This is a genomic window from Neorhizobium sp. PAMB6716 (assembly GCF_058242805.1).
Map to the genome: position 1 here is coordinate 398,532 of NZ_CM177835.1, position 111,574 is coordinate 510,105.

Genomic DNA, 111,574 nt, shown 5'->3' on the forward strand with positions numbered 1-111,574 from the left:
GATATGGCCGGAGGAGGAGGGAAGGTTGTCGAACATGATCGGCACCTGGTTGCCGATGACATCGTTCAGCGCCGGGCCGGAGCCCTTGTAGGGCACGTGCTGCATGCTGACGCCGGCCATGATCTTGAACAATTCGCCCGACAGATGCAGTGGCGTACCATTGCCGGATGAGGCATAGGCATATTTATCCGGATTGGCCTTCAACAGCGCCAGTAGTTCCGCCACCGTCTTTGCCGGCAATTGCGGATTGACCACCAGCACATTGGGCACGACGACAAGCAGCGAAACGGGGGAAAAGTCCGTTTCCGCGTCATAGGGCTTCTGCTTCAGGATCAGCGGATTGAGCGCGTGGGTGGCAACGGTGCCCATGAGGATCGTATAGCCATCAGCTTGCGCATTCGCGACGTTTCCGGCCCCCAGGCTGCCGCCGGCGCCGGCGACATTCTGCACGACGACCTGCTGGCCAAGATCCGTGGACATGCGCTGTGCGATGATGCGCGCCACGACATCGGTGGACCCGCCCGCCGCAAAGGGCACGACGAGGGTAATCACACGCTCGGGATATTCCGCGCGTGCAGAGCCGGCTGCCAGCAGCCCGGCGAAAACGGCGGCTGCGGCGATGGATTTAAACAGTGACATGGAAACTCCTCCCAGAGATGACGACATGCTGTCATCTCACAATGAAGGTAAAACGCGCTGCGCACAACGTCCCGGTGCAGGGACGCGCAGAATGTCTGTTTCGGTCGGTCCGGGGGCCGTGCCGACCCCCGTCATCGAGCCATGGTCTTATTGTGCGGCGATAAAACCTTCCATGCCGGCATCGAATTGCAGCCGGGCAAGGCTTGCATAAAGCCCGCCACGGGCCACTAGCTGGCTGTGGGTGCCTTCCTCGACAATGCGCCCGCCGTCCATCACCAGAATGCGGTCGGCCTTCAGCACGGTTGCCAGGCGGTGGGCGATGACGATGGTGGTGCGGTCCTGCATCAACCCGTCGAGCGCCTTCTGCACCAGCGTTTCGCTTTCGGCATCGAGTGCGGAGGTCGCCTCATCAAGGAGCAGAACCGGTGCATCCTTGAGGATCGCGCGGGCAATGGCGATGCGCTGGCGCTGGCCGCCGGAGAGCGTCACGCCGCGTTCACCGGTCATGGTGTCATAACCGTTGTCGAGGCGGGTGATGAACTCGTCTGCCTGCGCGGCAATGGCGGCCTCACGCACTGCCTCGCGGCTGGCATTCGGCAGGCCAAACGCGATGTTGTCGTGGATCGTGGCGGCAAAGATGGTGACATCCTGCGGTACGATGGCAAGGCGGGCGCGCAGATCGGCAAGTTTTGCCTGGCGAAGGTCGACGCCATCAAGCCGGATTGCGCCGCCCGTCGGGTCGTAGAACCGCATGAGGAGCGACAGAACCGTGCTTTTGCCGGCGCCGGACGGGCCGACGATGGCAACCGTTTCGCCGGCGCGAACCCTGAAGGACAGATGTTCCAGCGTTACGCCGTTCACGCGAGACGGATAGGTAAAGGAGAGGTCGTCGAAGTCCACCTCGCCGCGCACCGGCATCGGCAGGCTGACGGGGTTTGCCGGATCGCGGATCGCCGGTTCCTCGCGCAGCAGTTCGGTCAGCCGTTCGGCAGCACCACCGGCTTGCGAAAGCTCGCCCCAGACTTCCGACAGCTGGCCGAGAGAGCTTGCGGCAATCACCGAATAGAGCACGAACTGGCCAAGCGTGCCGGCGCTCATCGTGCCGGCAAGCACGCTCTGAGCGCCATACCAGAGAACGCCGACAATGCTGCCGAAGATGAGGAGAATGGCAAAACCCGTCAGCAGCGCGCGGGAGCGTATAGCCGAGCGGGCGGCCTGATAGGCCTGTTCGACAGCGCTCTCATAGCGGGCAGAGGAGGCCTTTTCAGCGCCGAAGGCCTGCACGGTGCGGGTTGCGGCAATGGTTTCGGAGGCAAAGGCCGAGGTTGCGGCGAGCGTATCCTGTGCGGCGCGCGAGCGGCCCCGGACGGAGCGGCCAAAACCGACCAGCGGAAACACGATGAGCGGAATAGCGCCCAGCACCAGCGCCGACAGTTTTGGGCTGGTAAGGATCATCATGCCCATGGCGCCGAGACAGAGAATGGTGTTGCGCAGCGCCTGCGAGGCAGCCGATCCGAAGGCGGATTTGATCTGCGTCGTATCCGCCGTCAGCCGCGAGACGATCTCGCCGGACTGGTTGACGTCGAAGAAGGACGGCGACAAAGCCGTGACGCGCGAAAACACCTCGTTGCGCAGATCCGCCACCACGCGCTCGCCGATGGTGATGACATAATAATAGCGCATGGCGCTGGAGATCGCGAGCAGCGCCGCAAGCCCCAGCAGCATGCCGAAATAGCTGTTGATGAAGGTGCCGTCGGAGGCTGCAAAACCGTGGTCGATCATGCGCCGCACGGCAAGCGGCAAAGCAAGCGTGGTCGCGGCCGCAAGCGTCAGGAAGGCGCAGGCCGCCAGCACCATCGGCTTGTAACGGAGCACGTATGGGGCGAGCCGCAGAAGAGGTTGCGGCGAACGGCGTTTCTTGTCGGTGGTGGTCTGACTATCGCTCACGATGGCCCCGTATTTTGGCCCGTTAACTCTCGGGCGCGGGTACTTGTGCTTTTGGAGACCTTCCTGTATAGGCTCCGCATCGAATTGGGAAGCCGTGGCCGGATCGGTCTACGGCTTCATTTATGGGATAGGGTCTCTCGCTGCAATTGCGACATATAGACCCCGCACACAGGAAGAGTGTCATGAAGGCCAACATCCATCCGGAATACCACAAGATCAAGGTCGTCATGACTGACGGCGAAGAATACGAAACGTTCTCCACGTGGGGTTCGGAAGGTCAGGTCATGAACCTCGAAATCGATTCGAAGTCGCACCCGGCCTGGACCGGCGGCAACCAGCAGCTGATGGACCGCGGTGGCCGCGTTTCCAAGTTCAACAAGCGCTTCGGCGGCCTCGGCCTCTGATCCTCTCATCGGGCCTTGTCCCGGTGCGGTTGACGTGATGTATTTGAAACCGTCCGGGGACAGTTCTTCGGGCGGTTTTTCACGTTTTATCCCTCACTCTTCTGTGGCTGTCTTCACCGGCAGCCGGCTTTTTCGTGTTTCGAGGTTCTGATGTTGCCCTTTTCCCGTCTTGTTGCATGCGCCTTCCTGTCCGCCGGTCTTCTCTCCGCCGGCACATCCTCTGCTATCAGCGGTCAGGCGCGGTTTCTCATGGATGCTCAGACGGGAAAGGTGCTTGAATCGGATCACGCCGACGAGCTGAACTATCCGGCCTCGCTCACCAAGATGATGACGCTTTACCTCACCTTCGAGGCCCTGCATCAGGGCCGTCTCGCCTGGGATCAGAAGGTGGTGATGTCGGAAAACGCCAATAACAAGGAGCCGTTCAAGTTTGCCGTCGGCGCCGGCCGCACGATTACCGTGCGCGAGGCGGTGCTGGGCATGGTGGTGCTCTCGGCCAATGATGCGGCCGTCCTGATGGGCGAAACGCTCGGTGGCTCCGAGGCAGGCTTTGGCGTGCTGATGACGCAGAAGGCACATCAGCTGGGCATGTCGAAAACCGTGTTCCGCAATCCGGCCGGCCTTCCGGATCCCGAGCAGGTGACGACGGCGGAAGACATGGCCAAGCTCGGACTGGCGCTGATGCGCGATTATCCGGAAGAGTTCAAGCTGTTCTCCAACCGCACCATCACCTTTCGCGGCATGAAGCTGCGCGGCCATAACGGCGTGTTGAACGCCTATCCCGGCGCAAGCGGCATCAAGACGGGTTATACGGATGCCTCCGGTTATAACCTCGTCACGTCAGTGGACCGCGCTGGCCATCATCTGGTTGGCGTCGTGCTGGGCGGCAAGAGCGCGCATGAGCGCGATGCGGACATGATGGCGATGATGGACCGGCACCTGCCGGCCGTTCTTCCGGCGGCTCCGGTTGCCACCAAGGCGCCGTCCAACAAGACGGTGGCGGTCGATACGACAAAACCGAAGACCTGAGAGGGGAGGGCAGCGTCCCTCTAACCTTTGATCGGCAGAATCAAAAAAAGCGGGCCAAACCCGCTTCAGTTTGTTGACAAACCTGTCTCCCACCGCGACGTCATCCTCGGCCTTGTGCCGAGGATCTACTAAGATCCAATAAAATCAACGTTTGTAGATGCTCGGGACAGGCCCGAGCATGACGGAAGCAAGCTGAAAGCCCTTCGTGAGCAGTATGAAGGGGCAAAGCCCGCTTTTTTCGTCTGTCGTGTAGGTCCGGCGATGGATCAGCTGGTGAACGCGGTGCGCAACAGATCGAGCTGGGCGCGGACGCTGTTTTCGTTGTCGGGAACGATCGTGTCGTTCGGACGGTAGATTTCGCGGTCGAGCAGGGCGACGCGGTTCTGAAGACGCAGCGAGCGTTCGACGAGATCGCGGAAGGATTCCGGCAGGTCACCCCAGCCCGGTGCCATGCGGTCGACGTTGAAGCCGTCGAGGCGCACCTTGCTCTTTTCCGACAGAACCTGGTCATGGCTCATTTCGCCATTGTTGACGGCGCGCTGCAGGAGCAGCCACGATGCCATCTGCATCAGGCGGGTCGTCAGGCGCATCGACTCGGCAGCGTAAAGAACTGTGGCAAGGCGCGGTAGCACTTTTGAAGCAGCGCGGCCGGGGCCATCGAGATAGGCCGCGGTTTCTTCCACCAGCGACATGCCCTCGGCATACAGAGCTTTGAACTGCGACGAGTTAGCGGCGCGGCCTGCGAAACTGACGGTATTCAATACCTGTTCTGACATCGAGATTATCCTGCTAACGCATTCACTTGTTCAGGCAATGACGGAAGCGGGCAAAAAGTTCCGCGCCCCGTCGTTCATGCCGTGAAGATGATACCACTAGCCGAAATCCGCAAGCCAATTCTTAAGGAAGGGTTAATTCCCACAGTTTACACAGGCTCACAAAAAAAAGAGCCGCAAAAGCGGCTCTCAAGGTAAAACAGGGAGAAATCAGACCAATTCACCGACTGGAGAAACCGTCTGCGTCCGGCAGAACCGAACATGCCGATCATCAACGAAAATGCTTAATATACATTTAAACTTCGCTCTGGTTGAACGTCCGCGGTAACACTTCCCGCGAGTGGCATTCACTTGCGAAACAGGTCTTCGGCGGCCTTCAGCCCGGTTTCCTTCGCAGCCCTTGCTGTCTTCAGACGTTCGATTTCCGCGTGAAGAAGGGCCACCCGCTCATCCAGTTCCTGAACCGACAGCCGCGAAAGGTCCGAGCCGATCTCGTGTTTCGAGGGCTTTTTGGGGCGGTCGTCGTCAAACAGGCTCATGCAAAACCTCGCGTCAGCGCCAGAACTCCGGAATGGTCTCTGAAAGCCGCGGCCCGATGCGCAGCGGCGCGATCTTTTCCGCAAGGCCCGTCGTATCGGATATCTCGACGCCGACACCGCAGATGGTCGCCGGTCCGCTTGCCGCCTCGAAACGGCCCTTTGGCATTTTCGAGATGAAGCGGTTGAGCGGTTCTTCCTTTTCCATGCCAAGCGAGGAATCGTAGTCGCCGCACATGCCGGCATCCGACATATAGGCGGTGCCGCCATTCAGGATCTGGTGGTCGGCGGTCGGCACATGGGTGTGTGTGCCCACCACGAAGCTTGCGCGGCCATCGACGAAATGGCCGAAACACTGCTTTTCGCTGGTCGCTTCCGCGTGGAAATCGAAGATGATTGCATCGGCCTGTTCCTTCAGCGGGCAGGCGGCGAGGATCGCTTCGGCGCTCTTGAAGGGGTCGTCCAGTTCCGGATGCATGAAGACGCGGCCCATGACGTTTGCCACCAGCACGCGCGCGCCGTTTCGCGCATAAAAGATACCGGAGCCGCGGCCGGGCGTGCCGGCGGGATAGTTGGCCGGGCGCAAGAACTGGTCGTGGCGGCCGGCAAAGCTGACGGCTTCCTTCTGGTCCCAGACGTGGTTGCCGGTGGTGACGACGTCTGCGCCGGAATTCACGGTTTCCAGAAAGATGTCCTCGGTAATGCCAAAGCCGCCGGCGGCATTTTCACCGTTGACGATGACAAAATCGAGTTTGAGGTCGGAGACGAGGCCGGGCAGGCGATCCCATACGGCCGTGCGGCCCGTCTTGCCTACCATGTCACCGAGAAAAAGAAGTCGCATGCCGATCCGATCAAGTGTTGAAACGCCGAAGGCCGCTTTCGGTCAAAACCGCGTGCAGCCGGACGTCATGAGGTTCTGCCGGCACAGATGCCACTTCCTGACAATCGAAGGCAATGCCGATGAGGCGGGGATTTAAGCCTTTTCTGTGCAAACGATCGATGGCGCGGTCGTAATAACCGCCTCCATAACCAATCCGCTGGCCCGTGGCGTCAAAGGCAGCGAGCGGCACCAGCATCAGGTCGGGATCGAGCACGGCTGCCTCCGGCCCCGGCCCATAGGTGCCAAAGCCCATGGACACCAGTTCGGCACCGGGCACCAGCTCCCGAAACACGATGGTCTGCTTGTCGAGAATGACGGGAAGTGTGATGCGGGCGCCTGTCTGTCTGAGCGCCGAGAGGAGCGGGCGGATATCGGCCTCGGAGCGGATCGGCAGAAAGCCGGAGACGACGAAAAATGGCGTCTCGGCGCGAAACGCTGCCTCGCCGTGGTCTGCAATGGACAGGCTTTTTTCGATGCGCTCGGCTTCGGCAAGGGCATCGCGTGCAAGAAGCCGCTCCTTGCGCAGCACAACCTTTTCCTGGACCTTATCCGTCATGCGTCGGCCAGCTTGCGCACCAGAAGCTTGTCGATACGCCTTCCGTCGAGGTCGATCACCTCGAAGGACCAGCCGTTCCAGACAAAACTTTCGCCGAGCTGCGGCAGGTGCTTCAACTCATCAATCACAAAGCCGGCGACGGTCTCGTAATCGGGGTCATCCTTCATGGGAAAGCCCATCTGGTGGGCAAACTCGTCAACCGGCATCCAGCCGGCCACGAGATAGGAACCGTCCTCGCGCAGCACGACGGCCGGCTCATCGACATTGTCTTCCTCAAAGACGCCGGTAATGGCTTCCAGAATGTCGCCGGAGGTGACGATGCCTTCGAAATGACCGTATTCGTCATAAACCAGCACCATCTGTGCAGACGTGCGGCGCAGGCCCTGGATTACGTCGATGGCGCCGGTGAGGTCGGACACGACGGGGGCCTCGCGCATGCGATTGCGGATGTCGAGGTCGACCCCCTGCACGATCGCTTCATAGGCATCTTTCACGAACAGGACGCCCAAAATTTCGTCGGACGAGCCGTTGCGCACGGGAAGGCGCGAGCGCGGTGTGTTGCGCAACTGTTCGCGGATTTCGGACAGATCGTCCTCGATGTCGATCACCTCGACGTCGCGGCGCGGGGTCATCAGGCCGCGGGCGGTGCGGTCGGCAAGCCGCATGACGCCTGATATCATCGCGGATTCCTCCGATTCGATCACGCCGGCGCTATGGGCTTCGGCAAGCACGCTGCGGATTTCCTCGTCTGTCACCCGGTCGTTCGATTGGCCCTGCTGGCCGAGAAGCTTCAGAACCGCGCGGCCGGACGCATCCAGCAGCCAGACGAGGGGAAGCGAGATCTTTGACAGGACCACCATGGCGGGCGCCACGCGGGCTGCGACATTTTCCGGGGCGCGAAGCGCAATCTGCTTGGGCACCAGCTCGCCGACGATTAGCGACAGATAGGTGATGGCAACAACCACCGTGCCGACGCCAAGGCCATCGGACAGGGCCGGCGACAGCCCCTGTTCCTGTAGCCAGCCGGCCAGACGTGCACCCAGCGTTGCACCCGAAAAGGCGCCGGAGAGCACGCCGACCAGCGTGATGCCGATCTGCACGGTGGAGAGGAAGCGGCCGGGGTTTTCCGCAAGGCGCATGGCCATGGTGGCGCTTTTATTGCCCTGTTCGGCCATCATTTTCAAACGGATGGTGCGCGAAGAGACAACCGCCAGTTCCGACATGGCAAGAACGCCGTTCAGAATGGTAAGGCAGACGACAATCAGAATTTCGGTAAACAAGAGACACTCTTCGGTTATCGCCAGGGATCTTGGCCGCACAATACACGGCGATCCCGGATCGGCACGCTAACCGGCCAATCCTGCCGGCCGAAACCCGCACAAAAATCTTGCGGAGTGGCAGGCTGACGTTGCGGCAATCTTAGCGGCGCAGCCTTTGCATTGCAACAGGATCAGCCGGGATTGGCCGCCAGTTCAAGGCTGAGTTCGGCGCGTGTGCCGACGGCGCAGGGCACATAACGGATGGCAGAACCCAGCGTGGTGGCCATGGAGCGCACGATGCGGCTGCCAAGACCGGTGCCCTTCGGGCTCGATCCTTCCTCCAGCCCGACGCCATCGTCTTCGACGGCCAGCAGCGCCTCGTTTTCGCCCTGGCGTGTGAGCGTTACCCGCACTTCGCCCTCGACACCTGCCGGATAGGCATATTTGATGGCATTGGTCAGAAGTTCAGTAACAATCATGCCGACGGAAACGGCGCGGTCCGAGGTGAGCGAGACGGGCTCCGCCGAGAGCCGGATCGATGGCCCCTGGCTTTCCACATTGACGGAGCTTTGCACCTCCTGCACCAGCGTGCCGAGATATTTGTCCATCTCCACATGGCGCACGTCGTCGGACGTGTAGAGGCTGCGATGCATGCCGGCGATGGCGGAAATGCGCGCCTGCGTTTCCGACAGCGCCTCGCGCACCGTCTCGTCGCGGCTGTTGGTGGCCTGCAGGCGGATGAGGGCGGCAACCAGCGCCAGACTGTTGGCCACGCGATGGTTGACCTCTGCCAAGAGAACCTCGGCGCGCTCCTTGCCCAGGCGTATTTCCTGTTCGGCGCGCTCTTTTGCGCGGCGAAGCTCGGCAGTGGCAATCGCATGCGTCAGCGCGCTGTCCATCAGCGACCAGAATTCGTCGCCGACGGTCTTGATCACATAGTCCGAGGCGCCGCTCTTTAAGGCATCGACGGCAATCGTCGCTTCGCTGGAGCCGGTGACATAGATCGTCGGCACCGTGATCCCGCGGTTGTGGAAGGTTCGGAGAATATCGAGGCCGGTCTCCGTGCGCAGATAATGGTCGAGCACGACGGCATCGAATTTCTCCGCGCCCAGCGCTGCAAGGCAGCTTTCCCCGTCGAGGACATGGCTAACAGAGTAGCCGACGCGACCGAGAGACCGTTGCGCGAGACGCCCGAGCGCCACGTCGTCGTCAACATAAAGGATGGTCTTCTGCGGCATCGGCTCCACGGGATGTTCAGGGTATTTGCATGACGGAGAAGAACAGGCCCAACTGCCGGATGGCATTTGCAAAGCTGTCGTAATCCACCGGCTTGGTGATGTAAACATTGGCGCCCATATCATAACAGCGCTGGATTTCGCGCTCGTCATCCGTCGTCGTCAGGATCACCACCGGCAGGCGCTTGGCATGCACGTTGGATTTCACCTTTTCCAGAATGTCGAGGCCCGACATATCCGGCAGGTTGAGATCGAGCAGGATCAGCATGTAGCGGTTCTGGATATTGTCGCCGGTTCGGTCTGTGCCGAGAATATAGTCGAGCGCTTCGTTGCCATTGGTGAACGGCACGATCTCGTTATTGACGCCGGCGCGGCGCACGTTCTTTTCGATGAGGCGCGCATGGCCCTCATCATCCTCGACCATCACGATGGTGACTTCGCGGCCTGCTGCCTTCATGACCCGTTACTCCTGACATACTGGGATAAATCCATCGGCAGGCGGATGATGAAAGTCGATCCGCCGCCAAGCGTCGATGTCACCGTAATTTCCCCGCCTAAATTTCTGACTAACGATCGGACATGTGCAAGGCCAATGCCTTCGCCTGGGCTGTTCTGCAGGCCCGACCGGCGGAAAAGCTCGAATACACGCTCATGATCTTCCGGTGCGATGCCGCGCCCATTGTCGGAAACTTCGATGCGCAGCGCGTTTCTCCCCACAGTAAAGGCGCGCACAATGAGATTGAGTGCGCGGGAAGGGTCCTTGTATTTGACGGCATTGTCAAACAGGTTGCCGAAAATCTGCTCCAGCGAAAACCGGTCGGTGACCAGCGCGCGCGCCGCAGACACCGAAATCGACACCTCGCCGCCGCCTTCGGTCACCTGATGATTGATGCTGTCGGCGGTCGCTTCCAGCAGAGACTGCAGGTCGACGCGTTCCGGCTTCAGATCACGGCGCCCATCGCGGGAAATCTTCAGGATGGCGTTGATCAGGCCGTCCATCTTTTTGGTCGAGGAGCGAATGAACGAAATCGCTTCCGGTAGATCCTCCTCCACCGCAAGACGCGCCTCGCGCACCTCGTCGTCACGAAGCGTCGCGGCGTTTTCCGACAGCACATAGGTGCGGATGGATTTCAGCGTCTGTTCCAGCTCGCTGGTAAAACCCATGATATTGACGAGCGGCGCACGCAGATCGTGCGAAACGATATAGGCATAACGCTGGATTTCGCGATTGGCCTGAATGAGGTCTTCGGTGCGCTCATTGACGCGCTCCTCAAGGCCGGCATTCAGTTCCTCCACCTCGCTATGGGCGCGCGAAAGCTCGCGCACATGCTGCATGACGACGAAGATCGCACCGCCGACCACCGCCATGATCACCAGGCCGCCGCCGATGGTGAACCATTGCAGCATGGTGGCGACGTCGCGCAGTTCCTGCACGCCGGAGGTCAGCTTGCGGTCGAGATCGCCGGTCAGCGTCGCAAGCTGCGCACTGATATCGTCCATCATTTGCCGGCCCGCGGCGTTGCGCACGATGTCGATCGCGGCATCGAAGCGGCCGGCGGTGGCCAGATCCACCGTGGATTTCATCTCGTTGAGCTTGGCCACCAGCAGCGCATCGAACTGCTGCATGGAAAAGGTCACGGCCGTCTGGTTGGCATAAGTCCTCTCCAGCCGCTGCCGCTGGTCCGCCATGCCCTGGATGGCCGCCGTGTAAGGCTTCAGGAAGCTCTCGTCGCCGGTGATGAGGTAGCCGCGCTGGCCGGCTTCCGCCGAGCGCAGGTAAAGCATCGTATCGGCGGCAGCGCTTCTGAGCGCGCGCAGGCGAACGACGTCATCAAAATAGCTCTGTGTCATGCGGGAAAGAACGACGGAGGCAATGACAATGGCTGCGAGAACCGCAGCGCCGATGAACAGCATCAGCAGCGATGAGCGTGCAAACTTGGTATTTGTAAATGGCATGGTACGCGAAAAACCTGTCCCCTGGTTGCGGGACATGGTTCACCACTCGCGTATTTCAAGAGGGTCTTCGACACCGCACCGCCATTTACCCCTTAAATTCGAAGGGTTGGCGTCGACATCTTGGCAACGGATACCAAGTGCTGCGTCTTGTGTGCCCGCCTCGACGGGCAAAGCCTTTAAATACAGTCGAAAGTCGAAAAAGGTGCGATCCACGGCGACCGATGGATTTTTACGATCCTGGGTGCCTACAAACGTAGGTGGGCGCCATATGTCCAAGCCCACGGGCCTGGTCAGGGACAGCTCCCTTTGGATCGAGTATGGCCCCAGGGATTGTGGTTCCTGTCGGGAAGCGCAGACCGCATCAGCAATATAGGTGAGGATTGACGTCGCCGCCAGTGGCTGTCGCGTTAATTCGACGGCGCCTGCGGGCGGGCATTCAACTTGGCGGTGATGCCGTTCAGCCGGGCAGCCAATTCCCCGATGGCCGCCGCAATGGCCTCTTCGCTGCGCTGCTGCTGTTCGGCGGCACCTTCACGGGTGTTGCGCAGGCCAGCAAGTTCGTTTTCAAGTGCTGCGATCCGCCGCTCGGCTTCGGAGAGTTCGTCCATCACCATGATGCCGGCCATGACGGTGACGCGCAGGTCGCCAATTTCGCCGAACTGGCTTTTCAGGTGCCCGACATAGCGGTCGAAACGCGCGGCGAGATCTTCCAGATGGCCCTGCTGGCCTTCCTCGCAGGCCATGCGGTAGGCCTTGCCGTCGATCATCACTGTGACTTGCGCCATGCGCTTAACTCTACCTTCTGCTGGCTATCGGTCGAGAACGGCGCGGATGGTTTCCATCGCCGTCACCAGCCGGCGGGACACCTCGCGGTTGACTTCCTCCAGCCGGTTTGCGCGAAATTCCGACTGGTCGAGTTCCTGGGCAAGGCGGGCGCGATCGGCATGGACGCGGCGCACCTCGTTTTCCACGTCGGAAGCTTCGCGCTGGCGTTCAACGCGCATATCGATGGCGTTTTCCAGGCCGTTCACGGCGTTGCGAAGCTCGGATAGGGCTGTATTCAACGTTTTTTCCACCGGCATCCTGCTGGTACTCAAAGCCCGCCAGGGCAATCACGAATCGTGATGACCCGCTGTGTCGTCGTCCACGCACACTAGGCGTGGCAAAGGAGGCGGTCAATAAAGCCGGGGCTGGTGAGCCCTCGCTTAGCTGTGGATCGCGTTGTTTTACACCGTTTTTCCGGCGAGCGCGCAAAAGCTGGCACGGCGGGCGCGGGGCCATTCTCGCCCTGCACCATTTGTCGCGGGAACACATTGTGGAACGTGCCGTTTGTTGACTTGGCCGTTGCACCTGATAAGGATCGACCGCGCCTCATTTGGTCCTTTCGAAGGGCCGTGATTGACACTGCGAACCAGCGGACTAGCCATGACCTCTCCAGAAAAACATAACCGGATGGCAAACGCGATCCGTTTCCTTGCCATGGATGCTGTCGAGAAGGCCAATTCCGGCCATCCGGGCCTTCCGATGGGTGCGGCCGACGTCGCCACGGTCCTGTTCAGCCGTTACCTGAAGTTTGATCCGAAGAACCCGCTCTGGCCCGACCGCGACCGCTTCGTGCTGTCGGCCGGCCACGGCTCGATGCTGCTCTATTCGCTCCTCTATCTCACGGGATACGAGGACATGACGATCGAGGACATCAAGCAGTTCCGCCAGCTGGGCTCCAAGACCGCCGGCCATCCGGAATACGGTCACGCCTCGGGCATCGAGACGACCACCGGCCCGCTCGGCCAGGGTATCGCCAATGCCGTGGGCATGGCGATTGCCGAACGCAAGCTTGGCGCCGAATTCGGCACCGACCTGCAGAACCACCACACCTATGTTCTTGTGGGTGACGGTTGCCTCATGGAAGGCATCAGCCAGGAAGCCATCGCGCTTGCCGGTCACCTCAAGCTGAACAAGCTCGTGGTGTTCTGGGATGACAACAAGATCACCATCGACGGTGCCGTGTCGCTGTCGGATTCGACCGACCAGATTGCCCGCTTCAAGTCGGTCAACTGGAACACGATCGAAGTTGATGGCCATAACCAGGACGAGATTGCCGCTGCCATCGAGGCGGCTCAGAAGTCCGACCGCCCGACCTTCATTGCCTGCAGAACCATTATCGGTTTTGGTGCGCCCAACAAGCAGGGCACCCACAAGGTCCACGGCAATCCGCTGGGTGCGGAAGAAATCGCAGCGGCCCGCAAGTCGCTGAACTGGGAATCGGAAGCTTTTGCCATTCCAGCCGACGTGCTGGATGCCTGGCGCCTGGCCGGCCTGCGCTCCACCAAGGCGCGCAAGGAATGGGAAGAGCGTCTGGCTGCAACGGCTTCCGAAAAACGCGCCGAGTTCGTGCGTCGTTTCGCCGGCGATCTGCCCGGTGGTTTCGACAGCGCCATCGATGCCTTCAAGAAGAAGGTCGCCGCCAACAACCCGACGGTTGCCACCCGCAAGGCCTCCGAAGACGTGCTGGAAGTGATCAACGGCCTGTTGCCGGAAACGTTTGGCGGCTCGGCCGACCTGACGCCCTCCAACAACACCAAGACCAGCCAGATGACGTCGATCACGCCGACGGACTTTTCCGGCCGCTACATGCACTGGGGCATTCGCGAACATGCGACGGCTGCTGCCATGAACGGTATTGCGCTGCATGGCGGCCTGATCCCGTATTCCGGCGGCTTCCTGATCTTCTCCGATTATTGCCGCCCGTCGGTGCGCCTCGCGGCCCTCATGGGCATCCGCGTCGTGCATGTATGGACGCATGATTCGATCGGCGTTGGCGAAGACGGCCCGACGCACCAGCCGGTCGAGCATGTGGCTGCCCTTCGCGCCATCCCGAACCTCATGCTCTTCCGCCCGGCCGACGAGACCGAGACGGCAGAGTGCTGGCAGATCGCGCTCAACGAAAAGCATCGCCCCTCGGGCCTGGCGCTCACCCGCCAGAACCTGATGCCGGTTCGCCTCGAATACGAGGAAAAGAACCTTTGCGCCCAGGGCGCTTACGAGCTGGTCTCGTCGAGCGACGCCAAGGTGTCGATCTTTGCCTCCGGTTCGGAAGTCGAGATTGCGGTGAAGGCAGCTCAGGCTCTCGAAGCCAAGGGTGTTGCCACCCGCGTCGTGTCGGTTCCGTGCGTGGAACTGTTCTTCGAGCAGTCCGACGACTACCGCGAAGCGATCATCGGCCATTCCCCGGTGAAGATTGCCGTGGAAGCAGCCGTGCGCGAAGGCTGGGATGCCTTCATCGGCAATGACGGCGCCTTTATCGGCATGAAGTCCTTCGGGGCCTCCGGTCCGGCCAAGGAGTTGTACAAGCATTTTGGCATCACGGTCGAGGCCGTCGTCGCCGCAGCCGAAGCCAAGCTCTGAGTTGATCTAGGTTCAGGCAGGAGCGCCGTCGGCGCTCTAAAGTCCAGGTGACGGCGTCGCCGCCGCATCCATCAGGCGAGGTGCCGCCGGCGCCTCGCAGTTTCGATAAAAGCCCATTTTCGAGGGAGTGAATGCATATGACTGTCAAGGTTGCCATCAATGGTTTCGGCCGCATCGGCCGCAATGTCCTGCGCGCCATCGTCGAATCCGGTCGCACGGATATCGAAGTGGTTGCCATCAACGATCTCGGCCCGGTCGAGACGAATGCACACCTGCTGCGTTACGATTCGATCCACGGCAAGTTCCCGGCCTCGGTCGAAGTGTCTGGTGATACCATCATCGTGGGCGGCGGCAAGCCGATCAAGGTCACGGCTGTGCGCAACCCGGCCGAACTGCCGCATGGCGAACTCGGTGTCGATATCGCTCTGGAATGCACCGGCATCTTCACCTCGCGCGACAAGGCTGCTGCCCACCTGACGGCTGGCGCCAAGCGCGTCATCGTTTCGGCACCGGCCGATGGCGCTGACCTGACTGTCGTCTTTGGTGTCAACGACGACCAGTTGACCAGCGAACACCTGGTCATCTCCAACGCGTCCTGCACCACGAATTGCCTGGTTCCGGTCGTCAAGGTTCTCGACGACGCCATCGGCATCGATCATGGTTTCATGACCACGATCCACTCCTACACGGGTGACCAGCCGACGCTCGACACCATGCACAAGGATCTCTACCGCGCCCGCGCGGCAGCGCTTTCCATGATCCCGACCTCGACCGGTGCTGCCAAGGCAGTTGGTCTCGTTCTGCCGCACCTCAAGGGTAAGCTGGACGGCACCTCGATCCGCGTGCCGACCCCGAACGTCTCGGTCGTCGACTTCAAGTTCGTTGCCAAGAAGACCACCACCGTTCAGGAAGTCAACGACGCCATCATCGCTGCCTCCAATGGCGCGCTGAAGGGCATCCTCGGCTTCACCGACGAGCCGCTGGTATCGCGCGACTTCAACCACGACAGCCATTCCTCGATCTTCGCCCTTGACCAGACGAAGGTTCTCGAAGGCAATTTCGTGCGTATCCTCACCTGGTACGACAACGAATGGGGTTTCTCCAACCGCATGTCCGATACGGCTGTGGCGCTCGCCAAGACCATCTGATTGCGCAGTGTCTGTTGATTTTGGGGGCGGCCGACCTGTTCGGCCGCCCTTTTTCGTTTTTGCGGCAATGTCCGCGGTTTCATCTGGCACCGGTAGACGGTGAAGCCGACGTTCGGTGCGGCCCTGTTCCAGACCGCATCTCCGGGGGGACGGAAAACTGTCGCGAGCCGCAAGGTTTTTGCCGCTTCGCCCTTCTCTTGCCGGATTTGATCATGCCTAATTGGTCATTGCCTGATTCCTGCCGGTTTATGCCGGACCTGCATCCTTTTTCTGTTCCGCTTCTCGTCGAGGCGGTTGCGCGGCACGCATGATGCGAATGCCGTGACGATGAAGCCGTCTCTAAAAGGGGAGGGGTGCGACAGGGGGCACACATGAGCAAGAGTGTTGCCGCGCCACCTTCGAGAGCTGCGGTCACCTGAAGAACGGAAGAGGGGAGCGCAAGCCTTGGAGGCCTTTTACATCATCCTGCTGGTGGGAACGATCCTGGTGCTGGCGGCCGCCTTCTCCAGTCTTCTCGCCTTCCGGTTCGGCGCTCCGCTGCTGCTCGTCTTCCTGCTGATCGGGCTTGTGGCCGGGGTCGATGGCATCGGCATCGAGTTCAGCAATTATCCCGTTGCCTACATGATGGGGTCTCTGGCGCTCGCCGTCATCCTGTTCGATAGCGGTTTCGGCACGTCTCTCCATTCGTTCCGCATCGCCGCCATGCCCGCCATCACCATGGCCTCGCTCGGCGTGGTGCTGACCGCCTCCATCTTTGCCTTCGCCGCCTCGCTGTTTCTGGGGCTGAGCTGGCTGGAAGGCCTGCTCCTCGGCTCCATCGTTGCCTCCACCGATGCGGCGGCCGTGTTCTTCCTGCTGCGCATCGGCGGCATTCATATCCGCGACAAGGTGCGCTCCTCGCTCGAGGTGGAATCGGGCACCAACGATCCGATGGCGGTGTTTCTCACCATCGCGCTGGTGGAACTGATCAGTTCCGGCCATGGCGCCTCCGGCTTCAACCTTGATCTCCTGACGATGTTCGTGAAGCAGATGGGCCTTGGCGGCGCGCTTGGCCTTCTCGGCGGCATCATGATCGTGGCGGTGCTCAACCGCCTGCCTGTCGACCGGGGGCTGGCGCCGATTTTTGTTCTCGCGCTGTCGCTGCTGGTGTTTTCCTTCACCGGTGCCGTTGGCGGCAGCGGCTTCCTCGCCGTTTATGTCGCGGGCATCTTTGCCGGAAACCGCAAGATCTTTGCCAAGGAAGCCATTACCCGCTTTCAGGACGGGCTGACCTGGCTTGCCCAGATCATCATGTTCCTGCTGCTCGGCCTGCTTGCCACGCCCTCGCAGTTTCCCGCTATCCTGCTGCCGGCCATCGGCCTTGCGCTGTTCCTCATCTTCGTCGCGCGTCCGATTGCGGTGTGGCTGAGCCTTCTGCCGTTCGATTTCACCCAGCAGGAAATCGGCTTCGTCGCCTGGGTCGGGCTTCGCGGTGCCGTTTCCATCCTGCTCGGCATCATGCCGATCCTTGGCGGCATCGATGACGGCCATGTCTATTTCAATACCGCCTTCATCATCGTATTGGTGTCGCTTCTGGTGCAGGGCTGGACGATTAAGCCGGTGGCCGAACGGCTCGGCCTCATCATACCCAAGCGCATGGGCGAGGTGGACAAGGTGGAACTGGACCTGCCGGGCCGTGCCACGCACGAACTGATTTCCTACCGTGTGATCAGGGATAGCCCGGTGCTGCGCGGCGAGCGGATCCCGCGCTGGGCAACGCCCTCGCTCGTCGTGCGCGATGGCCGCAGCATGCGCTATCAGTATGCCGGGCGTCTCCGGGAAAAGGATTATGTCTACCTCTTCATCGCGCCCGGTTATTCGCGCCTGCTCGACCGGCTGTTTGCCAGCCGCGCGCCTGTCGATGAAGACGATGCGGATTTCTTCGGCGCCTTTGCCATTTCCGCAAGCCGCCCCTCGCGCGAACTCGATGCCGCCTATGGTCCGGGCCTGCTGACCGTTGCCGAACAGGCAATGACCATCGGCGATCTCATGACCTACCGTCTCGGCGGCAATGCCGAATATGCCGACCGCGTGCGGCTCGGCTCGATCATCCTCATCGTGCGCGAACTCGATGAGAACGACCACATCCGTTCCGTCGGCATTTCGCTCGAACCGGTGGAGCCGGCCATCTCGCTGCCGATCTTCATCAACTTTCGCGAAATCGCCCATCGCGTGCGCGATACGCTGCGTCGCTACCGGGGCAAACCAACGCCTGCCGCAGCCGTTGTGCCGGCCGCACCGACTGTTGCGGAGCCTTTCGAAACGGACCTTCCGCCGTCTGCCGGGCCCGGCGAAAATCAGCCCTGATTGCCGCCCGTCCCGGGCTTGCGTCATCGGTCAGGTGGGGTATGGTCCGCATCGAAATCACAACCCTAAAAAACGGATGCAGACCATGGCGGCCTTCAAGACCCTCGACGACCTTTCCGATATTGCCGGCAAGCGCGTTCTCGTGCGCGTCGATCTCAACGTGCCCGTATCGGACGGCAAGGTGAGCGATGTCACGCGCATCGAACGCGTGGCCCCCACCATTCTGGAATTGTCGGGCAAGGGCGCCAAGGTCATCCTGCTCGCCCATTTCGGCCGCCCGAAGGGTGCGCCGGTCGCCGACATGTCGCTGAAGCTGATCGCCCCGGCCGTCGAGGCCGTGCTGGATCATGCGGTTCTCTTTGCCGCCGATTGCATCGGTGCGCCCGCATCCGAGGCCGTATCGGGCATGGCAAACGGCGATATCCTGCTTCTCGAAAACACCCGCTTCCACGCCGGCGAGGAAAAGAACGATCCGGCCTTTACCAAGGCGCTCGCCGAAAACGGCGACATCTACATCAACGACGCGTTTTCCGCCGCCCACCGTGCGCATTCCTCGACGGAGGGCCTTGCGCACCTTCTGCCCGCCTATGCCGGCCGCACCATGCAGCAGGAACTGGAAGCGCTGGAAAAGGGCCTTGGCAACCCCACCCGTCCGGTCGTTGCCATCGTCGGCGGCGCCAAAGTGTCCACCAAGATCGATCTCCTAATGAACCTTGTGAAGCGCGTCGATGCGCTGGTCATCGGCGGCGGCATGGCCAACACGTTTATCGCAGCGCGCGGCACCAATGTCGGCAAGTCGCTCTGCGAACATGATCTGGCCGATCTTGCCAAGAAGATCATGATCGAGGCGGCAAACGCCAATTGCGCCATCGTGCTGCCGGTCGACGGCGTCGTCGCCCGCGAGTTCAAGGCCGGTGCAGCCAATGAAGTGGTCGATATCGAGGCGATCCCGGCCGATGCGATGATGCTGGATGTCGGCCCCAAAACCATCGAATTGATCGGCGGCTGGATCGAAAAGGCGCAGACGCTGGTCTGGAACGGCCCGCTCGGCGCCTTTGAAATCGAGCCCTTCGATAAGGCAACGGTGGCGGCTGCAAAGCTTGCGGCTGAAGAAACAAAGGCCGGCAAGCTCGTCTCCGTCGCCGGTGGTGGCGATACGGTGTCGGCCCTCAACCATGCGGGCGTTGCCGACGATTTCTCCTATGTCTCCACAGCCGGCGGCGCCTTCCTGGAATGGATGGAAGGCAAGGAACTGCCCGGCGTTGCCGTTCTGCAGAAGAGCGCATAAGCGCGACATGTTAGCGCAGGCGAGGTCTTTTCCAAGCACCTCGCCTGCGGATACAAACAGATTTAAATTATTTTAGATATTTTAAACGATTGAAATAAATTCAATCGTTTCAACTCCTAAGCATAGGATTTCCCTGCATAAAAACTTCTGTTATCCGCGGATGGTATCTTGCGAGATATGAACGCATAGTGCGCCGACTTTAGGGACAGGAGTGTAAGCATGGGGTACGCCAAGATGTTGGACAGGATGAGTTCCGCGCCGGGATTTATTGCGGCGCTGGATCAGAGTGGTGGTTCAACACCCGGAGCGTTGCGTCTTTATGGCGTGTCCGACAGCGATTACAGCAGTGAAGAGGACATGTTCCGCCTGATGCACGCCATGCGCGTGCGCATCATGACCGCCCCTGCATTCTCGAGCGACAAGGTCATTGGTGCCATCCTGTTCGAGCGCACCATGGATGGTGATGTGGATGGCCAGCCGGTTCCCTCCTATCTCTGGGAAAATCGCGGCGTGGTGCCCTTCCTCAAGGTCGACAAGGGCCTGAATGCGGAAGAAAACGGCGTTCAGACCATGAAGCCGATGCCCGATCTCGACGCGCTCCTCATCCGTGGCCGCGAAAAGGGGATTTTCGGCACCAAGATGCGTTCCGTCATTGCCCATGCGGATAAGGTCGGCATTGCCGCCGTCGTCAAGCAGCAGTTCGAAGTGGCCCGCCAGATCATCGGCCAGGGCCTGATGCCGATCATCGAACCTGAAGTTTCCATCAAGAGCACGACCAAGGCCGAAGCAGAAGCCATTCTGCGCGACGAGATCATCGCCGAACTCGACAAGCTGCCTTCTGGCGTCACCGTCATGCTGAAGCTGACGATCCCCAGTGTTGCCGATTTTTATGCGCCGCTCGTTGCCCATCCGTCGGTCGTGCGCCTCGTGGCGCTGTCGGGCGGCTATAGCACAGTGGATGCCTGCGAGAAGCTCAGCCACAACCATGGCATGATCGCCAGCTTCTCGCGTGGCCTGACGGAAGGCCTGCGCGTTTCGATGAGCGACGAAGAGTTCAATACGAGCCTTGCCGGCACGATCGATCAGATCTGCGCGGCGAGCGTCAACAAAGTCTGATTCCTCGCCTTTCTGGAGGAGGAGAAGGGTCGCTCCCGAGAGGGGGCGGCCCTTCACATTTTCTGATGGATTGCGTCAAAAGCTTTGGCTGGTGAAGCGGCAGCCGCTGCGATAGCCATGCGGCTCAACATCAGGAGCGGCAGGCATGGGCACAGCAGGCATGGGCACAGCAGGAATGGGCACAGCAGTATTCGTTACTACCGACGTCTTCACCACGGAGCGTTTCGCCGGAAATCCGTTGGCGGTATTTCCCGATGCTCGCGGCATCAGCGATGCGGCCATGCAGAAGATTGCCGCCGAGTTCGGTTATTCGGAAATCACCTTCGTGCTGCCGCCGGAAGATCCCGCAAACGATGCGCGGGTGCGGATTTTTACGCCAACCGCCGAAATTCCCTTCGCCGGCCACCCCAATGTCGGAACCGCCTTCGTCCTTGGTCAGGAGAGCCATCTCTTCGGCCGCGCCATCGGCGATGTGTTGAGGTTTGAAGAAAAGGCAGGCCTGGTCGAGGTCGTTCTGAAGCGAGACGGCGCTATCGTGGTGGGGGCCACCATCCGCGCGCCGCAACCGCTCGTCATCGGTAATGCGGTGCCGGCAGACGTCATCCTCGCCTGCGCCAGCCTGCCGGAGGGTGCTTTACGGCTGGACCGTCATCCGCCGCGCCATGTCTCCGTCGGTCTGCCTTTCGTGGTGGCCGAAGTCTGCGATCTCCAAGCGCTTGGCCGCGCCCGCCCGAACCTTGCAGCCTTTGGCGATGCCGCCGCAAGCCATGGCCCGTCGCCGCATGATTTCTCGCTGTTTCTCTATGTAAGAGATGGCAACGATCCGTGGCATCTGCGGGCCCGCATGTTTGCGCCGCTCGACAATGTCATCGAAGATCCGGCCACCGGCAGCGCGTCCGGCGCCCTGTCGGCGTTTCTGGCAAGTCTCGACGACAGAGCCGACGCCGAGTTTCAGATCACTATCGAGCAGGGCGTCGAGATGGGGCGCCGCAGCTTGATCGAGGTTGCCGTGACAAAGGAGGCGGGCACTGTGCGCAATGTGCGGATCAGCGGCCGCTGCGTCAGCGTCATGGAAGGCCGCATCGCCTTCTGACGGCCTTAAGCCGGCTCCCTTTCCAGGGCTGCGCAAATGGAGCGGGCCACGCCTTGCGCCTGCACGCGAATATCCGGCACGGCGGTGATTTCCCAGAACCGCCCGGCTGTCAGCGCGCCCACAACGTAGATGTGGGCATGCGTATCTCCACCGGGTGCGACCAGTTGCGACTGGCCGTTGACCACGATGCCAAGCCCGAGCGGATCGCCCTGCAACTGGCCTCGTGCCGCCATCGCCTGCAACAGCGGCGAATGGCGGATGCCGGCGCGCTCCATGCCGGTGCAGTTGACAATCCAGTCGGCGCTGAGGCGCTCCAGTCCGCTTGATCCGCGTTTGCGATAGGTGAGAGTGACACCCGGATCGGTTGCCTCGATGCGCTGCAGGAAACCGGCATGCACGGACACGGTGCCATCGGCCACCAGCCGCTTCAGTTCCACGCCGACATCGGGTGCCAGCCGGTGGCGGTGGATGGTCCACCAGGCCAGGGCATGGCGAAGAAACCGTGCCTTCTGCTCTTCGTTCAGCTGTTGCCAGAGGTTTTGGGTGTGCGGCCGAAGCCCATCCATCACCGACCGCCAGGGGGCGCCCGCGCGCACCTTGCGGCGCAGGTGAGACAGAAGCGTACTGATCTGCCGGTTCGTTTCGGGAAGGTCCAAGGGAACGGGCGTGCCGTGATGCACGTCATGGGCGTGCGGCAACAGCCCGCGCCGGGAGAGAACATGGATCTGGCCGCGATGGCCGGTGGCGCGCAGCGCCAGCACCTGATCCACCATGGTCAGGCCGGAGCCCAGCATAGCCACCCGCTCATGACGGCCGACCTTCGACAGCCAGCTCAGCCGCCATGGATTTTCAACGATGACGGTGCGCGCGGCGGGGGCGATGGCATCGTGGCCTAAGGGAAGCGGCGCGCTGCCGACACCGAGACAGAGCACGGTTGCCTTCACCGCCAGCCCATCGCCATTATCCAGCCGGATCAGCGTCGTCTCCGGCCCGATATCCAGGCAGCCGACGGCCTTTGCCTTGATGAAATCCACCTTGGCGCGGCTATCGCGCTCGCGCAGCAGGGCTGCCAGCCGGTCGCGCAGGTAAAGACCGAAATCGCTGCGCGGGGCAAAGTCGCTGCCGGAAATCGGACGCTCGTGGTCACGCAGCCAGTCGAGAAAATCCTCCGGCGCATCCGGGTCGATCGACATGCGTGCGGCGGGAACGTTGAGGCGGTGCAGGTGGAATTCGCTGCGATAGGCCGTGCCGCGCCCAAATCCGGGATCATCTCCGACGACGGCAATGCGGGCGGATGCGGGCAGGTGCCGCATCAGGTTGATGGTGACTGCGATGGCCGAAAATCCGGCCCCGACGACGGCGACATCATACTTCATGCGCGCTCCTGGTTGCCCGCCGGTCATCATGAACCGGTGGTTCCGCTTGCCAAGAGTTTAATCTCTATCGATCAGGTAGAGATTTCAAGGGCGCAGGATCGGGAAAATTTATCGTCGGTTTTCAGGTGAAATCGCGCAGCAGCAGCGTCACGGCCCACAGCGCAAAAGCCAGAACCGCGATCCGCCAGAAATCGCTGCGGCGCTTCAGGAAGGGCAGGCCGAGCGGCTTGATGAGATGCACGATCATGGCCAGGATGAGCAGGAGGCCGATCAGTTTCGTCATGATTTTTCCGGCTCATGCGAGGTCAGCCACAGGCTGGACATTTTTGGTCTGCACGCACAGATAGGCGTGGGGAGAGAGATTCGATACCAATTCTTTTGTGGTTGGAAGCCGGCTCGCTGTCCTTTGCGCCGCCAATCGTCCTTTCATGCGGAAATAACTGCTGCATCAGGGGCGTTTGGCACTGCAAGTTTAACCATTGCCGTGCTTTGTTGCAGGGCAGAAACTGAACCGAACGCCAACGGTCTCTCTCAATGCCTCGCAATATCCTGCCTGTTCTCAGTCTTCTTATCGGTACGCTTTTCCTGTTTCTGGGCAATGGTCTGCAGGGCCTGCTTTTGCCGGTGCGCGGAACGCATGAAGGATATTCCAACGAGGTGCTGGGTCTCCTCGGCACCACCTGGGCCGGCGGCTTTGTGCTCGGGTGTTTCGTTGCGCCGCAACTTGTCCGCCGCATCGGCCATGTCCGCGCCTTTTCCGGCTTCGGCGCCATCATCTGCCTTAACGTTCTCGTCACCGGCATGGTCGTGCATGACGGCGCCTGGCTGACACTGCGGGCCGTCACCGGTTTCTGCACCGCCGGCACCTCGATGATCATCGAAAGCTGGCTGAACGAGCGGGCGACCAATGAAAGCCGTGGCGCGATCTTCTCGCTCTACATTTCCATCACCCTGATGGGCGTGGTTGGTGGGCAGCTTCTGGTCGGACTGGCGGATGTCACGACACCGTTCCTGTTCATGGTCTGCGGCATTCTCTATTGCCTCGCCATCCTGCCGACGACGCTGTCGACGGCCGCCTCGCCACAACCGTTGAAACGGGTCAGTCTGGATCTTCCAGCACTCTACCGAAATTCGCCCGTGTCGTTTGTCGGCATCCTGATGATCGGCATCGCCAATGGCGCTTATGGTACGCTGGTGGCCGTTTTTGCCTCCCAGGCCGGCATGCACCAGTCCACCATCGCCATCATGGTCAGCATCACCATCTTTGCCGGCGCCGTGATGCAGTTTCCGGCAGGCCGCCTGTCCGACCGCATGGACCGGCGTTTCGTGCTGGCGGGGCTTTCAGGCCTTTCGGCTGTGGCCGGTGCGCTGCTCTTCGTGTTCCAGCCGATGCATGTCTACGTCATCATTCCGCTTGTGGCGATTTATGGGGCGGCGGCCAATGCGCTTTATCCCATTGCCGTTGCCCACGCCAACGACTTCGCCTCCTCGGAAGATTTCGTAAAAGTGTCCGGCGGTCTGCTGCTGCTGTTTGGCATCGGCACGATCATTGGTCCGACACTGGGCGGCCCGGTCATGACGCATTTCGGCCCGCATGCCCTCTTTGCCGTCACCGCCTGCGCGCATATTGCCGTTGTCGCCCATGCGATTTTCCGCAGCCGGCAGAGGGCCGCCTTGCCGCGGGCGGAAAAGGACAATTACGCAACGGCGCCCGCCGCCAATGCGCCGCTTGCCACGCCTGAGAGCTTGATGCTCGATCCGCGCGCGCCCGCCGATGGCGAAGCGCGCTGATCAGGCGACGGGATGACACAATGACACGATTGTGAGCCGGGGTTAAAACTTCCGGCTGGACGCTGTTCAAGACATGCCGCATCTTTTCTCAACCGGACCGGACGAGGGAGTGGCATGATGCTGCGGACTGTCGCATTCGCTCTGCTGTCGATGACGGCGCTTATTGCCACGGCGCACGCCCAGTCATCTCTTCCATCGCCGCGGCCATCCCCTTCGCAAGTGCCCGTCAGCCAGTGCCAGGCTATTGCGCAGGCGGTGCCCAGAGCCACGTTTGCAAGCTTTTCCCCTTATGAGATCGCGCAGGCCAAGGTGAACCGCGAAGACGTGAAGATCACCTTCATCGGCCATTCCACCTATCAGATCGAAAGCCCTGAAGGCGTGGTGATCGCCACCGATTATAGCGGTTATCACCGCCCGACCGTGACGCCCGACGTGGTGACAATGAACAAGGCGCATTCCACCCATTTTACCCTGTCGCCCGATCCCGCCATCGAACACGTATTGCCCGGCTGGAGCGACGTGCCTGGCGAAAAGGCCGAACACCACGTGATGGTGGGCGACAGCTATATCCGCAATGTCTCCACCGATATCCGTGCCTATGGCGGTTTCGAGGAAAACGGCAATTCCATCTTCATCTTCGAAATGGCGGGCCTTTGCATTGGTCATCTCGGCCATCTCCATCATGAATTGACGGATACGCACTATGCCGAAATCGGCCGTCTCGACGTGCTGATGGTGCCCACAGATGGCGGGTTGACGATGGGGGCGGATAGCATGAGCCGTGTCGTGCAGCGCCTGCGCTCCTCGCTGATCCTGCCGATGCATCGCGGCGGACCATCGCTCGAGCGGTTTCTTGCGATGTTCGATAGCCGCTTTGACATCGTCTACGCCGATCGCCCCACCCTGACTGTGTCCATGCGCAACCTGCCCCGCAAGCCGCAGATCATCGTGCCGCAGGGGCTATAAGAAACGCCGCGTATCCCTGTTGGATACGCGGCGCAAAATGCCTGATGGATATTCAGAGTTTTCAGGCGAATGTCAGGTGCTGCTTCACACCGACGTCAGGCATCTTTTCCTCGTTCATGTTGGCCTTGGCGATTTCCCAGCCGAATTTCAGGCTGCTGTCCGTCGAGGCCCAGATTTCGGCATCATCGACATGCAGGGCCAGCATTGTGAGGGCAGGGTCGTCCTTGCCGTGTTCGAACCAGGCGGCGGTAACGGCGCTCCAGTATTCGTCGATCTTGGCCATGTCCTTGCGCAATTCGATGACGCCTGCAAGGCACGCATGATAATCGTGGTTCTTGCCGGTGACGCAGAAATGCGCGCGCGTGCCGGGGCGGATCGCCTTGGCAAGATCGGTATCGTTGCGGGTGAAGAACCAGACCGTGTTGGTCTTGGGGTCCCCATGGGGTGCCATCGGCTGCATGTGCATGGAGGAGCCTTCAAGGCCCAGCATGCCGGCATGGATTGCGTTGATCTCTTCCCAGAGCTGGCGCGCAGGCTGCTCGCGCGCTTCCGTCAGACTTACCATAGCCGATCCTTTCGTGATGTGGAGGTCGGGTCAAGAACGTTGCCCGCCGTGCTTTGTTCCGATGGCAAAGAGTGCGGTCGCGGGCCGGAAGGCAGTCTCAAGGGGCGGCGGCAAAGCTGTGGTGAACCGCTTTTTCCTTGAACAGCAGGGCCATTCGTGCCTATAAGCCGGCCATTCTGGACATTTTTACGCATGAAGGGGTGCCATGGCTGGCCATTCACAGTTCAAGAACATCATGCACCGCAAGGGCCGTCAGGATTCCATCCGGTCCAAGATGTTCTCCAAGCTTGCACGTGAAATCACCGTTGCTGCAAAAACCGGTCTGCCCGATCCGAGCATGAACGCGGCATTGCGTCTGGCGATCCAGAACGCCAAGGCCCAGTCCATGCCGAAGGACAATATCGACCGCGCCATCAAGAAGGCCTCCGGTGCCGATGCCGAGACCTATGATGCGATCCGCTACGAAGGCTATGGCCCGGGCGGCACGGCCATCATCGTGGAAGCGCTGACCGACAACCGCAACCGCACCGCGTCCAACGTGCGCTCCATCTTCACCAAGGCCGGCGGCGCATTGGGCGAAACCGGCTCGGTGTCCTTCTCCTTCGATCACGTCGGCGAAATCGTCTACAAGACCTCGGCCGGCGATGCCGACACGATCATGGAAGCCGCGATCGAGGCCGGCGCCGACGACGTGATTTCCGATGAGGACGGCCACACCATCATCTGCGCGTTCGAGAGCATGGGCGAAGTATCGAAGGCACTCGAAGCCGTGCTTGGCGAAGCCCAGACGGTCAAGTCCGCCTGGAAGCCGCAGAACACCGTTCCGGTGGATGAGGAAAAGGCCCAGTCGCTGATGAAGCTCATCGATAATCTGGAAGATGATGACGACGTGCAGACCGTCTATTCCAACTTTGAGGTGTCCGACGAGGTTATGGCCAAGCTTTCGGCCTGATCAACATCGATCTTATAAAAACGCCGGCCCTGTCATTCACGGGCCGGCGTTTTCGTTTGGGCATCGATGTCAAGGGCGCTGTGGATAGAGGCCGGTTACCGCGATACACAGGGTCAGGCCGAGACCGGGAGACTGGGTGCTGACGGCGGCTGTGGCTGAGACCGGCTGGTTTGGTGAAACCGTAACGGTGCCGCCCGTGATACCGGTTGGCACATTGAAGTTGATCTTTGGGCTGCCCGGCGTTCCCGTCAGTTGCACGTCAAGCCCACCCAGTTCGGCACTGCCTGCCGTTGTTGACGCTGGCACATAGATCGGGGCCTGCGTTGCGCCGCCCGCGGATCCCTGGCCGAGAAATGCACCGGTGACGGCATTCGGACCGCCTTGTATCTGTTTTGCGACCAGCTTTGCGCTGACGGCAAGGGTTCCGGCCTGTGCCGGCACCTCCACGGCTTGCGTTCCGGTGCCGGTGCCGGTGAAGGTCGCGGGATGCGTATGCGGCACCAGGGGAACTTGCGTGGCGGTAAGAACGGTTTGCTGCGCGCCAACCTTTGCACCCAGGTCAATCGCAACGAGGCCTGGTCCTGCGCCAGAGCCGATGGGACTGCGCCCGCGCAGGTCAGGCATGACGAATGAAGATTGGGGCGTCTGGCCATAGATGCCGTAGATGAGCGAGAACAGGGCCTGGTTTTCATTGGTTTGAATCGTCTGTCCGTTGGCGGCGACATAGCCGTATGGGCAGAAATTGGTCGCCATGATGCAGACTGAGCCGATGTAGGGTTCGGATGAGCAAGCCGCCGCGGGCGATGCCGTGGTCATCGATATCACACTGCCGCTTGCGACAAGTGTGGCCATCGTCCCGGTGGTGGCGAGGCCTCTACCCAGGAAATGGGCGATTTTCTGCACGTCGATCATGGTGTTCTCCCTTTGCTCATGGGCCTGCGCTCAACGCTGCGGCGAAAGCCATGGCAAATATACACCTAAAAAGTGTATCGTAAATACGATGCATCAAAAAAGAGTATAGGCATTGCTGCAGACGGAAGGCCGCTGTCGCTGGGGAGGACGCTCAGGCAGCGGGAGGAAACGCGGATGATCCTCGGTTGCCATCTTTGTCGGTTAAAAATTTCCTCTTCAGGTTGTATTCGTGTGAGAATGTCAAAAAACCATCCCAGATTGCAATTGTGTTGCATATTTCGCGCAACCAAAAAGTTCTTGGTTGTGAATTGGCCGCTCTGCATCTTAAATTTGAGTTTGGTGTTTCCTGCTGCCCGAAAATCGAAGTAAGCATCAGACAGCTGTTCTTTAAGCCTTATAATGGTCTTTTTCGAAAACGGCGCCTTTCGGCAGAGAATTTACATGGTTCTATTCTTGAAGTTACTGTCGTTTTTCTGCGGCCGCGCAGGTTTGGCGATGGCGCACTTTTGCCTTCGGGCTTTGACGCCTGGCTTTTGGCGAAAAATTGTCGGTCTTCTTGTTCTCGCATTGGCTGCGGGCGTGATGGGCTCGCCTGCTGAGGCTGCTGATCCATCTTCAGCATGTACGAGTTTGAATGCGGACTGGAGCGGTTCGGGGCGGACGCTGACCACCACCACCTTACCCCCCGGCGTGTTGTCAAATGATTACAAGGACTACAACGGTTTTTCGGTGGGAGAGACGGTTTCATGGTCTGTCAATGGTAACGTGTCTTTGAATGTCTCCGGTTCAACCCTTGTTAACTATTATGCCGGCGATTATGACAAGGAAGAAAATTCCGGCAGTTCGACGGGAACAGGGCCTTATTCCGCGACTGGATCCTATACATTCGACGGAACGATTACCTATTTTGCCCTGGAAACGGCCGTGAGTTTCGCCGCAGCATCGGACGTTGCCTCTGTCACCATGGTGGCGACCTGTACTCCGGCAGGTGCTGCTTCCACGAATGCCGATCTCGCTGCGCTCTCCCTGTCGTCTGGCACGCTGTCGCCAACATTTGCCACGGGCACCACGAGTTATACGGCCTCAGTTCCCAACGCGACCACATCAGTGACTGCAACGCCGACGTTGAGCGATGCCACGGCCACGGTGACGGTCAACGGTGTCACGACCACGTCCGGCAATGCATCGGGTGCGATTGCGCTCAATGTCGGGTCCAACACGATCACCACAGTGGTGACGGCGCAGGACGGCACGACGACAAAAACCTATACGGTCACGGTAACGCGGGCGGCTCCGGCTTCCACCGATGCCGATCTCGCTGCACTCTCGCTGTCTTCAGGCACGCTGTCGCCAACATTTACCGCGGGCACCACGAGTTATACGGCCTCAGTTCCCAATGCGACCACATCAGTGACTGCAACGCCGACAGTGAGCGACGCCACTGCGACGGTGACGGTGAACGGTGTCACCGTGACCTCCGGAAATGCTTCAGGCGCAATTGCGCTGAATGTCGGCTCCAACACGATCACCACAGTGGTGACGGCGCAGGACGGCACGACGACAAAAACCTATACGGTCACGGTAACGCGGGCGGCCCCGGCCTCGACAGATGCCGATCTCGCTGCGCTCTCCCTGTCGTCTGGCACGCTGTCGCCAACATTTGCCACGGGCACCACGAGTTATACGGCCTCAGTTCCCAACGCGACCACATCAGTGACTGCAACGCCGACGGTGAGCGACGCCACTGCGACGGTGACGGTGAACGGTGTCACGACCACGTCCGGCAGCGCCTCCGGGGCGATAGCCCTTGCCGTCGGCTCCAACACGATCACCACAGTGGTGACGGCGCAGGACGGCACGACGACAAAAACCTATACGGTGACGGTGACGCGGGCGGCCCCGGCCTCCACCGATGCCGATCTCGCTGCACTCTCGCTTTCGTCCGGCACGCTGTCGCCAACATTTACCGCGGGCACCACGAGTTATACGGCCTCGGTTGCCAACGCCACCACGTCGCTGACGGCAACGCCAACGGTGAGCGACGCCACTGCGACGGTCACGGTGAACGGTGTCACCGTGACCTCCGGGAATGCTTCAGGCGCAATTGCGCTGAATGTCGGCTCCAACACGATCACCACGGTGGTGACAGCGCCGGATGGCACGACGACGAAAACTTATACGGTGACGGTGACACGGGCGGCTCCGGCTTCCACAGATGCCGATCTCGCTGCACTCTCGCTGTCTTCAGGCACGCTCACGCCAACATTTGCCGCGGGCACCACGAGTTATACGGCCTCAGTTCCCAACGCGACCACGTCGCTGACGGCAACGCCGACGGTGAGCGACGCCACTGCGACGGTCACGGTGAACGGTGTCACGACCACTTCCGGCAGTGCCTCCGGGGCGATAGCCCTTGCCGTCGGCTCCAATACGATCGCCACGGTGGTGACGGCACAGGATGGCACGACGACAAAAACCTATACGGTGACGGTGACGCGAGCGGCCCCGGCTTCCACAGATGCCGATCTGGCTGCGCTGTCGCTGTCTTCAGGCACGTTGTCGCCAACATTTGCCACGGGCACCACGAGTTATACGGTGTCGGTTCCCAATGCGACGACATCAGTGACTGCAACGCCGACAGTGAGCGACGCCACTGCGACAGTGACGGTGAACGGTGTCACCGTGACCTCCGGGAATGCTTCAGGCGCAATTGCGCTGAATGTCGGCTCCAACACGATCACCACGGTGGTGACGGCGCAGGATGGCACGACGACAAAAACCTATACGGTGACGGTGACGCGGGCGGCCCCGGCTTCCACAGATGCCGATCTCGCTGCGCTCTCCCTGTCGTCCGGCACGCTCACGCCAACATTTGCCGCGGGCACCACGAGCTACACGGCCTCCGTTGCCAACGCCACCACGTCGCTGACGGCAACGCCGACGGTGAGCGACGCCACTGCGACGGTCACGGTGAACGGTGTCACAGTGACCTCGGGGACTGCTTCGGGCGCAATTGCGCTGAATGTCGGCTCCAACACGATCACCACCGTGGTCACGGCACAGGATGGCACGACGACAAAAACCTATACGGTGACAGTGACGCGGGCGGCTCCGGCTTCCACCGATGCCGATCTCGCTGCACTCTCGCTGTCTTCAGGCACGCTGTCGCCAACATTTGCCGCGGGCACCACGAGTTATACGGCCTCAGTTCCCAACGCGACCACGTCGCTGACGGCAACGCCGACGGTGAGCGACGCCACTGCGACGGTCACGGTGAACGGTGTCACCGTGACCTCTGGCAGCGCCTCCGGGTCGATAGCCCTTGCCGTCGGGTCCAACACGATCACCACGGTGGTGACGGCACAGGATGGCACGACGACAAAAACCTATACGGTGACGGTGACGCGAGCGGCCCCGGCTTCCACAGATGCCGATCTGGCTGCGCTGTCGCTGTCTTCAGGCACGTTGTCGCCAACATTTGCCACGGGCACCACGAGTTATACGGTGTCGGTTCCCAATGCGACGACATCAGTGACTGCAACGCCGACAGTGAGCGACGCCACTGCGACAGTGACGGTGAACGGTGTCACCGTGACCTCCGGGAATGCTTCAGGCGCAATTGCGCTGAATGTCGGCTCCAACACGATCACCACGGTGGTGACGGCGCAGGATGGCACGACGACAAAAACCTATACGGTGACGGTGACGCGGGCGGCCCCGGCTTCCACAGATGCCGATCTCGCTGCGCTCTCCCTGTCGTCCGGCACGCTCACGCCAACATTTGCCGCGGGCACCACGAGTTATGCGGTATCGGTCCCCAATGCGACGACGTCGTTGACGCTGAAGCCGACGGTGAGTGATGCCACAGCGACGGTGACCGTTGCCGCAACAGCGGTCACTTCCGGCACCGCCTCGGGTGCGCAGTCGCTGTCTGTTGGGTCAAACGGCATCGATGTCGTGGTCACCGCGCAGGATGGCACGACGACAAAAACCTATACGGTCATGGTCACGCGGGCGGCACCGGCTTCCTTTGGCTTCTCGCCTGCGTCCGGTGCCTTGCCGGAGGCCATGGCGGGAGAGGCATATAGTCAGGACATCAGTGTCAGCGGTGGCATCGCACCCCTGGTGTTCAGCCTGTCGGCCGGTGCCCTGCCGGATGGTATGGTGCTTAACGTGTCCACCGGCGCGCTCACCGGACCGCTCGAAAATGACAGCGAAGGTGATTACAGCTTTACGCTAACGGTGCGCGACGGCAATGGCGACACGGCGACGGCAAGTTATACGCTGAAGGTGGTGGCGCGGGCGGTGACGGTGTCGGACAAGGTTGTCGATGTGGCACCCGGCGCCACACCTGCCGATGTCTATCTCAACCGCGGCGCCACCGGCGGGCCGTTCGTTGCTGCGGACCTCACCTTCATGGAACCCGCCAATGCGGGAACAGCGACGCTGATCCAGGGACAAGTGGCGCAGGCCGGGCCGGTCACGCCGGTCGGCTGGTATTTGCAGTTCACGCCCAATCCGGCCTATTCCGGGCAGGTGCGGGTGGGTTTCCGGCTGACAAGCGCGCTTGGCATTTCCAACGCCGGCACCGTCACCTATAATCTCGGCTACGATCCCGATGAGGTGGTGCAGGATATCGATGTGCTGGTGCGCGGTTTTGTGCGCAGCCGACAGAACCTCATCGCCTCGACCCTGAAGGTGCCGGGCCTTCTGGAGCGCCGGCGCATGGCGGCCTCGACCGACCCTGTCACGATGCGCATGACCCCCTCGCAGGATGGCATGACGCTCGGCTTCTCGACGAGCCTTGCGCAGATCGAGGCGGCCCGCGATAACGCCGATGGTGCCACGGGCGATCTCCTGCCGTTCAACCTGTGGATTGACGGCACATTCATGGCCCACAATCGCGAGGACAACGGCGATCGGTGGGGGCAGTTCGCCATGATTTCCGCCGGCGGCGATTATCTGCTGACGGAAAAGGCGCTGATTGGCGTGTCCTTCCATTACGACCGGATGACCGACCCGAGCGATGAGGATGCCGAACTGACCGGCAATGGCTGGCTTGCCGGTCCCTATGCCTCGCTGGAACTTGGGCGGGGCGTGTTCTTCGACGCCAGTGTTCTCTATGGCGGGTCTTCGAATGATATCGACACGGCCTTCTGGGATGGCACGTTCGACACGACGCGCTTTGCGTTTGACACGGCGCTGAAGGGCGAATGGCAGCTTGGAGACGATGTCATCCTCAGCCCGAAGGCAAGGCTCCTCTATCTCTCCGAAACGGTGGACAGCTATACGATCTCGAACGACGGGGGCGATGAGATCGAGCTGAACGAATTTACCACGGAGCAGTTGCGGGCAAGCCTCGGTGCGGAAATCTCGCGCAATTTCCTCCTGGAAAACGGGACGCAGATGACGCCTGTTCTGGGCGCAAACCTGGGTTTTTCAGGCCTCGACGGCTCCGGTGTTTTTGCCACGGTGTCTGCCGGCCTTTCCATCGAAACCACCTCGAAACTCGCCATCAATGCCCGCCTGCTGTTTAACATCGAAGGCGATGGAGATATCGGGCTTGGCGTCAGGGTGGGGGCTGCCAGTCGGTTCTGATCCGGGGTGCGCGGGTGCGGTCTCTCGAAAGCTGGTCGCACCGCCGCAGGCCTGCATCCCGGCGTGAGGGTGGGAGTCACGGCTGCGGCGGAACGGCGTGTCATTTCGTGATGCTTTTGGCGCGCGGATAGAGTCTTCGGCGCATCTGGCCCTTGCGTATCCGGATAATCTGAGGCGGCATCATGTTGATAACAGGTCACATTCTCCAGCCTGGAGCAGGGTTGCCGTGCAAGGTCGTCATCCTGGCGATTGGTCTTTTGACCGATCGCGGCAACGAGGTGACAGCCATGGTTTCGTCCATTGATACGGTGCGCATCTGGTCGATGCAGGCAGCGATCAGAGTTTTTAAGGAAACATCGCCGGAGACCGATGCGGGTCAGGGCAGTCTCGCAAGCCGGATCATCTCCAGTTACGGCATGGACAGCGATGATGGGGAGGATGCCACGACCTATAGCCTGGCTGACATCCTGAGCGGTGGCACCCAGTCGGGCTCGCAAGCGGCTGTTGAAGAGCCTCAGATGTCCACTGATATCGAAACCGAGTCTTTCATGACGGGGCTGAAGGCGAAGCTCAAGGATCTGGAAGCTGCCCCGGACACAAGCGCGCAGGCGGCAGCCATGCTCAAGGCACTAGACGCCGGCACGTTGACGGTGACCGATGCCGTAAACGGCCGCGAGGTCACGGCCTGGGACGTGGAGGCGCAGAATGCGGTGCCGCAGACGGCCACATCCACAGACACCGATGACTGGAGCACGTTCTTGAAAGAGCATCTGGCGCGCGCCAGTGGCGGCACCTATCAGCGCAATGCCGATCAGAGCCATATCGATCGTGCAACAGGCAAGAGTGCCTATTTCGGCATGATTGGCGACCAGTATTATTACCTGACCTGGACTGCGGCCTCCGGTTCTTCGCAGTCCGCCCAGGCGTAAAGGCATAAGAAGGGGTGCCCGCAGCGACGGGCACCGAGCCCGATGCTGCGCGCCATCATGCATCGGACGAGGACAGTCAGGCCGCCGCTTCTGCCAGCACCGGCTGCATCAGCGGCAGGCCGGCAAACAGTTCAGCCGAGCTCAGCCGTTTTTCGATGTCGTGGATCGGCATGGAAATGATCAGTTCGTCGGCACCGGTGTCTGCCAGAAATTCGGTCAGCTGCCGTTCGATGGTGGCGGGAGAGCCGACGGCTGCAAAACGCAGCGTATGCTCGACATTGATCCGCTCCATCTCGGACCAGAAGCCCTCCATGCTGGCAACCGGACGCGGAAAACGGCCGCGCACATTGCGGCGCAGGTTGACGAACTGCTGTTGTGCAGAGGTGAAGAGGTGGGCTGCTTCCTCATCCGTGTGCGCCGCCACGCCCATCACGCCCACCATCACATAAGGCTTCGAAAGCGTTGCCGAGGGCTGAAACCGCTCGCGGTAGATGGCAATCGCATCAAACAGCATGTCCGGGGCAAAATGCGAGGCAAACGCATAGGGCAGGCCGAGTGCTGCGGCCAGATGCGCGCTGTAGAGGCTGGAGCCGAGCAGCCAGAGCGGCACATGGGCATCGGTTCCGGGAACCGCGAGAATGGACTGGTCTTCAGCGGGAGTGCCAAGCAGCCTTTGAAGTTCAACGATGTCATGCGGGAAATTTTCCGCACCCGCATCCAGATTGCGGCGCAGTGCGCGGGCGGTGCGCATGTCCGTGCCCGGCGCACGGCCGAGACCAAGATCGACACGGCCGGGAAACAGCGCTTCCAGCGTGCCGAACTGTTCGGCAATGACGAGCGGCGAATGGTTTGGCAGCATCACGCCGCCGGAGCCGATGCGGATGCGCGTGGTGGCCGCGCCGACATGGCCGATGACAATAGAGGTGGCAGCGCTTGCGATGCCCGGCATGCCGTGGTGTTCGGCAAGCCAGAGACGGTTGTAACCGAGCGCCTCTGCCTTCTGCGCCAGACGGCTGGACTGCTGAAGCGCATCACGCACCGTTGAGCCTTCCGGGACCGGCGACAGATCGAGAATGGAAAAGGGGATCATGGAATTTCTCTGCAAATGGTGGATCATGCTTTCCTCTCATGTAGGCAGAGGGGAGGCCGTTTCTAACCACCTGTGGAGGAATTCTCTGGAGAGGATGTGAAACTGGAGGGAGTTCTTTCCCGGATACCCCTCACCACCTTAAGGCGGTGAGGGGTATATGCTGGACCTCAGGACACGCTGCGTCCTGTCGTCAGGTGACGCAGCGCAGGTTCGGCCGCATGCCGCCGAACTGGCCCTGGCCGCTTGCCTCGTCGCCCGGTGTATCGAGCGAAAACAGCGAAAGCCGTGTATCGGCCGTGCCGGCCTCGCTCATGATGCGGATCAGGGCGTTTTCCGTCGCCTCGGCCATGTCCCGTGCCCGTGAGAGAACGGTTTCGCTTTCGCCCACCGCAAGGTGCGCAAGCGACAGCCGCTGGCCTTCCAGGTCGACATTACGCGACAGGCGTTCGGCAGGGGGGACAAGGTTCGACAAGGCCTCGCCCATCACCTGTGTTTCGCTCTGCAGCGTTGCAAGGCCCCGGTGAGCTTCGTCGAGATCATGGCCGGCGTCGCGGGCGTGCAGCATCAGGCCACGGGCGGTGCCGGTGCAGTCTTCGGCGAACCTGCGCACGGTGAGCGCCAGCATCGCCTGCTCGGATGGAGTGCCGGAACCGGTATCCGTCGCGCCCGGCCGCGCGTCGAGATCGGCGGCAAGGGTTTCGGCCCGGATGGCAAGCGTGGCAACCTGGTCCACCAGCTCATTTAGCCTGGCAAAGGAGACATGCGCCGCAGCAGTGGCCGCGTGGCCGCGTGCAAAAGCTTTCTGCAGGCGGGCATTGCTGTTGGCAGCCTCCGTGGCATGACGCGAAACGCTTGCGGCATCTTCGCCACGAAGCCGCGTTGCCTTTTGCATGATCTCGATGGAGCCGAGCGCCTTCTGCACGGTTGGCAGCACGTTTGCCAGCCGCTCGGCAATGACCGCCATGTCGGCCTGGCTGGAACGGGTCTGCTCGCGAATGGACCGAACGCTGCGTGCCACCACCGAAAGGTTGAGGTTCAGCATCGAGGCCAGACGGTTGAAACGAACGCGAAGGCCGTCCAGCGCATCCGGAAACGGCTGCTGCAGAGCACCGCCGAGATCGCCGTTCGACAGCCGGCGCAGGCTGTCTTCCAGACGCGCAAGCGGGGCAGACTGCTGCGCATCGTTTTCGCGGATCATCGTTTTCATTTGCGCCATGCCACGCGCAACCGTGCCGAGATGGTCCTTGCGGGCCTGGTCGGCAAGGTCAGCCTGGCTTTCGCCGGCGTTCCAGTCGGTTGCGTGGCGTGCAAGCCGCGTCAGCGGATCGCCAAATTTATAGGCAAGCGTGACAATCGCTGCGCCCGCGGCCAGTGCCGCGGCAATGCTGAAGCCCAGTATCTCTGGCGAGACGTGAAGCGCCTTGATGGCGATCAGGTTTACCGCAACGAGATTGAACGTGACGAAAAGAAGGATCGTCTCGATCGGCCTGTTCTTCAAGCGGGTGAACATCATCATGATGGACCTCCAATCTTGTTGTGAGCAATCACCTAATGTGATTCGGCCGATACTGTTGCCGAACTTGCCGCTCTTGTGTGCGGAATGAATTGTTATCTTTAACGTACAGTTAAGGTCCGTATATTACCTGTTCTGTTTTTGTTCGATTTGTCGCTGGCAAGATGCCGGTGTGGCGCGATAGGATACAGGTCATGACACAGACGATTCGTATTATCGGCATTGACCCCGGCCTTCGTCGCACCGGCTGGGGTGTAATCGAGACGCTGGGCAACAGCCTGCGCTTCGTGGCCTCCGGCACCGTGACCTCCGATGGCGACATGGATCTCGCCTCACGGCTCTGCCAGCTGCACGATGGCCTTGCCGAAGTGGTCCATGCCTACCAGCCCAATGAGGCGGCCGTGGAGCAGACCTTCGTCAACAAGGATGCGGTGGCGACGCTGAAGCTTGGTCAGGCGCGCGGCATCGCCATGCTGGTGCCGGCCCGTGCCGGCTTGCAGGTTGCCGAATATGCGCCGAACGCCGTCAAGAAGGCGGTGATCGGCGTCGGCCACGGCGAAAAGCAGCAGATCCACATGATGCTGAAGATCCTGATGCCGAAGGCGGAATTCAAGGGCAACGACGCCGCCGATGCGCTGGCCATCGCCATCTGCCATGCGCATAACCGCGGCGGCCATCGCATGCGCCAGATCCTGGCCTCGGCCTGAGTACGTGAGGCGCCTGCCATGGCCGGGCAGATTGCGAGTTTGTTCTTGACTTGTTCCGGTTCCAGCTCTAGCGCTTGAGGACGAGGCGGGGCGGCGCCTTCTCCCGAAATCCTGCGCGGCGGACTTTTCCATGATCGGCAAGCTCAAAGGCACCATTGACGAAATTGGCGACGATCATGTGCTCGTGGATGTGCATGGCGTCTGTTACGTCGCCCATTGTTCGTCCCGCACACTCTCGCGCATCGGCTCGCCCGGGGAAGCCGTCGTGCTGTTCATCGAAACCTATGTGCGCGAGGACCAGCTGAAACTCTTCGGTTTCATGACAGCGCTGGAGCGGGAGTGGTTCAACCTGTTGCAGAGCGTGCAGGGTGTGGGCGCGAAGGTAGCGCTTGCCGTGCTCTCGACGCTGACGCCCTCCGAGCTTGCCAATGCCATTGCGCTGCAGGACAAGGTGGCGATTTCGCGCGCGCCGGGCGTCGGGCCGAAGGTTGCCATCCGGATCGTGACGGAGCTGAAGAACAAGGCGCCCGCCTTTGCCGGAGATGCCGGCTCCAATATCGGCCTGAAGCAGGAACTGGGGGAGGGCGTTGCGTCTGCTCCGGTCTCTGATGCGGTTTCGGCGCTGACCAATCTCGGTTATTCGCGTGATCAGGCGGCCAATGCGGTGGCAGCGGCCCTGAAGAACGGCGGCGAGGGCGCCGACAGCGCCAAGCTGATCCGGCTCGGATTGAAGGAGCTTTCGCGGTAATTGCCTTGCTTCCAGGCTGGTTCCTTACTATTTTGATAATGTAAGGGGAGCGATATGGATGATCCGATGAATACCAATGTCACCATCACCGCCAAGGGCCAGATGACTGTTCCGAAGGTGCTTCGCGACCAGCTTCAGATCAAGCCGGGAGACAAGTGTTATGCCTGGGTTCGTGGCGGTGAATTGATTATCATTCCGCGCAACAAGCCGCTCGGGGATCTCGCGGGGTTTCTCGGAAGCCCACCTGTCGAAAAGGCGATTGCACCGGAAGAGCCACATCAGGCCATGGCGGAAGGTGCGGTTGACCGTTATCTTGGAGCACAGTCTTCGGCAGACGATGCATGACGAGACGGCTGGGCATCGATGCCAACATTCTCGTGCGTCTCGCCGTTGCAGATGATGCGCATCAGGTGAATGTGGTTGCTGCCTTGCTGGCCAGACTTCAGGGTGAAGAGACGCTTTACGTCAACATATCCGTGCTACTGGAAACCAACTGGGTGCTGCGCCGGCTATATGGTTACGATCGTGCAGCAGTTCTCGGCTTTTTACAGGCGGTTCTGGAACGTCGTGAGTTCGAGATTGCCGATTATGAGGCCGTGGGGAATGCGCTCTATCTTTGCCGAACCGCCAATGTGGATTTCGCGGACGCCTTGCTGAGTGAAATGAACAGGCTTGCAGGCTGCTCTGCAACGCTCACCTTCGACCAGAAAGCCGCAGCCCGCGTGCCCGGTATGGAACTGCTTGCATGACTTTACCCAATTCCATCCTCTCGCCCGAAAAAAAGGGGGAAGACCTGGATGTGGCGCTGCGCCCGCAGACGCTGGACGAGTTTACCGGCCAGGCGGAGGCCCGTGCCAACCTGAAGATTTTTATCGAGGCGGCAAAGAACCGTGGCGAGGCGCTAGACCATGTGCTGTTCGTCGGGCCGCCGGGGCTTGGCAAGACCACGCTCGCCCAGATCATGGCCAAGGAGCTTGGCGTCAATTTCCGATCCACCTCCGGCCCTGTTATTGCCAAGGCAGGAGATCTGGCAGCGCTCCTCACCAATCTCGAAGACCGCGACGTGCTGTTCATCGATGAAATCCATCGCCTGAACCCTGCCGTCGAGGAAATCCTCTATCCGGCCATGGAAGATTTCCAGCTCGACCTCATCATCGGGGAGGGGCCATCGGCGCGCTCGGTGAAGATCGACCTGTCGAAGTTCACGCTGGTGGCGGCCACTACCCGCTTAGGCCTGCTCACAACGCCGCTGCGCGACCGTTTCGGCATTCCGGTGCGCCTCAATTTTTATACAGTGGAAGAGCTGGAACTCATTGTCCGGCGCGGTGCGCGGCTGATGGGGCTTGGCATTACCGAGGACGGCGCGCGCGAAATTGCCCGCCGCGCGCGGGGCACGCCGCGTATTGCCGGTCGTCTTCTGCGCCGCGTGCGCGATTTCGCCGAGGTGGCGCGGGCTGAAGCGGTGACGAAGCAGATCGCCGACGAGGCGCTGACGCGGCTCAACGTCGACAATATGGGGCTCGACCAGCTGGACAAACGTTATCTCTCGATGATCGCCGTCAATTTTGGCGGTGGCCCTGTCGGCATCGAAACGATTGCGGCGGGCCTTTCCGAGCCGCGCGATGCCATCGAGGATATCATCGAGCCCTACATGATCCAGCAGGGTTTTATCCAGCGCACACCCCGCGGCCGGGTGCTGACGGCAACCGCCTGGAAACATCTCGGCCTGCAGCCGCCAAAAGATCTGGAAGCTGCGCAGTTTCGCCTCAGCCTGGACGACGAGTAACCGCCATGACCCGTGTTCGCATCAAGACTAAACCGAAGCGCACGTTTCAGATGCGGGTGGCCGGCCTCGGGTTTCGCAATGGCCATGTGCTCGTCCATCGTGCGACCCACGAAAAATTCTGGACCTTTCCCGGCGGCGGTGTCGAAATCGGCGAAACCTCGGAAGAGACGCTGAAGCGCGAGATGGTTGAGGAGATCGGCGTTCACGTCACCATCGAGCGCCTGCTCTGGGTGGTCGAAAATTTCTTTCATTATGAAGGCCGCGACTGGCACGAGCTTGGCATCTATTACCTGATGAGCGTGCCGGAGAGCTTTCCGTTTGCGCCTGAAGGCATCGTCCATAGCATCCGCGATGGCGATAACGATCTGGAATTCAAATGGGTGGAGGCAACAGCCAGTGCCCTGAAGGCGCTGGACATTCCGCCCTATTTCATCGCCGACGAGATCGAAAACCTGCCCGCCGCACCGCGTCATCTGGTGTGGGATGACCGCAATCTCGACGCAAAACCCTGATGTCTGCGCGGCCTTGCGCACTGGTCATGGCCCGGCACTGCCGTTAGAAGGGCCGCGACCAATACGATATCGATGGGGATTTTCGGATGGACCAGATAACCGTCTCGCTTGCCGGAGAACTGATCGACGGCGCGCATCGCCTCGTGCAGCGGGTCTATTACGAGGATACGGATTTTTCCGGTCTCGTTTATCACGCCCGCTACCTGCATTTTCTGGAAAGAGGCCGCACGGATTACCTGCGCTGCCTGGGTTGCGAGCAGAGCGCGCTTCTGTCGGTCGATGAGGAAGGGCTGGTTTTTGTGGTGCACCGCATGGAGATCGACTTCAAGGCGCCGGCCCGGATGGACGATGTGCTAACCATCGACACGCGCACCGAAAAAGCCGGCGGCGCCAAGATGGTGCTCGTGCAGGAGATCCGCCGTGGAGAAACGCTGCTGATTGCCGCGCGCGTGATCATCGCCGTCATTAACCGCGTGGGCCGCCCGCGACGCCTGCCTGACAGCATTGCCGAGGCTTTCCGTCCGGGGTGATGGGTTCAACTGCGCAGCGCTGTAACACATTCTTAACGATAATATTGTCTTACTGGCGCTCATGGAAATTGTGCGCTGCACGCCTTCGTTTAACCAAAATTGAAGGCGAGAAGGCCAGTGAAACCTTCAGGTAAACGGGCATTTCAGCGCGTGCGCGCATTCAAAGACTGCGCTTGCGAACCGGCTCGTATTTTGCGTGCCGGGCGATTGGATTCGGGGATAGTGGATAGATGGAACACGCGGATTTGGCGGCGGCCGCAGGCTCGGTAAGCCTCTTGTCGCTCTTCATGCAGGCCGGCCTGATCGTCAAGCTGGTCATGCTCGGTCTTGCCGGCGCATCGGTCTGGACCTGGGCGATCGTTATCGACAAATACATGAGCTTCACCAAGGCCAAACGTCAGTTCGACCAGTTCGAACAGGTGTTCTGGTCGGGACAGTCGCTGGAAGAACTCTATCGCACCCTTGCGGAACGCCAGAACACCGGTCTTGCGGCAATCTTCGTGGCGGCCATGCGCGAGTGGAAAAAAAGCTTTGAGCGCGGCGCCCGTTCGCCGATCGGCCTCCAGATGCGCATCGACCGCGCCATGGACGTGACGATTGCCCGCGAGGGCGAAGTGTTTGAAGCGCGTCTCGGCTCGCTTGCCACCATCGGCTCGGCCGGCCCCTTCATCGGCCTGTTCGGCACCGTCGTTGGTATCATGACATCGTTCCAGGCCATTGCCGGATCGAAGTCGACCAATCTTGCCGTTGTCGCACCCGGTATCGCTGAAGCGCTTCTGGCAACCGCCATCGGCCTTGTCGCCGCTATTCCCGCCGTCATGGCCTACAACAAGTTCATGGGCGATGCCGGCAAGCTGTCGTCGCGCATGGAAGGTTTTGCGGATGAGTTTTCGGCCATCCTTTCGCGCCAGATCGATGAAAAACTGCAGCCGCGTCAGGCTGCCCAATAAGCGTGACGCGCAGGAGTAGATGATATGGGTATGTCGGCAGGCGGAGGCAAAGGCGGAGGCGGTGGTCGTGGCGGTCGTCGCCGGGGCGGTCGCGGTCGCGGCGGCGCCATCAGCGAGATCAACGTCACGCCGCTCGTCGACGTCATGCTGGTGTTGCTGATCATCTTCATGGTGGCAGCCCCGATGATGACGGTCGGCGTGCCGATCGACCTGCCGGAAACGCAGGCGAAGGCGATGAATTCCGATACGCAGCCGATCACCATCTCGGTCAACCCGGCTGGCGAGATCTATCTGCAGGAAAGTGCCATCCCGCTTGAAGAAGTGGTGCCGAAGCTCGAGGCAATCGCCACGACCGGTTACAACGAACGGATTTATGTGCGCGGCGATACGGCCGCCGCCTATGGCGTGGTCATGAAGGTCATGGCGCGCATTTCTGCAGCTGGTTTCAAGAATATCGGTCTTGTGACGCTGCAGGAACAGGAGAAGTGATCGTTTTTCGATGAAGACGAGCCTTGGTACATCGCTGGTTCTGCATACGCTGGTTCTCACCTGGGCGCTCTTTTCGCTCAGCCCGCCGGCGGCGTTGAACGTTGCCGATGTGGAGGCGCTGCCGGTGGATATCGTGCCGGTGGAATCGATCACGCAGATCCAGCAGGGCGACAAGAAGGCCCCGATGGCGGAGAAATCCGCGCCGACGCCGACCAAGCGCCCTGACATCGTGGAAAACGCCGAAAATGCCGGCGACAACGATGTCGACCTGAAGAACCCGCCGACGCCGGTCAAGAAGCCCGTTGCAACGGAAACAGCGGCCGCTCCTGAAAAGGCCGAAAAGCCCCTGCCGAAGCCGACGCCCGAAACCAACAAGGTGAAGGACGTCGTGCCGGAGGAGACCGCGCCAAAACCGCAGGAAGTGGCAGCCCTGCCGCAGCCCAAGCCCGAGCCGACGCCGCCCACACCCGAACCGACGCCGCAGCCAGCCCCAAAGCCCGCCGAACAGCAGGCCGAGGAAATTCCGCTGCCGGACAGCGTGCCTGTGCCGGCAGCCCGCCCGCGCCCGGAACTGCCCAAGCCCGAAGAGGCAAAGCCGGTTGAAAAGCCGGAGCCGAAGAAGACCGAAACCGCAAAGCCGGCTGAAAAGACGCCCGACAAGAAGGTGGCGGACAAGAAGCAGGAAACGGCGAAATCCGCGTCGTCCAAGCAGAGCGATTTTAATGCTGACGAGATTGCCTCGCTCTTGAACAAGCAGGATGCGGCCGGCGGCGGTGCCAAGCGTTCGGCCCAGCCGGCAGCCCTTGGCGGCAAGAAAACCACCAGCGGCTCCACGCTCAGCCAGAGCGAGATGGATGCCCTGAAAGGGCAGATCCAGAACAACTGGTCGGTGATCGCCGGTATCGAGGGCGCGCAGGGCATGGTGATCACCGTGACCATGAAGCTCGACGAGACCGGTGCGATCATTGGCCGCCCGGAAGTCAGCACCACCGGCGGATCGGACAGCGCACGTCGCATGCTGGAAGGCAGCGCGCTTCGCGCCGTCATGCGCTCTTCCCCGTTCAAAAACCTTCCCGCCGACAAATACGACTCCTGGAGCGAAGTCGTCGTGAACTTCGATCCAAGCGAACTGCTTTGAAAGGCTATGTTATCATGATGAAACGTTCTTTCATCCGCGTGCTTGCGGCGTTTGCCGCAATGGCCGTGATGTATACGGCACCGGCGCAGGCGCGCGTGGAAATCAACATCAACCGGGGCAATGTCGAGCCGCTGCCGATTGCTGTGACCGATTTCCTCTCCGGCAACGAACTGGGTGCGCAGATTTCGGCGGTCATTGCCGCCGATCTTCAGCGCTCCGGTCTGTTTGCGCCGGTCAACAGAAGCGCCTTCATCGAAAAAATCAGCGATCCCAACAAGGCGCCGCGCTTTGAAGACTGGAAGGTCATCAATGCGCAGGCGCTCGTCACCGGCCGCGTGACGCGCGAAAACGATGGCCGTCTGCGCGCCGAATTTCGCCTGTGGGATACGTTTGCCGGATCGCAGCTGACCGGCCAGCAGTTCTTCACCCAGCCGGAAAACTGGCGCCGCGTCGCCCATATCATTGCCGATGCGATCTATAAGCAGATCACCGGTGAAGATGGCTATTTCGATACGCGCGTTGTGTTCGTTTCCGAAAGCGGTCCAAAAACTGCCCGTCAGCGTCAGCTGGCGATCATGGACCAGGACGGCTTTAACGTCCGCATGCTGACCAATGCCAAGGACATCGTGCTGACGCCGCGCTTTTCGCCGAGCCGTCAGGAAGTCACTTACATGTCCTTCGAGGGCAACCAGCCGCGCGTTTACCTGCTGCAGCTGGAAACCGGGCAGCGGGAAGTGGTCGGCAATTTTCCGGGCATGACCTTTGCCCCGCGCTTCTCGCCGGATGGCCAGAAGGTCATCATGAGCCTTCAGCAGGATGGCAATGCCAACATCTACACGATGGACCTGCGCTCGCGCACCACAACCCGTCTCACCAACACGGCCGCCATCGACACATCGCCATCCTATTCGCCTGACGGTGCCCGCATCGTGTTCGAAAGTGATCGCGGCGGACGCCAGCAGCTTTACGTCATGAACACCGATGGTTCGGGACAGACCCGCATCTCCTTCGGCGACGGTTCCTATTCGACGCCGGTCTGGTCGCCGCGCGGTGATTTGATCGCCTTCACCAAGCAGTCGGGCGGAAAATTCTCGATTGGTGTGATGAAGCCGGATGGTTCGGGCGAGCGTATTCTGACGACGGGCTTCCACAATGAAGGCCCGACATGGGCGCCGAATGGCCGCGTGTTGATGTTCTTCCGCCAGGCAGCCGGCGCCGGTGGTCCGCAGCTCTATTCGATCGACTTGACAGGTTATAACGAGCAGCTGGTCAAGACCCCGAGCTACGGTTCCGATCCCGCCTGGTCGCCACTTCTCGAATAGCTTTATCCATGGCCGCGCGTCTTTCAGATGTGCGGCCATTTGTCGTTCAGCCTGCGGTTAGGCGGGTTTGACGGCCGGTATGCTGACGTGCACGGCCGGGATCTTGTTCCCCTCTGCCACGGTGTCGCCGCAATCGGCTGAAATTGCGAAGAAATGTAGTTTGGTAGCGGATCGTTAACCATAATTGTTGAACTAGGGTTAACCAGAAACAGTTACGGTCTGGCAACGCTGAAATCTTGATCAAGGAGAGCCCGGCCATGAGCCGCACGATGACCCCGGCGATGAGCCGCATGCAGAAACTCGCACGCAACCCCGCCGTCCTTGCGCTGACGCTTGCGCTGGCACTGGCCGGTTGCGCCAACAAGAAGAATATGCCGAACAGCGCTGGCGAGCTTGGCCTCGGCGCTGGTGGTGCAGGGGCTGCAACGCCCGGCTCCAGCCAGGACTTCACGGTCAACGTTGGCGACCGCATCTTCTTCGACACCGATTCCACCTCGATCCGCGCCGATGCCCAGCAGACGCTCGACCGTCAGGCGCAGTGGCTGTCGCGTTATCCGCGTTACGCCATCACGGTTGAAGGCCATGCCGACGAACGCGGCACACGCGAATACAACCTGGCACTCGGCGCTCGCCGTGCCGCTGCGACCCGCGATTACCTCGCATCGCGCGGCGTACCGGCCAACCGCATGAAGACCATTTCCTACGGCAAGGAACGTCCGGTCGCCGTCTGCGACGACATTTCCTGCTGGTCGCAGAACCGTCGCGCCGTGACGGTTCTCGGCGGCGCCGGCTCCTGATCCGGCCGCGCGGGCAGATAAGAAGGGCGGTCGTTTGGCCGCCCTTTTCTTTTCTTGCTTTCGTTCATAGTTTGGCCGAACTTGCGTTCTCATTTACAGTTAACGCGATTGCTTTTTGCCGATATTTGGAAAACTCTGCTGATGCCTTGAAGGGCGCAGCGTCAGATAACGCAGGACGAACGATATGAAGAAACTTGTCTTGGCAGCAATGCTGGGGCTTGCGGCAACGAGCGGGCAGGCCGGTGCATTTTCGATGTCCGAACTGGTTCCCGGTTCGGCACGCGTTGCGCCGTCTTCACGCCAGGCCGCCGAACGGCCGGTCATTCTTGCCCAGAGCAGTGGTGATGCCGTGCGCATCCAGCAGCTCGAAGAGGTCGTGCGCCAGCTGAACGGTCGCGTCGAGGAAATGAGCTTCCAGCTGCTGCAGATGCAGGAGCAGATGCGTAAGACGCAGGAAGACAACGAGTTCCGCTTCCAGGAGCTTGAGAAAAGCTCCGGTGGCGGCTCTGCTGCTCCCTCTGTTGCTGCCGCGCCGGCAGCCGGCTCAAAAAAAAACGATGAAATCGGGCGGCTGATCGAGCCATCACCGTCTGGCGCGCCTGCCGGCGCGTCAAACGGTGCCGGTTCATCCACGCCGTCCACGGCCCCGGCCGAAACCACGCTCGGTTCCATCGAGATGGACAGCCGCGGCGCGCCCGTGCGTGCCACAGCCAATAATGCCGGGCGCAATTCGTCGGCTCTTCCGGGCGTCGATCTCGGCTCTCGGCCGGCGACGGCCGATCCGACGAAAACGGCATCGCTTGGCACTGAAAGCGATGCCTATCGCGCCGCCTATAATCACGTGCTCTCTGGCGATTATCCGCTCGCCGAAACCGAATTCACCAGCTACCTGCAGGCCTATCCAAGCAGTGCGCGGGCAGCCGACGCCAATTTCTGGCTCGGCGAATCGCAGTTCTCGCAGGGCAAGTACAACGAGAGCGCCAAGACATTCCTCAATGCGCATCAGGCCTATGGCACCTCCGCCAAGGCGCCGGAAATGCTGCTGAAGCTTGGCATGTCGCTGGCCGCTCTCGACAACCGCGAAACCGCCTGTGCCACCCTTCGCGAGGTTCCCAAGCGTTATCCGAATGCCGCCCGCGCCGTACTTGGCAAGGTGACGAGCGAGCAGAAGCGCCTGTCCTGCGGGCCGTGACGACACCTGCCACCGCAAATGCCGATCTCCTGTCGCCGCAAGCGGCGATCACGCATTTTCTGGCCGATCTGCCAAAACCTGCCCGCCTGCTCGTCGCGATTTCCGGCGGCAGCGATTCGACCGGCCTAATTGTCGCGCTCCGCAACAGCGTCCTCAGCGCGGACACCTCCCGCCACATCGAACTTCTGGCCGTGACCGTCGATCACGCCCTGCGGCCGCAATCGGCCGGTGAAGCGCAGGCCGTCGCAAGGCTCTGCCAGCAGCTTGCCGTTCCCCATTTTATCCGCCGCTGGGAAGGCGAAAAGCCGGCCACCGGCCTCTCCGCTGCCGCCCGGGCCGCCCGATACCGGCTTCTGTGCCAGACGGCAGACGCGGTTGGGGCGACCGCCATCCTCACCGGCCACACGCGTGACGACCAGATCGAGACGCTTGTCATGCGAAAAGCCCGCGTGCGTGACGAGGGCGGCTCTTTGGTTGAAGACGCGACCCCTGACCTCCATGCGTTATCTGCGGAAAACCTGTCCAATCTGGGTCTGGCCGGCATGGCGCCCGCTGTGCTTGTGGAGCGCCGGCATTGGTTGCTGCGGCCTTTTCTCAATGTGCGGCGCGCAGAGATCCGCGCGCTCCTTCAGGAATCCGGCATTGGTTGGATCGATGACCCCTCGAATGTCGATCCGCGCTCGGAAAGGGCCCGCACGCGGCGGGTTCTTACGGATCGACCAGAGGCCGGAGCCGCGCTCATTCAAGCCGCGGCAGGTGTGGGTGCCGAAAGGGTTCGCCTCGGCATAGCGGCAGCAGACCTGTTTGCCCGGCATCTCACGATCGAACGCGGCGTGCTGGCGCGCCTTGAGGTGCCGGCGCTTTTAGCCGAACCCGCCATCCTTGCATATGCGCTCGCAAGTCTCACCGCCGTTTTAGGCGGGCGTGCGCATCTGCCGGGGCGGGAGAGCCTGAGACGGATTGTCGCGTTTGTCGGGGAGGGGGCGCCAGGCCGGCTGACGGCTGGCCGGGTGCTGTTTCAGCGGCAGAAGAACGCACTTTTCATGGCCCGCGAAAGCCGGGACCTTCCAGAATCCCCCCTCGGGCACGCGCAAGACATGCTCTGGGACGGCCGTTTTCGTGTGCGATTGCCTGCCGGTTACTGCGGGCCTGTGAAGCCCGGTACGGCGGACCGGACGGCAGCGCAGGCGCTGTTTCCACAGGCGCCGCCAGCGCTTTCGCTCGCGGCGTTTCGAAGTCTGCCCAACTCGTATGATGGAATTCAGGCACCGGATGGTGTGCTCATCGAGCCTGTCCTCCAGCCTTACCATGCATTTCTGCCGGCCTTTGACGTGGATATTGCCAATTCTTTGGCCGCTCTGATGGGATTACGTGCATTTGCGGCATTACCATTTAACGTTTTCGACCGTAAAAGGTGATCGACGGGTCGTGTTGCCTTGGCAAGGCCCTGCGGCAATCCTATGTTAAGCGACAAGTAAGGCGGCTGCCGATGAGCGAGCCGTCATTGTCCGGGGAGTTCGATGAACCCAAACTTTCGTAATTTCGCCCTTTGGGCGATAATCGCCCTCTTGCTGATCGCTCTGTTCAGCATGTTCCAGACGGCGCCGACGCAGACGAGCTCACGGGAAGTTCCCTATTCGCAGTTCCTGCGCGATGTGGATGCTGGACGTGTGCGCGATGTGGTGGTGACCGGCAACCGCGTTCTCGGCACCTATGCCGAAAACGGCACGGGTTTTCAGACCTATTCGCCCGTCATCGATGATTCGCTGATGTCGCGTCTCCAGGCGAAGAACGTCACCATCGTGGCACGGCCCGAATCAGACGGATCCTCGGGTTTTTTGAGCTATCTCGGCACGCTGTTGCCGATGCTGCTCATTCTCGGTGTCTGGCTGTTCTTCATGCGCCAGATGCAGGGCGGTTCGCGTGGCGCGATGGGCTTTGGCAAATCCAAAGCCAAGCTTTTGACCGAAGCGCATGGTCGCGTGACGTTTGACGACGTCGCTGGCGTCGATGAAGCCAAGGCAGACCTTGAGGAAATCGTTGAATTCCTGCGCGACCCGCAGAAATTCCAGCGTCTCGGCGGTCGTATTCCGCGCGGCGTTCTTCTGGTTGGTCCTCCGGGCACCGGTAAGACGCTTTTGGCGCGTTCTGTGGCGGGTGAAGCAAACGTTCCCTTCTTCACGATTTCCGGTTCGGACTTCGTCGAAATGTTCGTCGGCGTCGGCGCAAGCCGCGTGCGCGACATGTTCGAGCAGGCCAAGAAGAACGCGCCTTGCATCATCTTCATCGACGAAATCGACGCCGTCGGCCGTCACCGTGGCGCAGGCCTTGGCGGTGGTAACGATGAGCGCGAACAGACGCTGAACCAGCTTCTGGTCGAGATGGACGGCTTTGAGGCGAACGAAGGCATCATCCTGATTGCCGCGACCAACCGTCCTGACGTGCTTGACCCGGCGTTGCTGCGTCCCGGCCGTTTCGACCGCCAGGTCGTCGTGCCGAACCCCGATATCGTCGGTCGCGAGCGTATCCTGAAGGTTCATGCCCGCAACGTGCCGCTGGCACCGAATGTCGATCTGAAGGTTCTCGCCCGTGGTACGCCCGGTTTCTCCGGTGCCGACCTCATGAACCTCGTCAACGAAGCAGCCTTGATGGCGGCACGTCGCAACAAGCGTGTTGTCACCATGGCGGAATTCGAAGACGCCAAGGACAAGATCATGATGGGCGCCGAACGTCGTTCGTCCGCCATGACCGAGGCCGAAAAGAAGCTGACCGCCTACCACGAAGCGGGTCACGCAATTACCGCGCTTGAAGTGCCGGTCGCCGATCCCCTGCACAAGGCCACCATCATTCCGCGCGGCCGTGCGCTCGGCATGGTCATGCAGCTGCCGGAAGGCGACCGCTATTCCATGAGCTACAAGTGGATGGTGTCGCGTCTCGTCATCATGATGGGCGGCCGTGTTGCCGAAGAACTGACGTTCGGCAAGGAGAACATCACCTCCGGTGCGTCTTCCGATATCGAGCAGGCCACCAAGCTTGCCCGCGCCATGGTCACGCAATGGGGCTTTTCCGATATTCTCGGACAGGTTTCCTATGGCGAAAACCAGCAGGAAGTGTTTCTGGGTCATTCGGTGTCGCAGTCGAAGAACGTCTCTGAGGCCACTGCCCAGAAGATTGACAATGAAGTGCGCCGCCTGATCGACGAGGCCTATACCGAAGCCCGCCGCATCCTCACCGAAAAGCACGACGCATTCGTCATCCTGGCCGAAGGCCTGCTGGAATACGAAACGCTGTCCGGCGAGGAAATCAAGGCGCTGATCAAGGGCCAGAAGCCCTCGCGTGATCTCGGCGACGATGCGCCGCCCGCGCGTGGCTCTGCTGTCCCGAAGGCCGGTGCCAAGAAGGACGAGCCGAAAGGTGACGGCGAGCCGGAAAGCGGACTGGAACCCCAGCCGCACTAAAGGTCTGGTTGTTGACGTTCAAAAAAGACCGTCCGGTTCGCCCGGGCGGTCTTTTCCTGTTTAAGTCCGGCGATACTTACCGTTTCGGTAACGAGATATAATCGATTTTGACGGTAATTTATGTGCCTGGTGCCGGGTTCTATGGCATGAGGCAGCATCGGCGCCGCGCGCGAAACACGCAAAACCGGCCGCCAGTTCAGAATGAGACGCGCGACACAAGGCGCGCAAACTCCAAGGAGCATGCATGGCACGCCGCTATTTTGGCACTGATGGCATTCGCGGACAGTCGAACGTTTTTCCGATGACACCCGATCTGGCCATGCGCGTCGGAATTGCCGTCGGCACCATCTTCCGGCGCGGCAACCATCGCCACCGGGTGGTGATCGGCAAGGACACGCGCCTGTCAGGTTATATGCTCGAAAACGCGCTGGTCGCGGGTTTTACGGCCGCCGGCCTCGATGTCTTCCTGCTCGGCCCCATCCCTACACCCGCCGTTGCCATGCTGACGCGCTCGCTGCGCGCCGATATCGGCGTGATGATCTCGGCCTCGCACAATCCCTTTGCCGATAACGGCATCAAGCTGTTCGGCCCGGATGGCTACAAGCTGTCGGATGAGCTGGAACAGGAAATCGAGGACCTGCTCGACAAGGATCTTTATTCGCAGCTGGCAAAGCCGGAAGAAATCGGCCGTGCCAAACGCGTCGATGGCGACATCTATCGTTATATCGAATTCGTCAAACGCACGCTGCCGCGCGATGTGACACTGTCGGGCCTGCGGATCGCCATCGACTGCGCAAATGGCGCTGCCTACAAGGTGGCACCGACAGCGCTCTGGGAACTCGGCGCCGATGTCGTGACCATCGGCAACACGCCGAACGGCACCAATATCAACCTCGATTGCGGCTCCACCAGCCCGGATGCGCTGCGCAAGAAGGTGCATGAAGTGCGTGCCGATATCGGCATTGCCCTCGATGGTGATGCCGACCGCGTCATCATCGTCGACGAGCGCGGCGAGATCATCGACGGCGACCAGTTGATGGCCGTCATTGCCGAAAGCTGGGCGGATGACGAAAAACTGCGCGGCGGCGGCATTGTCGCCACCATCATGTCCAATCTCGGCCTTGAACGTTTTCTCGGCGACAAGGGCCTGACCCTTGCCCGCACAAAGGTTGGCGACCGTTATGTGGTCGAGCATATGCGCCACCATGATTTCAACGTCGGCGGCGAACAGTCCGGCCATATCGTGCTGTCGGATTTCGGCACGACCGGCGATGGGCTGGTGGCAGCGCTTCAGGTGCTGGCCCGCGTCAAGCGTCTCGGCCAGCCGGTGAGCGAAGTCTGCCGCCGTTTTGAACCGGTGCCGCAGCTTCTGCGCAATGTCCGCTTTGCCGGCGGCAAGCCGCTGGAGGATATCATCGTGCGTCAGGCGATCGATAGCGCCGAGGCGGAACTGGGTGGCAAGGGCCGCCTCGTCATCCGCCCCTCCGGCACGGAGCCGCTGATTCGCGTCATGGCGGAAGGCGATGACCGCAGCCAGATCGAACGTATCGTTGGCGATCTCGTGGGCGTGATCGCCAACGTCCGCACCGCCGCCTGAGCTTTTACCTTTCCGACCGCATTTGATAACCCGCAAGGCCTGTCCTTGCGGGTTTTTTTGATGGCAAAGACACACCGGTTAACCGGAGGTAAACGATAAAAGGCTTGAATTCGCAAGCGTTTATATGTTGTTAGGCTTAATTGCTCCTTTACCTTTTTGGTTAATGATCGCTCCAGATTTGAAGAACGACGCCACCTTGCGCGCTTTACGATTTTGGAATGCGGAGCCTGATTCCATGAGAAGAACCCTGTCCGGCGCTTTTGCGCTGATGCTTGCCGCGGGCGTGTCCCAGGCCGCCGATGTCGCTCAGCCCGAAATGGATCCGATGCTGATGAATGCACCTGAGGTCACCGTGCAGGAGGCCGCGACCGGCTGGTATCTGCGCGGCGATGCCGGTTATGCCTTCAAGGATCTGAAGGGCGCCGAGTTCTATCAGGGTGGTTCTTCCGCCTCGAAGACAGATTTTTCGAGCACCGACCTGAAAGACAGCTTCCTGCTCGGGGCAGGGGTCGGCTACCAGATCAACAGCGCGCTGCGCACCGATCTCACCTTCGATTACCTCTCCAAGAGCAAGTTCGAGGGCTCCACCAAGGGCAGTGGTGCTGCCTTCGGCGCCTGCGTTGGTCCCTGCACCTCCAGCGATATCTCGCACATGCGGGCCTATAGCCTTCTCGCCAACGCCTATGTCGATCTCGGCACCTTCGGTTATGTCACGCCTTACGTCGGCGGTGGCCTCGGCGGCACTTATGTGAAGTGGGATAAGCTGCGCAATACGTCCTGCGCCGATGATGGCAGCGGCTGCGACAGCACCGTGGAACATGGCGGCAAGGGCAACTGGCGTTTCACCTATGCGCTGATGGCCGGCGCCACGATCGATGTCACCTGCAACCTCAAGGCCGACGTTGGCTATCGTTATCGCCACGTCGAAGGCGGCGACATGTTCGGTTTTGCCTCGAACGGCGGCCCCGGCAACGACAAGGGTTTTGACGTGCACGAAGCCCGCGTCGGCGCCCGTTACCTGTTCGGCAGCTGCGCCCAGCCCACCGTGCAGGAAGAAGTTCCGCCGCAGCCGCTCATCTACAAATAAGCCTGCCGTACGCGTCCAGACAGCAAAAGCCGCCCCGGTTGCCCGAGGCGGCTTTTTGATTTGGAAACCGTGTTTAGAACTCGCGCTTCAGAACCTGCCGGTCGAGCGACCACGAGCCGGCGCCGCAGGCGGCAAACAGGAAGGCGCCGCCGGTCCAGAACAGCGAGGCAAGTTCGGCCTTGGTCTGCACCTGTTCGAGGAATTTCGTGCCGCCATCCATCAGACGCACAGTGGCCGTCGGCGTGAAGAGATCGCTGCCGGCCTTCAAGGCGGCAATGCCGCCATCCGTCAGAAGCGCGTGGCCATAGGGGTGGGCGTAATGGAACCACAGGGTGATCGCCAGCATCACGCCATTGGCAAGCGCGATCGGCCGGGTGAAAAGTCCGAGCGCGATCATCAGGCCGCCGAAGAACTGCATGGCGGCCAGCGTCGGCGACCACAACCAGCCGGGATAAAAGCCGAGATTTTCAACAAAACCGATCTGCGCCATCGGCGCCATGATCTTCGGGTAACCCTCCACCATCAGCATGCCGCCGATGGCAACCCGGAATGCCGTCCAGGCGAAGGGCTGGGCGAAGCTTTCGTAGAAGCCGGCGAGGAAGGGCAGGTAATAACGGGTTTTCTGCTGTTCAGGGGCAAATGCGGTTGTCTGCAGTGTCATGGCGAACCTCTTTGATTTTTAAATGAATGCGTCAGGAAACGATTGGTCTTCAGGTGGTCGGCTGCGGCTTTGCTGAAGCTGTGCTCGACTTCGGCGCGCGTCGTTTCACGGTCCCGATGAAGAGACTGTAGGCCTGTCGATGGGAAAACATGTTGATTCAAATCAAGTTTGAAAATCGCCGACATCCGGCGCGGAAAAGACAGCGGCCGTTTCGAATGCGACTTGACGAGGAAAGCGGCTTCCACTAACACCAGCGGCGGGACACCCTTCCCCAACGAAGGGCTTTCTATCTGGAAGGATAGCCAAGATGGCGAACATCGCGAAGCCGGACACCCGTCCGAATAATACCCATTTTTCTTCTGGCCCTTGTTCGAAGCGCCCCGGTTGGTCGCTCGATGCTCTCTCCGATGCCCCGCTCGGTCGTTCGCACCGCGCCAAGGTCGGCAAGACGAAGCTCAAGCAGGCCATTGATCTCACCCGCGAAATTCTAAACGTGCCGGCGGATTACCGCATCGGCATCGTGCCGGCTTCCGATACCGGCGCTGTCGAGATGGCCATGTGGTCGCTGCTCGGCGAGCGCGGCGTCGACATGCTGTCCTGGGAAAGCTTTGGCGCCGGCTGGGTCACCGATGTGGTGAAGCAGCTGAAGCTTGCCGATGTGCGCAAGTTCAATGCCGATTACGGCCTGCTTCCGAACCTTGCAGACGTTGATTTCGACCGTGACGTCGTCTTCACCTGGAACGGCACCACCTCTGGCGTGCGCGTTGCCAATGCCGATTTCATTCCGGCAGACCGCAAGGGCCTGACGATCTGCGACGCCACGTCTGCGGCGTTTGCGCAGGATCTCGATTTTGCCAAGCTCGATGTCACCACCTTTTCCTGGCAGAAGGTTCTGGGCGGCGAGGGCGGTCATGGCATGATCATCCTCAGCCCCCGCGCCGTCGAGCGCCTGACTACCTATGTTCCGGCCTGGCCGCTGCCAAAAATTTTCCGCATGACGTCGGGCGGCAAGCTGATCGAAGGCATTTTTGTCGGCGAAACCATCAACACGCCCTCCATGCTCTGCGTCGAAGATTATATCGATGCGCTGAACTGGGCAAAGTCGCTCGGCGGCCTGAAGTCGCTCATCGCCCGTGCCGATGCAAACGCCAAGGTCATCTTCGATTTCGTCGACGCCAATGACTGGATTGCAAATCTCGCCGTCGATCCCGCCACCCGCTCCAACACGTCGGTGTGCCTGAAGATCGTTGATCCAGAAGTCGCAGCCCTCGACGCCGACCAGCAGGCAGCCTTTGCCAAGGGTGTCGTGGCGCTTCTCGAAAAGGAAAACGTCGCGCTTGATATCGGCGCCTACCGCGATGCGCCGCCCGGCCTTCGCATCTGGGCCGGTGCGACCATCGAGACCGCCGACATGCAGGCTGTCATGCCGTGGCTGACCTGGGCCTATGAGACCCAGAAGGCAGCGCTCGCCAAGGCTGCCGCCTAAAGCTTTGAAGTGCTTTCGGCTTCGCCATTGGGGCGAAGCCGATTTTCCCATACAGATTGAACCCTTCTGAAGGAGGCCTCTCATGGCACCTCGCGTTCTCGTATCCGACGAACTGTCGGAAACCGCCGTCCAGATTTTCCGTGATCGCGGCGTTGAAGTCGATTTCCAGCCGAAGCTCGGCAAGGACAAGGACAAGCTTGCTGAAATCATCGGCAATTATGATGGTCTTGCCATCCGTTCCGCCACCAAGGCAACGGAAAAGCTGATTGCCGCTGCGACCAATCTCAAGGTCATCGGCCGCGCCGGTATCGGCGTCGACAATGTCGATATCCCCGCTGCCTCGCGCCGCGGTATCATCGTCATGAACACGCCGTTCGGCAACTCGATCACGACGGCTGAACACGCTATCGCACTGATGTTTGCCGTTGCCCGCCAGCTGCCGCAGGCCGATGCCTCCACCCAGGCCGGCAAGTGGGAAAAGTCGAAATTCATGGGTGTCGAAATCACCGGCAAGACGCTCGGCGTCATCGGCGCTGGCAATATCGGCTCCATCGTCTGCTCGCGGGCGCTGGGTCTGAAGATGCACGTGCTCGCTTACGACCCCTTCCTCTCGGCTGAACGGGCGCAGGAAATGGGCGTCACCAAGGTCGAGCTGGACGAGCTGCTCGCCAAGGCTGATTTCATCACACTGCACGTGCCGATGACCGATAAGACGCGCGGCATCCTCAACAAGGAAGCGCTTGCCAAGACCAAGCCCGGCGTTCGCATCATCAACTGCGCACGTGGTGGCCTCGTGGATGAAGCAGCGCTGGCCGATGCCATCAAGGCTGGCCATGTTGCCGGTGCCGGTTTTGACGTGTTCGAAGTGGAGCCCGCGACGGAAAGCCCGCTGTTTGGCCTGCCGAACGTCGTCTGCACGCCGCATCTCGGAGCCTCCACCACGGAAGCCCAGGAAAATGTGGCGCTTCAGGTGGCCGAGCAGATGTCGGACTATCTGGTGAAGGGTGCGGTTTCCAACGCCATCAACATGCCCTCGATTACGGCGGAAGAAGCCCCGATCCTGAAGCCGTTCATCCGTCTTTCCGACGTGCTCGGCTCGTTTGCCGGCCAGGTCACCGAAAGCCCGATCAAGGCCATCGAGATCCTTTATGACGGCATCACCGCCGGCATGAACACCAAGGCGCTGACCTCAGCACTTCTCGCCGGCCTCATCCGCAATCAGGTGGCCGATGTGAACATGGTTTCGGCCCCGATCATGATCAAGGAAAAGGGCATTGTGCTCTCCGAGGTCAAGCGCGACAAGACCGGCGTTTATGACGGCTACATCAAGCTGACGGTCACCACCGAAAAGCAGACGCGTTCGGTTGCCGGCACTGTCTTCTCCGATGGCAAGCCGCGCTTCATCCAGATCAAGGGCATCAACATGGATGCGGATGTCGGCACCAACATGATCTACATCTCCAACACCGACGTTCCCGGCATGATCGGCTTCATGGGCACGACGCTCGGCAATGCCGGCGTCAACATCGCCAACTTCCAGCTCGGCCGCGAGAAGGAAAATGGCGATGCCATCGCGCTGCTTTATGTCGATGGTCCCGTGGCTCAGGCGGTGCTCGACCAGCTGACCGCCAATCCGGCGATCAAGCAGGCAAAGCCGCTGACGTTCAACGTCGAATAAGCCTTTCCACATCTTCAAAGACAAAAACCCGGCCGGATGTTTTCGCGCCGGGTTTTTGTTCGGCGGATCAAGGGGATCTGGCGGGGAAAAGCCGATCAACACTGATCACGATTTCGAAAAATCGCACTGCCTCCCTAACAGCTGCAACTTACGCTCTCTATATAGATGGCACGCTCTTAAAAGCGGATCTATGAGGAGAGAGAGATGTTTTCAACGCTTCGACGCTTCAAGCACGTTCTGTCCGTGCTGGCGCTCGGAATGGTGGTGTCGCTGGCGGCGGTTGATTTCGCCGAGGCGCGTCGCGCCGGTGGCGGCAGCAGTTTCGGCAGCCGCGGCACACGCACCTATTCCGCCCCGCCTTCCACCAGCACCGCACCGACGACGGCTGCGCCGATCCAGCGTTCCATGACGCCGAATAACCAGGCAACCAATCCTTCCGCAGCAGCCGGTGCGCAGGCAACTCAGCCGCGCCGTGGCCTGTTCGGCGGTTTCGGCGGCGGCATTCTCGGCGGCCTGCTCCTTGGCGGCATGTTCGGCATGCTGATGGGCAACGGCTTTGGCGGTATGGCCGGCATGTTCGGCATGTTGTTCCAGATGCTGCTGATCGGTGGCCTGATCTTCCTTGCCATGCGCTTCTTTGCGCGTCGCCAGCAGCCGGCCGCGAGCGGCCCGGCCGGCGGTCTCGATCGCTATAATTCGCAGGCGCCGCAGGGCAATAATTTTGGTGGCTTCAAGATTCCGCAGATGGGTTCGCTCGGTGGCGGTTCCGCATCGGCTGCGCAAAAGCCGCGTGTCGCGTCAGCCCGCACGGATGAGATCGGCATCACCAATCGCGATTTCGATCAGTTCGAAAAGCGTTTGACCGAGGTGCAGAGCGCCTATGGTGCCGAGGATTACGGCCGCCTGCGCGCCCTGACCACTCCGGAGGCCATGTCCTATCTCGCCGAGGAACTGGGCGAAAACGCCACGAACGGCCATCGCAACGAGGTGAAGGACGTGCAGCTTCTGCAGGGCGACCTGTCGGAAGCCTGGCGCGAAAACGGCCTCGAATACGCAACGGTTGCCATGCGCTATCAGAGCATTGACGTGATGGTGGACCGTGATACCGGCAAGGTTGTCTCCGGTGATCCGGCGCACCCGACGGAGGCCACAGAAATCTGGACTTTCGTGCGCAAGGGCGGCGAAGACTGGAAGCTCTCGGCCATCCAGGGCGTCGACTAAGTTCAGAGCCGGGCAAGCGTCGCTTCGTCCGGCCTGCCATCATAAAATGTCAGAAGGGCTTGGCCGAAAGGCGAGCCCTTTTTGCCGTCTGCTTCCGACATGGCGTCAAACAGCGTCATGGACGAGTGGAACTTCATATCATCCGGTGAGCCCAGGATGGCGTGGGCCGATTTTTCCGGGTGCATCAGCATGGCCTGCGTCGACTCGACAAGCCGGCTGCCGAGGAGCGGGTGGGCAAGATAGGCTTTCGCCTCCGCCCGGTTGGCAATGGCGTAAAATCTTGCAGTGGGTGAATGTCCAAGGCCGGCAATCTGCGGAAAGATGAACCACATCCAGTGGGACCGCTTGGCGCCTTGTTGCAACTCGTCAAGCGCCTGCGCGTAAACGGGCGCCTGCGCCTCGATGAACCGCCGCAAAGATCCCTGATCCGCCATTTTTAAGCCTCTTAAATCGCACTCTTGGTACCGAACACCGAACGCTGCGGCCGCCATTGTGTTTCAAAGGGGCGGATGCGCCGGCCTCACGGGAATGTCAGCCCTTCTCCCTTTCCTCTGCTGCACTGCACCCTAAGTGCCTTGAGATGGAACAGCGTCTCGAAGAATATTTCTATATCGTCATCGCCTGGCTGCCCAACTGGCTTCTGGCAATGATCGTGCTCATTCTGGCGGTGCTGGTGGGCTCCCTCATTCATCGCTTCGTATTTCGCCTTCTCACCCGTATCGTCAAGGATCGCGATCTTTTCCTGCGCTCGCTCGTCTCGCGCACGGAAAGGCCGATGCGGCTTGCCATCGTCGCCTGGGTCATGGTGCCGGCCATCGGCATTGCGCCGCTCACCGATCAGCAGACGGGCCTTCTCCGCCACGGACTGCTGCTCTGCTTCATCGTTCTGATTGGCTGGATGGCGCGCACGACGCTGCATATCTGGACGACCGTTTATCTGCGTCGCTTCAAACTCGATGCGGAAGACAATCTTCTGGCGCGAAAACACGTCACGCAGTCGCGCATCATGGAGCGTGTGGCAGCGACACTCATCATTGCCTTCACGCTCGCGTTTGCCTTGATGACCTTTCCGGCGGTGCGCCAGTATGGTGTGTCGCTGATGGCATCGGCCGGTGTGGCCGGTATCGTGCTCGGTCTTGCTTTGCAGCCGGTGCTGAAAAACCTGTTTGCCGGCATCCAGCTTGCCATCACCCAGCCAATCCGCATTGATGATGCGCTTCTGGTGGAGGGAGAGTGGGGCAAGGTTGAGGAAATCACCGCCACCTATGTCGTGGTCAAACTCTGGGACTGGCGCCGGATGATCCTGCCGCTTGGCTATTTCATCGAAAACCCCTTCCAGAACTGGACGCGGGAAGGGGCAGCCCTCATCGGCACTGTCATGATCTATCTGGATTATACCGTGCCCGTCTCTATTCTGCGCCAGAAGGTGGAGGAGATCGCTGCTGCCTCCAAGGTCTGGGACCGTCAGGTGGTGAATGTCGCGGTGACCGATTTCAAGCAGAATGTCATGGAGGTCCGAATTCTGGTTTCCGCAGCCGATGCCGGCAAGGCGTTCGACCTGCGCTGTGAAGTGCGTGAAAAGCTGGTCGATTTCATCCAGCGCGAGTATCCACATGCGCTGCCGAAGGTGCGCGCGTCTGGCTCCGGTGGCGAAGACCTGCGCACCGCAGGTGTTGCCGCCGGCACTGAAGGCCGCATGATGCAGCAGTAACGGCTGCTCGCCAATCGCCTGCAATTGCGACGAACCTTGCGTTTTTGCAGCGTCCTTTCTATATCCACACTCTAAATGCGTGGCACCGAGATGGGCCGTGGCAGCGGGGCGCGATGTTATCGTGCAGGCAACCCGGCGAGATGACGAAGAGAGTTCCTGTGAATACGCTGGATTTTGACAAGAGGCCGGAGGATACGCGCGTCGTCGTGGCGATGTCGGGTGGCGTGGATTCCTCCGTGGTCGCCGGTCTTCTGAAACGCCAGGGTTATGACGTGCTCGGCATCACGCTGCAGCTTTACGATCATGGTGCTGCCGTCCACCGCGCCGGCTCCTGCTGTGCCGGCCAGGATATCGACGATGCGCGCCGTGTCTCGGAAACGCTCGGCATTCCCCATTACGTGCTGGATTATGAAAAGCGCTTTCGCGAAACGGTGATCAATCCGTTTGCCGAAGCCTATGCCATGGGCGAAACGCCGATCCCTTGCGTTGCCTGCAACCAGACCGTCAAGTTCGCCGATCTTCTGGCAACGGCAAAGGATCTCGGCGCCGATGCGCTGGCGACCGGCCATTACATCCGCTCCAGCCTAAATCCCTCTGCTGAAAATCCGAACCGCCGCGCGCTGTTCCGTCCCATCGATGCGGATCGCGACCAGAGCTGGTTCCTGTTTGCAACCACGCAGGAGCAGATCGATTATCTGCGCTTTCCGCTCGGCGGCATGTCGAAGGCCGATGTGAGGCTTTTGGCTGAAGACATGGGGCTCGTCGTTGCCAAAAAGGCCGACAGCCAGGATATCTGCTTCGTGCCGCAGGGCAAATATGCCGATATCATCAACAAGGTGAAGCCGAACGCAGCGCTCGCGGGCGAGATCGTCCATATCGATGGCCGCGTGCTGGGACGCCACGAAGGCATCCTGCATTACACCATCGGCCAGCGGAAGGGTCTGGGCGTCGCCACAGGCGAGCCGCTCTACGTGGTTTACCTCGATGCCCGTGGTCGCCGTGTGATCGTCGGCCCGAAGGAAGCGCTGGAAACCCGCCGCGTCTACCTGCGCGACGTCAACTGGATCGGCGATTCCGCGCTGTTTGACGACGCGCGCGATGGCTTTGACTGTTTTGCCAAGGTGCGCTCCACGCGCCCGCCAACGCCTGCCACGCTGCACGCGGATGAAATCGGCATCTATGTCGATCTCGCCATCGGTGAAGCCGGTGTCGCCCCTGGCCAGGCCTGCGTGCTCTATTCGGCAGAAGGTGCGGATGCGCGGGTGTATGGCGGCGGTTTTATCGATCGGTCCGAACGGGATGCGGCAGCGGAAGCCTCGTTGAAGGCTCTTCTCCTGACACCGGCGGCGGCATAAGCTGCGTTTCAAAAATCGCTGTTGCAAAGCCTTGGCTTTTTGCCGCAAGCGCGCTTGACTTTGGTCGGAGCATCCCTTTATAAGCCCCCCAGCACGCCGGACGGGTCACGAAACAGACACACGGCAGTCGCTCTTGGCGGGGTAGCTCAGTTGGTGAGAGCGCAGGATTCATAACCCTGAGGTCGGCGGTTCAATTCCGCCCCCCGCTACCAAACTCTCCAGTTTATCAAGATGTTCGTGAAGCCTTGCGGCTAGCAGGGCGTATGAGAGCGGGCTTTTGGCCCGCTCTGCGATAGGCGGCTGATCAGATGGTCAGTGTCTGCAATTGCAGCGCCGCGGCGACGCGGCGGACATGGGCGGGATCCTGATCCGCGCCGGCTTCGATGGCTTCCAGTTCTTCAACCGTCAGGCCACAGGTAATGGCGAGGTCTTCCAGGCTGTAACCGGACGCGCGGCGGCCTTCGGCAATCGTGTCGGCGATGGATACAGGCTGGCTTTCATCAAAATTTGTTTGGGACATGGTCATTATCAACTCCTTTGGTAGTGCCGACCGAAGTCGGAAAATTTGGGCATCAGCTCAAAGGACGCTGCGCGATACGCTGTGAACTTGCTGCAGCGCAACATAGATAGTCTTTTCTGCCGCAGAGTCCAAGGTTTTGCGCAGGCGGCAGGGCCGCACACGTGCATATTTTGTTCCGCGTTCGGGAATGGTTGCCCGTCATCCTTGTATACACGGCGCCAGTTAGCGAGATGCTTGCCGATTAGTGTAAATTAGAAATATCTTGCATAATGGACAAATCCCGGGCGGGACATGGCCGTGCTCACGTGGCAATCGCCGGCCGGACAACGCCGTCTCAACGCGTTGCCTGCACCGGCGAAGTCCGGAAAAATGCCGGCTCTCGGATGCGCTGGATCAAACCATTTTGCCTTGTGCGTGTTAGCGCTGTGAAGCCTTGCGCGCCATTGATCATGGTTGCGCCCGTTGATCCCGCTCAGGAGCCCCGCCGATGCCCCCATTGATGTCCCCGCCAATGTCATCGACCGCCATTCTCTGCATCACCCTCAATCCGACGCTTGATCTCTCCAATGATGTCACGCGCATCGTGCCGACCCACAAGATGCGCGTGCGCAATCAGCGCCAGGAGGTGGGGGGAGGCGGGGTTAATGTGGCGCGGGTGATTGCCGAAATGGGGGGCGAGGCGGATGTGGCGGTGCTGTCCGGCGGCGCAACGGGCGCCATTCTTGTCGAAGCGCTGAAAGCGCTTCCGCTTGGGCTGCACATTTTTCCGATCAAGGGCTCGGTGCGCATCGCCTTCATGGTGCATGAGGACGAAAGCGGGCTGGAATATCGTTTCGTTCCGGAAGGCCCTGTGGTCTCTGCCTTGGAGATCGAACCGGTCATGCACCTCATAGACCGGCAGAAAGCCGCCTATGTCGTGGCAAGCGGCAGTCTGCCGCGCGGCGTGTCCACCGATACCTATGCCCACATGGCACGCCGCACGGCCGAAACCGGTGGCCGCTTCGTGCTGGATGCGTCCGGCGAGGCGCTTTCGGCAGCGATTGCCGAGGGCGGCATCTTTCTCTTCAAGCCAAGCCTCAGCGAGTTGGAACGGCTCGTCGGCCACGGGCTGGATATCGAGACGGCAGGTGCGTTTGCCGCAGACCTCGTCGCGCGTGGCGTCACCCGTTACGTGGCGCTGACGCTGGGCGAGGACGGTGCCATGCTGGTTGGGCCGGAAGGGCGCCTGCTGATGCCGGCGATCAAGGTCGAGGTGCGCTCGGCAGTCGGCGCCGGAGACAGCTTTGTCGGTGCCATCGTCTGGGCGCTGTCGAAGGGGCAGGATATCCGGGAAGCCTTCCGCTTCGGCCTTGCTGCGGGCGCCGCTGCGGTGATGACGGAGGGGACGCAGCTTTGCCGCCGGGCCGATATCCTGAAGCTCTACGCAGACGCCTGCGCTGCCCGCCACGAGGAACAGGCGGCCGCCTGGCTGGCAAGCGCCTGAGACCTTCGGTCAACGCAACTGACAAAGCCCGGGGTTAATGCCGTGGGTTTCTGCGAACGGTTTGACGGAGATCATATTGGTGCGGGGAGGATGCTCCTAAGCTCAGTCTCAACAAGGCCGATGCGGCCTTGGCCAAGGGAAAGGGAGCATCATCATGTTGTTCAAGACAGTTCTGGCCATTATCGGCAGCCATGAAGAGGCGGCCGACATCAACCGCGCCACGGATCTCGCCGCGCAGCTTGGCGCGCATCTCTCACTGCTGGTGGTCGATATTGCCGTGTCGCCCACGGTTGGCGATTATCCGGTCGGCACCGCCTGGCTCGATCAGCGCGTCGAGGACCTGAAGCGGCTTCACGCTGTCGCCGACATGGCGCGTGCGCATTGCGAAACGGCGGAAATTCCCTTCGACATCGACCGTTATTACACCGAGCGGACTTTTCTGGCCGACACGATCTTCCAGCGCGCGCTTTACGCCGATCTCGTCGTGGTGGGCCAGAAACTGCGGGCACAATCCGGTCTTATCAATGCGGTGGTGGATGGCGCCGTGTTCGAGGCAGGACGCCCCCTGCTGCTGCTGCCGGCCGGCGATGCGCCGGTCAAGGTCAAGACGGTGCTGCTCGCCTGGAATTCCCGCGCTGAAGCCGGCCGCGCCGCACGCGAAGCCATCGATATCCTGTCTCAGGCCGAAAGCGTGCATGTGACGCTGATCGATCCCGATGCCTCCTACAGTGCCAATGGTGGCGAACCGGGGGCGGATGTGGCAGCGTTTCTGGCGCGCCACGGCGTTAATGTGGTGGTCGACCAGCTGCCGAGCGGCGGGCGTCCCGTCGAGGATGTGCTGAAAAGCCATGCGGGCGAAATCGGCGCCGATCTCATCGTGATGGGAGCCTATGGCCATTCACGCTTGCGCGAGCGGGTTTTTGGCGGCGTCACTCAGGCGCTTCTGGAGGCGGCACCCGTGCCGGTTCTGATCGCCCGCTGATCAACCAAGCTCCAGCGTCGTCACGCCAAAAACAAGGCGCTCCTCATAATGAGGGGGAGCGCCGTGGATCATGCGGCGGGTTTCAAAACCCCTCGTAAAGCCAAGGCCCGAGAGGTGGGCCGAGAACACGGTTCGGTTTTCCGGCACGTCGATATGCAGGGTTTCTGATCCGGCCGCCATGGCAAGCGCCGAAAACAGACCTTTCGCATCACCATCGGTTTCGGCAAACAGCGGCCCGATCTTGAACCCGTCATGACAGCGGCGCGCGACACCGTAGCCGGCGAGCTGACCGTCCCGAAAAAGGGCGTGGGCGATATGCGGCGGCTGAATCCACTGCTTGAGAAACGCCGGACGGGGCGCCGGAAAGGCACGGGCGTCAAACGCCTCGATGTCCTTGAAATGGTCTGGTGTCACCGCGACGACGTCGGGATGGCTTGCCGGCAGCGCCGGAGTGTGACCGCTCCAGCGCACGGTGCCATAGGTCGGCACAAAACCCATGCGGGCATAATTTGCCTGCTGCGCCGGCACGCCATCAAGCCCGATGCTACGGCCGGAAAGAGTGTGCATGGCATGATCCCACACCTTCAGCCCATAGCCTTTGCCGCGGTGATCGGGGTGAGAGATGTAAAGCCCGATGAAACCGAAATTTTCGCCATAAGCGACGGCGGAGATGCCGGCGACCATCTGCCCTTCGACAAAACAGCCGAAGAAGCCGGAGGGATCGGCGGCGTGAAAGGCCAGGGCATCATAAAGGCCGGGGTTCCAGCCTTCCGCCTCTGCCCAACCGAGCAACTGGCCGAGTTCCGCGGGCGTCAGTATCCGGATCTCGGCCGTCGTCATGCGGTCATCGCCTTCGGTTGAAACCCTTCCAGGATCCCAGTGTAGGGCTTTTCGACCGGAAAGGCATAGGCGCCGCGCTTTGCGGTGGAAAGCTTGAGCGCCACCAGCGCCTCGGCCTGCTTGACGGCGGCGGCCACGCCGTCCACGACCGGCACGCCGAATTCACGCGACAGTTCGGCCGTGAGATCCGCCATGCCGGCGCAGCCGAGCACGATGGCATCTGCCCGGTCCTCGCGAAGGGCGGCCGTGATTTCGGCGCGCAACCGTTCGCCGGCGTTGGAGGAGGGGTCTTCCAGCGAGAGCACCGGAATATCGGCGGCGCGCACCTTCACCCGGCCCCCCATGCCATAGCGATGCACCAGATGTTCGATGGGCAGGCGCGAGCGTTCCATGGTGGTAACGATGGTGGTGCGCTGGGAAATGAAGGACACGCAGGCAAGTGCGGCCTCGCAGATGCCGATGACGGGAATGCCGGCAAGGGCGCGTGCGGCATCAAGCCCGGTATCGTCGAAACAGGCGATGATGGCGGCATCGGCGCCAGCCTTTTCGCCCTTCGCCAGTTCCACCAGCAGGCCGGGCACGGCGAGCGCCTCGTCATAATAACCTTCGATGGAAACCGGCCCCATCGTGGAGGTGACGGGCATGATTTCCGTGCCGGTGGCAGCCACACGGCGTGCAGCATCTGCCGCCGTTGCCGTCATGCTGGCAGTCGTGTTCGGATTGATCAGGAGAATGCGCATTAATCAGCCTTTGGACCGGCGGCGGTTCATGGCGATGATGAGCCCGAGCGTGCCGGCAATGACGAGGAAGGAAAAGACGGTGGTGACGGTGCCGAGCGCATAAAGCACCGGCGTCGTGACATTGGTCGTCATGCCGTAAATTTCGAGCGGCAGCGTGTTGTAGGTGCCAGATGTCATCAGCGTGCGGGCAAATTCGTCATAGGAGAGCGTGAAGCCGAAGAGGCCGACACCGATGAGGGAGGGCGCAATCATCGGCAGCACGACGTAGCGAAACGTCTGCCAGGATGTGGCGCCAAGGTCGCGCGCGGCTTCCTCGTAGGACGGCGAAAAGCGGTTGAACACGGCAAACATGATCAGCACGCCAAACGGCAGCGTCCAGGTGAGGTGGGCGCCGAAGGCCGACGAATACCAGGCCGGCTGAAAACCGAACTGCTGGAAGACGACACCGATGCCGAGCGAGATGATGATCGAGGGCACGACAAGGCTTGCGACCGACAGGTAAAACAGCACGGTTGCGCCAAAGAACTTGCGCCGGAAGGCAAGGCCGGCCAGCAGCGACACGGTAACGGTAACCAGCATCACCATGATGCCGAGCATCAGCGAGCGCCGGAACGAGCCGCCGAAATCCCCCACCGCCTGCGTTTCCAGAAGATTGGCAAACCAGCGCAGCGACACGCCGTTCAGCGGAAAGGTCAGCCCCCCGTTCGGCCCCTGGAAGGAGAGGATAACGATGGCAGACAGCGGGCCGTAGAGAAACAGCACGAAGAGGGCGAAGAAGATGGCGAGGATATAAAATTCGCGGGAGCGTTTGTCGGCATACATCGGTTAAAGCTCCTTGCGGATATCGACGATGCGCAGGATGCCCGCGACCATCAGGAGAACGAGGACGAGCAGCACCACGGCATTGGCGGCAGCGGCCGGATATTGCAGCAGCGACATCTGGTTCTTCATCATCAGGGCAACAGACGCGCTCTGGCCGCCGGACATCACCTGCACGGTCGAAAAATCAGCCATGACGAGTGTGACGACAAAAATGGTTCCGATCGCCATGCCGGGTTTTGCCAGCGGCAGGATGACGTTTGTCAGCACCTGAAGGCTGGAGGCGCCGGCATCGCGCGCGGCTTCCACCAGGCTTTTATCGATGCGCATCAGCGTGTTGAAGATCGGCGTCACCATGAACAGCGTGTAGAGATGCACCATGGCGAGCACGACGGCAAAATCCGAATAGAGCAGCCATTCCACCGGTTCCGACACGAGGCCGGAATTGACGAGGCCGGAATTGATGAGGCCATTTCGCCCGAGAACCGGGATCCACGAGATCATGCGAATGATGTTGGAGGTCAGGAACGGCACGGTGCAGACCAGAAACAGCACCATCTGCATGGCGGCGGTGCGGATGTGGAAGGCAAGGAAATAGGCGACCCAGAAGCCGATGAAGAGGGTGATCACCCAGACCAGGAAGGCAAATTTCAGCGTGTTGAGATAAGTCTTCCAGGTCACCCACGAGCCCAGCGTCTCGGTATAGTTGAAGGTGACGAAATCGGGATACATCTGGGCAAAGTCATAATCCCAGAAGCTGACGGTGACGATCATCAGCAGCGGCAAAAGCAGGAATGCCGCAAGAATGAGGGTCAGCGGCGTTGCCTGCATGTAGGAGACAAGCTTGAGCGGCAGCCGGATGCTGCGTTTCGGCTTCGGTTCGCCGACACCGAGAAAGCGTACTGTGGTCATGTCGTCTCCTGTCGGGAAAGATCCCCCTCTGGCCTGCCGGCCATCTCCCCCACAACGGGGGAGACTGCAAGTGGCCAAGTCCTGCCCTCCTTGGAGGGAATACTCCGCAGCGGGCTGCGGAGCGCGTTAGTCATCCGTCGCGTCCTCTTGTCCGGACGCCGCTTCAAGAACGAAGCCGTTCCGCAGGTCTCCCTCCCCCTTGTGGGGAGGGCTATCGCATATGAGACAAGTCCCCTCCCAAACCCTCCCCACAAGGGGGAGGGCTTAACCCGGCCGCACCCTCTGATGCGGGAACGGGACGCTTGCCGCATCGTATCTCCCCCCCTTGTGGGGGAGATGCCCGGCAGGGCAGAGAGGGTCTTATTTCAATTGCGATAGCCGTACCCTTGTGGGGAGGGTGGCCGGCAGGGGTATGTCTGGAGAGGAGGAGCAGGAATATTCCCCGAGCCTCCCCTGCAGGGATATCCGGCCTTAAGCTGCGATGAACTCGTTCCAGCGGCGGACCATGTAGCGGTCTTCGTCCATCACAGAGTTCCAGCAGGCAACCTTGCCCATGCGGTCTTCGAAGGAGCCGCCATCGCGCACGGCGCCGGCCTTTTCCATGACCTTGCCTTCCGGGGAGAGAATGTCGCCCTGGGCAGCCTTGCCTTCGATCCAGTAGCCCCACTCGTCAGCCGACATATGGCCCTTTGCCGTTTCCATGGCGGCCGAATAATAACCCTGGCGGTTGAGGTAAGCGCCGACCCAGCCGGATGTGTACCAGTTGATATATTCGTAAGCGGCTTCCAGCTGCGCGCCCTTGAGGTGCGAGGCCAGACCCAGACCGCCGCCCCAGGAACGATAACCTTCCTTCAGCGGCTGGTATTTGCAGGCAATGCCCTTGGAGCGCACGGCAGCCACGGCCGGCGACCACATGGACTGGATGACGACTTCGCCCGATGCCATGAGGTTGACCGATTCGTCGAAGGACTTCCAGAAGGCGCGGAACTGGCCGGCCTGCTTGGCCTTGATGAGGAAGTCGATCGTCTTGTCGATCTCCTCCTTCGTCATGTTGCCCTTGTCCTTGTACTTGATGTTGCCCATCGCCTCCATGATCATGGCAGCGTCCATGATGCCGATCGAGGGGATGTTGAGGATGGAGGTCTTGCCCTTGAAGGCAGGGTCCATGATATCGGCCCAGGAGGTGATCTCGCGGCCGACGAGGTCGGGGCGGATGCCGAGCGTATCGGCATTGTAGATCGTCGGCATCATGGTGAACCACTGGGTCTCACCCTTGGCGAACTTCTTGTCGCCGGGCTTTTCGACAAAGCCAACCGTGTGCGGCGCTGTCCCTTGCGCAATCACGCTGTCCGGCTTCAGCTTGCCGTTCTTGAACAGCGGAACGACCTTGTCGTAATATTTCAGCTTCTTCACATCCATCGGCTGGATGACGCCGGCGGCAAAGACCTTCTTCAGGATCCAGTATTCGATATCAGCGATGTCGTAGGAATTCGGCTGGGTGACGGCGCGCTGGGCGGCCGCATCCGAATCGGTTGCCGTCATTTCCAGCGTGATGCCGAGGTCTGCCTTGCACTTTTCGGCAATGGCATTGATGTTCGACACGCCGGTGCCGAACTGGCGAAGCGTGATCGGGTTCTGCGCCCAGATGGTCGGGAAGCCGGTGATGGCGCCCGAGCCGGCGGCGAGGCCTGCTGCGGCAGAAGCCGTTTTCAGCAGGCTGCGGCGGCTGATGCCCGTGGGCTTGATGGGAGTGTTCGTCATGCCATGTCTCCTCTGAAGGTTTTTGATTGGACTTGTTGTGGTGGTTAGTGCGGGCGCCCGAGAACGATCACGTCCTCGGCGTTCCAGGACAGCTGGATGGCTTCGCCAACCTTGACGGGCTGGGCAAAGAACACCTTGTCGCTGAGGATCGCCGTGAAATCCTCGATGCCGGCGCCGCTGACGGCGAGCTTCACGGAGGAGCCACGGTATTCGATATTGCTGATCGTGCCGGTAAAGCCGTAACCGGCAGCCGTCTCAGCGCCAACAGTGACGCGATCGGTGCGGATGGCGATATCGGCGGGCTGGCCGATTTCGGCCTTGTCCGCAGGTGCCGAAAAACTGGCGCCGGCCGCCACTGATAGCGTCAGGCTCGTGTCGTCCTTGTCGGTCACGCGGCCGGAAATCACGTTGTGATCGCCCATGAAACGGGCAACGAAGGCGGTCGCCGGACGCTCGAACACCGTGCGCGGCGGCGCTGCCTGCTCGATGCGGCCGTCATTCATCACGACGACGATGTCTGCGAGCGCCATCGCCTCTTCCTGGCTGTGGGTCACGTGCACGAAGGTGATGCCGAGCGAGGTCTGCAGCTTCTTCAACTCGGCGCGCATGCGCACCTTGAGGAAAGGATCGAGCGCCGACAGCGGCTCGTCGAGCAACAGCGCTTCCGGATCGGTAATCAGGGCGCGGGCCAGCGCCACGCGCTGCTGCTGGCCGCCGGAGAGTTGGGCGGGGCGGCGCGATGCATAGGCTTCAAGCTGCATCAGCTTCAGCATCTCCATCGCCTTGGCGCGGCGGGTTTCCTTGTCGATGCCCTTCATCTTCAGCGAAAAGGCGACATTGTCGACAAGGTCAAGATGCGGAAACAGCGCGTAGGACTGGAACATCATCGCCGTGCCGCGTTCGGCCGGCGCCAGATCCGTGACGTTCTTGTTGCCGAGCAGCACGTCGCCGGTCGTAATCGTTTCGTGGCCGGCAATCATGCGCAGCGTCGTTGTCTTGCCGCAGCCGGAGGGCCCGAGAAGGCAGCAATAACTGCCAGCGGGGATCTTCAGGCTGATGGAATGAACGGCCGTGGTGGTGCCGTAGACCTTCGAGACCGAAGCGATGTCTATTTCTGCGGCTTTTGTCATGGGAACTCCCTTGTCTTGGCCAACAGCAATGCATGCGCCGTGCCAGTTGCCGCTTTATCTGCAATCTCGGGCACTTAATCGGTGTCGACGTGCGGCGCGCCAATTGGATGCACACAGACTGGGCTATGTCTGCGTAAAAAATAGACGATTGTGTACGATACGGTAGGCCGATTGTATTCAACGCGCGAATGAGCCGCGCTTCCCGCTTTGCACTGACGGCTGTTCGCGTTACAAAAGGGCAAAACGGGAACTCGCAATGCAGATCAGCGACAAAATCAGCCCCTTCGACCTGGTGCCGGATGATCGGGCGCTCGCCATCAGAGAGGCCCTGCGCAACGCCATTGTCGACCGGCGCCTCGTGCCGGGCACCAAACTGTCGGAAAGCGAAGTCGGCGCGCTGTTTGATGCCAGCCGCACCGTGGTGCGTGCAGCGCTGCAGATGCTGGCATTCGAAGGGCTGGTGCGGGCGGAGCGAAATCGCGGCGCGTTTGTCTCCAATCCGACGCCGGAGGAAGCCCGCCAGGTTTTCTCGTCGCGCCGTCTGATCGAGCCCGGCATCGTCGCCGCCGCCATCGAACGCATTACCAGCGCCGATCTCGATACGTTCCGCCACCAGCTGCAGGAAGAGGCGCGTTACATGAGCGAGCACGGCCCGGCTGCCCGCCGCGCCGAAATCAAGGCATCCGGCGATTTTCACCTGATGCTGGCAAGCGTTGCCGGGAACGCCATCCTGCAGCGTTTCATGGATGAGCTTGTGGCGCGCTCCTCGCTGGTCATCGCGCTTTATGGCAGCACCGGCGTATCCCGCTGCGGCCACGGTGAACATGGCGAGATCCTCGATGCGCTGGAACGCCGGGATGCCGCCCGTGCGTCGGCTCTCATGCTGCACCATATCGACCACATCGAGGCCGATCTTGATCTGCGCGTACGCGAAGGCCTTGCGCTGAAGGATGCGCTGGATGTGTGACGCGGCGGCTTAAGGGGCAGGGTGACCTTGACCCTTCAGCCGGCTTTCCTCCCGCTTCAAAAGAGCCGCCAGCCGCTCGATCACGGTGCGCATTTCCGGCCGGTGACGGTCGTCGTCATTGGCAACGATGTGCAGCGTGTGGGTGAGATCTGCGATGACGGGGCCGGCGCGGTGCAGATCCGGCAAGGCATCGCCGACAAAACAGGGCAGCACGCCGCGTCCGTTTCCGGACAGAAGAAGCCGCAGCAAAAGCTGCGGTGCGTTCGTCCAGGTGGTGATATCCGCCTCGAAATTCTGAAAGACCCATTTATCCGAGGGCGTGACGGCGCTTTCGGTTCCAATGGAGGTCCAGGGCAGCCGCTCCGGATCCTCGTGAATGGTGGCGTAATAGACGGCATAGGTGACGTCGACGGAACGACGGACAGCAAGGTTACCCGATTGCGGCCGCCGCGCCACCACCCCGACATCCGTTGCGCGAAAGGCCAGATCCCCCACGTCGTTTGCCGTCTTGCAGCACAGCCGAAACGGATCGGAGGGGTGCCTGATCTCTGCAATGCGGTCGGCAATGAAACCGGATAACCAGCCGTCGCTGCCAATCGAGACAATCGGCAGGGTAAAGGCGCGCTGGTGCCATTGCGTGATGTTTTCGGCGGCCTCCTGCATAGCGCGCACTTGGCCGAGCAGGATCTCGCCATCGGGGGCCAGACGATAACCCTGCTGGCTGCGGATAAACAGCGTGCGCCCCATCTGGCGCTCCAGCGCCTGCATACGCCGGCCGATCGTGGGTGCGCTGAAGCCAGTGCGTTCGGCAGCACCCGAAAGGCCACCCTCGCGGGCCACATGGAAAAAGAGTTTGAGGTCGTCCCAGTCGGTGTGCTGCATCGGGTCAGTCTATCCGCGCCTTTATGGCGGGTCCATCGTGCATGGATGAAAGAGCCGTTGCAAACATGGGTCTACATCGCGCGGTCTGCCTCGGTGTCTTATCGGTCTCCTCAGCGCCACATATTGTGCAAGGAGAACGAAAATGCTGCTTGAAGGGGTGGTCATATGGCTTGAATTGAAGCGTGCGAGGCCGGGCAGCCGCGGCGTCAGGCATCCGCTGTCAGATCCGCTGGATCAGGCGGAATGGCAGGGGCTTCTGTTCATCCTGCCGCTGTTGAGCTGGCTTGTCGGATGTCGCAAGCGGTCCATGAAAAAGGCTCCGGAATGACCCGGAGCCTTTTTATCGATTTGAAGATAATGCCTGAAACGCTCAGGCCGCGCGGCCGTACTGGTTGGAGCGCTGGGCTTCGGCAAGGCGGAACTGGCCGAGCAGGCGCGTCAGGGTTTCGGCTTCGCCGGAAAGCTGGTGAGCCGTGGCGGTTGCCTCTTCCACCATGGCGGCGTTCTGCTGGGTGCCCTGGTCCATCGTGTTGACGGCGGTGTTGATCTCCTGCAGGCCGAGCGACTGTTCGCGGTAGGCATCGGCAATCGCCTGCACATGGCCGGTGATGTGCTGCACCTGGCTGACAATGCCTTCCAGCGCCTTGCCGGTATTGCCAACCAGCGTCACGCCATTGGCGACCTGGCTGCTGGACGTGTTGATCAAGCCCTTGATTTCTTTTGCAGCCTGTGCGGAACGCTGCGCCAGTTCACGCACTTCCTGGGCAACGACGGCAAAACCCTTGCCCGCTTCGCCCGCACGTGCCGCTTCCACGCCGGCATTCAGCGCCAGGAGGTTCGTCTGGAAGGCGATTTCATCGATGACGCCGATAATGTTGGAAATCTCGCCGGAGGATTTCTCGATGGCGTGCATGGCGTCAACCGCCGAGCGCACCACGGTGCCGGAATTGCGAGCATCCTCGCCGGTTGCCACCACCAGCTTGCGGGCTTCTTCGGCACGTTTTGCGCCATCGCGCACGGTGGTGGTGATCTCTTCCAGGGCCGCTGCTGTCTGCTCGACGGAAGCCGCCTGCTGCTCGGTGCGGCGCGAAAGATCGTCGCTCGAGGTGCGGATTTCGTTGGCCCCGGCCGTGATCGCATGGGCATTGGTGCCGACCAGCTGCATGGCCTGGTTCAGCTTTTCCACCGAATGGTTAAAGTCGGTGCGCAGGGTGTCGAGCTTTGCCGTGAACGGACGCTCGATGCGGTGTGACAGGTCGCCGTCGGCCAGGGCCTTCAGACCGGTGGCCAATGCCTGCACCACATCCGCCAGCGTTCCGGCTTCTTCCGTGCGGATTGCCTCGTGTGAGGCGCGCTCTGCATCCGCCTGGCGGCGGGTTGCCTCGGTTGCGGCCGAAAGGCGCGCCTGCTCCTTGGCATTGCTGCGGAACACTTCCACCGTCTGGGCCATGGCGCCGATCTCGTCACGGCGATCGGTGCCGGAAACAGCAGCCTCCGTTTCGCCGCCGGCAAGCGTTGCCATGCGCTGGCGAAGCGCCTCCATCGGGCGGGTGATGCCGGCGCTTGCGACATAATAGGCAAGGCCGATCGTGGCGATTACGGCAAGCCCAAGCGCCACCATGCTGGTGAAGATGATCGAGGACGTATCACTGGAAATGGTCTTGCCACCATTGGCCACCATTTCGTTCAGCGCGGCGTTGTTGGCTCCGGATTTGGTGGAGAAGGCTGGCGCCAGTTGATCGAGCGAACGCACCAGGGCCACCGCCTCGTCATTGCGTCCGGCCTGCTTGGCGACCACGATCTTTTCGTAGACAGCGCCGAACTGGTCCATCAGGCCCATCAGTTCATCCGACGGCGGCTTCAGCGCCGGCACCATGCGGCCGATATCGACCATCTTTGCCTTTGCGCCATCAAGGTTGCGCACGAAGGCGGCCTTGCCTTCCTCGTAAGCCGGCGAGCCGGTCTCGTTCAGCGCAACGCGGGTAATGGCGTTGACGGCCGTCCACATGCCCGCCGACGAGCGCGCGCCAAGAACGGCGGCGGCGGCGTTATTGGCGATGAAATCCGCATAACGATCGTTGACGCCATCAAAACGGCTGCTGAGGTAAGACAAACCGGCCAGCGAGACCAGCCCGAGAAACAGGATGACGGATAGGATTTTTGTCCGAATCGACAGGTGTCGTAACATCTTTGACCTACGTGAAAACGCAAAGGCTGAAGCAAGGCGACGTCCTGTCTCCTCCTTCCTGCCGGGAAAAGGCAGCAAATCGCTCGATCAAAGAAATTTTTCCATCCTGCCCGTCATGGACACTCGGGCAAATTGGTTAAGCCTGCGTATAACAATCATGACAGACTATAATAATCGCGGCGGCATTTGCGGGTGTTTGTGTTGTTTTTCTCCACTTTGTCTCGTCATTACAGTTGAGGGAGGTATTGGAACAAATGAGCCGGCACCGCGTTTTGGGCTGGCTAAATAACAGGGCCGCCGACATCAGGCGTGCAGCAAGGAGACTATCATGCTGAAGGTGATCCAGACGGCGGGGCTTGCTCTTGCCATGGCGGCTGCGGGCGTCTGTGCCGGCACGTCGGCGCAGGCGCAACAGATGGAATTGCGGGTCGGGCCAGATGGCATCCGTCCGGTGATCCGTGAACACGATCGCGATCGTCGTGGACCGCCGCCGCGCCGGGGTTGCAGCGAGCGCGAAGCCCGCTCTGCTGCCCGCGATGCGGGCCTGCGCGATCCGGAAGTTGTGCGCGTAACGCCCGGCCGCGTTGTCGTGCAGGGCTTTACCCGCCGCGGCCCGAGCCGCATCACGTTTGCCAATGAACGCGGCTGCCCGGAAATCTGATCGCCAGCGCGCAATCGGCTCATGCCTCGAAAACCCGCCCGTCCGGCGGGTTTTTTCATATTTTCAGCCGGTGCTCCGGGCGTTCCAGGCACGCTCGGTGGCCGGAGCCTCGTCCGTTGTCACCTGATCGGGGTGTAACGCCATGAGGGCGGAAAACTGCGCCCATTCGGCCTCGCTGAACCCCATGTCGGGGTTTTTCAGGTTAAAGGTCCAGGCATCCACCTTGCAGCCGTTCTCATGGCAAAGGCCGATGAGATCGAGATCGCGCGCGGCGGCCTCCAGAACCAGCGGCCAGGAGAGATAGACCGTGTCCGGCGCGGTTTCTCCATTGATATCAGACAGAAGGTCCTGCCGTGCCGCGTCCGGTCCCTGTTCGGCAAGGATGACCATCAGCTTGTCTGTGGGGTCTATGCCGCGCGCAAGGTTGGGCAGGTGGTTGCGGATCGCGACGATGAGGTCGAGATCGCCGGCGCTGACGATGATCGAGCGCCCGGCGGCGCCAAAAAACTCCACCAGATGCGCAAGTCCCGCACTGCCGATCGTTGCCAGATCGTCCTTCATGTCGAACTGCAAAAGAGCGTCCGGATGTGCCGTCGTCAGCATTTGCGCCAAGTCTTCGCTGAGGATCGGCGGCGTGCCGCCGGCCTTTATGGTCAGTCCACGCAGATCCTGCGCAGAGGCTTTTCGCACCGGGCCGTAGCCATCGGTTTCGCCGTCGAGATCTGAATCATGCAGCACCACGAAACCGCCATCGCCGCGCACCCGAAGATCCAGCTCCATCGAAGCGCCCGCTTCAAACCCCAGCGCCATCGTCTCGGCCGAAAAAAGCGGTGCCGAAAGGCCAAGGCGCAGCCGGTGCCATTTGAGCCTTGTGCGGTGCCCGGCGTGGATGATTTCGAGACCGGGCGGAGAGTGGAGAAGCATTGCGATACCTTCAACTGTAACAAGCGCCCTGTGTCGAACGGCAAGCGCGCAGGATTGTGGCCCGTAGCACGGATGGATGACAGAATTTTTATGGCGAGTTTCAAGATGGCAGACGTGCCGTGCCGATCTCGCGCCTGTCCACGCCAATGACAGGCAGGCGAAAGGCAGGGCGCGAGATGTGGCCATCCACCACGCGGCCGGGGAGGGTGGTTTGCCTTGCCTGCACGCCGGACACAGGCCGATTTCTGTTGGAACATCCACCCCTTGGGATGAGTTGGACCCGCGAACCCCAACAATCAAAGTGAGGTTGACCCATGTCACAGCAATATCCCACGCCGCCCTTTTCCCAGCCGAAGATCCCGATGCCGGGTTTGACCAGCCAGATGCAGCCGGTGCCGGATCACGGCGAAAGCTCCTACAAGGGCTCCGGCCGCCTTGCCGGCAAGAAGGCCGTCATCACCGGTGGCGATAGTGGCATCGGCCGCGCCGTCGCCATTGCTTTTGCCCGCGAAGGTGCCGACGTGCTGATTTCCTATCTCGACGAAGACCAGGATGCGGCGGAAACGAAACGCCATGTGGAAGAGGCTGGCCGCAAGGCCGTGCTGGTGCCGGGCGATCTTCAATCGGCCGCCCATTGCCGCAAGGTGATCGATACGGCCGTCGAACAGCTCGGCGGGATCGATATTCTCGTCAACAATGCCGCCCACCAGGCCTCGTTTCCGACGATTGGGGAGATCAGCGATGAGGAGTGGGAACTGACCTTCAAGGTGAACATCCACGCCATGTTCTACCTCACCAAGGCAGCCGTTGCGCACATGAAGCCAGGCGCCTCCATCATCAACACCGCCTCGATCAATTCCGACAGCCCCAACCCGTCGCTGCTCGCCTATGCCACCACCAAGGGCGCGATCCAGAACTTTACCGCAGGATTGGCGCAGCTGCTGGCGGAGAAGGACATCCGCGCCAATGCGGTTGCACCCGGCCCGATCTGGACGCCGCTCATTCCCTCCACGCTGCCGGAGGATTCGGTTAAATCGTTCGGTCAGCAGGTGCCGATGAAACGGCCGGGACAGCCGGCGGAACTGGCCACCGCCTATGTGATGCTGGCCGATCCGCTCTCCAGCTACGTCTCCGGTGCAACGATTGCGGTGACCGGCGGCAAGCCGATCATCTGATAGATGTCAAAATGTGCAAAGGGCGGCGGGGGATACCCGTCGCCCTTTTTCGTCAGCCCGAAAACGTGTCAGTTGTTGCGGCCAACTTGTCGGGCGAGAACGTCGAAATTCGCTTCCTCACCGCGTTCGGCCGCCTCATCGGCCAGCACCAGAAGACGGATCGGGAAGGCAACGGCCTTGCGGTGAGCACTGGAAACATCCGGCTCCTCTGCCTTCATCACGCCAGCCTCCACCTCGCGCAGCGTTTCGCGTATTTCCTCATGCGTCAGCAGCTGTTTTTCCACCAGCAGGCGGTTGATGGCGGCAAGTGCCAGATAAAGGCCTTCCAGCTGCGGATTGGCGGTGTTCATGGCTCCCTCCCGGGGTTGATGGATCGGGTTACATTTTCGTCGATCAGGCGCGCGCCGCGCTGGCGGGTAAGATAACGCCAGATCCACTGGATCGTCACCAGCAGCCGCTTTTCAAAATTGACCAGCAGGTAGACATGGACGAGCGCCCAGAGCAGCCATGCGAGCCGCCCCTTCAGCCGCCATTTGCCGAAATCGAAGATGGCGGCGTTCCGCCCGATGACGGCGGTATTGCCGCGATTGTTGAAATGGAAGGGTTTTGATGGGGTAGCATCGAGCAGTTCGTGGCGGAGCGCCTTGCCCAGATACTGGCCCTGTTGCTTGGCCACTTGCGCCAGGGCCGGCAGCGGTTTTCCCGCCTCGTCGACACCAAGCGCCGTATCGCCGAGCGCAAACACGTCAGTGAAACCGGTGACCCTCAGATCACCATCGACAGGAATGCGCCCGCCCGCCTTGCCCTCGATGCCGAGCCAGCCGGCCGCCGGCGATGCCTTGACGCCGGCACCCCAGATGACGTTTGCGGTGCGGATCGTCTCGCCATTGGCAATCACAACCCCGTCTGAAATGTCCTCGACCATGCGGCCGGTCATCACCTCCACGCCCATTTGGTCCAGCTCGCGCGTGGCATAGGTGGTCAACTCCTCGGGGAAGGCGGCCAGAATACGCGGCCCTGCCTCCAGCAGCAGCACGCGGAAATGTTCGGGCGCAAGCCTGCGGAAATCCCGGGTGATCATGAAGCGGCCAAGCTCGGCAATCGCGCCGGCCATTTCCACGCCCGTCGGTCCGCCGCCGATGATGACGCTGGTGAGCAGCGCCTTCTTTTCCTCATGGTCCTGCGAAACCTCGGCGCGCTCGAAGGCCAGCAGCAGCCGGTGGCGGATCTGGCGTGCCTCATGGATGGTTTTGAGACCCGGCGCCAGCGCCCGCCATTCGTCATGACCGAAATAATTATATTCCGAACCGGTGGCGATGATCAGCCGGTCATAGGGAACGGACGGCGCCGTGGCGAACTGCACGGTCTTGGTCACGGTATCGATCCCTGTCACCTCGGCCAGCATCACCTTGATATTGTGATAGCGGCCAAGCGTGCGGCGGATCGGCTCGGAAATATCGGCAGGCGAGAGCGCTGCCGTTGCCACCTGATAGAGCAACGGCTGGAAAAGATTGTGGTTGCGCCGGTCGATGACCGTCACGTCGAGCACGGTATTGCCAAGCTCGCGGGCAACGGCAAGCCCGCCAAAGCCGGCGCCGATGATCACCACCCGCTGCGGTCTTTTTAAGTCCGTTCCACTGGTGGCCGGCATCGGCTGATCGCTTTGCAGCGTGGCGGTATAGGGGTGAAAGCTCATCGGCATTCCTCTCGTGTCCGGTTGCGACAAAGCCCGGACGCCGCGCCCGAACCCGTTGTTGCGCCAAAGGTTCCTGCTACCGGCGATGGAACCTTTGGCGTGCTCTGTCGTTGATGGAGCGAAACAAAATGGAGCTTGGGTATGAACAGCATCGTCTGGCTTGTTGGAGCCGTTGTCATCGTAATTGCGGTCCTCAATCTGGTCGGGTTCGCCTGATCTCGAACCTCAAGAGCTGCCGGCAGTGGCGGCAATCTGATCAAAGGAGAGAAACATGAACAGCATCGTATGGCTCGTTGGCGCCGTGGTTATCGTGATCGCAATCCTGTCTTTCGTCGGTCTTGCCTGACCTCGACGACTGACTTTGGAACGTTGTTTAAAAGGTGCTGTCCTCCTCGGGCGGCACCTTTTTTCGTGGGCACATTCAAGCCCGCACCAGCGCCCAGCGCAGGAGGGAGCTGTCCTCCCTGCGCTGGGTGAAGATCAGGCCGAAAGCAGCACGCAGAACGGCCGCGTGGCCAGAAGTTCGCCAAGGGCAAGTTCGGACGTCGGCTGAATGATGTCCTCCGACAGGAGGTCCCGGTAGCTATGGTGGGCAAGGCCCGCATCAAGCTTCAGGACGGCATCCGTCCAGAGATCGGCAGAAGGCAGATGCACTGCCTCGCTCAGCAGATGCTGGAGCATCAGGCGCGGGGCGACGACGATCACGGCCTTGTCCTGGAACTTGCGTGCGAAAGCGACGAGATGGCTGGACTGTTCGCCGGCAATCTCCAGCGCCAGATAATCGCCTTCGAGAAACAGTGCCAGCTCGCGCGCCCGCAAGGGCAGAACGGCCTCGATCACCCGCTGCTTCAGCCGCCCATCCAGCCAGGCTTCCGGATCGGCCGGATCCCAGGCACAATCGAGCCCGGCCATCAACGCTTCGAAATCCGGCGCGCGTCGGTTATCCGGATCGACAAGGCTGAGATCGGTGCCTTCGCTGCCCTGGTAGATGTCGGGAATGCCGGGTGCGGCAAGCTTGATCAGCGTCTGGGTGATGCTGTTTAAACCGCCGGCGGCAAACACCGGCTGCATGCTGGAGATAAAATCCTGCCGGAAACCTCCGCCATCAGGCCCCAGCAGATTGCGGGCATAACCGGTCACAGCCTCTTCATAGGCGCTGTCGGGGTCGTTCCATCCGGTTTTCAGCTTGGCTTCGCGCAGCGACTTTTCGAGATAAACGACAAACCGCTCCTCCAGTGCCTTCAGGCCCTGCGTGTCGTCTGCGCCAAGATTGTGCGGCCACACACCGACAAGTGCCTGGTAGATCAGCCATTCCACCTCCGGCTCCGGCGCTGTTCCGTTATCAAGCTCCACCACAAGATCCCGGTTCATCTGGCGCCAGCGATCAAATGCCGCGCGCCAGAGATCGGGCGCTTCCGACAGCGCATAAAGCCTGGCGCGGGCATCCTCGCCGCGTTTGGTGTCATGGGTGGAGCTGGCCGAAAGCCCCTGCGGCTGGTCTTTCAGCCTTGCCTGCATTTCAGCATGAAACTGGCTGACGCCGTTAAGCGGCGGCAGCGGTTCTCCGCCCACTTCGTTCAGCGCAATCAGCGGGTTGATGCGGAAAAACAGCGTATCTTCCAGCGATTTCGCCATCAACGGGCCGGTGAGCTGCTGGAAGCGCGTGCGGAATTCACCCGCCTGAGTATCAAATTCTTCACTGACATCGCCGACGATGATGCGGGCGAGGAAACCGAGCGGCTGCGATTGCGGCGGATCTTTTCGCGACCGCACCTCCGAGAGCACGTCGCTCAGGCGCTGCCGGTCTGCCGGCTCAAGGCCAAGGGTGTTGCCATAGGTGCGGTAGACGGGAAAGGCGATCAGCAGTGCGCGCAGCGCATCCCGCATCGCATCCTCGTCAAAGCGGCCACTATCCTGATGGCCGGCGGCAATCTCAAGTGCGATCGACAGGAGGGTGCTGACTTCGCCGGCGAAATTGACATCGACCATCAGCCCCTTGGCCTTTTGCATTTCCGCATCCAGATCGAGCGGACGGCCGGTGACCTCGCTATACTGGCTGTGGAAGGCGGCAAGGTTTTCCGGCTCTGCCAGAACATCAGACAGGCTTGCAATGAACTCGTAACCGGTGGTGCCGGAGACCGGCCAGTCGGACGGCAGGCGCTCACCGTGCCCGAGGATCTTTTCGACCACCAGATAACAATCCGGACCGACCGCCTCGCGCAACCGCTGCAGATAGGCGCGCGGATCGGCCAGACCATCCACATGGTCGATGCGCAAGCCATCCACCTTGCCGGACAGCACCAGATCGAGGATCAGGCGATGGCTTTCGAGGAAAACTTCCTCCGTCTCGACGCGCAAGCCGGCAAGGCCGGTGATTTCGAAGAAACGGCGATAACTCAGCTCGCTCGGTGCCTTGCGCCAGTTCATCAGGCAGTATGGCTGCGCTGCGTGGAGGGCGGTGATCTGCTCCTGGTTGAGTGTGCGATCGCTAAGCTTTTGCGCAAGCCGTGAGGCTTCGGGATCGGCGGCAAACGCGCGCATCGCGTCATGAAATGCCTCTTCTTCGGCCGGCGTGGCAGAGGCGGCTGCGGCGCGGATCTTGTCTGCGAGCGCAAGGTCGATGCCGTCCAGCGCCTGCCCATAACTTGCCGGGGAGAGCGGATAGTGGTTGTCGAAATAGGACAGCGTCAGGCAGGCGGCCTTTGTATCGAAGCCGACGGAAAGATCACCTTTTTCCGCCACAGCATCAAAATCTTCACCCAGGACCGGAAGTGTCAGGCGGCGTTGCCAGTTGACGTCGAAGAAATGGCTGAAGGGGCTCTCCTGTCCCCATTCGATGATGCTGCGCCACCAACGGTTTTCCAGCGCCGCTGCCATATGGTTCGGCACGATATCGAGGATGAGGCCAAGGCCGTTTTCCTTAAGCGCGGCACTCATGCGCTCGAACCCCTCGCGGCCGCCAAGCTCCTCCGCAATTTCGTTGGCATCGGCCACGTCATACCCGTGGGTGGAGCCTTCCGCGGCGGTAAAAATCGGCGAGGCATAAAGGTGGCTGATGCCCAGGCGCTTCAGGTAAGGCACGAGCGCCGCCGCGCGGTCGAAGGTCATGCCGTTGCGGAACTGGATACGGTAGGTCGATGTGGGGATCGTCAAGCTCGTGCGCCTCCGACGCTTGTGGTCTATCTCTGGGAGAGAGTTCAAGCCTGCCCAACGTGGAGAGGGCATGCCGGTTCCGCAACGCCACGCTGACGCCGGAAAAATTAGACGCGCCATGCACCGTTTCCGGTGCATGGCGCAATCAGATGTCAGTCGAATGAAGCGCTCAGCGCTCCGGATTGTCGGCATTTGCCATCGGGCTCGGGCGGCCATCGGGCTGGTCTTCGCCAAGCCGCTCATCCTGGTCTTCAAGGTCGCTCTTGACCAGATAGGTATCACCGCCGCCAAGGCGCGAGGCCTCCTGCTGGGCCTTGAGGTTGGTCTGGTCGATCTGTCCATGCAGCGCGTCTTCCACGCGTTCGCGGCCATCTTCGGTAAAACGGCGCGAACCTTCGTCGGTCATCTTGTCCCTGGCGTCCTGATTTTCCTTGGCAGTCATGATGTCTCATCCTTTCAGGGGAATTTCCGGGAAACTCCGGTTCTTGAGAGAAACCCGCAGGCATGGCCTGCGGTTCCCTCAAGCGCGGTCACGGCGATGGAACCACCGCGCCGGCCGCCGGTTTGGCTTTTGAAGCGGGCAAAACACAGGAGAGAACTATGCCGGCCAAATCCAAGGCACAGCAGAAGGCGGCGGGTGCTGCCCTTGCCGCCAAGCGCGGCGATATCAAGAAGAGCGAACTTCAAGGCGCTTCCAAAAGCATGGAGAAATCCATGTCGGAAAAGGAGTTGCATGACATGGCGGCCACCAGCCGCGAGGGAAAACCGCAACACGCATCGAAATCATGATTGATCTGCCTGTCGCCGAAGAAGAGCTTGCCGCCCTCTCGCAGGCGCTAAAATCGCTTCCCCTGCGCATCGGTGTCTACGTGCCCGATGACCTGCTGGAAGACTGGTTTGCGCCGGGAACCGGCATGGACCCGGTGAGTCCCGAGGCGCTTGATGCGGCTGAAGGGTTCGCCCGTCGCCATGACTGCGAATTCAAGCATTATGCCGAGCGCAAGGAGGCGGTGATGTGGAAATGGGTGCCGGCACTTTGATCGGCATCATCATCTTGAACCGCCGCTGGCGATCACCATCTAGAGGCTCGACCCGATGGTCCGGGCCCCTCTGGTGAAAGAAATCGACGCTTTCACGATGTCGGACCTTTTTGCGACATCACCGTCGATTTGAAGGCCAGACATGCTCTCGGAAATGACCGCGTGGTTCATCACCATGTTCGTAATCACCCCCATCCATTCGGAAGTGCAGACGCATCTGCAGAACGCCAACGCCTCTGCCGAGACCGCACGGCAGGTTCAGCAATGTATTTCCACCCACGGTCCCCAGCTGATCGAGCGGGCGGGACAGGAGCCGATGTGGGCGGTAACCACCGCCATCGGCGTCACGATCGGCTGGACCGCGCCGGCGCAGATTCTCGACCAGAGCGATCCGAACTGCGCCGTGCTTGCCAATCTGCTGCAGAATGGCGAACAGGAAAATCAGGGCTCGTAAGCGCCTTAATGTGCCGGAGCGGATTGCCCACTCCGGCACTCATTATTCAGGCCTTGGCATAAATGTCGCGCAGCGCCTCGAACTTTGCGAGCTGTTCGCCGATCAGTTCGCGGGCCGCATCACGCTTGACGAAAACCTTGAACATGGCCGCACCCTTCTGGTTCATGAACCAGACGGAACAGGAGCGGCGACCGTGAAAAGCGCGGTCGACAAAGGAGATTCCAGCGCAGTTCTTTCGCGCGATATGGCCGCCGATGGGGCTATCGCCATGGATGTTGAACCAGCCATGACCTTCGGACCCGGCGGGCAGTGAGCCCTCGGCCTCCAGCACGATATCATCGGTGTGGACGATAAAAAGAACCTCACCCCAGCCGGTCATCTCGGCCCAGATCGCCTCGAACGCGTTTTCCGGTGCCGATGTCGCGGCACCATCCGGCAGCAGCGCCAGAATTTCGGCCGGCGTCACCTCGGCTTTTGCGGCAATCGCTTCCACCACGCCGTCCGGCTTTTCGCCAAGTGCTGCAACCGCTCGCGCCCGGCGCGCCTCATCGTCGCTTGAGGAAATCGAGAGCGCCGCGCTCATGCGGCCTCCGCCGAATTGCCGTCGCGGCCTTCGTGGATGATGACTTCAAACCCTTCGAAATGCGGGCCGGAGAGATATTCCACCTTGCCGCGGTTTTCGCCGGCGCGCGCATGGGCGGCGCGGAACTGCTCGGATTTCGTCCAGGCGGTGAAATGCTCCTGGGTTTCCCACAGCGTATGCGAGGCATAAAGCGAATGATCCTCGTGCTTCGGCCCCTTCAGCATGTGAAATTCCATATAGCCCGGAACCGTCGACAGGTGGCGCTGGCGGCTGCGCCACATTTCTTCGAACGCTTCTTCAAAGCCCGGGACGACGCGAAAACGGTTCATGGCAATATACATGGCAGATCCTCATTTAAAGTGGTGGTGATGGCTCAAGATATCTGTTGCTCCGTCGCTTGAAAAGCCCTAAATCTTGTCGCCATTACTCATGTTATATCGGGCAGCGACAGTCGGATCGACCGGTGAGCGCGCCCGCCTTTTCTGGATGATAAGACGATGCAGGCTTTTCTCAAGACGGGTTTTCTGGCGCTTCTGGTCGCATGGCCGCTTTCCGGCACCGCCGCATTTGCCTCGGAAGCACAAAATCCCAAGGCGCAACGCATCGTGTCCATCGGCGGCACCGTCACCGAAATTCTCTATGCGTTGGGGGCACAGGATCGCATCGTCGCGGTTGATTCCACCAGCAGCTATCCGCCGGAGGCCAAGGGCAAGGCCGATGTCGGTTATATGCGCGCGCTCTCGGCCGAAGGCATTCTCGGCAAGACGCCTGATCTCATCCTCACCGAAGACGGTGCTGGCCCGCCGGATGCACTTGCCATTCTGAAAGCCAGCGAAATTGCCGTCGTCACCATCGACACACCGCCTGAAGGGGCAGCCATCGGCAAGAAGATCCGCGATGTCGGCCATGCCGTTGGCCTCGATGACAAGGCGGCCGTGCTTGCCGAAAAGACCGACGCGGATCTGAAGGCGCTCTCCGCAGCGGTGGCAAAACTGCCGGAAAAGCGCAAGCGCGTGCTGTTCGTGCTGTCTCTCTCCGGTGGTCGCATCATGGCCGGCGGCAAGGATACGGAGGCGGCCGCCATCATCGAAATGGCCGGTGGCATCAATGCCGCAGACGGCATTTCGGGCTACAAGCCGCTGACCGACGAAGCGGTGATCGGTGCAAGACCCGATGTCATCCTCGTCATGCAATCGGGCAATCACGGCGTAAAACCCGATGAGGTATTTGCGCTTCCTGCCTTCCAGTCGACGCCGGCAGCCGAGACGAAATCGCTGATCCAGATGGACGGCCTGCTGCTCCTAGGCTTTGGCCCGCGCACGCCGGAAGCGGGCCGGACGCTCGCCGCCCATCTTTACCCGGAAGCCTTTCCGGGATGAAAAGCCTGACGCTCTCCTTCCATTTCGGCGAGGATAACGGCGACCGCTCGCGCCAGGGCATGATCATGCTCGTTGTGTTGACGCTGCTTCTGGTGGTCGCCTGCCTCATCTCGCTGGGCAGCGGCCCGACCGGGGCTGATCTTGGCCATCTCTGGCTGTACCTCACCGGGCGAAGTGCCGAACTTGCGGTGCAGGAGCGGGTGGTGCTGGAGGCGGTGCGCCTGCCGCGTACCGCACTTGGCGTTCTCGTTGGCGCGGGCCTTGGCGTATCCGGCGCGATGATGCAGGGGCTGTTTCGCAATCCGCTTGCCGATCCCGGTATTGTCGGGGTCACCTCCGGGGCGGCGCTTTTTGCAGTGGCCGGCATCGTGCTCGGCTCCACCGTGCTTGCACCGGTGTCAATGCTGCTCGGCAGCCACTTTTTGCCGCTGATGGCCTTTCTCGGCGGGCTTTTGAACACCTGGGTTCTTTATCTCATCGCCACCCGCGATGGCGAAACCTCCACGTCAAAGCTCATCCTCTCCGGCATCGCCGTCGGGGCCCTCAGTCTTGCTGCCATGGGCCTCCTGATCTTCATGGCCGATGACCGGCAGCTGCGCGACATCACCTTTTGGAACCTCGGTTCCCTCGGCGGTGCCACCTTTACCCGGGTCATCTCCATCCTGCCGTTCGTTGTTGTCGTCACCGGCATCATTCCGTTTGTGGCACGCGGGCTCGATGCGCTGATTCTGGGGGATGCGGCCGCCTTTCACATGGGCATTCCCGTGCAGCGCCTGAAGCGGCTGGTGATCCTGGCGGTCGCTGCCGCCTGTGGTGCAACGGTTGCCGTTGCCGGCTCCATCGGCTTTGTCGGCATCGTCGTGCCGCATCTGCTGCGGCTCGTCATCGGCCCGTCGCACCGGTTCCTGCTGCCGGGTTCGGCGATTGGCGGCGCGGCGTTGCTTCTCATCGCAGACAGCGTGGCGCGCACCATCGTTTCGCCCGCCGAACTGCCGATCGGCATCATCACCGCTCTGTTCGGTGCGCCGGTTTTCCTGATGTTGCTGCTGGGCCGCAAAGGCGGCGCCGGCATGGGAGGTTTGTGATGATCCGTGCCCATTCTCTGACAATCGAACGCGCTGGCCGGCGCCTGGTCGACACCGTGTCGCTCACCCTTCGCCCCGGCGAGGTGACTGTTGTCATCGGCCCGAACGGCGCGGGCAAATCGACGCTGATGAAGGCGCTCTCCGGCGAGATTGCACTCACCGCCGGCCATGTCCGTTACGATGGCATCGACGTGTCGCTGCTCGATCCGAAAAAGCTTGCCGCTTGCCGCGCCGTGCTGCCGCAGGCAAGCGAGCTTGCCTTTCCCTTTTCAGCGCTTGAAATCGTGCGCATGGGGGCGGTAGCGAGAGGTGCGCTCGATCCCGCCGGTGAAGCGCGCCGGGCGCTTGCGCGTGTGGGTCTCTCCGGTTTCGAGGGGCGACCTTATCCGTCGCTATCGGGCGGCGAACAGCAGCGGGTGCAGTTTGCCCGCGCGCTGGCGCAGGTGCCGAACCCGGTGGAAGGGGGCCGGCCGCGCGCACTGTTCCTTGATGAGCCGACGGCAAGCCTCGACCTCGGCCACCAGATTTCGGTGCTGGAAATCGCCGCCGGTTTTGCCCGCGGCGGCGGGGCGGTGCTTGCCATTCTGCACGACCTCAACCTTGCCGCCGAATTTGCCGATCAGGTGGTGGTGCTGTCACGCGGAAAAGTGGTGGCGGAGGGGCCGGCCGCAGACACGCTGAGCGATACGGTCGTTGCCGATGTCTATGGCATTGCCGGCGCCGTCGGGCGCATGCCGGCAGCCCACATTCCCTTCGTGCTGCCGCAATCGCGCCACCGCGCATCGCTTTAAAAACTCAAGCCGCATCCGGCCGCGTCAGGATGAACAGCGACGAGCCGGCCATGACTGCCGCGACCAGCAGCGCCCGCCAGAGCGGCGGCGCTGTGCCGAAGAAGAATATGCCGTAGCTGACGCTCATCAGCGAAACGGCGGCGATCTTCGCTCTGCGTGAAATCGCGCCACTGCTGCGCCAGTCGCGCAACAGTTTTCCAAAGCGCGGATGGTTCAAAAGCCACGCTTCCAGCCGCGGCGAGGACCGCGTGAAACAGGCAACTGCCAGCAGTAGAAACGGCGTCGTCGGCATGACCGGCAGGAAAGCGCCCACCACGCCAAGCGCCACGAACAGCCAGCCGAGGCCCAGAAACAACCAACGCATTGATGAGAAATCCTGAGAGATATGTGGAGACGATGATAGCGGAAAGCCGGTGATTGGGAAACCTGCCTTTCGTAATCATGTTCTTTGTCAACGATTGTGCGCGGGTGGCAGTTCCAAGGTGAAGATCGTCGAACTTCCGCGCTGGTAATCCTGTTTTCGCCGTTTATATTGCCGCGCAACATCAATGGAGTTGCAGTTCCCCATGTCGCAGAAGAAGGTTCTTGTTGTCGGTGGTGCCGGTTATATCGGCTCGCATAATTGCCTTCTTCTGGCAGAGCGTGGTTATCAGCCCATCGTTTTCGACAACCTGTCGAACGGGCATGCCGAATTTGCCAAATGGGGTCCGCTGGAAGAAGGCGACATCCGTGACCGGGCGCGTCTGGACGAGGTGTTTGCCAAGTATCAGCCGGACGCGGTCTTGCACTTTGCTGCCCTCATCGAGGTCGGCGAATCGGTGAAGAACCCGGTCGCCTTCTACGACAACAATGTCATCGGCGCGCTCACACTTCTGTCGGCTGCCATGGATGCCGACGTGAAGGCTTTCGTTTTCTCCTCCACCTGCGCCACCTATGGTCTGCCGGTGCAGGTGCCGATGGATGAAAGCCATCCGCAGGCGCCCATCAACCCCTATGGCCGCACAAAATTCATCATCGAGCAGGCGCTGAAGGATTACGGCACCTATAAGGGCCTGCGTTCGGTGATGCTGCGTTATTTCAACGCCGCCGGCGCCGATTTCGAAGGCCGCATCGGCGAATGGCACACGCCGGAGACCCATGCCATTCCGCTTGCCATCGAGGCAGCGCTTGGCCGCCGCCAGGGTTTTAAGGTGTTCGGCGATGATTATGACACACGCGACGGCACCTGCGTGCGCGATTATATCCACGTTCTCGATCTGGCCGACGCCCATGTGCGCGCCGTCGATTATCTGCTGGCCGGCGGCGAAACGGTGGAATTGAACCTCGGCACCGGCACCGGCACAACGGTGAAGGAACTCTTGGCGACGATCTCCGAAGTCTCCGGCAAGCCGTTCCCGGTAGACTATGTCGGCCGTCGCGATGGCGATTCCACCACGCTGGTCGCCAACAATGACAAGGCAAAGGCCGTGCTGGGCTGGGAGCCGCAATATTCCCTGCACGATATCATCCGCTCTGCCTGGGACTGGCATTCCAAGGCAAATTTCCACCTGAACTGATAAAGGGTAGCGTGATGGCGGAGACGGGCGTCAAACTGGAGGAGAGCTGGAAAAAGGCCTTGGCGCCTGAATTTTCAGAGCCTTACATGGGCGCTCTCCGGTCTTTCCTGCTCTCGGAGAAAGAGGCGGGAAAACACATCTTTCCGAAGGGGCCGGAATATTTTCGCGCCCTTGACCTGACGCCTTTACCTCAGGTGAAGGTGGTGATTCTCGGGCAGGATCCTTATCATGGGGCAGGGCAGGCGCATGGCCTGTGTTTCAGCGTGCGCCCCGGCGTGCGTGTGCCGCCCTCGCTCGTCAACATCTACAAGGAAATGCGCACGGATCTTCAAATTGAACAGCCGGCGCATGGCTTTCTGGAACATTGGGCGCGTCAGGGCGTGCTTCTCTTGAACAGCGTTTTGACGGTAGAGGAGGGGCGCGCCGCCGCCCACCAGGGCAAGGGTTGGGAGCGGTTTACCGATGCGGTCATCCGCGTGGTGAACGAAGAATGCGCCCATGTCGTCTTCATGCTCTGGGGCGCCTATGCGCAGAAGAAGGCGGGGTTTGTCGATCAGCGCCGGCATCTGGTGCTAAAGGCGCCGCATCCGTCGCCGCTGTCGGCCCATAACGGTTTTTTCGGCTCGGGGCATTTTTCCAAGGCCAATGCCTATCTGATCTCCAATGGGCGTGATCCCATTGATTGGCAATTGCCCGCTACGCCGGTTCAGGATGTATGAGGACGTCCAGTTCTATTTTGTGAACGATCCGTTCTGATCGTTCACTCTATGCAATTTGGCAGAACAGGGCCATCTTCACCCCAGACAAGCGGACCGGTTGACGGATCGCTGGAAACAAGGGGTTTTTCACATGATCGACCAGATCAAGGGCCTGCATCACGTAACGTCCATGGCCGCCAGCGCCCGCGGCAACAACAAGTTCTTCACCGATACGCTCGGCCTTCGCCGCGTCAAGCAGACCGTCAATTTCGACGCGCCTGATGTCTATCATCTCTATTACGGCGATGAGCAGGGCACGCCGGGTTCCGTCATGACCTATTTCCCGTTCCCGCACATCGCCAAGGGCCGTCCCGGCACCGGTGAAGTGGGCACCACGGTGTTTGCCGTGCCGGATGGTTCGCTTGGTTACTGGGCCAACCGCCTTGCCGCCAAGGGCAGCCTGGAGATGAAGGCCGACGAAGCCTTCGGCGAAAAGCGCCTCAACTTCTTTGGCCCCGATGGCGATGGTTTTGCACTCGCCGAAGTCAAGGACGATGCCCGCGCCGGCTGGACCGGAAACGGTGTCGATGCCGATCATGCCATCCGCGGCTTTCACTCGGCCTCCATGCGCCTGCGCGATGAAGGAGCAACCGTCGAACTGTTGAAGTTCATGGGTTATCAGGAAGTCGACCGCAAGGATGGCGTCACACGCTTGGCCATTCCCGGCGGCAATGGCGCCGATACGATCGATATCGAGACCATGCCGAACATTGCGCGTGCCCAGCAGGGGGCAGGCTCGGTGCATCACATTGCCTTTGCCGTTGAAAACCGCGCAAAGCAGTTGGAAGTGCGCAAGGCGCTGATGGACACCGGGTATCAGGTCACGCCTGTCATCGACCGCGATTATTTCTGGGCAATCTATTTCCGCACGCCAGGCGGCGTTCTTTTCGAAATCGCCACCAACGAACCGGGCTTTGATCGTGACGAGGATACAGCCCATCTCGGTCAGGCGCTGCAGCTTCCGGCCCAGCACCGCCACCTGCGCTCTTATCTCGAAGAGCATCTGGAAAAGCTGGAAGGCTAAGGAGGGGCATCATGAGCACGGAAAGTTATCTGCACCGCGTGCGCTCGGGAAAGCCGGGCGCGCTCATCCTCTTCGTGTTTCACGGCACGGGCGGCGATGAGAACCAGTTTTTTGATTTCGGCAGCCGGCTTTTGCCGGAGGCAACGGTGATCTCCCCGCGCGGCGACGTGGCCGAACATGGTGCCGCCCGCTTCTTCCGCCGCAAGGCCGAAGGCATCTATGATCTCGACGATCTGGCGCGGGCAACCGGGCGGATGGCGGATTTTGTTGCCGCCAACCGCGACAAATACCAGGCGGGGCCGGTTCTCGGCCTCGGCTTTTCCAACGGCGCCAATATTCTCGCAAATGTCGTGATCGAACAGCCGGATCTGTTTGCAGCGTCCGTACTCATGCATCCGCTGATCCCGTTTGCGCCAGAACCGCGTCCGGGATCTGGCAAGGTGCTGATCACCGCCGGCGAACGCGATCCAATCTGCCCGGTCCCGCTCACCCAGGCGCTCGCCGATTATTTCGTGGCGCAAGGCGATGACGTGACGCTCGACTGGCACCCCGGCGGCCACGAAATCCGTCCCAACGAAATCGAGGCGCTCAAGGCTTTCCTTCAGCCCTACGGCGCCTGATCGAGACGGCAAGATTGTCTGGTCCCATCGGGCGGCCGCATGCCCCATCTCCCGGTCCGATCCAGGACAATCGCATATGACGCAAGTCCCCTCCCAAACCCTCCCCACAAGGGGGAGGGCTTAACCCCGCCGCGCCCCTTTTTGCAGAATGGGACGATTGCCACGTCGTATCTCCCCCCTTGCGGGGGAGATGCCCGGCAGGGCAGAGAGGGTCTTATTTCAAATACGGTAGCCCTACTGTCAAAACGGGGAGAAGGTCGCGGCAACGGGATGAGGGGCACCTTGCGGCAAGCGGCCGGCCTTCACCTCGTCGTTTGCCCATATTCCCACTTGCACGGACAAAACCCCTGGCCGATAGTCTCTCCATCCGCCGTGCAGGCAGCCATTCCGGAGAGTTTTCTTGGACAAACAGGCCTTCAATCCGCCCTCGGTCAGAAAGCCGTTCGGGCAGTATAACCATGGGCTTCTGGTGCCGCCGGGCGCTTCGCTTCTGGTGACGTCAGGGCAGCTTGGGATCGCGCAAGACGACAGCATTCCTGCCGATGTGACGGGTCAGGCAGAACTGTGTTTTCAGGCGATAGAGGCAATTCTTGCCGAGGCCGGCATGAGTTTTGCCGATGTCATCCGCATCTCCGGTTTCGTCACGAAACGCGAGGATTTTGCGCCCTATATGGCCGTGCGCGACCGCTATACGCTGGAGCCGAAGCCGGTCTCCACGCTGATTATCGTTGGCGGCTTTACCCGGCCGGAATTTCTGGTCGAGGTGGAAGTCACCGCCGCCAGAGTTTTCTGACGGCGGCTTGGGGTTGGCTCAGTCGGGCCAGCTCTTTAATGCCCGCAGCATCGGCGTTTTCTTCATCATGTGGCCGTCCATGCGCGAAAGCAGATGGTCAAGCAGCGAGACGGCCTCGGCCACGGCCGGGCCCTTGTTCAGCATCACGCATTCGGCGCGCGCGGCCATGGCCGCATCGGTCATTTCGCCGCGCGAGGGAAGGCCGGTCTTCACCAGATCTTCCAGCACCTGGGTCGCCCAGATGGTGGGAACGGCGGCGGCCTCGCAGATCCACAGGATCTCCTCCTGCATTTCCGCCACCCGTTCAAAGCCGATTTCGGCCGCCAGATCGCCGCGCGCGATCATCACGCCAAACGGTCGCCGATGGCGCAGTGCTGTTGCGATGAGGGCGGGCAGGTTGCGCACGGCATCCGGATGTTCGATCTTGGCAACGAGGCCAAGTTTGCCTTTTCGCATGGCGGCCCTCTCTGCTCCGCCGGGTGTGGTGCCATCGTGGCGGGCAAGGGCTGCCTCCAGAAGATCGATATCTTCCGGTCGGCTGACGAAGGAATAACCGATTATGTCGGCGCATTCGACAACGCTCATGAGGTCTGCTTCGTCCTTGGCGGTGAGCGGCGACAGGCCAAGCGCCGTATCGGGCAGGTTGAGGCCCTTTTCCGGCTTGATCTTGGCGCCGCCGGTCTTGCAGCGGGTGACGCGCACCAGGGCGGCCGTTTCCGAAAGGGCCTCCACCACGCCTTCCAGCTTTCCATCGTCATAGCGGATGCGGTCGCCGAGCGAGAGGCGGGTCACGATCTGCGGCAGCGACACGGACGCGCAGACCCTTGCTCCGCCGGAAAGGCCGGGTTCTCCCTCGGCCACAAGCCGAAACAGGTCGCCCACCTGCAGCTTGGCGCCCTTTGCCGGCACCACGGTTTCCGTGCGGATTTTGGGGCCGGCAATGTCCATCAGCACCTTTACCGGGCGTGCCAGCCTTTGGCCGGCTTCGCGCACATGAGCTGCCATGGCAAGCCAGGCATCACGATCGTCATGGGCGCAGTTGATACGGGCAATCGTCATGCCGCGCTTGACGAGATCGGCCACCATGTCGGGCGCGTCGGCGGCCTCGCTCGGTAGCGTGACCATGATGCGGCAGCGGCGATGGGACGGCGCGGCCCCCAGCAGATCGCCTGCCGCTGCGGCAAGGGCCTGCTCCCCGTGAAAGAACGTTTCTTCCGTCGGGCGTGAAAAGGGTGGCGCAGAAGCCGTTGCGGCCGCAAGGCTTGCCAGAACGGCATCGAGCGTGGGCAGAACGCGGCTCTCAAGCCGTCCGAGCGAGGAAAAGCCAAGGCGCATCAGCTGGCGTTGCAATGGCCGGATGTCGCGCCGGCGCAGCGTGAGATAGTGGGACAGATTGGCAAGACGCGCGGCATCTGTGGCAAGCAGGGGCGTTGCGCCGAAAAGCTCGTCGGCCAGCGGCTGAGATGCATCGGCAATCGCTGAACGCAGCGCCGCAACCTCGTCAAACACGGCTTTCATCTCACCGGCATCGGCCGTATCTCCGCCGAGAGCCTCGATGGCCTTGGCGGCCGCCGCTTCCGCAGCGTCATCCGCGATTTCGTTATGGGTCTGTGTCTGAAGCATGTTGGTCTCCGCATTGTCTGGCGCCAAGGCTGCGCTGCGGAGTTGACGATGGCATGACAGAAAAGGGGCGCGCCTTGCGTTTGCGCAAATGGAGCCGGCAAGAGTTGAGGCTGCGACGTCTTGGCGCAAGGACGACGCTGCGGCAGCGTCGCCCGGGAGGTCTTTCGTCCTCAGTATCCGCAGGCGCGCAACTGGTTTTCGTAACGGCTTGCCATGCTGGCCGAACGCTGTGCTGCCTGACGGGTGCCGGAGGAAAACGCGCCGCGCTCATAACCGCTATGGCCGGAATAATAGGCGAGATACAGACGGTAGCCGTCTTCGAGCGGAATGCCGTTACGGTCATGGCTCTTGCGGTGATACCAGCCGACGAAATCGATGGCATCGCCAAAGTCGGAGCGGCTGGCGCCCCAGCGCCCGGTTTCGCGGCGATAGCTTTCCCAGGTGCCATCAAGCGCCTGCGCATAACCATAGGCAGACGACGCGCGTGTCCAGGGAATAAAGCCCAAGAGCTTGGTGCGGGGCGGCCGTGCGCGGGCGCGGAAACCGGATTCCGTATAGATCGTCGCCATCAGAACCGGCACCGGCACACCGTATCGTTGTGAAGCATTTTTGGCTTCGCGGGCCCAGTTGTTAAACAGTCCATCACGTTGTGCGAATATGGCGCAGGCATTGTCGATCCTGCTGGGGGCGGTACCGCACCCAACGAGCATCAGAAGGGCGATTAGTAGGACAATGCGCATCGCTTAACCTCTTGTTCCAAGAGATTTATAGCGATGAAAATTTAATTATGTCTTTAAACGATACAACTTTAGAAGCGTGCCATTTCGGTCTTTACACGCTGAAGGAATGCGGCGCGCGTGGCCTCGGTACAGTTGTTCATGTCGTAATGGGCGAGGAATTTCACCGGCGCACCGATGGCGATCTGTGCCCGGATGACACGTTTGATGACCTTTTTCGGCGGGTTTCCAACGAGAAAAGCCCGCATCGGTGTGCCGCCATAGGTCATCACCGCAGCCAGCTTGCGGATGTGGCGAAGCGTCGGCGTCAGCTTGCCGTTTTCGAGCGCGAAGGACACGCCCGGCAGCCAGACCCGGTCGAAATAACCCTTCAGCATCGCAGGAAAGCCGAAATTCCACACGGGCGTGCAGATCACCAGACCCTCGGCTTGTTTCAGCCGTTCCACATAGGGTTCAAGCCCCGCCATGTTCTCGGGATAATCGTGGTAGATGCGCCGACTGTGGGCCGAGAGTACCGGATCGAACCCTTCCGCATAAAGATCGCAGGCGTCAACGACATGACCTGCCTGCGCCAGACTTTCACAGGTCTGGCGAAACAGCGCCTTGCCATAACTTTCCTCAACGGGATGGGAATGCAGAACGAGTACGCGCATGAGAAAAGCTCCAAATCTTTGCCCGATGCAATCGCACTCGGGCTTCAGGTCAAAACTTCCGCGCCGTTTGTCCCAGCACCTTTATCCACCGCCGCCAGGCCGGGGATCAAAGCTGCCATGCCGGAAATCCTGCATGGGCCGGAAAGACCGGCCGGGAGTACCTTCGGAGTGAGTAAAGTGGCGGTGATTGTTAAATAAGGTCCTTCGTGTGATGCGATGTTGAGAGCGGGGCGGCCCCCTCATCCGCCTGCCGGCACCTTCTCCCCGAGGGGAGAAGGGCGTGAGCCGCACCGTTTGTGGCTCTCCTCTCCCCTTGGGGAGAGGGTGGCCGAGCGAAGCGGAGGGCGGGTGAGGGGTAGGCCCAGCCACAAACTTACATGATCGTTATTCCCCCGCTTCGGAAAAGGCCTGCAGGCCTGGAAACAGGTAGTTCTGGCCGGCTTTGAAATCGAAATCCGGATTGTCCCAGGCGATCATCTTGCCGGGGTTGAGAAGCCCCTGCGGATCGGTTTCCTTCTTGAAGGCAAGCTGGACTTCGTCCGTCTGCTTCATGCCGCCTTCTTCCAGCGTGTAGCGGTGCGGGTTAAACACCGGGCAGCCATTCTCCTCGTGGATGCGGATGATCTCTTCCAGCCGCTCCCGAGTGGTGTAGCGCACCAGCGGCAGGCCGGAGCATTGCATGCGCCCGTCGAACTTGATGAATTCCAGGTGCCCGGGCACCTCGTCGCCAAAGATCTCCGTCATCTTGGCAACCTTTGCCACATGGTCCGGCCCCGGATATTGCACTTGCAGATAGGTGAAGCTCGGATCGACCTTCAGTGCCCGCAGCGTCGTGTGGTTCCAGCCCAGTTCGTAGGCATGTGGAATGCCCTTCATGCTCTCCACGGTATCGGAGCGGAACAGCACTTCGCCCTTCATCTTGTCCGTCAGCGCCAGGAACGGCTCCATGGAATGCGGCGCCACCATCAGGACCACGATGGACTGGTCGCGGTGGCGGATGAACGGCTTGTGGCGGGGGAAGAAATCGTAAGGGATCGGCGCTGCAATCGGCGCGACTTCCTTTAAGAGAATGCCGTTCTTGTGGGCGAGCGCATCGGCAAGACGGACGGCATCCATGTAGTCGTCGTAACCGACCAGCACATCCACCCAGTCATAGGCCGGCGCCAGCGGCATTTCCACCTGCGTGATAATGCCATTGGTGCCATAGGCATGGGTGACCTTCTGCAGGTCCCAGGCCTTGAGATCCAGCACGCGCGGTTCCGCCTCCATGGTGACGACGCGCAGCGACAGGATATTGCCGAGATCGCGAAGCCCGCCCCAATGAATGGAGCCGACGCCGCCGGAGCCGCCGGCCACGAACCCGCCGATGGTGGCCGATTGCGCGGTAGAGGGGTGGAAGCGAAGTTCCTGCCCGGAATGGGCTTTCGTCTGGCGATCCAGTTCGGCAATCACGATGCCGGGTTCGCAGATGACGCGGCCGGGATGGATTTCCTTCACCTTGTTCATGTTGATGAGGTTGAGGACAATGCCGCCGGCAAGCGGCATGGCCTGCCCGTAATTGCCGGTGCCGGCACCGCGCGGCGTGACCGGCACGCCATGCGCATAAGCCACTTTCAGCGTGCGGATCACCTCTTCTTCCGAGGTGGGCGATACAACGAGATCGGCCGTCACATGGTCAAGCTCGGCTTTGAGAATGGGGGAGTACCAGTAGAAATCGCGGCTTTTCTGGCGTACCAGTGCCGGATTGTCTTCGACCGCAATGCCGTCGAGGTCTTTCTTGATCTGCGCGTAATCGGCCATGTTATCGGTCCAGAATGGGGTCAAGGTCACGGTAATCCGGCAGGCGGCGGTCGATGCCCATGCCATTCCGCATCACGATGCGGTCCGCCTGCGGACGGGAAAGAAATTCGCTCCAGCGGCGCGCCGAAAACAGCACGAGATCGGCGGCAAGGCCCGCCTTGATGCGGCCGATATCGGAGCGACCGAGACTGTCTGCAGGGGTCGTCGTCACCACGCGCGCGGCCTCATCGAGCGGATGGTCGAGATGCAGGATACGCACCGATTCGCGAAACACTTCCACAGCATCGAGATCGCCATAGGCGTAGAAGGGATCGCGGGTGTTGTCGGAGGAGACGGAGGTTTTGACCCCGGCCGCCGTCAGTTCATGAAACAGTGTGACGCCGCGCCAGCGCGGTGTGCGGCCCGCATGGCGATCCTGCAGATACATGTTGCACATGGGAAGCGACACGACCGAAAGGCCGGCCTCTGCCACCAGATCCACCGTCCGCTTGGCCAGTTCCTCGTCCTGACGCGCCAGCGAGCAGCAATGACCGACGGTGACAGCGCCCTCAAAGCCGAGCCGCAGCTTGGTTTCGGCAATCGTCTTCAGCGTCAGAACCTGCCGGTCTTCGGTTTCATCCACATGTAGATCGATGTCGAGACCGTTGTCGGCGGCAGCACGAAACAGCGTTTCGAGGATCTTTTCGAAGTCTGGCAGGATGCGGGTGGCGCCGCCCAACAGGCCGCCATGGCGTTTCGTGACCGCCACGATATCGGCAAACACCGGTTCGTTCAGCACCTGCTCCAGCGGCAGAAGCGCCACGGCCTGCAGGGCGATGCGGTCCTGCCATTCCGCGCGGAGTTCGGAAAAGACCTCAAACGAAATGCCGTGCTGCGGTGGAATGCTGTCGAGATGGGTGCGGATGAGTTTTGTGCCGTGGGCATAGGCTGTCTTCAGCGAAAATTCCATGCGGGCGCGCACGTCTTCCGCCGACCAGTTTTCCGTGCGGTCGGCACTGACATTTTCGAGTGCGCCGAGGAAAGTGCCGTCCGGATTGCGCCGGCGCTCCCAGATGTGGCCCTTGTCGAGATGGGTGTGCATGTCGACAAAACAGGGAAATACCATGCCATCGCGAAGGTCGGCGCGGGGAAGGGCGGCCGGGGCCGTGCCGGGCGAAACGATGCTTTCGATTTTGCCGCCGGCAATGATCAGGTCGGCCGAGACGAGGCCTTCGGTTGCCGGGGCGTCATACCCTTCCACGGTGATGGCCGGCAGGGTGGCATTGGCCAGAACGAAATGGTCGGCCTTTGGAAGATCGAGAAAGGACATCAGTTTTCTCTCCTTATGCTGCTCTCGTGCCAGCGGTGAAGCCCGAGCCAGGCGATGAAGGAGGTGATGGCAAAGATCACCACGCCGAGCGCCGACAAGAGGATGAGGGCCGCAAACAGGCGCGGAATGTTGAGGCGGTACTGGGCTTCGAGAAGCCGGAAGGCGAGACCGGAGCCGGCGCCCGCCGAGCCCGCGGCAAATTCGGCCACCACGGCTGCAATCAGCGACAGGCCGCCGCCGATGCGAAGCCCGGTCATGAAATAGGGAAGCGACGCCGGAAGTTTCAGATAAATCAACGTCTGCCAGCGCGAGGCGCCGTAGAGGTCAAACAGGTTCAAGAGGTTATGATCGACGCTCTTTAGCCCCTGCACCATGTTTGACAGGATCGGAAAGAAGGCAACGAGGAAGGCGCAGATGAGAAGCGCCACCTGCGTCGTCGGGGCATAGATGAGGATCAGCGGTGCAATGGCAACGATGGGCGTCACCTGCAGGATGACGGCAATCGGATAAAACGCCGTCTCGATCCATTTCGACTGCACGAGAAACACCGCAATGCCAACGCCGCCGACCAGCGCCAGCGCCAGGGCCGACAGCGTGATCTTTGTCGTGACCCAGAGCGCCGGCGACAGCGTGCCCCAATCCTTGACGAGCGCAACCGCCACCGCACCGGGGCCGGGCAGGATATATTGCGGCACGCCGGTTGCCGTGACGAGGATCTGCCAGAGGAGGATAAGGCAGACGACGACGAGGATTGGAATGGCGATGCGCAGCAGGGTTTCGCGGTTGCGGGCGAGGAAGGATGGAGGCATGGCGGTCTGGCTCATCAATGCATCTCCATGCCGTCGGCGAGCGGAAAGCCGATCGCTTCCATCAGCGAATGCGACACCTTTTCGCAGGTGGCGCGATATTCTTCCGAGGTGCGGTAAAGCGGGCCGCGGTCGAGGCTGGTCACCAGCGGAAAATCCGCATGGACGCGGCCGGGCCGCGCCTTCATCACCACGATGCGGTTGGAGAGATAGGCGCTTTCGAACACGGAATGGGTGACGAAGATGACGGTGATGCCCGTTTCGCGCCAGAGGCGCAGCACGTCGTCGTTGAGTTTTTGGCGGGTGATCTCGTCAAGGGCTGCAAACGGTTCGTCCATCAGAAGCAGCTTCGGTCTGGTCACCAGCGCTCGGGCAATCGAGACACGCATCTTCATGCCGCCTGAGAGTTCGCGCGGATAGGCGTCGGCGAAATCTTTCAGGCCGACCATGTCGAGACAGGCCATGATGTTTTCGCGCGCAGCAGCTTTGGATATGCCGGTGAGGCGCAGCGGCAGGTAGACATTGCCAAACACCGTCTGCCACGGCATCAGCGTCGGTTCCTGGAAAACGAAGGAAATATCGCCCTCGGGCAGGCCCTTGGAATTGATACGCGAGCTTGGCCAGTCGATCTCGCCGGTGGTGACATCGCCAAGGCCCGCAATGATGCGCAGTGCCGTCGACTTGCCGCAGCCGGAGGGGCCGAGCAGGCTGACAAACTCGCCGCCCTGCACGGTCAGCGACATCTGCGACAACGCCAGCGTGCCGCTCGAAAAACTCTTGGACACATTGCGCATCGCCACCAGCGGACGCTTGTGGGAGGCGGTGGGCGGTGTGGCTTCAGTCTCGGTCATGAAAGGCCTTGTTCGATTGGCATGTGTGTGGGGCGGGGGGCTGGAAAGCCGGCGAGCGTCTGGTTGGTTAGCCGTCAGCATTTCCAGAAAGATCGCCTTTGCGGGTATTCAAAAAAGCGGCCCCTCACCCTGGCCCTCTCCCCCGTCAGGACGGGGAAGGGACTTTGCCGCCTACTTCTTCAGCGCCATGCCGACGCCCTTGCAGACGAACTTGGTGGAATAGGCTTTTTTATAATCGAGGTCGGCCGGCTGAACGCCGATCTGCACCATCTCTTCGAAGAACTTCTTGTAGCGCTCGTCGGTGATGCAGCCGATGCCCTTGGTCAGCGCATCGCCGGATTCCACGATGCCGTATTCCTTCATCTTTTCGATGGAATAGGCGATCTGGCCATCCGTCATTTCCGGATTGTCCTTTTTGATCAGCGCGTTTGCCTTGGAATTGTCACCGTAGAGATAGGTGTACCAGCCCTCGATCGTGGCATCTACGAAACGCTGCACCACGTCCGATTTGGCGTCGATCATCGTCTGCGTGGTGGTGATCATCGTCGAATAGGGGCTGTAGCCGGCGTCAGCCAGCAGGAACACCTTTGGCGTCCAGCCTGCCTGCTTGCCGATCTCGTAGGGCTCGGAGGTGAGATAACCCTGCTGGGCGGATTTCTTGTCGGCGATGAAGGGGGCCGGATTGAACGTGTAGGGCTTGTATTGCTCTTCCTTGAAACCCGCAAAATTCTTCTTCATCCACTCGAAATAGGTGACGTAACCTTCCTTGCCCATAAAGATGGTATCGAGCTTGGCAAGGTCACCGAATTTTTCGACGCCGGCATCCGGATGCGCCAGCAGCACCTGCGGATCCTTCTGGAAAATCGAGGCAACCGAGACGAGCGGGATGCCCTGCTTGACGGCATCCATGTCGCCGAGCGGCCCGCCCATGTAGAAATCCACCTTGCCGGCAATCAGCAGCGAGCGGTTGGCCGCATTCGGACCGCCCTGCACGATGGTCACCTTCAGGCCATGCTTCTCATAGGTGCCATCGGCCACGGCCTGGTAAAAACCGCCATGTTCGGCCTGCGCCAGCCAGTTGGTGCCATAGGTCACTTCATCCAGCGCAAAAGCCTGCCCGCCCAGCGCGATGCCGGTGCAAAGAGCCATGCCGGCCAGAGTGGTCTTCAAATTTCGCAGCGTGTCCATTCGACCTGTTCCCTTTTTCGGTGCCGGGATGCTCTTTGCGGCTTCCCTTTGAAACATTTCAGCCATTGCTTTCGCGCTTTGAAAAGCATCAAAATTCGCACGGATTGATGCCTTTATGGCAGCGGTGGTCTAGCCGCTGCACAAATTGTGCGTCATGATCAAAACTTAAGCAATGGGACCTGTCATGCTGCACTCGCGAAAACTCCAGTACATCGATGAAATCGCCCGCTGCGGCTCCATTCGCAAGGCGGCAGCGCGGCTCAATGTCGCCTCGTCCGCCATCAACCGTCAGATCCTGGCGCTCGAGGAGGAGCTTGGCGCGCAGATCTTCGAACGCCTGCCGCGCGGCCTGCGGCTGACGGCTGCGGGGGAATTGTGCATCGAACATATCCGCGAGGTGCTGAAGGCTTATGACAAGCTGGAAACGCGGGTGCGCGGCCTCAAAATGCCGCAGGTGGGCCGTGTTTCGATGATTTCCACGGTCGGGCTTGCGGCCGGCCCGCTGCCGGAAATCATCGCCCGGTTCGTCGAAAAACATCCGCGCATGCGCATCCAGCTTGCCATTGACGGGGCGACCACCACCGCCAATCCGGTGCTCTCAGGCGAGGTCGATCTCGGCATCGGCTTTAATATACCCGCAACACCGGGGCTACGCACGCTTGCCACCTTCGATATCCCGATCGGTGTCGTAATGCCGCCCGATCATCCGCTGGCAGGCGAGGAGGGGCCGGTGGATCTGGCGAAAGTGCTGCAGGAACCGTTGGTTCTGGCGCAGCCGGGCATGAGCCTTCGCACCATGATCAACCTCATCCTGTCGCCGCTGCCGATGTCGGTGGAGCCGGTGGTGGAAACCGGCGCGCCGGAAACGCTGCGCCATCTGGTAAAGCGCGGAACCGGCCTCACCTTCCTCAATCCGCTTGATGTGATCGGCGATTGCAGCCGCGGCGAACTGGTGTTTCGCCCGCTTGCCGAATCGCAGCGTCGCCACCAGCCGATGAAGCTGTTTGCCCGCTCGCGCGCCACGCTCGACACGGCAACCAGCCTGTTTGTCGAATTCCTGCTCGCCGAACTGGGCACACAGGTGGCCGAACTGGAGGCCAAGGGCCATGTGCCGCCGCAGCACGGCCGCGAGGCGAGCGCGCGCGATTGAGGATCACGGCGTGTAGAGGTTGGAGAGCGGGTAGTGTGTGAGATCCCGCAGCAGTTCGATAAAGCCGGCCACCTGATGGCGGCAGATGGCAGCACCTTTTTCCGCCGTGCCGGCCGCCGCATTGCCGACCACGCCTGCCGGGTTAAGGTCATGGGCGATCCAGGCCAGCGCATGCGGCGGCAGCGGCTGTAGGAAGCGCGAGCTTTTTTTCATCTCTTCGGCGCGCGAGGCAAAATTCTCCGCCTTGTCCATCCGCACCAGTTCGGGGCGGAAGTGCAGCATCAGCGATGTCTCCACCTCGCCGCCATGGATGCCGAATTTCTGCTCGTGTTCGCTGATCATACCCTCCGGCTGGCCAAAACGTGCCCATTGCGTGGCAACTGCGGCCATGCCGAAACGCACCCGCATCTCGCGCGAAACAATGCTCATGATGTCGAGATTGCCGCCGTGCGAATTGACCATCACCAGTTTGCGGATACCTGCCTCGGCCACCTTGCCGCCGATGGCCGTCCAGGCGGGAATGAGGATATCGGCGCCGAGCGACAGCGTGCCGGGGCCATGGACATGTTCGTTTGCCTTACCGATTTCCTGCGTCGGCAGAACCAGAATGTCGAGATCGTCAGGGCGCTGGGTCTTCAGCTCCGCCAGCATGCCATTGGCAATCGCAACGTCGGTTGCGATGGGCAGGTGCGGCCCGTGCTGTTCGGTGGAGGCAAGCGGCAGGATGGCAATGGTTCGGTCGGGCGAAAGGCCGGCAAAATCATGGGTGTTCAGTTCATTCCAGTAAAACGGCTTGGCCATCGCATATCCTCTCGCGCTCTTATTCTCTTGGATACGGCAATCGCAGCGGGTCCGAAAAGCGCCAAATTCCGTGCGGCTTGATGCCTTTTTGCGCGCACGTCAGCTGGTTCTTTTTGAACCAATCCCGTTTCGGGAAAAAATTGCGTTTCGCTAAAATTGTCGAAACTGGCTTAAGCGGCCAGCAAAAGCAGCGGTTTATAACGGGGTCATTCTCGGAACAGATGTCCGGGCGGTGCCGCAAGCGGGGCCGGTGAACCGAAACGGGACGGCGCCTCCACGCAGTCCGAAACGACAGGGCAGACGACATGTCGAAAACCATTGTAGCCGTAGCGACCCTTCTCTCGGTCCTCACCTGCGGTGCTGCCGAAGCAGCCGGTCCCGGTGGTTTTGCCCGCAGCGCTTTCATTGGCCTGTCGCAGCACCACGAACTTGCGACAGCCGAGGTGGCGCCGGCAGCACCGTACGAGACGGATTACCAGGCGGTGCAGGTGCTGAACATCGCCGTCAACGAGACCATCGGAACGCTGGACGGTTATTTTGACAGCCTTGCGGCCGATGCCACCGGCAAGCCGGCCGGTCCCGGCCTTTGCACCGATTGCGCCCGCATCAAGCAGGAGGCGCTGGTTGAGCGCGGCCAGCCGGCGGACGAGTTGCACATCGGCTTTCTGATGACGCCGGCCGGAACGGTCGAGCGTGTGCTGATCGTGTCCACCGGCAATGGCGACCTCGTGCTCGACAACCGCGTGCCGCAGATCTGATTTTCTGCTCTCACAGTCTGTTTAAGAATTCTCTCTGGTGTAGAGAAAATGCCATTTGCAGACCGCCAGAGAGAATTATGGGACGGACTGGGCCGGCTTCCACCGCTCGGCAATGGCTATGCCGCCAAGGGCGAGCACCAGCGCCAGCACATGAAACAGCTGCAGCTGTTCGCCGATCACAAGCACCGACAACAGCGTGCCGAACACCGGCACCAGGTTGATGAACAGGCCGGCGCGGTTGGCGCCGATATGGCCGATGCCCTGGATATAAAAGATCTGCGCCACCAGCGAGGCAAACAGGCCCGTATAGAGCGCCGCCGTCCAGCCGGATGCATCCGGCCACATCATGGTTCCGGCCGAATATTCCCACAAGACCAGCGGAAACGTGCAGATGAGCGCGACCAGTGCCGGGATTGCCATCAGCGTGCGCCAGTCCACCGGCGGGCGCCAGCGCAGCACGATCGTATAGGCGGCATAGGCGATGACCGCGATCACCATCAGCGCATCGCCGAAATTCACCGTCAACGACAGAAGTGTCGTGAGGTCCCCATGCGAGACGGTCAGCGCCACACCGATCAGCGTCAGCGAAAATCCGAGAATCTGTGCCAGCGACACGCGGATGCGGAAAAACACGAAATTGGCAAGGAAGATCAGGAACGGAATGCCGGCCTGTTCGATGGCGACATTGATCGCCGTCGTATAATGCACGGCGTTGTACAAAAGCACGTTGAACAGCGTGTAGCCGACAGCGCCTAAAAAGATCATCAGCGGCAGATGTTTGCGGGCCACCGGCCAGTCGCGCTTCAGCTGCGGCAGCGAAATGGCAAAAATGATGGCGCAGGCAAAGATCCAGCGCCACATGGTCAGCATCATCGGGCTGACATGGCCGACCGCGAGCTTTCCCACGACGGCATTGCCGCCCCAGCAGAGCGTGGCGATGATGAGGTAGGCATAGGCTTTGATATGCAAGGGTGCTCTCCCGGGCGAGACCCCGGAAAGAACATGGCTTTCCGGTTGTTTTATCGTGGGAATAACCGCTTGAACGCCAGCCTGTCACCTAAAAACAGGCGAAAAGGTCATAAACGGGTCGCTTTCCCGGAAATCACACAGTATAGATGCGCCGGTTTGGGCAGGGCGTTGAAGCCTGGCGACAGAGCAGGAAAGCTTTAAGATGACGAATGTCGTGGTAATCGGTTCGCAATGGGGTGACGAGGGCAAGGGCAAGATCGTCGATTGGCTCTCGGAACGGGCCGATATCGTCGTGCGTTTCCAGGGCGGCCACAATGCCGGCCATACGTTGGTGATCGATGGCGTCAGCTATAAGCTGTCGCTTCTCCCCTCGGGCGTCGTGCGCCCCGGCAAGATGGCCGTCATCGGCAATGGCGTTGTGGTCGATCCGCATGCGCTGATCGCTGAAATCGGCCGCCTGAAGGCGCAGAACGTTGAAGTGACGCCGGAAAACCTGCGCATTGCGGAAAACGCCACGCTCATTCTCTCTCTCCACCGCGAACTGGACGGCATGCGCGAAGACGCCGCCTCCAACAGCGGCACGAAGATCGGCACCACCCGCCGCGGCATCGGCCCGGCTTACGAGGACAAGGTCGGCCGTCGTGCCATCCGCGTCATGGATCTGGCCGATCTCGATGCGCTGGAAGCCAAGGTGGAACGCATCCTCACCCATCACAACGCGCTGCGCCGCGGTTTTGGCGCGCCGGAAGTCGAGCATTCCACGATCATGGAAGAGCTGACCTCGATTGCCGATCGCGTGCTGCCCTTCATGGATTCGGTCTGGCGCCTGCTCGACAAGGAACGCCGCAAGGGTTCGCGCATCCTGTTTGAAGGTGCGCAAGGCTCGCTGCTCGATATCGACCACGGCACCTATCCGTTCGTCACCTCGTCGAACACGGTGGCCGGCCAGGCTGCTGCCGGTTCCGGCATGGGTCCCGGCTCGCTCGGTTATATCCTCGGCATCACCAAGGCCTATACGACGCGCGTCGGCGAAGGCCCGTTCCCGACGGAACTGACCGACGAAATCGGCCAGTTCCTGGGTGAAAAGGGTCATGAATTCGGCACCGTCACCGGGCGCAAGCGTCGTTGCGGCTGGTTTGATGCGGCACTCGTGCGCCAGTCGGTTGCCACCAACGGCATCACCGGCATCGCGCTCACCAAGCTCGACGTGCTCGATGGCCTGGATGAGCTGAAGATCTGCGTCGGCTACACGCTCGACGGACAGGAAATCGATTACCTGCCGGCCGCCCAGGCGGCGCAGGCGCGTGTCGAACCGATTTACATCACGCTGGAAGGCTGGAAGGGTTCAACCGTCGGTGCCCGCAAGTGGGCGGATCTGCCGGCTCAGGCAATCAAGTATGTCCGTCAGGTGGAGGAGTTGATCGGCGCGCCGGTGGCGCTTCTGTCCACCAGCCCCGAGCGGGATGACACGATACTTGTGACAGACCCTTTTGAAGATTAAAGTCCAGCGCTATCTACCTTTTCACTCGGCGCGCTGCCGGTGATCAAGAGAAAGTATCAATGGCTGATTTTGTAGCGGTTATTCGCCGGGCCGTGGATGGCCTGGCGAACAATAATCCCGAAATGCGTATTCGGGTTTACGAGAAGGCTCGCGGCGCCGTTCAACGGCAGCTGGAGAACATGAAGCCGCGCCCCTCCGATGAGATGCTGCGCCGCCAGATGGACAAGCTGGAAGCCGCGATCCGCGAGGTCGAGGCCGAGCATCGGGAAGCTGCGCCTGCCGCTGACACGCCGGATGTTCCTTTTGAGGATGCAGCGCCGGCAGTCATGGCGGCGGCTCCGGCCGTTGCGGCCTGGCAGGAGCCAGCGGCTGAAGAGCATGCCCCTGAAGAGGTTGTAGAACAGCCGGTTGCGGAACAGGCTGCCTATGAACCCGCGCCCGTTGCGGAGCCTGTGCAGGAAGAGCAATACCCTGCAGACGCTGAGGCTCACGCCGAAGTGGCACCGGAAGAGGTGGAGCCGGCCTATTCGGCGCCTGAGCCCATGGCCGAGCCGGAACCTGCGTCGCATTACGCAGAAGAGCCCGTTGCCCCGCTGCCGGTTGAGCCGGAAGCTGCACCTTATATTGAAGAGCCTGCCTCCTATGCAAAGGCACCGCAGGCGCTGGAAGAACACCAGGATCTGACGGATCTGCCGGCCGATGCGCCGCAAACTTATGCGCCGCGCGACGAAAACCCCTTTGCTGACGACGAGCCGCTCGCGACATCGCAGGATGTGGGCGAGCCCGTTGCAGCCGTCGAGGAACCGCGCTTTCCTGCCTATGATGAGCCGCCGCGCAGCCGCTCTCAGATGGCGCCGGCCTGGCCGGATGCGCCATCGACGGCCCCTTCGCTCGAAACGGCCGATCCCTTTGCCTCCGATCTCGACGATCCCCATGAGCGTCCCGCAGAGGCTGGCCTGCATGAGCAGGCGAGCGATCCATGGTCTGTGACGCCGGCCTCTTCGCAGGAGCTGGACCGTGCTGCCGAGCCGGTTGCCGAGCGTAGCCAGCATGTTGCCGATCCGGCCCCGTCTTCCGGCTGGAACACCACGACCGAGTGGAATGCCAGTGCTGATTGGCAGGCACTGGACGAAAAGCTGCCGGACGAAAAGCTGCCGGACGAAAAGCTGAATGACGAACCGGTTGCGCCGGCATCGAACTTCGATGATCGTCAGGCCGCCGATCTTTTTGATGCGCATTTCGACCGGGAAGCCCATGCGAGGGCAAGTGTCGAGATGCCGGCTGTCGCCGATCTGCCGGACTATCCGGCAACCGACAAGGCGGTGCCACCGGAAAACGATCCGCTTGCCACCTATCTGCAGCCGGTTCAGACGCCGGCAAGGGTTGAAGCGCCTGCCAAGCCAAACGATCCGTGGAACGATCTGGAACAGCTGATCGGATACGACAAGCCGGCATCCGAGACGGGTGGGCGCGGGGAAGGCCTGCCGCCGGAAGAACCCGATCTTGCGGATGCCGCGCCAGCGCGTGCCTACCGCGTCCAGTCCAAGCCGAAGCGCAATTACGGCGTTCTGGTGCTGGCCGTGCTCGGCCTTGCCGTGCTGGGCGGCGGTGGTTACGCCATCTGGCAGAACCGCGATGCGCTGGATAACATTGTCGGCAACGTGACGGGTGAGACTGCGGCACCGCAGACGGCATCTGCACCGCCGGCTGCCCAGACGGGCACGGCACCGGCGACCACGCCGCAAACCGGGACGAACGCCGCGACCGGCGCCGCCGGCAAGCCGGCAAACGGCACGGCCGCCGGCGCTGCAAGCGCAGTCACGCCAGAGGCTGCCGGACCCAGTAAGTTCACGCAGCGCCTTCTGGCAAACGGAACGGAAGTCGATGAAGGCGTCGGCGGCCCGGCAGTGGGCAGCACCAGCCAGTCGATTGCCCAGCTGAACGCCCCGGCTGCAGCGCCGGAAGCTGGCGCTAACACCAATGCGGCGACCGCACCGGCCGCGCCGAGCAGCAGTGCCCCGGCTGCAAACCCTGCCGCAACGCCTGCCGTTTCCGGTGAAAAGATCTTCCTTTACGAAGAGCGCATCGGCCAGTCGTCGCCGACCGCCATCGAAGGCAGCGTGTCGTGGTCGCTGCAGAGCGAAACGGGCGAAAACGGCAAACCTGAGCCTGTGGTGCAGGGACGCATCAACCTGCCGGAACGCGGACTGACGGCGCTCGTCACCTTCAAGCGCAATGCGGATGCCTCGCTTCCGGCAAGCCATCTGGTCGAGTTTGTCTTCTCGCTTCCGGCTGATTTCGAGGGCGGCGCCATCGAAAGCGTGCAGCGCATTTCGATGAAGGCCACCGAGCAGGATCGTGGCGATCCCTTGATTGCGGTTCCGGCCAAGATCACGCCGGACTTCCACATGATCGCGCTCAATGATTTCCCCGATGCACGTGCCCGCAACATGGAACTTCTGAAAAGCCGCAACTGGCTGGACGTGCCGATCATCTACGGCACAGGCCGCCGCGCGCTTCTGACATTGCAGAAGGGTCCGGAAGGCGTGAAGGCGTTCGATCAGGCCATCAGCGAATGGGCAGCCCTTGCCCCGAGCGGCCAATAAGGTCTCGCTCCAAAGCTTGAAACTCTTTCAAAAATCCGCCGGGTTTGCCCGGCGGATTTTTTCGTGTGCGGTGTTCCAAAACGTCATCCTGCCGCCATCATCGCGGCGAAGGTGGAAGGAACCGTCGCTGTTGCAAGGGGCGGTTCTGGCAGGCGGGAGAGCAGCAATGGCGTACGGTTTGAGCCACATCACCTTCGTGACTAAGAACCTCGACCGTATGGAGGAAATCCTCACGACGGTGCTGAAGGCGCGCAAGGTCTATGACGGTAGCGCACAGCAGTTCTCCCTGTCGAAGGAGCGGTTTTTCCTCGTCGGCGAGGGGAGTGCGCAGGTGTGGATTGCCATCATGGAAGGTGCCACTGTGACGGCCCGAAGCTATAACCACGTCGCATTCAAGATCCGCGACGATGAAGTGGCGGATCGTCTCTCGGCCATCGAGGCGCTGGGTCTTGACCTGCGCGATGGGCGCGCCCGCGTCGAAGGCGAGGGGCACTCGATCTATTTCTACGACGACGACAACCACATGTTCGAGCTGCATACCGGCACGCTCGAGGAGCGCCTGCGCCGCTACGCCGAAGGCAAGGATGTGACGGTGGCCTGACGGACCGACCGGCAGAAACGGAAAAGCCCGGCGCGGGCCGGGCTTTGATGGCTATCGATTGGAAGCGAGGCATGCCGCTCGCTGGACACCTGGATCAGGCGTCAACCACTCTCAGTGCCTTGGCCTGGGCCAGCGCTTCCCGCTGCACCGCTTCCTGCACCTTTTCAAACGCACGCACTTCGATCTGGCGCACGCGCTCGCGGCTGATGTCGAACTCGGTGGACAATTCCTCCAGCGTCACCGGATCTTCCGACAGGCGGCGGGCCTCGAAGATGCGGCGCTCGCGTTCGTTGAGCACGCTGAGTGCCTTGTCCAGCATGCGCCGACGGGTTTCCAGCTCGTCCTGCTCGATGAGAACGGCTTCCTGGCTTTCGTGCTCGTCCACCAGCCAATCCTGCCACTGGCCGGCCTCGCCTTCGGCAGCGCGGATCGGTGCGTTCAGCGAGGCGTCACCGGACAGGCGGCGGTTCATCGAGACGACTTCTTCCTCGGAGACCCGCAGCTTGGTAGCAATTTCCGTCACCTGGTCGGGCTTCAGATCACCTTCGTCGATGGCCTGGATGCGACCTTTAAGGCGGCGCAGGTTGAAAAACAGGCGTTTCTGGTTGGCGGTCGTGCCCATCTTTACGAGTGACCACGAGCGCAGGATGTATTCCTGGATCGAGGCCTTGATCCACCACATGGCATAGGTCGCCAGGCGGAACCCGCGCTCCGGATCGAATTTCTTGACCGCCTGCATCAGGCCGACATTGCCCTCCGACACGACTTCGCCGATCGGCAGACCGTAACCGCGATAGCCCATGGCGATCTTGGCAACGAGGCGCAAATGGCTGGTGACGAGTTGATGTGCGGCGTCGCGATCCCCATGTTCGGAGTAACGCTTGGCAAGCATGTATTCCTTCTGGGGCTCCAGCATCGGAAACTTGCGGATTTCATCGAGATAACGATTAAGGCCAGCTTCGCCGGCAGTAATCGAAGGCAGAGAATTGCGGGCCATAAAGCACCCCCTTCTGATCGTGTTCCGGCTCCCTCGGCTGTTATAAGCCGCTCGGCGAGCCGTATGATGCGGGTCTTTCCCTCGACCCCGCACCCATCAAGCTAACAGATAAGTGCAGCCAAAGGGTGATTCAAGCGCTGGCGCCGGTCACGTCCCCGTTATGATGTTACGGTTTCGTAAGGTCTTGGGATCACCGCTTACCGGTAGGCGCGCTCGGAAAATGCCCGCATTCCGGATCGGCACATCAATTCGTAGAGCATACGCCGACCGATCGGGTTGTGAAGGCGAATGACGCGCGATCCGAGGAAATCGGTATCGGTCTGTTCGAAGGCGGCAAGGCCAGCGGCTGACGCGATGATATCGTTGTAGAAGGCGCGATGGGCTGTGCGGCAGACATAGGTCTTGTATTTCGTCATGCAGAAGCAGGAAAAGCGATCCTGGTGCGTGCGCAGGAAATCCGCAACGCCCACTGTAACCTCCGGCCATGCCGGGTTGAACGTATCGTCGAAAACGATGACGCCGTGATCGGCAAGGGTCGCCATGGCAAGCGCACTGTCGGCTGCCACGTGGTGCAGGCGGTG

Annotated in this window: 107 protein-coding genes, 1 tRNA gene and 1 other RNA gene (2 of these 109 only partly in view); 58 read left to right on the plus strand and 51 right to left on the minus strand. The window is 61.1% G+C overall.

The genetic code is table 11. The features are described 5' to 3' along the window. Together AC4CWH_RS01870 and AC4CWH_RS01875 are read right to left on the minus strand one after the other, a co-directional pair. Positions 1-639: the 5' portion of a Bug family tripartite tricarboxylate transporter substrate binding protein gene (locus AC4CWH_RS01870; protein WP_491320149.1), read on the minus strand. Its footprint begins 333 nt before the window's first position; the window shows 639 of its 972 coding nt (coding positions 1-639); its start codon is at positions 637-639; the stop codon falls past the left edge of the window. Between the two features lie 147 nt (positions 640-786). Then, on the minus strand, positions 787-2,586 hold the full coding sequence (locus AC4CWH_RS01875; protein WP_491320150.1) for an ABC transporter transmembrane domain-containing protein: 1,800 nt from the start codon (positions 2,584-2,586) through the stop codon (positions 787-789). Positions 2,587-2,768: 182 nt separating this feature from the next. On the opposite strand from AC4CWH_RS01875, the gene rpmE reads away from it, so the two are divergent. Further along, positions 2,769-2,990 (plus strand): 50S ribosomal protein L31, encoded by a 222-nt coding sequence (gene rpmE, locus AC4CWH_RS01880; protein WP_491283938.1) that lies wholly within the window; start codon positions 2,769-2,771, stop codon positions 2,988-2,990. Positions 2,991-3,140: 150 nt separating this feature from the next. Further along, entirely contained in the window at positions 3,141-4,019 is an 879-nt protein-coding gene (locus AC4CWH_RS01885; RefSeq protein ID WP_491320151.1) for a D-alanyl-D-alanine carboxypeptidase family protein, read from the plus strand. Positions 4,020-4,285: 266 nt separating this feature from the next. Here the strand turns inward: AC4CWH_RS01885 and rcdA are convergent, their stop codons facing one another. The 11 genes from rcdA to AC4CWH_RS01940 form a co-directional block, all read right to left on the minus strand. Continuing rightward, complete coding sequence (rcdA, locus tag AC4CWH_RS01890; RefSeq protein ID WP_491283940.1) at positions 4,286-4,795, minus strand: protease adaptor protein RcdA; 510 nt, start codon at positions 4,793-4,795, stop codon at positions 4,286-4,288. A 344-nt stretch (positions 4,796-5,139) separates the two neighbouring features. Next, complete coding sequence (locus tag AC4CWH_RS01895; protein WP_491320152.1) at positions 5,140-5,331, minus strand: DUF1192 domain-containing protein; 192 nt, start codon at positions 5,329-5,331, stop codon at positions 5,140-5,142. A gap of 13 nt (positions 5,332-5,344) precedes the next feature. Then, positions 5,345-6,169 carry a TIGR00282 family metallophosphoesterase gene (locus AC4CWH_RS01900; protein WP_491320153.1) on the minus strand — a complete coding sequence of 275 codons (825 nt, stop codon included), beginning with the start codon at positions 6,167-6,169 and terminating at the stop codon, positions 5,345-5,347. A gap of 10 nt (positions 6,170-6,179) precedes the next feature. Further along, entirely contained in the window at positions 6,180-6,764 is a 585-nt protein-coding gene (locus tag AC4CWH_RS01905; RefSeq protein WP_491320154.1) for a 5-formyltetrahydrofolate cyclo-ligase, read from the minus strand. After that, positions 6,761-8,029, minus strand: coding sequence for a hemolysin family protein (locus tag AC4CWH_RS01910; protein WP_491321330.1), 1,269 nt, complete (start codon positions 8,027-8,029; stop codon positions 6,761-6,763). The genes AC4CWH_RS01905 and AC4CWH_RS01910 overlap by 4 nt, the downstream gene beginning before the upstream one ends. A gap of 185 nt (positions 8,030-8,214) precedes the next feature. After that, positions 8,215-9,261: a histidine kinase dimerization/phosphoacceptor domain -containing protein gene (locus AC4CWH_RS01915; RefSeq protein ID WP_491320155.1), complete on the minus strand. Its 1,047-nt coding sequence runs from the start codon at positions 9,259-9,261 to the stop codon at positions 8,215-8,217. Positions 9,262-9,277: 16 nt separating this feature from the next. Beyond that, on the minus strand, positions 9,278-9,715 hold the full coding sequence (locus AC4CWH_RS01920) for a response regulator (RefSeq protein ID WP_491320156.1): 438 nt from the start codon (positions 9,713-9,715) through the stop codon (positions 9,278-9,280). Next, the gene (locus tag AC4CWH_RS01925) at positions 9,712-11,214 is read right to left on the minus strand and encodes a sensor histidine kinase (protein WP_491320157.1); all 1,503 of its coding nucleotides are present in this window, start codon (positions 11,212-11,214) and stop codon (positions 9,712-9,714) included. The genes AC4CWH_RS01920 and AC4CWH_RS01925 overlap by 4 nt, the downstream gene beginning before the upstream one ends. Positions 11,215-11,416: 202 nt before the next feature. Continuing rightward, a non-coding RNA gene (gene ssrS, locus AC4CWH_RS01930) (6S RNA) lies at positions 11,417-11,575 on the minus strand. A 46-nt stretch (positions 11,576-11,621) separates the two neighbouring features. Then, on the minus strand, positions 11,622-11,999 hold the full coding sequence (locus tag AC4CWH_RS01935; protein WP_491283946.1) for a cell division protein ZapA: 378 nt from the start codon (positions 11,997-11,999) through the stop codon (positions 11,622-11,624). Positions 12,000-12,023: 24 nt separating this feature from the next. Then, on the minus strand, positions 12,024-12,296 hold the full coding sequence (locus tag AC4CWH_RS01940) for a DUF4164 domain-containing protein (protein ID WP_491320158.1): 273 nt from the start codon (positions 12,294-12,296) through the stop codon (positions 12,024-12,026). A gap of 343 nt (positions 12,297-12,639) precedes the next feature. Between AC4CWH_RS01940 and tkt the strand changes: the two genes are divergently transcribed. The 6 genes from tkt to AC4CWH_RS01970 all read left to right on the plus strand — a co-directional run bounded on the left by tkt (position 12,640) and on the right by AC4CWH_RS01970 (position 21,610). Further along, entirely contained in the window at positions 12,640-14,619 is a 1,980-nt protein-coding gene (gene tkt / locus AC4CWH_RS01945; protein WP_491320159.1) for a transketolase, read from the plus strand. A gap of 137 nt (positions 14,620-14,756) precedes the next feature. Further along, positions 14,757-15,767 (plus strand): type I glyceraldehyde-3-phosphate dehydrogenase, encoded by a 1,011-nt coding sequence (gap, locus tag AC4CWH_RS01950; protein WP_491320160.1) that lies wholly within the window; start codon positions 14,757-14,759, stop codon positions 15,765-15,767. A gap of 444 nt (positions 15,768-16,211) precedes the next feature. Beyond that, complete coding sequence (locus AC4CWH_RS01955; protein WP_491320161.1) at positions 16,212-18,113, plus strand: potassium/proton antiporter; 1,902 nt, start codon at positions 16,212-16,214, stop codon at positions 18,111-18,113. 85 nt (positions 18,114-18,198) lie between these two features. Further along, entirely contained in the window at positions 18,199-19,401 is a 1,203-nt protein-coding gene (locus AC4CWH_RS01960) for a phosphoglycerate kinase (RefSeq protein ID WP_491320162.1), read from the plus strand. Positions 19,402-19,620: 219 nt separating this feature from the next. Further along, on the plus strand, positions 19,621-20,517 hold the full coding sequence (locus AC4CWH_RS01965) for a fructose bisphosphate aldolase (RefSeq protein WP_491320163.1): 897 nt from the start codon (positions 19,621-19,623) through the stop codon (positions 20,515-20,517). A gap of 175 nt (positions 20,518-20,692) precedes the next feature. After that, the gene (locus AC4CWH_RS01970) at positions 20,693-21,610 is read left to right on the plus strand and encodes a PhzF family phenazine biosynthesis protein (protein WP_491321331.1); all 918 of its coding nucleotides are present in this window, start codon (positions 20,693-20,695) and stop codon (positions 21,608-21,610) included. A 5-nt stretch (positions 21,611-21,615) separates the two neighbouring features. On the opposite strand, the gene AC4CWH_RS01975 is transcribed toward AC4CWH_RS01970, so the two are convergent. Both AC4CWH_RS01975 and AC4CWH_RS01980 read right to left on the minus strand, forming a co-directional pair. Then, positions 21,616-22,986: an FAD/NAD(P)-binding protein gene (locus AC4CWH_RS01975; protein ID WP_491320164.1), complete on the minus strand. Its 1,371-nt coding sequence runs from the start codon at positions 22,984-22,986 to the stop codon at positions 21,616-21,618. A gap of 121 nt (positions 22,987-23,107) precedes the next feature. Beyond that, complete coding sequence (locus AC4CWH_RS01980) at positions 23,108-23,269, minus strand: hypothetical protein (RefSeq protein WP_491283954.1); 162 nt, start codon at positions 23,267-23,269, stop codon at positions 23,108-23,110. Positions 23,270-23,520: 251 nt separating this feature from the next. On the opposite strand from AC4CWH_RS01980, the gene AC4CWH_RS01985 reads away from it, so the two are divergent. Next, positions 23,521-24,777: an MFS transporter gene (locus AC4CWH_RS01985; RefSeq protein WP_491320165.1), complete on the plus strand. Its 1,257-nt coding sequence runs from the start codon at positions 23,521-23,523 to the stop codon at positions 24,775-24,777. A 114-nt stretch (positions 24,778-24,891) separates the two neighbouring features. Continuing rightward, a complete protein-coding gene (locus tag AC4CWH_RS01990) occupies positions 24,892-25,743 on the plus strand; it encodes an MBL fold metallo-hydrolase (protein ID WP_491320166.1) in 852 nt (283 codons plus the stop codon). 61 nt (positions 25,744-25,804) lie between these two features. Here the strand turns inward: AC4CWH_RS01990 and AC4CWH_RS01995 are convergent, their stop codons facing one another. Next, complete coding sequence (locus AC4CWH_RS01995) at positions 25,805-26,308, minus strand: pyridoxamine 5'-phosphate oxidase family protein (RefSeq protein WP_491283957.1); 504 nt, start codon at positions 26,306-26,308, stop codon at positions 25,805-25,807. Positions 26,309-26,513: 205 nt separating this feature from the next. Between AC4CWH_RS01995 and AC4CWH_RS02000 the strand changes: the two genes are divergently transcribed. Next, complete coding sequence (locus AC4CWH_RS02000; RefSeq protein WP_491283958.1) at positions 26,514-27,260, plus strand: YebC/PmpR family DNA-binding transcriptional regulator; 747 nt, start codon at positions 26,514-26,516, stop codon at positions 27,258-27,260. Positions 27,261-27,329: 69 nt separating this feature from the next. Here AC4CWH_RS02000 and AC4CWH_RS02005 read toward each other — a convergent pair whose 3' ends face one another. Next, positions 27,330-28,172 carry a phage tail protein gene (locus tag AC4CWH_RS02005; protein WP_491320167.1) on the minus strand — a complete coding sequence of 281 codons (843 nt, stop codon included), beginning with the start codon at positions 28,170-28,172 and terminating at the stop codon, positions 27,330-27,332. 924 nt (positions 28,173-29,096) lie between these two features. Between AC4CWH_RS02005 and AC4CWH_RS02010 the strand changes: the two genes are divergently transcribed. Next, entirely contained in the window at positions 29,097-33,770 is a 4,674-nt protein-coding gene (locus AC4CWH_RS02010; protein WP_491320168.1) for a cadherin-like beta sandwich domain-containing protein, read from the plus strand. A 287-nt stretch (positions 33,771-34,057) separates the two neighbouring features. Then, on the plus strand, positions 34,058-34,699 hold the full coding sequence (locus AC4CWH_RS02015; protein ID WP_491320169.1) for a hypothetical protein: 642 nt from the start codon (positions 34,058-34,060) through the stop codon (positions 34,697-34,699). A 76-nt stretch (positions 34,700-34,775) separates the two neighbouring features. Here the strand turns inward: AC4CWH_RS02015 and AC4CWH_RS02020 are convergent, their stop codons facing one another. After that, positions 34,776-35,789, minus strand: coding sequence for an LLM class flavin-dependent oxidoreductase (locus AC4CWH_RS02020; protein WP_491320170.1), 1,014 nt, complete (start codon positions 35,787-35,789; stop codon positions 34,776-34,778). 190 nt (positions 35,790-35,979) lie between these two features. After that, on the minus strand, positions 35,980-37,305 hold the full coding sequence (locus AC4CWH_RS02025) for a hypothetical protein (RefSeq protein ID WP_491320171.1): 1,326 nt from the start codon (positions 37,303-37,305) through the stop codon (positions 35,980-35,982). A 191-nt stretch (positions 37,306-37,496) separates the two neighbouring features. Between AC4CWH_RS02025 and ruvC the strand changes: the two genes are divergently transcribed. The 17 genes from ruvC to AC4CWH_RS02110 all read left to right on the plus strand — a co-directional run bounded on the left by ruvC (position 37,497) and on the right by AC4CWH_RS02110 (position 53,615). Further along, positions 37,497-38,009, plus strand: coding sequence for a crossover junction endodeoxyribonuclease RuvC (ruvC, locus tag AC4CWH_RS02030; protein ID WP_491283964.1), 513 nt, complete (start codon positions 37,497-37,499; stop codon positions 38,007-38,009). A 130-nt stretch (positions 38,010-38,139) separates the two neighbouring features. Further along, complete coding sequence (gene ruvA, locus AC4CWH_RS02035; RefSeq protein ID WP_491320172.1) at positions 38,140-38,757, plus strand: Holliday junction branch migration protein RuvA; 618 nt, start codon at positions 38,140-38,142, stop codon at positions 38,755-38,757. 54 nt (positions 38,758-38,811) lie between these two features. After that, positions 38,812-39,102: an AbrB/MazE/SpoVT family DNA-binding domain-containing protein gene (locus AC4CWH_RS02040; RefSeq protein WP_491320173.1), complete on the plus strand. Its 291-nt coding sequence runs from the start codon at positions 38,812-38,814 to the stop codon at positions 39,100-39,102. Then, positions 39,099-39,506 (plus strand): type II toxin-antitoxin system VapC family toxin, encoded by a 408-nt coding sequence (locus AC4CWH_RS02045; protein WP_491320174.1) that lies wholly within the window; start codon positions 39,099-39,101, stop codon positions 39,504-39,506. Before AC4CWH_RS02040 ends, AC4CWH_RS02045 begins: the two co-directional genes overlap by 4 nt. Then, positions 39,503-40,543 carry a Holliday junction branch migration DNA helicase RuvB gene (gene ruvB, locus AC4CWH_RS02050; protein ID WP_491320175.1) on the plus strand — a complete coding sequence of 347 codons (1,041 nt, stop codon included), beginning with the start codon at positions 39,503-39,505 and terminating at the stop codon, positions 40,541-40,543. Before AC4CWH_RS02045 ends, ruvB begins: the two co-directional genes overlap by 4 nt. A 5-nt stretch (positions 40,544-40,548) precedes the next feature. Next, positions 40,549-41,055 carry an NUDIX hydrolase gene (locus tag AC4CWH_RS02055; RefSeq protein WP_491320176.1) on the plus strand — a complete coding sequence of 169 codons (507 nt, stop codon included), beginning with the start codon at positions 40,549-40,551 and terminating at the stop codon, positions 41,053-41,055. An 86-nt stretch (positions 41,056-41,141) separates the two neighbouring features. After that, positions 41,142-41,585 (plus strand): tol-pal system-associated acyl-CoA thioesterase, encoded by a 444-nt coding sequence (gene ybgC, locus AC4CWH_RS02060; protein WP_491320177.1) that lies wholly within the window; start codon positions 41,142-41,144, stop codon positions 41,583-41,585. Positions 41,586-41,815: 230 nt separating this feature from the next. Next, the gene (tolQ, locus tag AC4CWH_RS02065) at positions 41,816-42,535 is read left to right on the plus strand and encodes a protein TolQ (RefSeq protein ID WP_491283971.1); all 720 of its coding nucleotides are present in this window, start codon (positions 41,816-41,818) and stop codon (positions 42,533-42,535) included. A 24-nt stretch (positions 42,536-42,559) separates the two neighbouring features. Then, on the plus strand, positions 42,560-43,024 hold the full coding sequence (tolR, locus tag AC4CWH_RS02070; protein WP_491283972.1) for a protein TolR: 465 nt from the start codon (positions 42,560-42,562) through the stop codon (positions 43,022-43,024). Positions 43,025-43,034: 10 nt separating this feature from the next. Further along, complete coding sequence (locus AC4CWH_RS02075; RefSeq protein WP_491320178.1) at positions 43,035-44,162, plus strand: hypothetical protein; 1,128 nt, start codon at positions 43,035-43,037, stop codon at positions 44,160-44,162. Between the two features lie 14 nt (positions 44,163-44,176). Further along, positions 44,177-45,484: a Tol-Pal system beta propeller repeat protein TolB gene (gene tolB, locus AC4CWH_RS02080; RefSeq protein ID WP_491283974.1), complete on the plus strand. Its 1,308-nt coding sequence runs from the start codon at positions 44,177-44,179 to the stop codon at positions 45,482-45,484. A gap of 257 nt (positions 45,485-45,741) precedes the next feature. Continuing rightward, positions 45,742-46,281, plus strand: coding sequence for a peptidoglycan-associated lipoprotein Pal (gene pal, locus AC4CWH_RS02085; RefSeq protein WP_491283975.1), 540 nt, complete (start codon positions 45,742-45,744; stop codon positions 46,279-46,281). A gap of 184 nt (positions 46,282-46,465) precedes the next feature. Then, on the plus strand, positions 46,466-47,473 hold the full coding sequence (gene ybgF / locus AC4CWH_RS02090; protein ID WP_491320179.1) for a tol-pal system protein YbgF: 1,008 nt from the start codon (positions 46,466-46,468) through the stop codon (positions 47,471-47,473). Further along, positions 47,470-48,891 carry a tRNA lysidine(34) synthetase TilS gene (gene tilS / locus AC4CWH_RS02095; protein ID WP_491320180.1) on the plus strand — a complete coding sequence of 474 codons (1,422 nt, stop codon included), beginning with the start codon at positions 47,470-47,472 and terminating at the stop codon, positions 48,889-48,891. Before ybgF ends, tilS begins: the two co-directional genes overlap by 4 nt. A 102-nt stretch (positions 48,892-48,993) precedes the next feature. Then, on the plus strand, positions 48,994-50,931 hold the full coding sequence (gene ftsH / locus AC4CWH_RS02100) for an ATP-dependent zinc metalloprotease FtsH (RefSeq protein ID WP_491320181.1): 1,938 nt from the start codon (positions 48,994-48,996) through the stop codon (positions 50,929-50,931). A gap of 244 nt (positions 50,932-51,175) precedes the next feature. Next, on the plus strand, positions 51,176-52,528 hold the full coding sequence (gene glmM, locus AC4CWH_RS02105; RefSeq protein WP_491283979.1) for a phosphoglucosamine mutase: 1,353 nt from the start codon (positions 51,176-51,178) through the stop codon (positions 52,526-52,528). Positions 52,529-52,763: 235 nt separating this feature from the next. After that, positions 52,764-53,615: an outer membrane protein gene (locus tag AC4CWH_RS02110; RefSeq protein ID WP_491320182.1), complete on the plus strand. Its 852-nt coding sequence runs from the start codon at positions 52,764-52,766 to the stop codon at positions 53,613-53,615. Positions 53,616-53,688: 73 nt separating this feature from the next. Here AC4CWH_RS02110 and AC4CWH_RS02115 read toward each other — a convergent pair whose 3' ends face one another. Together AC4CWH_RS02115 and AC4CWH_RS02120 are read right to left on the minus strand one after the other, a co-directional pair. After that, positions 53,689-54,276, minus strand: coding sequence for a DoxX family protein (locus tag AC4CWH_RS02115; protein WP_491283981.1), 588 nt, complete (start codon positions 54,274-54,276; stop codon positions 53,689-53,691). Then, positions 54,273-54,551 carry a hypothetical protein gene (locus tag AC4CWH_RS02120; RefSeq protein ID WP_491320183.1) on the minus strand — a complete coding sequence of 93 codons (279 nt, stop codon included), beginning with the start codon at positions 54,549-54,551 and terminating at the stop codon, positions 54,273-54,275. Before AC4CWH_RS02120 ends, AC4CWH_RS02115 begins: the two co-directional genes overlap by 4 nt. A gap of 32 nt (positions 54,552-54,583) precedes the next feature. Between AC4CWH_RS02120 and AC4CWH_RS02125 the strand changes: the two genes are divergently transcribed. From AC4CWH_RS02125 to AC4CWH_RS02135, 3 genes are all read left to right on the plus strand, one after another. Further along, entirely contained in the window at positions 54,584-55,762 is a 1,179-nt protein-coding gene (locus AC4CWH_RS02125; protein ID WP_491320184.1) for a phosphoserine transaminase, read from the plus strand. 82 nt (positions 55,763-55,844) lie between these two features. Further along, positions 55,845-57,440: a phosphoglycerate dehydrogenase gene (gene serA / locus AC4CWH_RS02130; protein ID WP_491320185.1), complete on the plus strand. Its 1,596-nt coding sequence runs from the start codon at positions 55,845-55,847 to the stop codon at positions 57,438-57,440. A 204-nt stretch (positions 57,441-57,644) separates the two neighbouring features. Next, positions 57,645-58,661 carry a Tim44 domain-containing protein gene (locus tag AC4CWH_RS02135; protein WP_491320186.1) on the plus strand — a complete coding sequence of 339 codons (1,017 nt, stop codon included), beginning with the start codon at positions 57,645-57,647 and terminating at the stop codon, positions 58,659-58,661. A gap of 2 nt (positions 58,662-58,663) precedes the next feature. On the opposite strand, the gene AC4CWH_RS02140 is transcribed toward AC4CWH_RS02135, so the two are convergent. After that, positions 58,664-59,095 (minus strand): DUF1810 domain-containing protein, encoded by a 432-nt coding sequence (locus AC4CWH_RS02140; protein ID WP_491320187.1) that lies wholly within the window; start codon positions 59,093-59,095, stop codon positions 58,664-58,666. Between the two features lie 146 nt (positions 59,096-59,241). Here AC4CWH_RS02140 and AC4CWH_RS02145 point away from each other — a divergent pair, with 146 nt between their 5' ends. The 3 genes from AC4CWH_RS02145 (at position 59,242) to AC4CWH_RS02155 (ending at position 61,939) form a co-directional block, all read left to right on the plus strand. Continuing rightward, complete coding sequence (locus tag AC4CWH_RS02145; protein WP_491320188.1) at positions 59,242-60,372, plus strand: mechanosensitive ion channel family protein; 1,131 nt, start codon at positions 59,242-59,244, stop codon at positions 60,370-60,372. A gap of 158 nt (positions 60,373-60,530) precedes the next feature. Beyond that, complete coding sequence (gene mnmA, locus AC4CWH_RS02150; protein WP_491321332.1) at positions 60,531-61,727, plus strand: tRNA 2-thiouridine(34) synthase MnmA; 1,197 nt, start codon at positions 60,531-60,533, stop codon at positions 61,725-61,727. 135 nt (positions 61,728-61,862) lie between these two features. After that, a tRNA-Met gene (locus tag AC4CWH_RS02155) sits at positions 61,863-61,939 on the plus strand. A gap of 92 nt (positions 61,940-62,031) precedes the next feature. On the opposite strand, the gene AC4CWH_RS02160 is transcribed toward AC4CWH_RS02155, so the two are convergent. Next, entirely contained in the window at positions 62,032-62,253 is a 222-nt protein-coding gene (locus AC4CWH_RS02160; protein ID WP_491283988.1) for a helix-turn-helix domain-containing protein, read from the minus strand. A gap of 481 nt (positions 62,254-62,734) precedes the next feature. Between AC4CWH_RS02160 and AC4CWH_RS02165 the strand changes: the two genes are divergently transcribed. Further along, on the plus strand, positions 62,735-63,730 hold the full coding sequence (locus AC4CWH_RS02165) for a 1-phosphofructokinase family hexose kinase (RefSeq protein ID WP_491320189.1): 996 nt from the start codon (positions 62,735-62,737) through the stop codon (positions 63,728-63,730). A 154-nt stretch (positions 63,731-63,884) separates the two neighbouring features. Further along, complete coding sequence (locus AC4CWH_RS02170; protein WP_491320190.1) at positions 63,885-64,712, plus strand: universal stress protein; 828 nt, start codon at positions 63,885-63,887, stop codon at positions 64,710-64,712. On the opposite strand, the gene AC4CWH_RS02175 is transcribed toward AC4CWH_RS02170, so the two are convergent. The 6 genes from AC4CWH_RS02175 to AC4CWH_RS02200 all read right to left on the minus strand — a co-directional run bounded on the left by AC4CWH_RS02175 (position 64,713) and on the right by AC4CWH_RS02200 (position 70,914). Next, positions 64,713-65,552 carry a GNAT family N-acetyltransferase gene (locus AC4CWH_RS02175; protein WP_491320191.1) on the minus strand — a complete coding sequence of 280 codons (840 nt, stop codon included), beginning with the start codon at positions 65,550-65,552 and terminating at the stop codon, positions 64,713-64,715. After that, positions 65,549-66,292 carry an aspartate/glutamate racemase family protein gene (locus AC4CWH_RS02180; protein WP_491320192.1) on the minus strand — a complete coding sequence of 248 codons (744 nt, stop codon included), beginning with the start codon at positions 66,290-66,292 and terminating at the stop codon, positions 65,549-65,551. Before AC4CWH_RS02180 ends, AC4CWH_RS02175 begins: the two co-directional genes overlap by 4 nt. A gap of 3 nt (positions 66,293-66,295) precedes the next feature. Continuing rightward, positions 66,296-67,114: an ABC transporter permease gene (locus AC4CWH_RS02185; RefSeq protein ID WP_491320193.1), complete on the minus strand. Its 819-nt coding sequence runs from the start codon at positions 67,112-67,114 to the stop codon at positions 66,296-66,298. 3 nt (positions 67,115-67,117) lie between these two features. Continuing rightward, positions 67,118-68,023 (minus strand): ABC transporter permease, encoded by a 906-nt coding sequence (locus AC4CWH_RS02190; RefSeq protein ID WP_491283994.1) that lies wholly within the window; start codon positions 68,021-68,023, stop codon positions 67,118-67,120. A 471-nt stretch (positions 68,024-68,494) separates the two neighbouring features. Next, positions 68,495-69,784, minus strand: coding sequence for an ABC transporter substrate-binding protein (locus AC4CWH_RS02195; protein ID WP_491283995.1), 1,290 nt, complete (start codon positions 69,782-69,784; stop codon positions 68,495-68,497). A 44-nt stretch (positions 69,785-69,828) separates the two neighbouring features. Beyond that, complete coding sequence (locus AC4CWH_RS02200; protein WP_491320194.1) at positions 69,829-70,914, minus strand: ABC transporter ATP-binding protein; 1,086 nt, start codon at positions 70,912-70,914, stop codon at positions 69,829-69,831. Between the two features lie 256 nt (positions 70,915-71,170). On the opposite strand from AC4CWH_RS02200, the gene AC4CWH_RS02205 reads away from it, so the two are divergent. After that, entirely contained in the window at positions 71,171-71,881 is a 711-nt protein-coding gene (locus tag AC4CWH_RS02205) for a GntR family transcriptional regulator (protein WP_491283997.1), read from the plus strand. A 9-nt stretch (positions 71,882-71,890) separates the two neighbouring features. Here AC4CWH_RS02205 and AC4CWH_RS02210 read toward each other — a convergent pair whose 3' ends face one another. After that, a complete protein-coding gene (locus AC4CWH_RS02210; RefSeq protein WP_491320195.1) occupies positions 71,891-72,763 on the minus strand; it encodes a LysR family transcriptional regulator in 873 nt (290 codons plus the stop codon). A gap of 142 nt (positions 72,764-72,905) precedes the next feature. Between AC4CWH_RS02210 and AC4CWH_RS02215 the strand changes: the two genes are divergently transcribed. Continuing rightward, on the plus strand, positions 72,906-73,091 hold the full coding sequence (locus AC4CWH_RS02215; protein WP_491320196.1) for a hypothetical protein: 186 nt from the start codon (positions 72,906-72,908) through the stop codon (positions 73,089-73,091). A gap of 42 nt (positions 73,092-73,133) precedes the next feature. Here the strand turns inward: AC4CWH_RS02215 and AC4CWH_RS02220 are convergent, their stop codons facing one another. Then, entirely contained in the window at positions 73,134-74,951 is a 1,818-nt protein-coding gene (locus tag AC4CWH_RS02220; protein ID WP_491320197.1) for a methyl-accepting chemotaxis protein, read from the minus strand. Positions 74,952-75,279: 328 nt separating this feature from the next. Between AC4CWH_RS02220 and AC4CWH_RS02225 the strand changes: the two genes are divergently transcribed. After that, a complete protein-coding gene (locus AC4CWH_RS02225; protein ID WP_491320198.1) occupies positions 75,280-75,612 on the plus strand; it encodes a hypothetical protein in 333 nt (110 codons plus the stop codon). Positions 75,613-75,675: 63 nt separating this feature from the next. On the opposite strand, the gene AC4CWH_RS02230 is transcribed toward AC4CWH_RS02225, so the two are convergent. Continuing rightward, positions 75,676-76,536, minus strand: a complete 861-nt coding sequence (locus AC4CWH_RS02230) for a glycerophosphodiester phosphodiesterase (protein ID WP_491320199.1) — start codon at positions 76,534-76,536, stop codon at positions 75,676-75,678. Between the two features lie 362 nt (positions 76,537-76,898). On the opposite strand from AC4CWH_RS02230, the gene AC4CWH_RS02235 reads away from it, so the two are divergent. Continuing rightward, entirely contained in the window at positions 76,899-77,711 is an 813-nt protein-coding gene (locus tag AC4CWH_RS02235) for an SDR family oxidoreductase (RefSeq protein WP_491321333.1), read from the plus strand. 68 nt (positions 77,712-77,779) lie between these two features. On the opposite strand, the gene AC4CWH_RS02240 is transcribed toward AC4CWH_RS02235, so the two are convergent. The 4 genes from AC4CWH_RS02240 to AC4CWH_RS02255 form a co-directional block, all read right to left on the minus strand. Beyond that, complete coding sequence (locus tag AC4CWH_RS02240; protein WP_491320200.1) at positions 77,780-78,061, minus strand: hypothetical protein; 282 nt, start codon at positions 78,059-78,061, stop codon at positions 77,780-77,782. Further along, the gene (locus tag AC4CWH_RS02245; RefSeq protein WP_491284005.1) at positions 78,058-79,407 is read right to left on the minus strand and encodes an NAD(P)/FAD-dependent oxidoreductase; all 1,350 of its coding nucleotides are present in this window, start codon (positions 79,405-79,407) and stop codon (positions 78,058-78,060) included. Before AC4CWH_RS02245 ends, AC4CWH_RS02240 begins: the two co-directional genes overlap by 4 nt. A gap of 480 nt (positions 79,408-79,887) precedes the next feature. Next, positions 79,888-82,560, minus strand: coding sequence for a malto-oligosyltrehalose synthase (treY, locus tag AC4CWH_RS02250; protein WP_491320201.1), 2,673 nt, complete (start codon positions 82,558-82,560; stop codon positions 79,888-79,890). Between the two features lie 169 nt (positions 82,561-82,729). Continuing rightward, entirely contained in the window at positions 82,730-83,002 is a 273-nt protein-coding gene (locus tag AC4CWH_RS02255) for a hypothetical protein (protein WP_491284007.1), read from the minus strand. Between the two features lie 158 nt (positions 83,003-83,160). Here AC4CWH_RS02255 and AC4CWH_RS02260 point away from each other — a divergent pair, with 158 nt between their 5' ends. From AC4CWH_RS02260 to AC4CWH_RS02270, 3 genes are all read left to right on the plus strand, one after another. Next, positions 83,161-83,349 (plus strand): DUF3008 family protein, encoded by a 189-nt coding sequence (locus tag AC4CWH_RS02260; RefSeq protein ID WP_491320202.1) that lies wholly within the window; start codon positions 83,161-83,163, stop codon positions 83,347-83,349. Then, positions 83,346-83,600 (plus strand): hypothetical protein, encoded by a 255-nt coding sequence (locus tag AC4CWH_RS02265; RefSeq protein ID WP_491320203.1) that lies wholly within the window; start codon positions 83,346-83,348, stop codon positions 83,598-83,600. The genes AC4CWH_RS02260 and AC4CWH_RS02265 overlap by 4 nt, the downstream gene beginning before the upstream one ends. A gap of 142 nt (positions 83,601-83,742) precedes the next feature. Further along, positions 83,743-84,054, plus strand: a complete 312-nt coding sequence (locus AC4CWH_RS02270) for a hypothetical protein (RefSeq protein ID WP_491320204.1) — start codon at positions 83,743-83,745, stop codon at positions 84,052-84,054. Positions 84,055-84,100: 46 nt separating this feature from the next. On the opposite strand, the gene hutX is transcribed toward AC4CWH_RS02270, so the two are convergent. Then, a complete protein-coding gene (gene hutX, locus AC4CWH_RS02275; RefSeq protein ID WP_491320205.1) occupies positions 84,101-84,637 on the minus strand; it encodes a heme utilization cystosolic carrier protein HutX in 537 nt (178 codons plus the stop codon). Beyond that, on the minus strand, positions 84,634-84,978 hold the full coding sequence (gene hmuQ, locus AC4CWH_RS02280; protein ID WP_491284012.1) for a heme-degrading protein HmuQ: 345 nt from the start codon (positions 84,976-84,978) through the stop codon (positions 84,634-84,636). Before hmuQ ends, hutX begins: the two co-directional genes overlap by 4 nt. 156 nt (positions 84,979-85,134) lie before the next feature. Between hmuQ and AC4CWH_RS02285 the strand changes: the two genes are divergently transcribed. The 3 genes from AC4CWH_RS02285 to AC4CWH_RS02295 are packed head-to-tail and all read left to right on the plus strand — an operon-like array spanning position 85,135 to position 87,892. Beyond that, positions 85,135-86,016: a heme/hemin ABC transporter substrate-binding protein gene (locus AC4CWH_RS02285; RefSeq protein WP_491320206.1), complete on the plus strand. Its 882-nt coding sequence runs from the start codon at positions 85,135-85,137 to the stop codon at positions 86,014-86,016. Further along, positions 86,013-87,101 (plus strand): FecCD family ABC transporter permease, encoded by a 1,089-nt coding sequence (locus AC4CWH_RS02290; protein WP_491320207.1) that lies wholly within the window; start codon positions 86,013-86,015, stop codon positions 87,099-87,101. Before AC4CWH_RS02285 ends, AC4CWH_RS02290 begins: the two co-directional genes overlap by 4 nt. Next, positions 87,101-87,892, plus strand: coding sequence for a heme ABC transporter ATP-binding protein (locus AC4CWH_RS02295; RefSeq protein WP_491320208.1), 792 nt, complete (start codon positions 87,101-87,103; stop codon positions 87,890-87,892). Before AC4CWH_RS02290 ends, AC4CWH_RS02295 begins: the two co-directional genes overlap by 1 nt. A gap of 4 nt (positions 87,893-87,896) precedes the next feature. Here AC4CWH_RS02295 and AC4CWH_RS02300 read toward each other — a convergent pair whose 3' ends face one another. Beyond that, on the minus strand, positions 87,897-88,256 hold the full coding sequence (locus AC4CWH_RS02300) for a YbaN family protein (RefSeq protein WP_491320209.1): 360 nt from the start codon (positions 88,254-88,256) through the stop codon (positions 87,897-87,899). Positions 88,257-88,458: 202 nt separating this feature from the next. Here AC4CWH_RS02300 and galE point away from each other — a divergent pair, with 202 nt between their 5' ends. From galE to AC4CWH_RS02325, 5 genes are all read left to right on the plus strand, one after another. Further along, positions 88,459-89,448, plus strand: coding sequence for a UDP-glucose 4-epimerase GalE (galE, locus tag AC4CWH_RS02305; protein WP_491320210.1), 990 nt, complete (start codon positions 88,459-88,461; stop codon positions 89,446-89,448). 14 nt (positions 89,449-89,462) lie between these two features. Beyond that, positions 89,463-90,167, plus strand: a complete 705-nt coding sequence (gene ung / locus AC4CWH_RS02310; RefSeq protein WP_491320211.1) for a uracil-DNA glycosylase — start codon at positions 89,463-89,465, stop codon at positions 90,165-90,167. 130 nt (positions 90,168-90,297) lie between these two features. Continuing rightward, entirely contained in the window at positions 90,298-91,230 is a 933-nt protein-coding gene (locus AC4CWH_RS02315; RefSeq protein WP_491320212.1) for a VOC family protein, read from the plus strand. 11 nt (positions 91,231-91,241) lie between these two features. Then, positions 91,242-91,850, plus strand: coding sequence for an alpha/beta hydrolase (locus tag AC4CWH_RS02320; protein WP_491320213.1), 609 nt, complete (start codon positions 91,242-91,244; stop codon positions 91,848-91,850). Positions 91,851-92,250: 400 nt separating this feature from the next. After that, positions 92,251-92,643, plus strand: a complete 393-nt coding sequence (locus AC4CWH_RS02325; protein ID WP_491320214.1) for a RidA family protein — start codon at positions 92,251-92,253, stop codon at positions 92,641-92,643. Positions 92,644-92,661: 18 nt separating this feature from the next. Here the strand turns inward: AC4CWH_RS02325 and AC4CWH_RS02330 are convergent, their stop codons facing one another. From AC4CWH_RS02330 to AC4CWH_RS02365, 8 genes are all read right to left on the minus strand, one after another. After that, the gene (locus AC4CWH_RS02330) at positions 92,662-94,266 is read right to left on the minus strand and encodes a pyruvate kinase (protein ID WP_491320215.1); all 1,605 of its coding nucleotides are present in this window, start codon (positions 94,264-94,266) and stop codon (positions 92,662-92,664) included. A 170-nt stretch (positions 94,267-94,436) separates the two neighbouring features. Continuing rightward, entirely contained in the window at positions 94,437-95,006 is a 570-nt protein-coding gene (locus AC4CWH_RS02335) for a transglycosylase SLT domain-containing protein (RefSeq protein WP_491284022.1), read from the minus strand. 68 nt (positions 95,007-95,074) lie between these two features. Next, positions 95,075-95,656, minus strand: a complete 582-nt coding sequence (locus tag AC4CWH_RS02340) for an NAD(P)H-dependent oxidoreductase (protein ID WP_491284023.1) — start codon at positions 95,654-95,656, stop codon at positions 95,075-95,077. Between the two features lie 384 nt (positions 95,657-96,040). Next, entirely contained in the window at positions 96,041-97,456 is a 1,416-nt protein-coding gene (locus AC4CWH_RS02345) for an FAD-binding oxidoreductase (protein WP_491321334.1), read from the minus strand. Position 97,457: 1 nt separating this feature from the next. Next, positions 97,458-98,765 carry a cytosine deaminase gene (locus tag AC4CWH_RS02350; protein ID WP_491320216.1) on the minus strand — a complete coding sequence of 436 codons (1,308 nt, stop codon included), beginning with the start codon at positions 98,763-98,765 and terminating at the stop codon, positions 97,458-97,460. Beyond that, the gene (locus AC4CWH_RS02355) at positions 98,765-99,589 is read right to left on the minus strand and encodes an ABC transporter permease (RefSeq protein ID WP_491320217.1); all 825 of its coding nucleotides are present in this window, start codon (positions 99,587-99,589) and stop codon (positions 98,765-98,767) included. The genes AC4CWH_RS02350 and AC4CWH_RS02355 overlap by 1 nt, the downstream gene beginning before the upstream one ends. Beyond that, on the minus strand, positions 99,589-100,422 hold the full coding sequence (locus tag AC4CWH_RS02360; protein ID WP_491320218.1) for an ABC transporter ATP-binding protein: 834 nt from the start codon (positions 100,420-100,422) through the stop codon (positions 99,589-99,591). Before AC4CWH_RS02360 ends, AC4CWH_RS02355 begins: the two co-directional genes overlap by 1 nt. A 171-nt stretch (positions 100,423-100,593) precedes the next feature. Then, positions 100,594-101,571, minus strand: a complete 978-nt coding sequence (locus AC4CWH_RS02365; protein ID WP_491321335.1) for an ABC transporter substrate-binding protein — start codon at positions 101,569-101,571, stop codon at positions 100,594-100,596. 223 nt (positions 101,572-101,794) lie between these two features. Here AC4CWH_RS02365 and AC4CWH_RS02370 point away from each other — a divergent pair, with 223 nt between their 5' ends. Further along, a complete protein-coding gene (locus AC4CWH_RS02370) occupies positions 101,795-102,760 on the plus strand; it encodes a LysR family transcriptional regulator (protein WP_491284027.1) in 966 nt (321 codons plus the stop codon). A 3-nt stretch (positions 102,761-102,763) separates the two neighbouring features. Here the strand turns inward: AC4CWH_RS02370 and AC4CWH_RS02375 are convergent, their stop codons facing one another. Next, on the minus strand, positions 102,764-103,561 hold the full coding sequence (locus tag AC4CWH_RS02375; RefSeq protein WP_491320219.1) for a creatininase family protein: 798 nt from the start codon (positions 103,559-103,561) through the stop codon (positions 102,764-102,766). Between the two features lie 305 nt (positions 103,562-103,866). Here AC4CWH_RS02375 and AC4CWH_RS02380 point away from each other — a divergent pair, with 305 nt between their 5' ends. Then, positions 103,867-104,319, plus strand: coding sequence for a transglutaminase-like cysteine peptidase (locus AC4CWH_RS02380; RefSeq protein WP_491320220.1), 453 nt, complete (start codon positions 103,867-103,869; stop codon positions 104,317-104,319). Positions 104,320-104,394: 75 nt separating this feature from the next. Here the strand turns inward: AC4CWH_RS02380 and AC4CWH_RS02385 are convergent, their stop codons facing one another. Continuing rightward, positions 104,395-105,288 (minus strand): DMT family transporter, encoded by an 894-nt coding sequence (locus AC4CWH_RS02385; protein ID WP_491284030.1) that lies wholly within the window; start codon positions 105,286-105,288, stop codon positions 104,395-104,397. A 202-nt stretch (positions 105,289-105,490) separates the two neighbouring features. On the opposite strand from AC4CWH_RS02385, the gene AC4CWH_RS02390 reads away from it, so the two are divergent. From AC4CWH_RS02390 to fosX, 3 genes are all read left to right on the plus strand, one after another. Then, entirely contained in the window at positions 105,491-106,789 is a 1,299-nt protein-coding gene (locus AC4CWH_RS02390; protein WP_491284031.1) for an adenylosuccinate synthase, read from the plus strand. A gap of 59 nt (positions 106,790-106,848) precedes the next feature. Continuing rightward, on the plus strand, positions 106,849-109,395 hold the full coding sequence (locus tag AC4CWH_RS02395) for a hypothetical protein (protein ID WP_491320221.1): 2,547 nt from the start codon (positions 106,849-106,851) through the stop codon (positions 109,393-109,395). Positions 109,396-109,561: 166 nt separating this feature from the next. After that, entirely contained in the window at positions 109,562-109,996 is a 435-nt protein-coding gene (gene fosX / locus AC4CWH_RS02400; RefSeq protein WP_491320222.1) for a FosX/FosE/FosI family fosfomycin resistance hydrolase, read from the plus strand. 94 nt (positions 109,997-110,090) lie between these two features. Here the strand turns inward: fosX and rpoH are convergent, their stop codons facing one another. Beyond that, positions 110,091-110,993, minus strand: a complete 903-nt coding sequence (rpoH, locus tag AC4CWH_RS02405; RefSeq protein WP_491284034.1) for an RNA polymerase sigma factor RpoH — start codon at positions 110,991-110,993, stop codon at positions 110,091-110,093. A gap of 197 nt (positions 110,994-111,190) precedes the next feature. After that, positions 111,191-111,574: the final stretch of a class I SAM-dependent methyltransferase gene (locus tag AC4CWH_RS02410; protein WP_491320223.1), read on the minus strand. 402 nt of this gene lie beyond the right edge of the window; 384 of the gene's 786 nt are visible here — the last part of the coding sequence; its start codon lies beyond the right edge, outside the window; it ends in the stop codon at positions 111,191-111,193.

Bases quoted from the DNA above. Each gene is read 5' to 3' on its own strand.
- rpmE (WP_491283938.1), top strand. From the start codon at position 2,769: ATGAAGGCCAACATCCATCCGGAATACCACAAGATCAAGGTCGTCATG.
- AC4CWH_RS01885 (WP_491320151.1), top strand. From the start codon at position 3,141: ATGTTGCCCTTTTCCCGTCTTGTTGCATGCGCCTTCCTGTCCGCCGGT.
- rcdA (WP_491283940.1), bottom strand. From the start codon at position 4,795: ATGTCAGAACAGGTATTGAATACCGTCAGTTTCGCAGGCCGCGCCGCT.
- AC4CWH_RS01895 (WP_491320152.1), bottom strand. From the start codon at position 5,331: ATGAGCCTGTTTGACGACGACCGCCCCAAAAAGCCCTCGAAACACGAG.
- AC4CWH_RS01900 (WP_491320153.1), bottom strand. From the start codon at position 6,169: ATGCGACTTCTTTTTCTCGGTGACATGGTAGGCAAGACGGGCCGCACG.
- AC4CWH_RS01905 (WP_491320154.1), bottom strand. From the start codon at position 6,764: ATGACGGATAAGGTCCAGGAAAAGGTTGTGCTGCGCAAGGAGCGGCTT.
- AC4CWH_RS01915 (WP_491320155.1), bottom strand. From the start codon at position 9,261: ATGCCGCAGAAGACCATCCTTTATGTTGACGACGACGTGGCGCTCGGG.
- AC4CWH_RS01920 (WP_491320156.1), bottom strand. From the start codon at position 9,715: ATGAAGGCAGCAGGCCGCGAAGTCACCATCGTGATGGTCGAGGATGAT.
- AC4CWH_RS01925 (WP_491320157.1), bottom strand. From the start codon at position 11,214: ATGCCATTTACAAATACCAAGTTTGCACGCTCATCGCTGCTGATGCTG.
- AC4CWH_RS01935 (WP_491283946.1), bottom strand. From the start codon at position 11,999: ATGGCGCAAGTCACAGTGATGATCGACGGCAAGGCCTACCGCATGGCC.
- AC4CWH_RS01940 (WP_491320158.1), bottom strand. From the start codon at position 12,296: ATGCCGGTGGAAAAAACGTTGAATACAGCCCTATCCGAGCTTCGCAAC.
- tkt (WP_491320159.1), top strand. From the start codon at position 12,640: ATGACCTCTCCAGAAAAACATAACCGGATGGCAAACGCGATCCGTTTC.
- gap (WP_491320160.1), top strand. From the start codon at position 14,757: ATGACTGTCAAGGTTGCCATCAATGGTTTCGGCCGCATCGGCCGCAAT.
- AC4CWH_RS01960 (WP_491320162.1), top strand. From the start codon at position 18,199: ATGGCGGCCTTCAAGACCCTCGACGACCTTTCCGATATTGCCGGCAAG.
- AC4CWH_RS01965 (WP_491320163.1), top strand. From the start codon at position 19,621: ATGGGGTACGCCAAGATGTTGGACAGGATGAGTTCCGCGCCGGGATTT.
- AC4CWH_RS01970 (WP_491321331.1), top strand. From the start codon at position 20,693: ATGGGCACAGCAGTATTCGTTACTACCGACGTCTTCACCACGGAGCGT.
- AC4CWH_RS01975 (WP_491320164.1), bottom strand. From the start codon at position 22,986: ATGAAGTATGATGTCGCCGTCGTCGGGGCCGGATTTTCGGCCATCGCA.
- AC4CWH_RS01980 (WP_491283954.1), bottom strand. From the start codon at position 23,269: ATGACGAAACTGATCGGCCTCCTGCTCATCCTGGCCATGATCGTGCAT.
- AC4CWH_RS01985 (WP_491320165.1), top strand. From the start codon at position 23,521: ATGCCTCGCAATATCCTGCCTGTTCTCAGTCTTCTTATCGGTACGCTT.
- AC4CWH_RS01990 (WP_491320166.1), top strand. From the start codon at position 24,892: ATGATGCTGCGGACTGTCGCATTCGCTCTGCTGTCGATGACGGCGCTT.
- AC4CWH_RS01995 (WP_491283957.1), bottom strand. From the start codon at position 26,308: ATGGTAAGTCTGACGGAAGCGCGCGAGCAGCCTGCGCGCCAGCTCTGG.
- AC4CWH_RS02000 (WP_491283958.1), top strand. From the start codon at position 26,514: ATGGCTGGCCATTCACAGTTCAAGAACATCATGCACCGCAAGGGCCGT.
- AC4CWH_RS02005 (WP_491320167.1), bottom strand. From the start codon at position 28,172: ATGATCGACGTGCAGAAAATCGCCCATTTCCTGGGTAGAGGCCTCGCC.
- AC4CWH_RS02015 (WP_491320169.1), top strand. From the start codon at position 34,058: ATGGTTTCGTCCATTGATACGGTGCGCATCTGGTCGATGCAGGCAGCG.
- AC4CWH_RS02020 (WP_491320170.1), bottom strand. From the start codon at position 35,789: ATGATCCCCTTTTCCATTCTCGATCTGTCGCCGGTCCCGGAAGGCTCA.
- AC4CWH_RS02025 (WP_491320171.1), bottom strand. From the start codon at position 37,305: ATGATGATGTTCACCCGCTTGAAGAACAGGCCGATCGAGACGATCCTT.
- ruvC (WP_491283964.1), top strand. From the start codon at position 37,497: ATGACACAGACGATTCGTATTATCGGCATTGACCCCGGCCTTCGTCGC.
- ruvA (WP_491320172.1), top strand. From the start codon at position 38,140: ATGATCGGCAAGCTCAAAGGCACCATTGACGAAATTGGCGACGATCAT.
- AC4CWH_RS02040 (WP_491320173.1), top strand. From the start codon at position 38,812: ATGGATGATCCGATGAATACCAATGTCACCATCACCGCCAAGGGCCAG.
- AC4CWH_RS02045 (WP_491320174.1), top strand. From the start codon at position 39,099: ATGACGAGACGGCTGGGCATCGATGCCAACATTCTCGTGCGTCTCGCC.
- ruvB (WP_491320175.1), top strand. From the start codon at position 39,503: ATGACTTTACCCAATTCCATCCTCTCGCCCGAAAAAAAGGGGGAAGAC.
- AC4CWH_RS02055 (WP_491320176.1), top strand. From the start codon at position 40,549: ATGACCCGTGTTCGCATCAAGACTAAACCGAAGCGCACGTTTCAGATG.
- ybgC (WP_491320177.1), top strand. From the start codon at position 41,142: ATGGACCAGATAACCGTCTCGCTTGCCGGAGAACTGATCGACGGCGCG.
- tolQ (WP_491283971.1), top strand. From the start codon at position 41,816: ATGGAACACGCGGATTTGGCGGCGGCCGCAGGCTCGGTAAGCCTCTTG.
- tolR (WP_491283972.1), top strand. From the start codon at position 42,560: ATGGGTATGTCGGCAGGCGGAGGCAAAGGCGGAGGCGGTGGTCGTGGC.
- AC4CWH_RS02075 (WP_491320178.1), top strand. From the start codon at position 43,035: ATGAAGACGAGCCTTGGTACATCGCTGGTTCTGCATACGCTGGTTCTC.
- tolB (WP_491283974.1), top strand. From the start codon at position 44,177: ATGATGAAACGTTCTTTCATCCGCGTGCTTGCGGCGTTTGCCGCAATG.
- pal (WP_491283975.1), top strand. From the start codon at position 45,742: ATGAGCCGCACGATGACCCCGGCGATGAGCCGCATGCAGAAACTCGCA.
- ybgF (WP_491320179.1), top strand. From the start codon at position 46,466: ATGAAGAAACTTGTCTTGGCAGCAATGCTGGGGCTTGCGGCAACGAGC.
- ftsH (WP_491320181.1), top strand. From the start codon at position 48,994: ATGAACCCAAACTTTCGTAATTTCGCCCTTTGGGCGATAATCGCCCTC.
- glmM (WP_491283979.1), top strand. From the start codon at position 51,176: ATGGCACGCCGCTATTTTGGCACTGATGGCATTCGCGGACAGTCGAAC.
- AC4CWH_RS02110 (WP_491320182.1), top strand. From the start codon at position 52,764: ATGAGAAGAACCCTGTCCGGCGCTTTTGCGCTGATGCTTGCCGCGGGC.
- AC4CWH_RS02115 (WP_491283981.1), bottom strand. From the start codon at position 54,276: ATGACACTGCAGACAACCGCATTTGCCCCTGAACAGCAGAAAACCCGT.
- AC4CWH_RS02125 (WP_491320184.1), top strand. From the start codon at position 54,584: ATGGCGAACATCGCGAAGCCGGACACCCGTCCGAATAATACCCATTTT.
- serA (WP_491320185.1), top strand. From the start codon at position 55,845: ATGGCACCTCGCGTTCTCGTATCCGACGAACTGTCGGAAACCGCCGTC.
- AC4CWH_RS02135 (WP_491320186.1), top strand. From the start codon at position 57,645: ATGTTTTCAACGCTTCGACGCTTCAAGCACGTTCTGTCCGTGCTGGCG.
- AC4CWH_RS02140 (WP_491320187.1), bottom strand. From the start codon at position 59,095: ATGGCGGATCAGGGATCTTTGCGGCGGTTCATCGAGGCGCAGGCGCCC.
- AC4CWH_RS02145 (WP_491320188.1), top strand. From the start codon at position 59,242: ATGGAACAGCGTCTCGAAGAATATTTCTATATCGTCATCGCCTGGCTG.
- AC4CWH_RS02160 (WP_491283988.1), bottom strand. From the start codon at position 62,253: ATGACCATGTCCCAAACAAATTTTGATGAAAGCCAGCCTGTATCCATC.
- AC4CWH_RS02165 (WP_491320189.1), top strand. From the start codon at position 62,735: ATGCCCCCATTGATGTCCCCGCCAATGTCATCGACCGCCATTCTCTGC.
- AC4CWH_RS02170 (WP_491320190.1), top strand. From the start codon at position 63,885: ATGTTGTTCAAGACAGTTCTGGCCATTATCGGCAGCCATGAAGAGGCG.
- AC4CWH_RS02175 (WP_491320191.1), bottom strand. From the start codon at position 65,552: ATGACGACGGCCGAGATCCGGATACTGACGCCCGCGGAACTCGGCCAG.
- AC4CWH_RS02180 (WP_491320192.1), bottom strand. From the start codon at position 66,292: ATGCGCATTCTCCTGATCAATCCGAACACGACTGCCAGCATGACGGCA.
- AC4CWH_RS02185 (WP_491320193.1), bottom strand. From the start codon at position 67,114: ATGTATGCCGACAAACGCTCCCGCGAATTTTATATCCTCGCCATCTTC.
- AC4CWH_RS02190 (WP_491283994.1), bottom strand. From the start codon at position 68,023: ATGACCACAGTACGCTTTCTCGGTGTCGGCGAACCGAAGCCGAAACGC.
- AC4CWH_RS02195 (WP_491283995.1), bottom strand. From the start codon at position 69,784: ATGACGAACACTCCCATCAAGCCCACGGGCATCAGCCGCCGCAGCCTG.
- AC4CWH_RS02200 (WP_491320194.1), bottom strand. From the start codon at position 70,914: ATGACAAAAGCCGCAGAAATAGACATCGCTTCGGTCTCGAAGGTCTAC.
- AC4CWH_RS02205 (WP_491283997.1), top strand. From the start codon at position 71,171: ATGCAGATCAGCGACAAAATCAGCCCCTTCGACCTGGTGCCGGATGAT.
- AC4CWH_RS02210 (WP_491320195.1), bottom strand. From the start codon at position 72,763: ATGCAGCACACCGACTGGGACGACCTCAAACTCTTTTTCCATGTGGCC.
- AC4CWH_RS02215 (WP_491320196.1), top strand. From the start codon at position 72,906: ATGCTGCTTGAAGGGGTGGTCATATGGCTTGAATTGAAGCGTGCGAGG.
- AC4CWH_RS02220 (WP_491320197.1), bottom strand. From the start codon at position 74,951: ATGTTACGACACCTGTCGATTCGGACAAAAATCCTATCCGTCATCCTG.
- AC4CWH_RS02225 (WP_491320198.1), top strand. From the start codon at position 75,280: ATGCTGAAGGTGATCCAGACGGCGGGGCTTGCTCTTGCCATGGCGGCT.
- AC4CWH_RS02230 (WP_491320199.1), bottom strand. From the start codon at position 76,536: ATGCTTCTCCACTCTCCGCCCGGTCTCGAAATCATCCACGCCGGGCAC.
- AC4CWH_RS02235 (WP_491321333.1), top strand. From the start codon at position 76,899: ATGCCGGGTTTGACCAGCCAGATGCAGCCGGTGCCGGATCACGGCGAA.
- AC4CWH_RS02240 (WP_491320200.1), bottom strand. From the start codon at position 78,061: ATGAACACCGCCAATCCGCAGCTGGAAGGCCTTTATCTGGCACTTGCC.
- AC4CWH_RS02245 (WP_491284005.1), bottom strand. From the start codon at position 79,407: ATGAGCTTTCACCCCTATACCGCCACGCTGCAAAGCGATCAGCCGATG.
- AC4CWH_RS02255 (WP_491284007.1), bottom strand. From the start codon at position 83,002: ATGACTGCCAAGGAAAATCAGGACGCCAGGGACAAGATGACCGACGAA.
- AC4CWH_RS02260 (WP_491320202.1), top strand. From the start codon at position 83,161: ATGCCGGCCAAATCCAAGGCACAGCAGAAGGCGGCGGGTGCTGCCCTT.
- AC4CWH_RS02265 (WP_491320203.1), top strand. From the start codon at position 83,346: ATGATTGATCTGCCTGTCGCCGAAGAAGAGCTTGCCGCCCTCTCGCAG.
- AC4CWH_RS02270 (WP_491320204.1), top strand. From the start codon at position 83,743: ATGCTCTCGGAAATGACCGCGTGGTTCATCACCATGTTCGTAATCACC.
- hutX (WP_491320205.1), bottom strand. From the start codon at position 84,637: ATGAGCGCGGCGCTCTCGATTTCCTCAAGCGACGATGAGGCGCGCCGG.
- hmuQ (WP_491284012.1), bottom strand. From the start codon at position 84,978: ATGTATATTGCCATGAACCGTTTTCGCGTCGTCCCGGGCTTTGAAGAA.
- AC4CWH_RS02285 (WP_491320206.1), top strand. From the start codon at position 85,135: ATGCAGGCTTTTCTCAAGACGGGTTTTCTGGCGCTTCTGGTCGCATGG.
- AC4CWH_RS02290 (WP_491320207.1), top strand. From the start codon at position 86,013: ATGAAAAGCCTGACGCTCTCCTTCCATTTCGGCGAGGATAACGGCGAC.
- AC4CWH_RS02295 (WP_491320208.1), top strand. From the start codon at position 87,101: ATGATCCGTGCCCATTCTCTGACAATCGAACGCGCTGGCCGGCGCCTG.
- AC4CWH_RS02300 (WP_491320209.1), bottom strand. From the start codon at position 88,256: ATGCGTTGGTTGTTTCTGGGCCTCGGCTGGCTGTTCGTGGCGCTTGGC.
- galE (WP_491320210.1), top strand. From the start codon at position 88,459: ATGTCGCAGAAGAAGGTTCTTGTTGTCGGTGGTGCCGGTTATATCGGC.
- ung (WP_491320211.1), top strand. From the start codon at position 89,463: ATGGCGGAGACGGGCGTCAAACTGGAGGAGAGCTGGAAAAAGGCCTTG.
- AC4CWH_RS02315 (WP_491320212.1), top strand. From the start codon at position 90,298: ATGATCGACCAGATCAAGGGCCTGCATCACGTAACGTCCATGGCCGCC.
- AC4CWH_RS02320 (WP_491320213.1), top strand. From the start codon at position 91,242: ATGAGCACGGAAAGTTATCTGCACCGCGTGCGCTCGGGAAAGCCGGGC.
- AC4CWH_RS02330 (WP_491320215.1), bottom strand. From the start codon at position 94,266: ATGCTTCAGACACAGACCCATAACGAAATCGCGGATGACGCTGCGGAA.
- AC4CWH_RS02335 (WP_491284022.1), bottom strand. From the start codon at position 95,006: ATGCGCATTGTCCTACTAATCGCCCTTCTGATGCTCGTTGGGTGCGGT.
- AC4CWH_RS02340 (WP_491284023.1), bottom strand. From the start codon at position 95,656: ATGCGCGTACTCGTTCTGCATTCCCATCCCGTTGAGGAAAGTTATGGC.
- AC4CWH_RS02345 (WP_491321334.1), bottom strand. From the start codon at position 97,456: ATGGCCGATTACGCGCAGATCAAGAAAGACCTCGACGGCATTGCGGTC.
- AC4CWH_RS02350 (WP_491320216.1), bottom strand. From the start codon at position 98,765: ATGTCCTTTCTCGATCTTCCAAAGGCCGACCATTTCGTTCTGGCCAAT.
- AC4CWH_RS02355 (WP_491320217.1), bottom strand. From the start codon at position 99,589: ATGAGCCAGACCGCCATGCCTCCATCCTTCCTCGCCCGCAACCGCGAA.
- AC4CWH_RS02360 (WP_491320218.1), bottom strand. From the start codon at position 100,422: ATGACCGAGACTGAAGCCACACCGCCCACCGCCTCCCACAAGCGTCCG.
- AC4CWH_RS02365 (WP_491321335.1), bottom strand. From the start codon at position 101,571: ATGGCTCTTTGCACCGGCATCGCGCTGGGCGGGCAGGCTTTTGCGCTG.
- AC4CWH_RS02370 (WP_491284027.1), top strand. From the start codon at position 101,795: ATGCTGCACTCGCGAAAACTCCAGTACATCGATGAAATCGCCCGCTGC.
- AC4CWH_RS02375 (WP_491320219.1), bottom strand. From the start codon at position 103,561: ATGGCCAAGCCGTTTTACTGGAATGAACTGAACACCCATGATTTTGCC.
- AC4CWH_RS02380 (WP_491320220.1), top strand. From the start codon at position 103,867: ATGTCGAAAACCATTGTAGCCGTAGCGACCCTTCTCTCGGTCCTCACC.
- AC4CWH_RS02390 (WP_491284031.1), top strand. From the start codon at position 105,491: ATGACGAATGTCGTGGTAATCGGTTCGCAATGGGGTGACGAGGGCAAG.
- AC4CWH_RS02395 (WP_491320221.1), top strand. From the start codon at position 106,849: ATGGCTGATTTTGTAGCGGTTATTCGCCGGGCCGTGGATGGCCTGGCG.
- fosX (WP_491320222.1), top strand. From the start codon at position 109,562: ATGGCGTACGGTTTGAGCCACATCACCTTCGTGACTAAGAACCTCGAC.
- rpoH (WP_491284034.1), bottom strand. From the start codon at position 110,993: ATGGCCCGCAATTCTCTGCCTTCGATTACTGCCGGCGAAGCTGGCCTT.